The sequence below is a fragment of the Tardiphaga sp. P4_G1 genome, assembly GCF_056401215.1.
In genome coordinates, this window is the sequence record NZ_JBFUJU010000005.1 from 1 (window position 1) to 115,343 (window position 115,343).

Genomic DNA, 115,343 nt, shown 5'->3' on the forward strand with positions numbered 1-115,343 from the left:
GCGATGATTGCCGGCGGTCGGCCCTGCGTTCGCGCCGCGCTGTACATGGCAGCTCTCGTTGCCTGCCGCCATCATCCGCAGATGAAACAGGCCTATCAGGCCCTGCGGTTGCAGGGAAAACCGGCCAAGGTGGCGCTCATCGCCATTGCCCGAAAGCTCCTCATCACCGCCAACGCGCTCGTCAAAGCCAACAAACACTATGACGGAGAGACTCAGCCCCATTGACAGACAAGACAGTCGCCGGGTTCGCGTGCGCAAGATGCACACGCGCCCCGGAATGACGGCGTTAGTGCTAAGCCCTTACCCCACCATCCGCTCGCGCCCGACCCAGAAGCTCGCGCGCAGCGCCTTCTTGTCGATCTTGCCGACGCCGGTCATCGGCAGCTCCGTCACGAACTTGATGTGCTTCGGCGCATGAGCCGAGCCCTTGCGGGTCTTCACCAGATTGATCAGCTCATCCGCATTCGGCTTCGTCCCGCCGCGCGCGACCACGATGGCGGTGACGGCCTCGCCCCATTTGTCGTCGGGAACGCCGACGACGGCGCACATGGCGACATCGGCATGGGTGGTCAACACATCCTCGATCTCACGCGGGAAGATGTTGAAGCCGCCGGAGACGATCATGTCCTTCTTGCGGTCGAGGATGAACATGTAGCCGCGCTCGTCGGCGCGGGCGATGTCGCCAGTATGCAGCCAGCCGTTCTTGAGGGTCTCCGCGGTCTGCTCCGGCCGCTTCCAGTATTCCTTCATCACATGAGGTGCGCGGACGCAGATTTCGCCGGCCTCGCCGGGCGACACTTCCTGATCGTCATCGTCGAGAATGCGCACGTCGCAGACGGCGATCGGAAAACCGCAGGACAGGAATAGTTCGGGCTTCTTCGGATCATGATCCGTCTTGCGCAGCACCGACACTGGATAGCATTCGGTCTGCCCGTAGAGCTGCGAGAATACCGGGCCGATACGTTCGATGCCTTCGACCAGCCGGCTCGGTGACATCGGCGATGCGCCGTAAAGTACCAGATCGAGCGACGATAGATCGGTCTTTGACAGCGTCGGATGATCGAGCAGCACGTAGATCATGGTCGGCACGAACAGCGTGAAATTGATGCGCTCGCGTTCGATGGTCTTGAGCACCGCCTCGGGATCGAACCCCTTCAGCATATGTACCGTGCCGCCGCGCATCAGCGTCGGCAGCACCTTGGTGCCGGCGACATGGCTGATGGGTGCCACAGTGAGATAGCTCGGCGTGTCCGGGATCTCGAAGTCGGACAGAATGGCGCTGGCAAAGCCCGACACTTCGCGATGCCGGCGCAGCGCGCCCTTGGATTTTCCGGTGGTGCCGCCGGTGTAGTTCAGAACGGCGATGTCATCGACCTGTGCAAAGTCCCGCGCAGTGGCGCTGCCGCCCGAGCCGACGACTTTCAGAAGATCGATGCCATAATCCGCACGGCCCAGCGTGAACACGTGCTGCAGGCCTTGCGCGCGCGAGGCCAGTTCGCCGCCGCGCTGCAGGAAATTGTCGGCGTCAATGATCAGGATCGTTGCTTCGGCGTCCTCGATCTGGTCGATCTGATCCTGCATCGAGCCCAGCGGATGCAGCCAGGAGATCGCGAAACGCGACAGTTGCGCGGCGACGCCGGCGCACCAGGTGTCGGCGCGGTTGGCTGTGAGCAGCGCCACTTTCGTGCCTGGCTGTGCGCCGAGGTTCATGAACACATTCTGCAGTCGCGCGATCAGGTCCGTGGTGCCGCGATAGGTGATCGAGCCGCCGGGCCAGCTGAAAGCGATGCGGTCCGGATAGCGCGCCAGGGCCCGCAGGGTCTGCGCGCCAACGGTCGGAAACGCGTTCAGCACGTTCGTCATGGAAACCTCCCCAAATGTCCTCGGCTTCTGTGGGCCGATGGTTGCGGCAAGGCTAACAACGAATGCCGGGCATGCAAACCTAAACCCGTATGGGCATTGCAGCATTCGCGATGAACTTGTGGCGGCTTTCGTCGTTTGCCTGTGCTAGAAGCGGTCGAGCCATTTGAGCCGCGTCACAGGAGAATTTCATGCGCAAGTTTTTGACCGTGCTGGCCGCACTGGCGACCCTCAGCCTGACCAATTGCGGTTACAACGCGATCCAGACCAATGACGAGCAGGTCAAGTCGGCCTGGTCGGAGGTGGTCAACCAGTATCAGCGCCGCGCGGACCTCGTGCCGAATCTCGTGAATTCCGTGAAGGGCTTTGCGCAACAGGAGAAGGACGTTCTTCTGGGCGTCACAAATGCGCGCGCCAAGGTCGGCTCGGTGCAGGCGACGCCCGATGTGGTCAACGATCCCGCCGCGCTGCAGAAATTCCAGGCCGCGCAAGGCGAACTCTCCAGCGCGCTGTCGCGCTTGCTCGTGGTCACCGAGAACTATCCGCAGCTCAAGTCGGACGCGCTGTTCAAGGATCTGATGTCGCAGCTCGAAGGCACCGAGAACCGCATCACCGTGGCGCGCAACCGCTACATCAAGTCGGTGCAGGATTATAACGTCGGCGTGCGCACCTTCCCGAACAATCTGACGGCCATGATGTTCGGCTATAAGGAGAAGGCGAATTTCTCGGTCGCCAATGAGAGCGAAATCTCGACCGCGCCCAAGGTCGACTTCAACCCGACGCCGGCGCCCGCGAAATAGGCGGGTGCCGATCAGGCCGATCCGATGAAGGTGATCAAAGCCTGCCTGCTGGCATTGCTGCTGTGCTGGAGCGCCGTTGCTCTGGCCGATGTGGCCGTGCCGGCTCTGACGGGGCGCGTGGTCGATCAGACCGCGACGCTGAGCCAGGGCGAACAGGCATCGCTCGAAAGCACGCTGCGTGATTTCGAGTCGCGCAAGGGCAGCCAGATCGTGGTGCTGATCGTGCCCACCACGGCGCCGGAAGCCATTGAGCAATACTCCATCCGCGTTGCCGAAGCCTGGAAGATCGGCCGCAAGAAAGTCGATGACGGCGCGATCCTGCTGGTCGCCAAGGACGATCGCAAGCTCCGCATCGAAGTCGGCTACGGCCTTGAAGGCGCACTGACCGACGTGACCACGAAACGGATCATGGACGAGATCATCACGCCACGCTTCAAGACCGGCGATTTCGCGGGTGGCATCACAGCCGGCGTCAATCAGATCATCAAGGTGGTCGATGGCGAGCCGCTGCCGGCGCCAGATGAATGGAAGGGCAATTCGAATGCCCTCGATCAGATCATGGAATATGCGCCGTTCCTGCTGTTCGGCGTTCTGATCTTCGGCAGTATCCTGCGCAATATCTTCGGCCGGCTGTTCGGCTCATTGGCCACCGGCGGGCTCGTCACGACAGTGGTCTGGCTTGTCGCGGGCAGCCTGCTGTTCGGCGGCATTCTCGGTGCGGTCGCGTTTTTCTTTACGCTGATCAGCGAGGCCCTCATGTCGGGTGGCGGAGGCGGTGGACGTCGCGGCGGTGGCTATATTGGGGGCGGCGGTGGTTCCTGGTCATCAGGGAGTTCATCGAGCAGCGGCGGCTTCAGTGGAGGCGGTGGCAGTTTCGGTGGCGGCGGCGCTTCGGGGAGTTGGTGATGAGCCTGAAACGCATCGGCAACCATCTGCTCGGCAATCGCGCGCGGGTCCGCAAGGCGTTCCCGCCGCAATCGCTGGCGGCGATCGAACAGGCCATCAAGGCCTCCGAAGCCAGCCATGCCGGACAGATCCGCTTCGTGGTCGAGGGCGCGCTCGACGGCGCGCCGCTGTTCCGCAATCAATCCGCGCGCGAACGCGCCATCGATGTGTTCGCGCAACTGCGCGTCTGGGACACCGCGCATAACAACGGCGTGCTGATCTATCTGCTGCTCGCCGATCGCGACGTCGAGATCGTGGTCGATCGCGGCATCGATGCCCGCGTCGGCAAACCCGGCTGGGAAGCGATCTGCCAGATGATGGAGGCGGAGTTTCGCGCCGGGCATTTCGAGCAAGGCGTGATCAAGGGGATCGACGCGGTGACGCAGCATCTGGTAACGCATTTCCCGCGCGATGCCGGCTCGGTGAATGAGCTGCCCGATGCGCCGGTGGTGCTGTAACGCTACGCCTTCACCGACTCCCGCGTATTCACGCGTTCGAACCACGCCGCGACCTTCGCATTCCCTCGGTCCCACGGCTGCTTCACCTTGTCGGCGAAATCGAGCCAGCAGAACAGTACGATGTCGGCCATCGTGAACCGCTCGCCGCAGATGAAGGTCTTGCCGGCCATCTGGCCGTCGAGCCAGCGCAGCCGGTCGATGGCGATTGTCTTCAGTCCCGGCGCGCCTTCGGGCACGCAGACGATGCGTGTCTCGAAACGCTTGAGCCCCTCCGAAAAGCGATAGCCGTTGGCGATGTGCTGGCAGATATTGAGATCGACGCGCTGGCGCCACATCCGTGCCTCGGCGCGCTGCTCGGGCGTGGTGCCGATCAGCGGCGGCGTCGGATGCGTCTCCTCGACATATTCGCAGATCGCGACCGTCTCGGACACATAGGCGCCGTCGTCGAGTTCGAGCGTCGGCATCTGGCCGTGCGTATTGCGCGCCAGATGCGCGGGTTCGCGGTTCTCGCCGGCCGCAAGATCGACAGTCTGGACGGGGAGGCTGATGCCCTTCTCGGCCAAGAACATGCGCACCACGCGCGGATTCGGCCCGATGGAATCGTAGAGCTTCATGGCATTTCCCCGATTGTTCTGTTTGCAGGTGTTGTGTGGGCGGGTCGCGTGCGCGTCAAGCAACGGTTCCCATCGCCGGACAAGAGGTGAAATTTTCGTAAGCACAGCACCCGGTAAGGATTTGGCAAGCAATGAAAGTTACCAAAGTGTTCATCTATTCCGGAGAATTTGATCGTGAGCGAGCACAAGGCCGATTCCACCCCAGACGTCAGCGGCGATCACGTCGACACCGGCGCCGCGGCGGCGGCCGGTTCCCACGATACTGACATCCACGTGGATTCGCCGAAGCTCGCACCGGAGCAGGGCGAGGAGCGCCCCGCCCAGATGCCGAAGAGGGAAGCGCCGAAGCTCGGTGCGCCAGGTCGGATCACCATCATGGCTCCCTCCCGCGACAGCGGCCCGCGTGACGGCGCATCCCGCGAGAGTGCATCGCGCGAGCACTCCTGGGAAGACTTCGTCAATTCAGAGCCGAAGATCGAGTCGGCAGAGAAGGCCGGCCGCAGCCGGATGATGGCCATTGCCGCGATGATCGCGCTGGGCATCACCGTCGGCGCAGTCGGCGGTTCGGTCGCGATGTCGGGCCTCGGCAAGCTGTTTGCCGCCGACGATACCAAGTCGACCAACCAGGCGCTGGAAGACCATATCGCCCGTCTCGATGGCGAACTCTCGGCGCTCAAGGCCGAGGTCGACCGCAACGCCAAGCAGTCCATTGCGGCGCGCGCGAAGTCTGCCGAGCGTCTCGACAAGCTCGAGAAGGCGCAGGCTGAACCGGCCGCGAAACTCGCCAAGCTGAGCGAGACCGTCGAAAAGCTGCGCACCACGCCGCCGCCTGCTGCTACGCCCGCGCCGGCCCCTGCACCGGTTGCCTCGGCACCGGCCAAGGAAGTCACCGGTTCGATCAACGCCCCGGTGCCGACCCCCGCACCGAAGCCCGAAGTTGCGCGCCTGCCCATGGTCGAAGGCTGGCGCATCATCGACATCGCCGGCGGCGGTGCCACTATCGAGGGCCGTGCCGGAATCTTCGAAGTCTATGCCGGCGATCCGGTTCCGGGTCTCGGCCGCGTCGATGCGATCCGCAAGCAGGACGGTCGCTGGACAGTGGTCACGAGCCGCGGCCTGATTGTCGCCCGCTGATCCGCCCTTCCTGTGATGACTGCGCTCAGGCCGCTGCTGGTGCAGCGGCCTTTGTTTTGGGCTAGCCTCCCGACGTGACGTTTGGGATTGCGCCGTGCGACTTCGCTTGAGCTTCATTGCCGTGCTGCTCTGCCTCGTGGCTCCCGTCGCGCGGGCGGATGAGGGCAATGGTCTCGCCGTCACCGATCCCGGTGTGTTGCGGGCACTGGAAACGCACAACACCCACGGTCTCAGCCTCGCGCAGCTGCTAGATCCCGCGCGGACAACGCCGATCCCCAACGACGCGCTGTTTGCTCTGCCTGCGATGACACAAATCCGCGCCGCGCTGGATGATGCCTTTGCGCGCTATCTCGCCGATCACCGCACACACCAGCCGGGCGTGAGCATCGGCGTCGGCCCTGGACACGATGTGCAACTGTTCGACCAGGCAATGCTGACATCGCCGGACGCGCGGTTCGTTCTCGCCGGGATCGTCAATCGTATGGATCGGGCCTATGTCACTCCGGATACCTGCGGCGAGATCAGGCTGGTCTATCGCCTCACGCGCACGGTCGCTGGCACAACGCCGCCGCGTCTGCCGATGACGCTCAATCTCGTGCTTCGTGCGAAGCATCCGAACGATGCGTCGGTGACATGCGCGGATCTCGCCCGGCGCTGGCTCGACTCTGCGGCGTTCACCGAGACTAGCGTAGCACGCGCGGATCGCCTGCTGAAACCGGATGGGCCACTTGCGACAATCATAGCCGCGCATATTGATCGCATCGAGACCAATCTGCAGATCGCGCATCGACCGAAATCCGATACGCAGGAATTTCGCACCGACTATTTGCAGAAGGTGTTTCGCTTCGATGCCAGCGCGAAGCAGTTTCGCGAGACACCCATGGAGAACCAGATCGACCGTGACCGGTTGCTGGCTGACGCGGCGCTCGGTCGCGCGTTTCGCGACTGGCTGCTTGCGCCCGCCAATCTCCTTACTTTCGATCGCGGTACAGTTTTGATCCCCGAGAAATTCCTTGCGACCACGTCGCTGTCGTCGACACCAGCCGGCTTTGCACCGTCGGCGCTACAGCCGGAGTTCGGGCTGATAGACAGCGAGGGGAAGGGCGTGTTCAGCGAGCGTGACGTCGTCGCCGCGCTGGAGCGGGCAGTGGCGCAGGGCGGCGCCTTGGAGAATATCCGTTCGCCGGCTGGCTTCGCGCGGCGGCTGAACGACATCACCTGCGGTGGTTGCCACCAGATCCGCGGTATCGGCGGCTTCCATTTTCCGGGCGCGGACACGCTGGCAGACCAGTCGCAGGGAACGGTTCCGGCATCGCCGCATTTCATCGGTGACCAGCCCCGCCGTCGCGATATCGTCATGGCGATACGCGATGGAAAGGCGCCGGATTTTTCGCGCGGGTTTTCGGATCGTCCGCAGACGCGCGGTAGCCACGAACTGGTGGGATCGCCTGTACTCGATGGCTGGGGCGCGACATGTTATCGACCGAAGCAGAACGGCGTCGCGGACAAGAGCTTCGCGTCCTGGACCTGTGCCGAAGGTCTCGCCTGTCAGCAGGTTGGCGCGGATGCGTCGTCTGCAATCGGCATGTGTTTCGTGAAATGAAATGAGGACGCGATGAACGAGACCGACAAAGAGATCAAGGAACGCGACATCGCGATCGCCGAGAACGAGAGCAAGCAGCAGACGACAAGCAGCATTCGCGTCAGCGCCTGGGCGATCGGTGTGGCGGTTCTGCTCGGGCTCGGCTTCTTCGGCTGGCTGCTGGCGCGCTAGTCGAAAAATATGCCTCTCCCTGCGGACAGGGAGAGGCGAGATGCGTCAATTCGGACTGTGCGTTGGAACGATCAGCCCGGCATCAGCACGGTGTTGACGACGTGGATCACGCCGTTCGACTGGTTGACGTTCGGGATCGTCACCGTGGAGGCGCCACCTTTGGCATCGACGATCATGACCTTGCCGCCCGAACGCTTGACGGTGAGTTGTTCGCCTTCAACAGTCGTCAGCTTCTTGCCATCGGTGAGGTCGGCCGCCGAGAGCCGTCCGGGCACCACATGATAGGTGAGGATCTTGGTGAGGGTCATCTTGTTCTCGGGCTGCACCAGCGTATTGACCGTGCCCTTCGGCAGTTTGCCGAATGCGGCATTGGTCGGCGCGAAGACGGTAAACGGGCCGGGGCTGGCCAGCGTATCGACGAGGCCGGCGGCCTTCACGGCGGCGACCAGCGTGGTGTGATCCTTCGAATTCACCGCGTTCTCGACGATGTTCTTCGACGGATACATCGCGGCGCCGCCAACCATGACGGTGTTCTCGCCCTTCATCATCTTGGCAGCAGCAGGCTCAAGGAAGCTCGCCGAAATCATCAGCGTGCTGAAGGCGGCAAATGACAGCAGTGCAATGCGCTTCTTGGACATGGTCGTCTCCCGGTTGATAGTGGCGTCGCCGGCGGGGAATCCGCAGGCGTGGTGATCTCGTTGCCGCGCGACATGGCGAGTGCCTGTTGCGCTAACGAGACCAGCTACGCGTTTTAGGGGAGGCGGTTTCAGGTCGGCCTGTGACCACTTCGTGATCACAGGCTGCATCGCAATTTGAAACTCTTTCGCGCGGGCTGCGTAACCCGCGGCTTGCGCGACTATGCTACCGTGCCGGAAGCGCGCAACCGCGCGATATCGGCATCATCGAAGCCGGCGGCGCGCAGGATCTCGTCGCTGTGCTGGCCGATGGACGGCGGCAGATGCGGCTTGCGCTTTGTCTCGCCGCCGACCCAGATCGGGCTGTTGATGGTGAGGATGTCGGTTCCTTCGAACGGGATCAGCACGTCATTGTCCTTCATCTGCTGATCGTTCGGAATATCGTCGAGAATGCCGACAAAGCCGAACACGAGGCCATTGCCGTCGAGCCGCTCGCGCCAGTCGGCGAGGTCGCGGGTCGCGAACACCTCGTCGAGGATCTTGATCAGCTCGACCGAGCGCGCATGGCGATCAGGTTTGGTTGCGAAGCGCGGATCGTCGCGCAGGTCCTCGCGGCCGAGGCATTTGGTGAAAGCCGGCCACTGCCGCTCTTCGGCAAGCAGCGACAGCATGATCCAGCGGCCGTCGCGGCACCTGTAGTGATTGGTGACGGCGTTGAGCGCTTCCTCGCGCGAGCGGCGTTTCTCGAACTTGGCGCCCACCAGCTTGGCCTGTGCCAGCACGCTCGACGACCACACACCATTGGCCATCAGGTTCGATTTCACCTGGCAGCCCTTGCCGGTCTTCTCGCGCTTGTAGAGCGCGGTGACGATGGCGCCATACAGCGCCATAGCACAGGGATGGTCGCCCATGCCGGCGATCGAACGCGCGGGTGTCGTGTCCTCGTCCGCCCGCACCAGATCCATCATGCCGGAGCGCGCCCACCACGCCGTCGAGTCGAAACCTGGCTTGTCGGCTTCCGCGCCCTTGTCGCCATAGCCGGTGAAGCAGGCATAGATCAGCCGCTCGTTCAGCGGCGCGATATCCTCATAGGCAATCTTCAGGCGCTTGCGCACCGGCGGCGGGAAATTGGTGATGAAGACGTCGGCTTCGGCGATGAGCTTGTAGAGCACCGCCTGGCCTTCCGGCTTGGCCAGATCGAGCGCGAGGCTCTTCTTGTTCCGGCTCTCCATCATCCACGCATAGTTGTGTTCGCTCTTGGGATAACCGGGCAGGTTGGGCAGGTTGCGATAGGGATCGCCGGCACCCGGCGGTTCGATCTTGATGACGTCGGCGCCGAAGTCGGACAGCACTGTGGCTGCGGCGGGCGCGGCGATGAAACTCGCGCAGTCCAGCACCTTCAGCCCCTTGAACAGACCGTCTTCCATGCGTCACTCCCGTCGCTTTTGTTCTGCGTGTTGTTCTTGCCGTCTGCCGGAATTTAATTCCATCCGGAATCCGGTGACGCATTTGACCCATCTTCGATGGGTGATGCAACGGCCTCAGCTAACCCTCCCCTGGAGGGGGAGGGTCGCTGCGTGCATAGCGCGCAGCGAGGTGGGGTGAAGCAGCAAGCTCCGTCGTTGTGGCTTCACCCCACCCCGTCTCGCAACACGCGTTGCGTGCTGCTCACCGCCCCTCCCCCTCCAGGGGAGGGTAAGAAGGATCGGTTTTGATCTGTCATCAATGCTGCATTGCCACCCGCGGCGGCGGTGTTGATCGTCACCGTCTGTTCGGTGGCGAAGCGGGCGAGGTAGTGCGGACCGCCGGCTTTCGGGCCGGTGCCGGACAGGCCGAAGCCGCCGAAGGGTTGCACGCCGACCACGGCGCCGATCATGTTGCGGTTCACATAGACATTCCCGACCGGCAGGCGGGCTATCACGCGCTCAACCATATCGTCGATCCGCGAATGCACGCCGAGCGTGAGCCCGAAGCCGGTGTCGGCAATATCCTGCAACACCTTGTCGAAGTCGGTAGCGCGGTAGCGCACCACATGCAGGATCGGACCGAACACTTCTTCGGTGAGCTGACGTGCGCTCGCGAGTTCGAAAATATGCGGCGCGACGAAGTTGCCTACAGGTGCCGTGCCCGCAAAGTGTACGCGTGCTTCGGTCGTCATGCGCGCAATATGCGCATCGAGCTTCTGCTTCGCTTCGGCATCGATCACCGGGCCGATATGGGTGGCGGCATCGCGGGGATCGCCGAGCTTAAGTTCCCGGGCTGCGCCCACGATCATCTCGATCATGCGGTCGGCGACATCGTCCTGCACCAATAGCAGCCGCAACGCGGAGCAACGCTGCCCGGCCGACCGGAACGCCGACATCACCACATCGTCGGCGACCTGTTCCGGCAGCGCGGTGGCATCGACGATCATCGCATTGATGCCGCCGGTCTCGGCGATCAGTGGCACGATCGGGCCATCCTTGGCGGCGAGGGTGCGGTTGATGGATCGGGCCACCTCGGTCGAGCCGGTGAACACCACACCGGCGATGGCGGGATGCGCGACGAGCGCCGCCCCGGTGTGGCCGTCGCCCTGGATCAGATGCAATGCTGACGCGGGCACACCCGCTTCATGAAGCAGGCGTACGGCCCGTGCCGCGATGCGTGGCGTTTGTTCGGCCGGCTTGGCGACAACCGTGTTGCCCGCCATCAGTGCGGCGCTGACCTGGCCGAGAAAGATCGCCAGCGGAAAATTCCACGGCGAGATGGCGACGAAGACGCCACGGCCGCGCAGGCTCAACACGTTGCTCTCGCCGGTGGGCCCGGGCATTGTCTGGCCAGTGCCGAATTGCTTGCGGCCCTGCGCGGCGTAATAGCGGCAGAAGTCGATGGCTTCGCGGACCTCCGACAGCGCATCGTCGAGCGTCTTGCCGCCTTCCTGTTGCAGCAATGCGATGAAGGACGCGCGGCGCTGTTCCAACAGATCGGCGGCGTTGTCGAGGATCGCCGCGCGTTCATGTGCTGGGGTGTGGCTCCATAATGCAAAGCCAGTGCGTGCTGCCGTCACTGCAGCACCTGCCTGCTCGGCATTGGCATCGACCACCTTGTCCATGTCAGGCTTGCTGGTCGCAATCTCGGCCAGCAATTTGTTCAACGCAGCGTGTTCGCCAAATTCGATGCCGCGTGAATTGGTGCGCTCCGGTCGATAGAGATCGGCTGGCAGCGGAATCTTCGCGTGTCGCGCGCGATCGGGAGCGCCGATGATCGCGGCCGGTCGCTGCAGCAAGCTTGCGATCGGCACAGCGTCATCCGCGGCGATCGCCACGAAAGATGAGTTCGCGCCGTTCTCCAGCAGGCGCCGTACCAGATAGGCCAGCAGATCGCGATGACTGCCGACCGGCGCATAGGTACGCCAGCGGATCGCGGGATGGTCCTTGCTGAGCTGCTCATAGAGCGCGTCGCCCATGCCGTGCAGGCGCTGGAATTCGTAGCCGCCGCTGGTGCCAGCCAGTTCGAGGATGGTCGCGACGGAGAGCGCGTTGTGCGTGGCGAATTGCGGGAAGATGCGCGGCCGCATCGCGAGCAGCTTCTGTGCGCAGGTGATGTAGTTGAGGTCGGTCATCGCCTTGCGCGTGAACACCGGATAGCCAATGAGCCCGCGTTCTTGGGCACGCTTGATCTCGGTGTCCCAATAGGCGCCCTTGACGAGCCGCACCATCATCTTGCGATCGTGACGGCGCGCCAGCGCGTCGATGTGATCGATCACCGCTTCGGCGCGCTTCTGATAGGCCTGGATTGCAAGCCCGAAGCCATCCCAACCTGCCAGCGAGGGATCGGCAAAGGCCGCATCGATCACATCGAGCGAGAGTTCGAGCCGGTCGGCTTCTTCGGCATCGACGGTGAAATTGAGGTCATAGCTCTTCGCTTGCTGCGCCAGCGCGATCAGGCGCGGCACCAGTTCGCGCATCACGCGCTGATGGCTCACCGCCTCATAGCGCGGATGCAATGCCGAGAGTTTGACCGAGATACCCGGCCGGTCGGGCAGCGGGTTGTTGCCCGCGGCGCGGCCGATGGCCGAGATGGCCGAGGCATAGGAGTCGAAATAGCGTTGTGCGTCGTCCTTGGTGCGCGCGCCTTCGCCGAGCATGTCGAAGGAATAACGCGCCGGGCGTTCGGACGGCGCGCGCGCGCGGGCCAGCGCTGCATCGATGGTTTCGCCGAGCACGAAGTGGCTGCCCATCAGCCGCATCGCCTGCCGCGTCGCCGTGCGCACCGCAGGCAATCCGATCCGCTTCGCCAGCCGGCCCAGCGTGCCCGTCGGCGTCTCGCCCGGCTGAATCGCCCGCTGCGAGATGCCGAGCGCCCATGCGGAGGCGTTGACCAGAAACGCGCTGGATCTGGTCTCGTGATGGATGAAGTCGCCCTGGCCGAGCTTGTCCTCGATAAAGGCATCGGCGGTCCGCGCGTCCGGCACCCGCAAGAGCGCCTCGGCCAGCACCATCAGCGCAAGGCCCTCCTTGGTGGAGAGCGCATATTCCCGCAGCATGTCCTCGACGCCGCCGAAGCGGTCGTCCTTGGCGCGGATCGCGTCGACCAGGCGCGTGGCCGTTGCGTCGATCCGCGCGTCCTGGGCGGGGGTCATGGCCGCGCCGGCCAGAAGCCGGGCGGCGATGGCCCCATCATTCGGTGCATAGGGAGCGGTGAAGGGAGGCATGAAATCGGGCGGCATGGGCGTTTCCTCGGATATCCTGCAAGCCTAATCTTGGTCTTCCCGTAATTCGATAGGAGATATCGCAATTTTACCTTAGATAATCCGGAAATGATCGTGCTATACACCTGATATGATTGATATCGACAAGATTGACCGGAAAATCCTCGCCGTCCTGCAGGCTGACGGCCGAATCGCCAATGTCGAGCTGGCCGAGAAGGTCGGCCTGTCCCCGACCTCGATCGGCGAGCGGCTGAAGCGGCTGCAGCGCGACGGCTATATCGAGGGCTATGGCGCGCGGCTGAATCCGCAGATGCTCGGCCTTGGCCTGCTGGTGTTCGTCGAGGTGCTGCTCGACAAGACCACGCCGGATGTGTTCGAGCGCTTTGCCCGCGCCGTGCGGCTCGCGCCGGAAGTGCTGGAGTGCCACATGGTGGCCGGCGGTTTCGATTATCTGGTGAAGGCGCGCGTTGCCGACATGAGCGCCTATCGCCGTTTTCTCGGCGAGAGTCTGCTGGCACTGCCCGGCGTGCGCGAGAGCCGCACTTACGCGGTCATGGAAGAAGTGAAGCGCGACGCACCGCTGCCGGTGGGATAGCGAGCCGGGATAACGCCGCCGTTGCCTTGGCAGTCCGAGAACGCTGCGTTAGGTTTCCGCGCGTTTCTCTCGGAGCAAATCATGCGGGCAGGCTACTTCAATCTTCGTGTCGCCGATTTTCGTATTCTGATGGCGGCAGGTGTCATCGCAGTGACTGGCCTGTTCTCGATGTCGCATGCGCGCGCGATCGAAATGTCCCGCGAGGTCAGCGATCTCTACACGTCGGTGTCGATCTACCCGCCATCGGCCGGTTCCATGACCATCTGCTACGGCTTCGTCTGCCGGCGTCGCCACGCCTTCGATTTCACGCCTGCCGACAGGGCCGCGCTCACCAAGCTTCTCGCCGCGGGCAAGGCGTCGGCCGCGGCGGAACGCGCTGCCGTGCAGAAGGCGGTGGTGTGGTGGGACCGCCGCGTCGGCCCGGTGCTCGGTACCGACAAGCGGATCGCCAATGCGGATTTCCGCTATTTCGACGACAAGCATAATTTCGATTGCTGGGACACGACGCGCAACGTCACCAGCCTGCTTCTGATCATCCAGGACTGGGGTTTGCTGAAGCATCACACGGTGGGCAATCCGCGCTATCGCGGCAATGCGCTGGTGCTGCAGACGCCGCACAATACCGCCGTGCTGCTGGACCGCGCGACGGGCACCGAATGGGTTGTCGACATGTGGACGCGCAGCTATGCACAGCTGCCGGACGTCAAGCCGGCCGATCAGTGGGTCAAGGAAAACTGAAGCAGGGAATGGAGGGCCGTCGCGTCGCTGAGGCGTGCGTCACGTCAACTGGCGGCTCTAAGGAGCGGACCTTACAAAGATCTCAGCTCGGACTTTTGGAGTTAGGCTAGAGCGCACACCGCGGATCGAATTAGCGCAATCCTGCGTGAAACTGATTGCGTTGCAGGAGAGGTGCCCCTTTGGAGGAAACCGCTCGTGCCGAATGCGCTCTACATTGTTGAGGCGTGATCTGGAAAACTTCGGGGAAGCAGCCGGATCACACTGGTATCAAACCAGATGTATCAGACCTTGAGGTTCTCAGCCGAGGTCTTGCCGCGGTTGGCAACTTCCTCGAATTCAACGGTCTGTCCTTCGTTCAGTGTCGAAAGGCCAGCCTTCTCAACTGCCGAAATATGAACGAACACGTCCTTGCCGCCATTCGCCGGCTGGATGAATCCATAACCCTTCGTCGGGTTGAACCACTTCACAGTGCCTTTAGTCATCACGTCGTCTCCGCGGGATCAAAATCGATAACGAACTGCCGGTCCCCGCAAACCGGCATATCCGACATGCGCACGTTACCCGCGGATTGCCAAGCTTGATAGCTCAAACGGCGTGCAGAAATCGTCGAAACCGACCGTTATCTGTCCAATTTGCCGGGATTCGTCGCTATTCAGGATGTTTCCGACGCGGCGGAAGGTCGCAAAAGCAGAGTGCCAGGCTCGGTCGCGATACGACCATGCGTTGTTACCTGCACGCGAGTGATATCGCTGCAATGCAAAACCCCGGCCGAGGCGGCCGGGGTTCGCAGCCCTCATGCGAGGATTAGTAGCAGACGTTAACCGTGCGCCAGCGCAGGCCGTAGGGCGTCATCACGCGGCGGCTCACATAGCATCCACCGCCGCCACCGACATAGCCAATGCCGAAAGTGGGGCCGTAGAAGCCGCCGCCATGGAAGTGGTGGTGATGGCCATGCCAGCCCCAGCCATGGGCGGATGCGGTGGACGGCGTGAGCGCCATCGCGCCGAGGGAAGCTGCTGCAACGAATGCGAGTGCGAGTTTGCGAAACATGGTCGTTCTCCTTCAGTGATGCGCGAAGCGCTGGTTGCGGGATCTGTCTGTTCGATCCATCGCAAATTCGTCGCATCGATTTCGGAGCGGGTTCGAAGAAATTCTGTAGGAATTTTCTGAATGCCTGTTCAGGCAGGCCAAGCGTGTGCGCCCTGCAGGAACAGCGTTAAAGCGCGGAAACCATGTCGCTGGTAACGAGAGACGAAAGCACCTTCGCATCTGTGATCGTGCGTACATTCATCGGCGCGGCGCGACCGCGGATCGCGATGTCCTGTTGTGGCAGCGCGTCACCCGCGAGGCCTGCGGTGGTGCTGACTTCTTCGGAGATGATGACTTCGCAAGCGAGGCTCTTGGTCATGTCCTGCAGGCGCGCAGCGACATTGACCGCATCGCCGAGTGCGGTGAACACCATGTGGTCGCGATAGCCGATATCGCCGACGATGACTTCGCCGCCGTGAATGCCGATGCCGAAACGCAGCGGCTGCGGCAGGTCATGGGCGAGGGCGCGATTGAGTTCCTCGATATTCTCGGCAATGAGCCGTGCAGCCTGCAGGGCCTGACGACACGCGGTCTGCGGATCGCAGGCGAGGCCGAACAGCGCCAGCTCGCCGTCGCCGATGAACTGGTTGGGCTTGCCGCCGCTTGCGATCACAGCTCGCGAGACGGCGTCGAGAAAGCGGTTGACGATGAACACCGTGTCGTAAGGCAGCCGTTTCTCGGCGAGCATGGTGGAGCCGCGCATGTCGACGAACATGCAGACGAGATAACGCTCCTGGCCGATCCGCGCCGGCTGCGACGCATGCGCATTCGCGCTGGTCACCTGCGGTGCGAACAGTTGAACGAAGGCCACATCAGTTGTCGGCCGCAACTGGCAGGCCAGCCGGACCGCGGGATCTGCAGCGCCGCCGATCCTGCTCAGCACGAAGGCTTCGCGCGCGGAAGGTGCCGGCAATGTCTCGACACCGCTGGTGACGCGAATGCGGCAGGTCGAACAGCGCGCGCGTCCGCCGCAGACGCTGGCATGCGGCACGCGATGACGCAGGCTCGCTTCCAGCACGCTGAGGCCGAGAGGGACGCGCAGCTTGCGACCGTCGCTATAGGACAGATTGATCATCCCGGCGCGGCGTTCGACGACCATGCGGATGGCGCGGGCTGCGAGCACGATACCGAGCAGCGCGAGATAGCCGATCAGGAGATCGTCGGTGATGTCGCCCAGTGTCTGCTGCTGTGGAGCGGTGCCCATCCGGTCCGGGCCGAAATTCTCGGCCTGCCATTGCGGCGATGCCAGCTTGGCCTCGACCTCACGCTTGCCCTGGAAGATGCCAAGCAGCGCCAGTGTCGGGATCAGCACGGCAGCCGATAGAAGATAGGGCGCGAGGCTCTTGAAATGGGCTTTCAGCCGCAGCCAGAAATACAGCCCGATACACCCGTGCAGCCAGGACACGACCACCACGAGATACATCGACCACGTCTTCGCGGGCGAGGTGATCCAGCCATAGAACACCTGAGGATAGCTGCGATTGATGTCGTACAGGTTTTCTCCCAGGCGGACGGCGACCACATGGCCGACGATGAGTGCGGGAATGCTGAGCCCGAGTACCAGTTGCAGCGGCTCGACGGCTCGCCAGCGGAATTGCCGGCGTTCGAACAGCGCCCAGATGCCGAGCACGCCATGGATCGTCACCGCCGAGTAGAAGGTCACCGCGACCGGAAAAAACTGCCAGAAGCCGGCATGGATGACGACGCCGGTCTGCAACGCGTCGAGCGAGATATTGCCAAGCGCGTGATTCAGAAAATGGCTGAGCAGATAGGTGAACAGCACGAGTCCGCAGACCAGCCTGACCTGACGCAGCCCGATGCCGCGCCACCATGTGGTGGCGGGGGTGGCCCCGGGAGGCTTGCCGGCTGTCTTGAACGTTGCGTCCATGGCGAAACCCTACGGCGAGACGCGCTCCGATGCCATCCGGAGCGGTCTCCGGACAGACCTTATCCAGCAGTAAAGTCAACAAGTTGACAGCATGGCGAAGTCCGCCGAAAAGCTCGGCGATGACGTCTTTTCCCGACCCTTACCTCGATCGGAATGTCTCCCGCCGCGCCTTTTGGGTGATCGGTGCATTGCTGGTCGCGCTGACAGCGATGCGGCTGGTCTATGCCGGGCTGTTCGATCTGCGCACCGACGAGGCCTATTACTGGACCTGGTCGAAGGAAAACGTGCTGTCGTTCCTCGATCATCCGCCGATGATCTCATGGTTCATCCGTGCAGGCACGCTGATCTTTGGCGACACCAATTTAGGCGCGCGTTTCGCCGGTATCGCGGCGATGGCGGTGACGCAATTGCTGCTCGCCGACATCGTTCGCCGCGTCACGCAGGATCTGCGCGCGGTGCTGCTGGCGGTGCTGATGTCGGAAGCGGCGCTGTATTACGGATTGCTGATGGCCAAGGTCGCGCCGGATGTCGCGTTGATCCCGTTCGCCATGGCGATGCTGTGGTCGCTGCTGCGGCTTGCCGAAAGCCATGACGGGCGCTGGTGGCTCGCGGCCGGCGTCTTCGGTGGTCTCGCGCTGCTGTCGAAGCTGACCGTGGTGATGTTCGTACCGGGCATTCTCGCTTTCATGCTGGTGCCGGAATGGCGCGGGCGCGGGCTGCGCAGCCCGTATCCATGGCTGGCCGTGCTGATCGCACTGGCGATCTCGTCGCCGGTCCTGATCTGGAATGCCGGCCACGACTGGGCATCGTTCAGGTTCCAGTTCATCCGCGCCACCACGAACAACGAGGTGTCGCTGCGCACGCTCGGCGATTTTCTCGGCCTGCAGTTCGGTCAGGTCGGCTTCATCCTGATGCCGGTCATTCTCTCCGCGGTTGTCGTCACGGCATGGCGTGGCTATCGCCGCCGCGAACCGGTCGCGATCCTGCTCGCCACCTGCGTATTGGTGCCGTTCTTTTTCTTTGCATGGAAGTCGCTGACCCTGCGTGTCGGCGATACCTGGCCGATGTTCCTGTGGCCCGCCGGCATCGCTGCAGCGGCGATCAACCTGACGAAGCTCGCGGGCGACGGCTGGTCGCCGCGCATGGTGCGTGCCTCCTATGGCTGGAGCATCGCCGCCATCGCCACCGGCATTCCGCTGGTGGTGCTGGTCTTCCTCTATAGCGTGGCCGCGCCATGGAACCTGATCGGCAAGAACGATCCGCTTGGCGGCGAGGGCGGCTATCAGGTGCTGGCCGACCGCGCATTGGCTGACATGAAGACCACCGGCGCCACGTGGATCGCGACGACCGACTACCGCACCTATGCGATGCTGCGCTGGCATCTCAAGGACAGGGTGCCGGTGGTGCAGGTCAACGAGCGCGCCAGATTTATCGGTTTTCGCGATCCCGGCATGGACAGAATTAAGGGGCACACCGGACTTTACATCGCGCAGACCGCGGACAATCAGCGCCCGCTGCTGGCGACGACCCGCGCAGTGCTCACGCCTGTTGCCGAAGTCGATACCATCTGGCGCGGCACGGCCATGAAGCACTATGCGATCGACAAGCTCACCGGCTGGACGCCTGACCTGACGCCGAAGCCTGATACGCCGTTCTATCGCTGGCCGGCGCTGGCCGAAATGTCTGTGCCGTCACGCATTCAGCTGGCGGCGCGCTGAGGACTTTCTCCCGGTTGACGAGGCGGAAGCAGGCCGCGATTGGTGCATGCGACGTCCAGGTCGATGCCAAATATATCTTTCAATTCAACCTTGCCGGCATCCGTTACTTTAAAGGCGCGAGTCGCGCCCGTTCGCGCAACCCATCCGAGTTCCAGAAACCGCCGTTGCAGCTCGGCGCCGACCAATCCACCCACATGATAGCGCCGCTCGCTCCAGTCCAGACAGGCCCGGCAGAAGATGCGCTTGCTGCGGCGGTCGGTTTCAAGCCTGGCTCCGAAGTCGCAGAGGAAGCGGTGGCCTGCGTCGGTAAGCACTCCGCCGTCTGCGCTCAGATGCATGTAGTCTCGTTCGATCAGCGCGTCCGCGACTGCAACGCCCAACCGTCCGGCCATGTGATCGTAGCAACTGCGTGCAAGGCACAACGCTTCATCGCGGGCGGAACGCGGTCGATGCCTCGGTGGCATTTCCAGGGCCGCGACGGCGATCATGCTTTCCAGCATCTGGGCCACGAGCGGTGATGTGATCCGATAGTAACGAAACCGTCCGCTCGGTGTCACCGATATCAATCGCGCGTTGAGCAGCTGAGCCAAATGTTCGCTCGCGGTGGGGCGGGATATCCGAGCCTGAAACGCCAGCTCGGTTGCCGTGAGCGCCTGACCTCCCATGAGTGCCGCAAGCATGGTCGCGCGCGCAGTGTCACCAACCAGCGCTGCGACTTCGACCATGTTTGCGGAGGCGACCATATCCCAGCGTAGCGGCTCGCCGGATAATTCGCCACTCCCGTCGGTTCGGCCGGCGCCGAACCAATTGGCCCGGCGCCAGCCGTCCCCCGTGCGATGATGCGATCAATAATGGCAGCCGGGAGCGGAAACATGCAGGCACAGTTCATTCGCGTCGAACCGTTCTCATCCTATTTCGAGGCACGGAAGGTTCCTGTCGCGCCGGCCGTGCGCTATGGCGATCTCGTCTATGTCTCGCAATTGCCGCCCTATGATCCCGAGACCGGGGAGATCAGGCGCTTCCCGCTGGAGCGGCAGATCGAGATTGTCCTCGATCAGATGGCGCTGTGCCTTACGGCTGCGGGCTCATCGATCGACAGGGTGATCAAGTGCAATGTCTATTGCACGGGGGCCGATCAGTTCGAAACCATCAATCGGGTTTATGCGCGTTACTTCTCAGGCGAGCCGCCGGCACGCGGCTTTTTCATCGTTGCGGGATGGCATGGCCCGTTCGACGTCGAGGTCGACTGCGTGGCAGCGGTTTAGCAAGATCGTAGGATGGGTAGAGCGTCTTCGCGAAACCCATCACCCCAAACAAGACCGTGATGGGTTTCGCTTCGCTCTACCCATCCTACGATCACTGCGCCAAAATGAGCTAATCCTCGCCGTCCCGCTTCCGCAGCAGATCCTTCGCGAGATCGCCAAGCTGCGGGCGTGGGAGCGCCGTGAATGGCAATGGACGTGTCACGTCGATCGCAGCAAGCCCGAGCCTTGCGGTGAGCAGGCCATTGAGCACGCCTTCGCCGAGCCGCTGCGAGAGTTTCGCGGCGATGCCGTGGCCGAGCACCTGCTGGATCATGCTGTCGCTGGCGGCCATGCCGCCGGTGATGGCGAGATGGCTGATGGCATGACGCATCAGCGTGATCATGCCCAGCGTCCCCGGCCGGCCACCATAGAGTTTTGCGAGTTGGCGCACCAGCCGGATCGCAGCCGCAGCGACGAACAGGACATCGACCACCGCGCGCGGGCTGACGGCGGTCACCACCGAGACGCGTTGCGCGGCGACCGAGACGAGGCGACGCGCTTCGATGTCGAGCGGGCTCATCAATTCACGTTCGGCCACGCGAATGAGATCGGCACCGTCGATGATATCGTCGGCATGGCCTTGCAGGGCCGTGCGCGCGCGGGCGAGGCGCGGATTGGTATGTGCGAGCTTCAGCAGGTCGGCCAGCACAGCGCGGCTCTCGGCATGGTCGTCGCTGGCGATCACGGCCAGCGCGCGGGCATGCAGCTTCTCGATGGTGGCGAGCCGCATCAGGCTGAGCGCCTCGCGTGTGATGATGGCGATCAGCGCGATGCTGACCAGCGCGGCGAAGCCGAGGCCGAGAAAACCGAGGCCGTCATTGATGGCGAACAGGTCGCGGACCAGCTGCGTGACGCCGAGACCCGTGCCGAGCAGCACGAGGCCGCCGAGTCCGGTCCAGAACAGCGTGCCCCAGCGGAAGCCCGATCGTACGGGTCGTAGCGGCTCGTCGAGGACGACGGGCATCGCCATCGGATCGGCTTCGGGCGTGATGCGGATAGTGCCGCGTTTGAGGTGGCCGGCGTCCTCGTCGGCATCCATGACGGTGACGTGGGGATCGTCGAGCCGGAACGTGGCCGGGCGGCGCGTACGGTCGGTCATTGCAGCCTGTCTCCGATCAGGAACTGGAGCGCGCGGTCGAGGCGGATGTGAGGCAGCGCCGGCTCCTCGCCGCCGTCGCGGGTGAGCAGCGGCGGGCGGAAGCGCAGGAAGCGATAGTCGGCCTTGTCGGCGGCATCTGTCGAGAGGCCCTTGAAGGAGCCACCGGCGAACAGCCCATCGAGATCGGTCGGCAGATCGCCGGGGAAAGTCGCGACTTCGGTCTCGCCGTCGAAGGTCTCGCCATTGGCGACCTCGCCGGCGGCCGGCGTGCCGAGGATCGACGGTAGTTTGTCGCGGCCGCGTTGCACCAGCGCTTCCTTGGTGGCGCGCACCGCGGCGATGGCGACGACGTCAACGGATGCACCAGCCAGCTCCGAGCGCGATACCGCCTTGGTCACGGTGCGCCGGAGCACATCCTCCAGCCGGTCGTGGCTGAGATGATGCAGATGATCGGCCTTGGTCGCCGCAAACAGGATGCGATCGACGCGCGGCCGAAACAGCGTGCTGAGGATCGTGCTGCGGCCGATGCGGAAACAATCGAGGATGCCGGCGAGGGCGGCTTCGAGATCGTGGAGTGCTTCGGGTCCCGCGTTGAAGGCAGAGAGCGCATCGACGAGTACGATTTGCCGATCCAGCCGCGAGAAGTGATCGCGAAAGAACGGGCGGACGACGACGTCCTTGTAGGCCTCATAGCGTCGCTTCATCATCGCCCACAGCGAACCATCCGGTGCACTGCCATCGCTGGCGACGTCGAGCGGCGCAAAGGTGAGCGCCGGCGAGCCCGCGAGATTGCCGGGCATCAGGAAGCGGCCCGGCGGCAGCAGGCTCATGGCAAAGCGTTCGTCGCGGCAGGCGCGCAGATAGTCGGTGAAGAGTTTTGCTGCGATCAGCGTCGCCTGCTCGTTCTCCGGTGCATTGGGATCGAGCGTGGCAAGATGCGCGTGAAACGCCGCAGCCAGCGCCGCGCGCGGTCCCTGCCGCGATAGCGCAAGGCTCTCCGCGGACCATTCCTCATAGCTCTTGCTGAGCAGCGGCAGATCCAGCAGCCATTCGCCGGGATAGTCGACGATGTCGAGGGTCAGCGTGCGGTCGGCGCCGCTCGTGCGCTGATAGTCGATGACCAGACGCAGCTCGCTGATATCGGTGGTGGAGTTCGGCCAGCGGCGGTCGTCGATCAGCGTGCGCAGATGCTCTTCATAGGCGAACCGGGGAACGGCATCGTCGGGCTGCGGCGCGAGACGCGCCTTGGCGATGCGTCCGGTGGCGAGCGACTCGAAGACGGGAAAGCGTCCGCCGCGCGTCAGGCCATGCACCAGCGCGGTAATGAAGACCGTCTTGCCGGCGCGCGACAGGCCTGTGACCCCAAGCCGCACTGTGGGATTGAACAGACCATCGCCATAATCGAGCAATGCGCGCGCGGACAGCCGTGCTTCTTCGACGAGTTCGGACAGGCTGGGCATCGTGCGGGAAAGCTCATCATGGTGAATGGTGCGCGGGTGTTGGTCTGCCTCTAAAAATGGCGATTGTCTGACTGAAATCAAGTTCGTCACGAAAGCGTCGTCACTTCGTCGTTTGGCTTTCGTTGACGATCTCCAGCCTATGATCTATCGCTGATTTCAGGGGAAGTCACAGGCGGGCTTACGGGGCAAGCTCACCGCATCGCACCGGCCGGGTTGACGCCACCATGACCGTTTTCCGTATCAAAGAACTGACCAGTAATTCCGCTCACATGGTGGCCGGCGCGATCCGCTGGAATTACGACCGTGCCGAACTGATCGCCGACGGCATCGTTCACGGTCTCGGCGTGTTCTCCGGCCTGATCGCCGCCACTGTCCTCATCGTGCTCGCTGCCGTTTTCGCCACCGCCTATGAAGTGGTGACCGTCTCGGTCTATTCCGTGGGCCTGCTGGCCATGTTGGTGCTGTCGGCCATCTATAATATGTGGCCGGTGTCGCCGCGAAAATGGTTCCTGCGCCGCTTCGATCACTCCGCGATCTACTTGCTGATCGCGGCGACCTACACGCCGTTCTTCGCGCAGATCGCCAACACGCGGCTCGCGATCTCGCTGCTGGCCGGCGTGTGGAGCGTCGCCATCACCGGCATCGTCATCAAGCTGGTTTATCCCGGCCGTTTCGATCGCCTTGCGGTCGTGCTCTATCTCGCCATGGGCTGGAGCGGATTGATGGCCTATGACGCCGTGTTCACGCCGCTGCCGCCGCTCACCATGTGGTTCGTCGCCGCCGGCGGCACGCTGTATACGCTGGGCGTCGTATTCCACGCCTGGCAGCGGCTGCGTTTCCAGAACGCCATCTGGCACGCATTTGTCCTGCTCGGCGCCGCATGCCACTATACGGCCGTGCTCGACATGGTGCTGAGCACCTAGAGCATGATCCCGAAAAGTGGGTACCGGTTTTCGGATCAGATCATGCTCTAATAAGAAACAAAAACAAACAAAAAGGGAGTGCGGCATGCGGGTAGACGGCAAGGTCGTCGTCGTGACCGGTGGCGCCAATGGCATCGGCCAGGCGCTATGCGAGACATTTCATCAAGCAGGCGCAGCGAAAGTCGTCGTCGTCGATCTCGATGGTGAGCGGGCGACGGCCGTTGCGGAGGCCATCGGCGGCGCCGCGTTCCGATGCGATGTCGGCAAGGAAAAAGACATCCAGCATGTGATCGAACTGACCGAACGGCATTATGGGCCGATCGCTTTGTTCTGCTCCAATGCTGGCATCGGCGGCGGCTTCGATCCCATGAGCCCGAATGCCGGTGGCACGTCGGATGAACCATGGGCGAAGAGCTGGGCGATTCATGTGATGGCCCATGTCTATGCGGCGCGGCATCTGATCCCGCTCTACAAGGCGCGCGGCGGCGGCTACTTCCTCAACACGATCTCTGCCGCGGGGCTCCTCTCGCAAGTCGGCAGCCCGGCCTATTCGACCACCAAACATGCCGCGGTGGGGTTCGCCGAAAATCTCGCGATCTCGCACCGGGCAGATAACATCAAGGTCTCGATCCTGTGCCCGCAGGGTGTCGATACCAATATGCTGAAGAACATTCCGAAGGGCCCGCAATCCAATGACGGCAACCTGTCGCCGGAACAGGTGGCGCAGGATGCGCTCGCCGGCATCGAGGCGGAGACGTTCCTGATCCTGCCGCACAAGCAGGTCATCGACTACATGCGCAAGAAGACCGAGAACTACGATCGCTGGATCGGCGGCATGGCCAAGATCCAGGCGAAGATGCGGGAGACGTTTGGGAAGTAGGGGTGGATGCTTTCTCAACCTCGCCCCGCTCTTTGCGGGGAGAGGTCGGCGCGTAGCGCCGGGTGAGGGGCATGGCACACGGCCAGCCACACAGAAGCCCTCTCGGATCTCTCTGAATGATGCCGTGTCGTTCAAGGAATTTCGCGACCCGAGAGACTGGCGCTGTGGCGAATGTCGCGCGCGGCCCCTCACCCGCCGCGAAGACGCGGCGACCTCTCCCCGCAAAGAGCGGGGAGAGGTAAGATCATTCCGCCGCTTCCAGCTTCGGCGGGCGTGGCCGGATCACCGGGACTGGCGGATCATAGGCCTGGATCGGCGGCAGGTTGCCGGTGAACTTCTCGACATTCACCACCGTGAGCTGGCCGGTGCAGCCTTGCGCGAGACGCGAGGTGCCGGTGTCCCTTGTCAGCACGTTCGGATTGCCGTGCACGCAGAGCGGCTTCTCCTCGTTCGGATCTTCCGGATCGTAATAGGCACCGGTCGGCAACTGCACCACGCCGGCCATCACGTCTTCGGTGACCACCACCGAGGCGAGGCACGAACCGCGTTGGTTGAACAGCTTGATGATGTCGCCGTCCTTGATGCCGCGCACATCCGCATCGACCGGATGCATGCGGGCCACTTCGCGGCCGCGGCGCTTCTCGGCGCTGCTATGGCCGCCGAAATCGAGCTGGCTGTGCAGGCGCGACGCCGGCTGATTGGCGACGAGCTGCAGCGGATTGGTCGCATCGACAGTGTCTTCTGGCGTCAGCCAGACCGGATGGCCGGGGCAGTCGTCGTAAGCGAAGCTGGCGATCGTGTCGGACGTGATCTCGATCTTGCCGCTGGTGGTCGGCAGGGGCGTGCCCTCGGGATCCTCGCGGAATGCGCGCAGCGTGCCGCCATCCAGCGGCAATTGCGGCAGCATGACTTCGCCGGCCGCCCAGAAGGCGTCGAAGTCAGGCGCGTCGAGACCTTTGGCTTTGAGCCCGTCATAGGTCGGCTGATAGAGATGCTTCAGCCATTCACGCGGCGTGCGGCCTTCGGTGAATTCATCGGCCTTGCCGAGACGCTGCGAGAGACCGGTGAAGATCGCGTAGTCGTTGCGCGCGTCGCCGAACGGCTCGGCCATCTGATGCATCGCGACCATCATCGGATCGGTTTGCGAGCTGCCGATGTCCTCGCGCTCCAGCGACATGGTACAGGGGAGCACGAAGTCGGCGTGGCGTGCCGATGCGGTCCAGGCGAGATCGTGCACCACCAGCGTGTCGACCTGCGCGAAAGCCTTGCGCAGGCGGTTGAGGTCCTGATGGTGATGGAACGGATTGCCGCCGGCCCAATAGACCAGCTTGATATCCGGATAGGTCATATGCGCGCCGTTATATTCGAACGGTGCGCCGGGATTGAGCAGCATGTCGCTGACACGCGCCACCGGGATGAATTCGCTGACGCCGTTCTTGCCCTGCGGCAGGCCGGCGATCGGCACGGCATTCTGGCGGCGTCCGTAATTGGCGATGGCGCCGAGCGCATAGCCGAAGCCGCCGCCGGGCAGGCCCGATTGTCCGAACATCGCCGACAGCACCGAAGCCATCCAAACCGGCTGTTCGCCATGCTTCGCGCGCTGCAGTGAATGCGCAACAACAAAGAGCGCACGCTTGCCGGGCAGGCGACGCGCCAGCGTGAGGATGGCGTCGGCAGTGAGGCCGGTGATCGCAGCGGCCCACGCCGCATCCTTCGGCTGGCCGTCGCTGCGGCCCATCAGATAGTCTTCGAAAGTATCCCAGCCATGGGTATGGCTGGCGAGGAACGCGCGGTCATGCGCGCCGTCCATCACCGCGGTGTGCGCGATGCCGAGCATCAGTGCCACGTCGGTGCCGGGACGCGCGGCGACCCAGTCCTGGTTCACTTCATCCGGCAGATCGCTCTTCAGTGGCGAGATCAGCACCAGTTCGCCGCCACGCTTGCTCAGTGCGATCATGTCGCGATGTTCGGTATGCTTGCTGATGCCGCCGCCGGCGACGCGCGAGTTCTTGGTGTTCATGCCGCCGAAGGCGAGAATGATATCGGTGTGCTCGACGATCTCATCCCAGCCGATATTGCGGCGGGTCATGTCTTCGTAGTTGCCGAGGATGTGCGGAATGAGAACCGTCGACGCGCCGGCCGAGTAGCTGTTGACCGAACGCACATAGCCCCCGAGCGCGACATTCAGAAAACGATGGATCTGACTCTGCGCATGATGGAAGCGTCCGGCGCTGGACCAGCCATAGGAGCCGCCATAGATCGCCTTGGCACTGTGCGTGTCCTTGACGCGCTTCAATTCGCCGGCGAGCAGGTCGAGCACCTCGTCCCATTCCATCTCGACGAATGCGTCGCGGCCGCGACGGTCATCCGGGCCGGGGCCATTTTCGAGCCAGCCACGGCGCACCATCGGCTTGGCGATGCGCGCCTTGTGGCGGAGCGCCTCGGGGAAATTCTGGATGATCGGATTCGGATCGGGATCGATCGGATGCGGTGTGATGACCAGCTTGCCGTCGACCCATTGTCCGGAAAAGGCACCCCAGTGGGAGCTGTGCGTTTTCTTGGCGTTGTCGTTCGGCTGCTTGGTCATGCCGGCCCTTCCGTTATGATCCCGTCATATCAATGCTTCTGTCCATAAAGCACTGGAACGGCCGAGTCGACGATGACTTCGACAAGGCTGACGCCCGGATGTTGCAGACTGGCCGCGAAAGCACCCGCAAGTTCCGATGATTTGCTGACGCGCAAGGCATGCGCGCCCATGCCTTCGGCCAATTTGACGAAATCCAGACCAGGCAGATCCAGCCCGGGAACATTACGCACCTGCATCACCTGGCTGAAGGAACGCATCGCGCCGTAACCGGAATTGTTGATAACCACTACGGTTAAAGGCAATTTACGCTGCGCGGCGGTCCACAGTGCCTGGATCGAATACATCGCCGAGCCGTCGCCGATCAGGCACACGGTGCGTCGATCCGGATAGCCCAGTGCCATGCCGACGGATGCCGGCAGGGAGTGGCCGAGGCCGCCCGACGACATGGTGTAGAAACTATTGGCGCCGCGCATCGGAAGATACTTCTGCATCGCCGGGCGATGCGAGGGCGCTTCTTCCACCAGCATCGCATCCGATGGCATGGCCCGCGACAGGGTGTGCAGCAGATAATCTATCGGGATCGGGTCAGCACCCGCGGGCGGTGGCGGCAGGATGCGACCCTTCGCAACATTTCGCTTGGTGTCTGGTAGCAGATCGAGCAGCAGCTTGAGCGCCGGCTTCATGGTCGCAATGATGCTGGTGCCGATCGGCGCGACGGCAGCCGAGTCCGCATCGTCCGTGATCTGGAAGATCGTGGTGTCGCCATCGAAGATTGCGGGATGACCTTCGACGTGGAAGGTGAACACCGGCGCGCCGATCACGACGACCAGATCGTGTTCGCGGAGTGCATCGGAGAGTTGCGCCGGCGAGGCGTGCAGGAAGCCTGCAAATTGCGGATGAAGTTCCGGGAAACTGCAACGCGCCGAGAACGGACTGACCCAGACGGCGGCCTTCGTTTTCTCAGCGACGCTGATCATGAGATCGACGGCGTTTGCGCGGTCGATCCCGGGGCCGACGATCAATGCAGGGTTCTGGCTTGTGTTGAGTGCGGCGACGAGTTCCTGCATCGCCTTGGGATCTGGCCCGAGCTCGCGGCTCACATAACGCGCCTCGAGAGGTTGGGCCTGATGCGTCCAGTCGTCGATCGGCACCGACACGAAAGTCGGTCCGCAAGGCGGCTGCATCGCCACATAATAGGCGCGGGCGATCGCGGCGGGCACATCCTCCGCACGCGCAGGCTCGACGCTGTATTTCACATAAGGCCGCGGAAATTCCGACGCGCGTTCCGCATAGAGAAATGCTTGCAGCGGCAGAATGCTGCGCGCCTGCTGGCCGGCGGTGATGACCATCGGCGTCTGGTTGCGGTGCGCGGTGTAGATATTGCCCAGCGCATGGCCGACGCCGGCGGCGGAATGCAGATTGACGAAAGCGGCATTGCGCGTCGCCTGCGCATAGCCGTCGGCCATGCCGATCACCGAGGCTTCCTGTAGGCCGAGCACGTAATCGATGTCGTCGGGCCAGTCGGACAGGAACGGCAGTTCGGTGGAGCCGGGATTGCCGAAGACTTTGGTGATGCCGAAGCCGCGCAGCAGATTGAGCGTGGCGTCCTTGACGGTCACGGGACTACGGGCGGCGGTTTTGTTGCTGTCGCGGGCCAAGGCGGTTTCCTCACGGGATCGGGCAGTTGTCTGCCGTGTGTTGTTGACTCATCAACAGCAGGAGGGGGCCGGGAGTCAATCGGGGAGGCGGGGTGAAACCGCGCTGACGGAGCGGAGGCGCGCCGTCGCTCCCTCTCCCCGCATCTTGCGCGGGGAGAGGGGTGGGGTGAGGGGCGTGGCACATCGCCCGCGAAATTTGCAGGATGCTCGGGTCGAAGAATTGAGCGATCCGAAAGCGGAGTGAGTTGGGCTCTTACAGCGCAATGCGAAGGCGCGGCGACCTCTCCCCGCAATGCGGGGAGAGGTAAGATCAGCGCGCTCCTTCGGCTACCAGCTCGCGGTCGCCTTCATGGTCGGCGCGCCCTTGTCATTGGCGGTCCAGACGTCGAGCCCGTCCGCTGTCTCGTTCGCATTCACCGAAAAATCCGCGCCGTCGAACAGCGGTGACACGCCGCGATAGCTGAATTTCGCCGGCGCCTTGCCGCCCTTCAGCTTCGCCGCGAACTCCACCAGCAAGGCCGCCTGCAGCGGCCCATGAAACACGAGGCCCGGATAGAACTCGACCTTGGTGACATAGTCGCGGTCGTAATGGATGCGGTGACCGTTGAAGGTCAGCGCGCTGTAGCGAAACAGCAGCACGGGATCGGCGTAATGCGTTTCCTGATGCTGGGCCTTTGGCACTTCCTTCGGCGCCGGTGCAAGCGGCGCCATGCTCGTCGGCATGTCCCTGTAGACGATGTCCTGGCGCTCGCGGATGGCGAGGCCACGCTTCGTCGTGATCAGGTGCTCGACATTGACGAAGCACAGCGCGCCGGTCGAGCCGGTCTTCAGATTGACGTCGAGGATCTTCGACGAGCGTGTGACTTCATCTCCGACAACAAGCGGGTCGAGAAACTGGCACTCACCGCCCGCCCACATGCGGCGCGGCAGCGGCACCGGTGGGAGAAATCCGCCGCGGGCAGGATGACCGTCGGGCCCGAGCTTGTCCATCGCCGCGACCGGCTGCGCCAGGCACCACTGCGTGGTGAAGGGCGCGGCATCACCGGGCTTCGGCGTGCCGATGTCGAGAAACAGCGTCGCGCGGAGGCCCTTCACGAGCTGCGCAGTCACGATGTCGGAGGCCTCAATGGTGCGACCGATCCACTGCTTGAGATGATCGATGTCGAGTTTGTCGGTCACGATGACCTCCGTGTGATCTTGACGTTTACTTCTGCACTTCGCCGATGCCGGGCACGGCGCCGTAGCTGCGCGGCGCATCGACCCAGATCGCGGCCGGCGCCGGATACGACACCTCGCCGTTCGGCGTGTTCACCGTGATGCGGCGCAGATGCGGATGGGTGGTGAGATCCGCCATGGTGTTCACTTCCGCAAACGCGATGTCGGCGTCGGTCAGGCGCTTCAGCAATTCATCGCGGCTGAGCGATCCGAAGATGTCGCTGACGGTCTGGTCGGTAAAGGCGCGGTTGCGTACGCGCTCGACGCCGTTGACCAGGCGTGAATCGCTCGCCAGCGCGGCATCGCCGAGCACCTTGGCGCAGAGGATCTTCCATTCGCGCTCGCTCTGGATCGAGATCAGGATGTCCTTGCCGTCCTTGGAGCGAAACACGCCATAGGGCGCGATCGAGGGATGCGCGAGGCCCATGCGCTTCGGCTCGTTGCCGGCTTCGGCATTGAGCAGCGGCACGGTGAGCCAGTCGGCCATCACGTCGAACATGGAGATGCGGATATCGGCGCCTTCGCCGGTCACCGAACGCCCGATCAGCGCTTCCAGGATCGCCGCATGCGCGGCAGCGCCGGTGGCGACATCGACGATGGAGACGCCGACGCGCGACGGGCCTTCGGGGCCGCCGGTGATCGACGCCAGCCCGCTCTCGGCCTGGATCAGCAGGTCATAGGCCTTGCGATGGGCGTAGGGGCCGGTGTCGCCATAGCCGGTGATGGTGGCGCAGATCAGCCGCGGATAGTCCTTGCGCAGTCGTTCGCGGGTGAATCCGAGCTTGTCCATCGAGCCGGGCTTGAGGTTCTGGATCAGCACGTCGGCAGTGGCGATCAGCTCTTCCATGGCCTTGCGGCCGTCTGGAGTTGCGAGATCGACCACCACGGAATCCTTGCCGCGGTTGAGCCAGACGAAATAGCTGCTCTGGCCCTTCGCCGCGGCGTCGTAACCGCGGGCGAAGTCGCCTTCGGGTCGCTCGATCTTGATGACATGTGCGCCGGCATCCGCGAGCCGCGAACTGCAGAATGGTGCGGCCACCGCCTGTTCAACGGCGATGACGGTCAGTCCCTTGAGCGGCAGCATATGTCTATCTCAATACGAGCGCGGCATGCCGAGTACGTGCTCGGCCACGAAGGACAGGATCAGGTTGGTCGAGATCGGCGCCACCTGATACAGACGCGTCTCGCGGAATTTGCGCTCGACGTCGTATTCCTCGGCAAAGCCGAAGCCGCCATGGGTCTGGATACAGGCATTGGCCGCCTCGAAGGACGCGTCGGCCGCGAGCATCTTGGCCATGTTGGCCTCGGCGCCGCATTCCATGCCGGCTTCATATTTGCGCAGTGCTTCCTTCACCATTAATTCGGCCGCGCGCATATTCGCATAGGCCTTGGCGATGGGAAACTGGATGCCCTGGTTCTGGCCGATCGGGCGACCGAACACCTGGCGCTCCTTGGCATAAGCGCTTGCCTTGGCGATGAACCACTTGGCATCGCCGACGCATTCGCTGGCGATCAGGATGCGCTCGGCATTCATGCCGGAGAGGATGTAGCGGAAGCCCTTGCCCTCTTCGCCAATCAGGTTTTCCGCCGGCACCTTCATGTCGGTGAAGAACACTTCGGTGGTGGCGTGGTTCATCATGGTGCGGATCGGGCGGATCTCGAGGCCGTTCTTCTTGGCCTCCTTCATGTCCACCAGAAACACCGACAGACCATCGGTGCGCTTCGCGGCCTGTTCCTTCGGCGTGGTGCGCGCGAGCAGCACCATCAGGTCGGAATATTCGGCGCGGCTGGTCCAGATCTTCTGGCCGTTGACGATGTAGTCGCCGTTATCGTCCTTCTTCGCCACCGTCTTCAGCGAGGATGTGTCGGTGCCGGAGGTCGGCTCGGTAACGCCGAAGGCCTGCAGGCGAACTTCGCCTGATGCGATCTTCGGCAGCCACTTGGCCTTCTGCTCGTCATTGCCATGACGCAGCACCGTGCCCATCGTATACATCTGCGCGTGGCAGCCGCCGCCATTGCAACCGGCGCGCTGGATCTCTTCGAGGATCGCCGCTGCAGCCGACAGCTTGAGGCCGGAGCCGCCATATTCCTCGGGGATCAGAACCGACAGGTATCCGGCTTCCGTCAATGCATCGACAAAAGCCTTCGGATAGGCCATCTCGCGGTCGAGCTTGCGCCAGTATTCACCGGGGAACTGTGCGCACAGTTTGGCAACGGCATCGCGGATATCGTGGAATTCGTCCTGTTCCGCGGGATGGTGTTTCGTCAAGGAATTGAGCTTCTCTTCTTGAGGGGAAAATTATGAATCCTGACCGGCTAGGAGATTCTGACTGGCAGGGTCTCGTAGCCTTTAACGAAGCTCGAATACACGCGCTTGGGTTCCCCCACAACTTCGATGTTCTCGAACCGTTTCAGTATCTCCTCCCAAACGATCCTCAATTGCAACTCCGCCAGGCGCATGCCCACGCAGCGGTGTATGCCAAAACCGAATGACAGGTGAATCTTGGGCCGCGCGCGGTCGATGATGAACTCGTTGGGGCGCTCGATCACCTCCTCGTCGCGGTTGCCCGAGACGTACCACATCACCACCCGGTCGCCCTTCTTGATGCTCTTGCCGCCGAGTTCAGTATCCTGCATGGCGGTACGGCGCATATGCGCCAGCGGCGTCTGCCAGCGGATCACTTCGGGGACCATGGTCTCGATAAGTGACGGATTGTCGCGCAACTTCTGATACTGGTCGGGGTTCTCGTTCAGCGCCAGCACCGAGCCGGTCATGGTGTTGCGGGTGGTATCGTTGCCGCCGACGATGAGCAGGATGATATTGCCCATCAGCGTGTCGGGATCCATGAAGCGCGTCGCGTCGCTATGCGCCATCATGGAAATCAGGTCATTCCGCGGGTCGGAATTCACGCGCTCGTTCCAGAGCTTCTGGAAATAGGCGGCGCATTCATCCATCTCGCGGCGGCGCTCTTCCTCCGACGACACGATTCCACTTTTTGGCAGCGCTGTGGACACGTCCGACCAGCGCGTCAGCTTGCGGCGCTCCTCCCACGGGAAGTCGAACAGGGTCGCAAGCATCTGCGTGGTGAGTTCGACCGAGACGCGTTCGACCCAGTCGAAGGTCTCGCCGCGCGGTAGTCCGTCGAGCACCTTGCACACGCGCCCACGGATCAGCACCGCCATCTCGTCGAGATGCGTTGGCGTGAACATCGGCGTCACGGTCTTGCGCTGTGCGCTGTGCTTCGGCTCATCCATGGCGATGAAGCTCGGCCAGTCATAGCCTTCCGGCACGTCGCGGATCGCGATGCCGCCATGCTTCACGTCGGACGAGAAGATGCCGTGATTTGTGTCGACATGCATGATGTCGTGATACTTGGTCACCGACCAGTAGGGCTCGATCGGTGCATTGGTGCAGTAATGCACCGGCTCTTCCTTGCGCAGCCGTTCGAAGAACGGCCACAGCGTATCGGTCGCGAACAATTTCGGCGCGCCGGGATGGAAGTCCTTCAGCGGTGTCGAATAGGCGATCTCGCGCGCGACGCGCTGGATCTCGGCTTTGTCAGGATTGATCCTGGCTTGGATATTCATGGCGTCTGCTCTCCAAAAAATCGATCCTGAGCCGTCGCGGTCGCTGGTTCAGCCAGCGATCCGCACAGGCAGTGTCTCGTAGCCCTTCACGAAGCTCGAAAAGACGCGGCGCGGTTCGCCGACAACTTCGATCCTGTCGAAGCGCTTGATGATCTCTTCCCACACAATCTTCAATTGAAGTTCGGCAAGTCTGAGGCCGACGCAGCGGTGGATGCCGAAGCCGAATGACAGATGGCGGTTCGGTCTGATGCGGTCGATGGTGAATTCGTTGGGGTTTTCGATGACCTCGTCATCGCGGTTGCCCGAGACGTACCACATTACGACCTTGTCACCCTTCCTGATCTGCTTGCCGCCGAGCTCGGTGTCCTGCACCGCCGTGCGCCGCATATGTGCGAGCGGCGTCTGCCAGCGGATGATCTCCGGCACCATGCTCTCGATCAGCGCGGGATTGGCGCGCAGCTTGTCATATTCGCCGGGGAATTGATTGAGCGCGTAGACGCCGCCGGACATCGAATTGCGCGTTGTGTCGTTGCCGCCGACGATCAGCAGAATGATGTTGCCGAGAAAACTCTCCGGATCGAGATGCCGCGTGGCCTCGCTATGCGCCATCATCGATATCAGGTCGCTCTTCGGCGGCGCATTGAGTCGCTCCTGAAACAACCGGCCGAAATACTCGCCGCATTCGCGCAGTTCTCTCTGCCGCTCCAGCTCGGCCTCGGGCGTGGGTGGCAACATTGTGGCGACATCCGACCAGTGGGTGAGCTTGCGGCGCTCCTCCCAGGGAAAGTCGAACAGGGTTGCCAGCATCTGTGTGGTCAATTCGATCGACACGCGATCGACCCAGTCGAAGGTCTCGTTGCGGGGCAGGGAGTCCAGCACCTCGGCAGTGCGACTGCGGATCAGGCTGGAGAGCTCGTCCATGTGGTGAGGTGCGAACATCGGCGCCACTGTCTTGCGCTGGGCGCTGTGATGCGGCGGATCTGTGGCAATGAACATCGGCCGGCGGAACTGCACACCGGCGTCGCGGATGGTGATGCCGCCGAATGCCGCGGCGGAGGAGTAGGTGGCGTGATTGGTCTCGACCTGCATGATATCGTTGTACTTGGTCACCGACCAATACGGTCCGAACATGCTGTCCTTGCAGTAGTGGACGGGATCCTCGCGGCGCAGCCGTTCGAAATAGGGCCAGAACGTATCGGTGCGGAACAGTTCGGGATTGCCGGGATCGAACTCATCGAGCGGCATCCCGTAAGCTTGGGCGTGAGCGGCGGCTAGGGCGGATTTGCTGCTGTCGGAATCCTGGACGCGATCGAGCATCGGTTCTCTCCCTGGCATGCCTTCCGTGGTTGGGTCCCGGAGGGCTTATTTGGATGAATTACAACCCGTTGCGCGGCCAAGAGCAAGGACCACTTTATGCCCCTTCTCAGCCCGTTCAGCCCGTGACATGGTGATTTCAATCAACAAAACCGGGCGCGCTTGCGCGCCGTTCTGACCGGAGGCGCCCTGTGATTTCGAACGCTCAACGGATGTTCAATTTTGATCTCGGCGAGACTGCGGACGCGATTCGCGAGACGGTGCGCGACTTCTCCCAGAACGAGATCGCGCCGCGCGCCGAAGCCATAGACAAGACCAATCAGTTTCCGCTCGATCTCTGGCCCAAGATCGGCGCGCTCGGCCTGCACGGTATCACGGTGGAGGAAGAGTTCGGCGGCGCCGGGCTCGGCTATCTGGAACACGTCATCGCGGTGGAGGAAATCTCGCGCGCCTCGGCGTCGGTGGGCCTGTCCTACGGCGCGCATTCGAACCTCTGCGTCAATCAGTTGCGTCGCAACGGTAATGAAGCACAGAAGCGCAAATATCTGCCGAAGCTGATCTCGGGCGAACATGTGGGATCCCTCGCGATGTCCGAGCCGGGTTCGGGCTCGGACGTGGTGTCGATGAAGACCCGCGCCGACAAGAAGGGCGACCGCTACGTTCTCAACGGCAACAAGATGTGGATCACCAATGGCCCGGTGGCGCAGACGCTGGTGGTCTATGCCAAGACCGATCCGGCGGCCGGCCCGCGCGGCATCACCGCCTTCATCATCGAAAAGGGCATGAAGGGTTTTTCGACGGCGCAGAAGCTCGACAAGCTGGGTATGCGCGGCTCGGATACTTGCGAACTCGTTTTCGAGGATTGCGAGGTGCCCGAGGAGAACGTGCTCGCCGAGGTCGGTCGTGGCGTCAATGTCCTGATGTCCGGCCTCGATTACGAGCGCGCGGTGCTCGCGGCGGGCCCGCTCGGCATCATGCAGGCCTGTCTCGACGTCGCGCAGCCTTATGTGCACGAGCGCAAGCAGTTCGGTGAGCCGATCGGCAACTTCCAGCTCGTGCAGGGCAAGATCGCCGATATGTATGTGGCGCTGAGTTCGGCCCGCGCTTACGTTTATGCAGTCGCGAAAGCCTGCGACCGCGGCGAAACCACCCGCGAGGATGCCGCCGGCGCCATCCTCTACGCATCGGAACGCGCCACGCAATGCGCGCTCGACGCGATCCAGCTGCTCGGCGGCAATGGCTATATCAACGACTATCCCACCGGCCGCCTGCTGCGCGACGCCAAACTCTACGAGATCGGCGCCGGCACGAGCGAGATCAGGCGGATGCTGATCGGGCGGGAGCTGTTTGCGAAGAACGGGTGAGGGGGCGGGCGATTTAATCGATACGCTGCGTCCTACACTCGTCATTCCGGGGCAGGACGGACCGCGAAGCGGTCGGCATGAGCCCGGAATCCCGACATGTTCAGCGCAAAACAGGTCGAGATTCCGGGTGCGCGATACGCCGCCTTCGGCGCTCCTCGCGCCCCGGAATGACAGTGTGGGGCGGGAAGACAGCGCCTAAACATTTTTTCCTATCTCCCGTTGACAACATCCCCGTCTGGTTTATATTCCCATTCGTCCTGCCCCACCGAGAGGGGCGATCGCGATCGTCACGTTCGCGGGGTGGGATGCGGTGGACGCCGGAGATGCGGCGTTACGCGGTTTGGGGGTGACGTCTGTCTTCGGGCAGGACGGATCTGCGCCAGCACTGCCACTGGCAAGGAGACGGCCGACCTTCGGATGGACAGACTCCTGGACAGTGTGACGGACGACCAAGTCAAAACGCGTTCGGCCAAGTGCTTTGCGGCTACCCTGTCCCTCCGCCCTGGGACATTAATTTTGGTGATGGGACCGTTCGCCATGGCAGATGTGCAGGCAACCGAAAAAACACCGCAGGCGGAACGTCGGGCACTTGCTCGGCGCCTCCGAAAGTCCTGATGCACTCTAAAATTGCGGAAGACCGCATCGCATCAGGCCCAAGGGTGCAACGGGCACCCGGCGTTCCGCACGCCCTCTCACAAGAGGGTGGGAATGCAAAGGACGACGGCGCCCCCGCGCCGCAAACAATGGGGGCGATGTCGCATGTCTGAAGAGCAGTGGCTGTTTGACAAATTGAATCAAGAGCAACGCAGAAGCGCGGCTGTGTGTCCGCCACTTCAGAGACATTCAAAAGGCATCGCCACTTGATCCACCTCAATCCTGTCACGGCAAAATGCGCAGATGATTGGCTCATCGCGTCGATCGACGCACCGTCGCAAGCAGGAGCAGGATCATGCCGCAAATGAAGGCTGCGATATTTGTCGAACCGGGTCGTATCGTTCTGGATGACAAGCCGATCCCCGACGTCGGCCCGCTCGATGCGTTGATGCGCATCACGACCACCACGATCTGCGGCACCGATGTGCATATCCTCAAGGGTGAATATCCGGTCGCGAAAGGGCTGACCATCGGACACGAGCCGGTTGGTATCATTGAGAAGCTCGGGAGCGCCGTCACCGGCTATCGCGAGGGCCAGCGCGTCATTGCCGGCGCCATCACGCCGAGCGGTCACAGTTATGCATGTCTCTGCGGCTGCTCATCGCAGGATGGCGCTGGAACCAAGCACGGCTTCAAGGCGGCCGGTGGCTGGCGGTTCGGCAATACGATCGATGGTGCGCAGGCCGAGTATGTGCTGGTACCCGATGCCATGGTCAATCTCAGTCCGGTGCCCGACGCGTTGACGGATGAGCAGGTGCTGATGTGTCCGGACATCATGTCGACGGGATTTGCCGGTGCCGAGCGCGGCGGCATCAGGATCGGGGACACGGTGGTGGTGTTCGCTCTGGGGCCGATCGGACTCTGCGCCCTCGCCGGCGCCAAGCTGATGGGCGCGACCACGATCATCGGTGTCGATACGGTACCCGCGCGCATCGAGGTCGCCAAACGGCTCGGCGCCGATATCGTTGTCGACTTCAAGAAGGGTGATCCGGTCAAGCAGATCATGGACCTGACCGACGGCCGCGGCGTCGATGTGGCCATCGAAGCGCTCGGTACGCAAGGCACCTTCGAATCGGCACTGCGCGCGCTGCGGCCGGGTGGCACGCTGAGCAGCCTTGGCGTCTATTCGACGGATCTGCAGATTCCCCTGAGCGCCTTTTCGGCGGGCCTCGGCGATAACACGATTGTCACCAGCCTGTGTCCCGGTGGCAAGGAGCGGATGCGACGGCTGATGAACGTCGTCGCCTCCGGCCGCGTTGACCTGACGTCGCTGGTCACGCATCACTACAGGCTGGACGATATCGAAAAAGCCTACGATCTGTTCTCGCACCAGCGCGATGGCGTGCTGAAGGTCGCAATCACGCCGTGAGGTGAGGAGGGTAGTGAGGCTTCACCGCAATGGCGCGCTGGCGTCCGCGATATCCCTCCCCCTTGCGGGGAGGGTCGGCCGATAGGCCGGGGTGGGGGTGCCACAAGTGACGCTCTCACGTGGACGCCCCCACCCGACCGGCCAAGTGGCCGGCCACCCTCCCCACGCAAGAGCGGGGGAGGGAAAAGACAACTTCTCACATGGCCAGGAACGAGCGATTCCAGGTCGGGCTGATCAGCACCTCGTTGATACAGACATGCGGCGGCATGCTGGCGATGAAGGCGATGGTCTTGCCGAGATCGTCCGGCTGCAGCATCCGCGCCATCACCTCGTCACTCGGCGGCACCGGACGGTTCTTCATGATGTCAGTGGCGACTTCGCCGGGCGAGAGACAGCAGGCGCGCAAGCCGTTGACGCATTCGTCCATGTTGAAGGAATGGGTCAGCGCCAGCACCGCATGTTTGGTGGCGGTGTAGGCTGGTCCCGTCATCTTGGAGACAATGCGCCCCGCCCATGAGGCGACATTGATGATGCAGCCGTCCTTCTGCGCGCGCATCGCCGGCAGCACCGCGCGCATGCAATACATCACGCCATTGAGATTGATGTCGACGATCTGGTCCCAGCCGTCCTGGGTGACGTCTTCCCAGCTCCGCTTCGGCAGGTTGACGCCGGCGCTGTTCACCAGGAGGTCGATACGGCCATGTTTGGCGAGGATGGCCTGTGCGACCTTGTTGACGTCGTCGGCATTGCTGACATCCAGCGCCATTGCTTCAACGGGCTTGCCGCCGGCGCCGAGTTCATCGGCGACGCCCTTCAGCACATCGGCGCGGCGGCCGGAAATGACCACCGTCCAGCCATCCGCCAGCAGAGCCTCTGCGCCCGCTCTGCCGATTCCGGTGCCGCCGCCGGTCACCCATGCGATCCTGGTCTTGCTGCTCACGATTTTCTCCCCGATCGTTTCTTGCTTCACGATGTCCATCGTTTTCTTGCTTCACGATGGCCAAAGTGTTCAACAATAATCGCGCCGGCGCCAGTGCCGCCAACTCATGAGCCTCATGCCGATCATGCCGACCGAGACAAAGCCGCCCATCGATCAGAACCGCCTCTGGGACGACCATATGGCGCTCGCCGCCATCACCGATCCCGACAAGCCATGGACGCGGCGATCGTTCTCGCAGCGCTTCCTCGACGGCCGTGCGTGGCTGCATGAGCAATATATCGCCGCCGGCATGACGGTGCGCATGGATGCCGCCGCCAACGTGATCGCACGGCTGGAAGGTAGTGTCGCAGGCCTGCCGCCGATCATGCTCGGCTCGCATTCCGATACGGTGCCATCCGGCGGCCGCTTCGACGGCATTTCCGGCATCCTGACGGCGCTGGAGGCGGTGCGCGCACTGCAGGCGTCCGGCTACAAGCCCCGGCATCCGATCGAGATCGTGGATTTCCTCGCCGAGGAGCCCAGCGAATACGGTATGTCCTGCGTCGGCAGCCGCGCCATGGTTGGCGAACTTGACGCCAGGATGCTGACTTACACCAATGCGGCGGGTGAGACGCTGGCCGATGCCATCAAGCGCGTCGGCGGCGACCCAGCGGCGATTGCGTCGATGCAGAAGCCGGAATTCGTCGGCTATCTTGAATTGCATATTGAACAGGGCGTCGTGCTGGAAAGCAAGAAGCTCGATCTTGGTCTCGTCACCGGGATCGCCGGCATCACCCGCGTCGAGATCGTGCTGAAGGGCGCCGCCGATCACGCCGGCTCGACGCTGATGGAATATCGTAGGGATGCAAGCTTGCCCGCCGCCGAACTCGTGCTGCTCGTCGCTCAGCAGGCCAATGCGTTTGCGGCGCGCAAGCAGGGCCACTTCGTCGCCACGACAGGGATCCTCGAGATCAGCCCGAATGCCGCCAACGTCGTCCCCGGTGGTGCGCGCATGATCCTCGATATCCGCGCCGAGAAGGCCGCACTGGTCGATGAATTCGTGGCATTGCTCGATCGCGAGAGCCTCGCCATCGCAGGGCGAGCCAAGGTCGAGCGCGCGCGTTTCGCGTTGATCTCGCAAAATCCTCCCGCGCCTTGCGACGATCATCTGCTTGACGTTCTCGGGCGTAGCGCTGCCAAGCTCGGTTATTCCACGACGCGGCTGGCGTCGGGGGCCGGTCACGACGCGGCTTTCATGTCGCATATCGGCCGCAGCGCGATGCTGTTCATTCCGTCAAAGGACGGCAAGAGCCATTGCCCGGAGGAATGGTCGGAGCCCGAGCAACTGGCCGTCGGGGCGGCAACACTGTTCGAGGCGGTGCGGCTGCTCGACGGACAGAACGACTAGCTGGCGGTGCGTTCGGCCAGCGCGCCGTGTTGAACAGAGGTCAGATAATCGCCGACCTGCTCGATGCCCATGGGCTTGGCGAAGAAGTAACCCTGCATGAAACGGCAGTGCTCCTTGCGCAGGAAGTCGACCTGTTCGCTGTTCTCGACGCCTTCGACGATGCAGTCGTGACCGAGGCCGTTGCACAGTCCAAGCATGGTGCGCAGGATCAGGCGCGCGGCAGAATCCGTCTCGATCTTGCTGATGAAGCTGCGATCGATCTTGACCTTGTCCAGCGGCAATTCGCGAATGCAGCTCAGGCTCGAATAGCCGGTGCCAAAATCATCCAGCGAGATGCGGGCCCCCAGAGCCTTCAGGGCATTCAGCGCTTCGGTCGCCTGTGCGAGATTGCCCATCACGGCCGTCTCGGTAATCTCGAAGTCGATGCGGCTGGCCTTCACCTTGCTTTGCTGGACAACAGCAATGATCTTGAGGATCGACAGGGGAGAGGCGACGTCCACCGCAGAGAGGTTGAACGAAATCCGGACATGCTCCGGCCATGTCGCTGCACCTTCAAGGGCCTTGCGCAGCAGCAACGGTGTCAACTGGCCGATCATGCCTGAGCGCTCGGCGGCGACAATGAAGCTCATCGGTGGAACATTGCCGAGCTCCGGGCTCTTCCAGCGCGCCAGGGCTTCGAAGCTCGCGGGCTGTTGTGTTTCTGCGTCGATGATCGGCTGGTAGGCGATCCACAATTCCCGTTCGAGGTCGGCACTGGCCAGGGCCCGACTCACAGAGGAGGCCTCGCGGATATCGGCTTCGTGTTCTGCTGAAAACCGGACGGCCTTGCCACGCTTGTGCTGCTTGGCAAAGAACAACGCGTAATCGGCGCGCTCGAACAAATCCTGCGCGGTCCTGGCTGTGTCCGGAAATTCCGCATATCCGATCGAGCAGCTGATGCTAACTGTAATGTCATCAATCTCGAACGGGATGTCGAACAGGTTCTCGATGCTCTCTTCCGCCTCAACAATTGCATCCGGGTCGAGCAATTGGTCGCTGAACATGACGAATTCGTCGCCGCCCAGTCTGCCCAGAAACACGTGAGGGGCGAGATGCGCGCGCAGTCTGTCTGCGACTTCGACCAGCAAGCGATCACCCGTGTGGTGCCCATGGATGTCGTTGATCGGCTTGAAGCCATCAAGATCCAGGATGCCGAGCAGCAGGCCGCCGCTACTGTGCTCAGTGTTGACAATGCCGCGCTCAAGCTCGGCAAAGAAGTTCCGGCGATTGGGGAGACCGGTGAGGCTGTCGATATTCGAATTCCGAAAATTCTTGTCGCTCAGCACCTGCAGTTCAGCCTGCTTGATACGCAGCGCCTTCTCCGAGTTCACTCGCTTCTCGAAATCGGAGTAATTGCCGAGCAGCATAAAGAGAACGGCCCCGATGACCACGACGAAGTTGAAGGCGATGGAGACGAAGACGACATTGTCGCTGGAGCCGAAAAAGAACGCGAAAGGCACGACAACCAGCGCCATCACGATCAACGCTGCCGCGCGCAGATGCATGAGGCAGAAGCCGCAGCCGATCGATGTGACGGCCATAAAGAACGCAACGTGGCTTTTGCTATAGGCGTCGCCATAGGGAAACAGGCTGAGGCTCCAGGCAGTGAACGCGACGCCGAGAATGCCTGCAAAGATGATCGAGCCGGTGAGCTTCTCTACGGCCTGGTTGAGCGACAGCGTGGTGTTCCGCGCTCTCAACCAGCTCAGTATCCGGATCACACAGATTGCATCGAATGCAGCAGGGAGATAGACGGTAAGCAGATGTGGCGCAGTACCATAAAAGGTGATTGCAAGTGCCGTCGTGTTGACGACCACCAGCGCATACATCATCGGCACCTGACGGGTGAAGGCAGCGAGTTTCGCTTCCACCAGTTCGGGGTTTTCGCGCGGCACCCGGAAGATCGTTCCGATTTGTGATGCCGCCATTTCGAAGTAGTTCAGCATCGTACCGTCCTGGACTCTGCACTGGTAAGTTAGATACCTATCGCAACTTCTTTAAGATTGGCCTGCCTCGGTTGTCTAAAGTTCGAGCGAGTAACCGATTGTTCTGATTAGTGTATTTTCTTCTGTTTGCGATGGTGCAGGTGCGAAAAGGTCGGGGTGGTATTAAGAAACCGACCTTGCATCAGCGACATCGCAGCGGCATGAGGTTGAAGAAGGTCCATTCGCCGTGGGTGAGAGGAAGGACATGACGACAGCGAGCAGGGTGTTCGAATGGATCTATGTGAGCTCGCTCGGAGGACTTGCTGCTGTGGCAGACTCGCTGCCGTCCTTCGATCTGCTGACCCTTCTGTCGCCCGCCGCGAGCGAGCGCGACTGGAGCGGGTTGGCGCGTGAGCGGCATGTGGAGCTAACCTTTCACGATATCGTCGAAGCAACGCCGGACCTGATCGCGCCCGATGCCGAAGTCGTGGATGCCATTCTTCAATTCGGCCGCGGCAGCATCGCTGATCGCCCGATGCTGATTCACTGCTGGGCCGGTATCAGCCGTTCCAGCGCTGCGGCTTACGCCATCGCCTGCGATCGCAATCCTGGCTACGAGGCGGTGATCGCCGATGAACTACGCAAACGTTCGCCTTATGTGACGCCGAACAAATTGATGGTGCAATTGGCCGACGAACAGCTTGGCCGCGACGGCCGCATGGTCGAAGCCATCGCACGCATCGGCCGCGGTGCGGACGCTTTTGAAGGTGAGGCTTATCGATTGCCGTTGAACTGGCCTATTTGATCAGGGCTGCGACGCCGAGCAGAAAACCGATCTCGAAGAGTTGCTCGACGGCACCGAGCACGTCGCCGGTGTAACCACCGATCAGTCGACGCGACCAGAGTGCGAGCAATGCGGCGAGCGCTGCGCCGAGCAGAAGACCCGCAAAAAGCGATGCGACCGAGACGAGCGCAAGCGGGATTGCTGCAAGCACAACCACACCAAGTGCAAACAACGATTCCTCAAATCGTACGGGCGCCTCGGCGTAAGTAACCTTCATCGCACTGGTATCGCCGCTATAGGGCAGGCGGTTCATCACGAAGGCCGGCATGGCGCGTGCTGCGGCATGAAGAGCAAAGAGCGCTGCCGCGCCTGCCCAGACAGGTAATGTTGCCAGTGCCGCGATACGCAGTGCCACGCCGAGGCCGAGTGCCAGCGCCCCGTAAGTGCCGATGCGGCTGTCCTTCATGATCGCAAGGCGCTTCTCGACGGTCCAGCCCCCGCCGAAACTGTCGGCTGTGTCGGCGAGGCCGTCTTCATGCAGCGCGCTGGTCAGGGCGATGCTTGTCGTGATCGCCAGCAGGGCAGAAATCAGCGGTGACCAGAATTCGCCGGCAACGAGAAACACGATTGCGGATGCAGCGCCGATGCCGGCGCCGACCACCGGAAAATACTTCATTGCACGCGCAAGCCAGTCAGGCCCTTGCGCGTCGACAGTTGCCGGTACCGGCAGCACCGTCAGGAAACGGATCGCATTCAAAAGATGCGGATCCAGCCTCATCTAGATCTTTCCGGCCAGCACGTCGTCGAGGCTCGCAACGTCGGTCAGCATGCGCGCGGCGGCGCGGACCAACGGCACCGCAAGCAGCGCGCCGGTGCCTTCACCGAGCCGCAAGCCGAGATCGAGTAGCGGCTTGGCATCGAGCGCGTTCAGCACGATGTCATGGCCGCGTTCGGCCGAGCGGTGTGCGAAGACGCAGTAGTCGCGTGCAGCCGGGCACAGACGAACGGCGAGCAGTGCCGCGGCGCTGGAGATGAAGCCGTCGATGATCACCGGCCGCCGTTGCGAAGCTGCGCCGAGGATCGCTCCGGCCATGCCCGCGATTTCCAGTCCGCCTAATTGGGCCAGCACATCCAGTGGCGCAGTTGCGTCGCTGCGCGCTGCCGCCTTCGTGATCGCCGCGCGCTTGCGCGCCATGCCGGCATCATCCTGCCCGGCGCCAACGCCGATACAATCATTCAGGGGTGCCGGTGCGAGTCGATGAACCACCAGTGCCGAGGAGGCCGTGTTGCCAATTCCCATCTCGCCGAGCGCGATGATGTCTGCGCCGGCCTTGATCTCACCGACGGCGATTCTGAAGCCGCGCGTCAGCGCATCGGCCGCGTGCTCTGCCGTCATCGCTGGCTCGCGCGCGGCATTCGCCGTACCCATGCGGACCTTGGCGTCGATCAGCTTCGGATGGACAGGCAGTTCCGCAGCGACGCCGATGTCGATCACGCGCACACCGATGTCATTGGCCGCGGCGAAAGCATTGGCCGTGGCGCGGCCGGCCAGATAGGTCATCACCATCGCGACCGTGACCGCCGACGGATATTGCGACACGCCTTCGGCTACGAGTCCGTGATCCCCCGCGAAGACCAGCAGCACGGCATTGTCACCGCGGGGCTCGCCCGGATGCCGGATCATGCCGAGTTGCAATGCCAGCTCCTCGATTCGTCCGAGCGATCCCAGCGGCTTGGCCTTGCCGTCGATGGCGGCGCGGATTCCTGCCGCGATCTGCGGGTCAACAGGCGCAATGGCGGGCGGCTGCCACAAGGGCTGGGAATAGGCGGACATAGGGTTCCTTTTCGCGGCCTAACTGACGCAAGACGACCTGCAAGGTCAACAGGTCCGGGCGACAGTCCGTCGGCGCGGTTGACCCCGGCGCACCTGGCAGATAGCGTCTTTTACGATGGTCCTTCCGCGTGGAAGGTGAATAGGGAAGCCGGTTTGAGGCCGGCGCTGCCCCCGCAACTGTAAGCGACGAGCCCGCGCCGGTGCCACTGGGAATTCTTCAGAATTCTTGGGAAGGCGGCAACAGGCTGTGACTCGCAAGCCAGGAGACCTGCCATCACGAACTGTGCTTTGGAGGCGTCGTCGGGGCGGGGTGCACCGGACGGGAGCGAACCGACGGCCATGCTGTCGGCGCGATCCAACAAAGCTCGTAGGCCCGCGAGGGCATGAACTGAGCATGTGATGGATCACGACAGCGCCGATATCTCTGGCGAGCAAATTTCGGTCGAACCGCCGCGCCCTGTGCCGGCTGGTCCCGTTGTCGTGAGTGTGTGCATCAGCTGCAAGGCCGCCGAAACCGGCACGATCGTTGGGCCGGACATGTTCGATGCGGTGAAGGCCGCGCTCGGCGATGGCGATGCCGCCGTGATGGTGCGTCCGGTGCAGTGTCTCAGCGTCTGCAAGCGGCCAGCAACCGTCGCGGTGACGAGCCCTGATGGCTACACGTTCCTGTTCGGCGATCTGCAGACCGATAGCGGCAGCGCGGCGCTGGTGTCTTTCGTGGAGTCCTATCAGAAGGCCGACTACGGCCTGGTGCCATGGCGCGAGCGCGCCGAGGTGCTGCGCAAGGGCATGGTCGCGCGCGTGCCGCCGATGCGTTGGTCGCCTGAAGATGGGCGTGCGCCGAAATGACCGCGGTCTCCACCACGTTGGTGCTGGGCGGTGCGCGGTCCGGCAAGTCAACTTTCGCCGAGAGGCTGGTCGATGGCATCGGCCTGACCAAAGTCTATCTTGCGACTGCGACGGCCGGTGATGACGAGATGCATGCCCGCATCGCGCAGCATCGCAAGCAGCGCGGCGAAGGCTGGATCACCGTGGAAGAGCCGCTCGCGCTTGTCGATGCCCTGACGCGCGAGGCCACGGTCGGACGCGTCGTGCTGGTGGATTGCCTGACACTGTGGCTGTCGAACCTGATGTTGGCCGAGCGCGATCCAGAGATTGAAGCGAAGCGCCTCGTGCGTTTTCTCGATGTCTCGCGCTATCCGATCGTGTTCGTGTCCAACGAAGTCGGCCTCGGTCTCGTGCCGGAGACACCGCTCGGACGCGCTTTTCGCGATGCGCAGGGCCGCCTCAACCAGATCATCGCGGCCGCCGTGCCGAATGTTGCTTTCATCGCAGCCGGACTTCCGCTCTGGCTCAAGCGTTCCCAGGAGAATTGAATGTCCCGCGTTCCCGTCACCGTCCTCACCGGATTTCTCGGCGCCGGCAAGACCACGCTGCTGCGCTCGCTGCTGACCCAGGCCGATGGCCGCCGCATCGCCGTGATCGTCAATGAGTTCGGCGATGCCGGTTTCGATGGCGGTCTGGTCGAGGAATGCGCGGCAAAGGCCTGTGCGCCCGGCGATATCGTCGAGCTTACCAATGGCTGCATCTGCTGCACCGTCGCCGACGACTTCGTGCCGACCATGGATAAGCTGCTGTCGCGCGAGCGTCCACTCGATGCCATCGTCATCGAGACCTCCGGCCTCGCGCTGCCGCAGCCGCTGTTGAAGGCCTTTGCCTGGCCGGCGGTGAAGACTCGCGCCACTGTCGATGGCGTCGTCACTGTCGTCGACGCACTGGCGCTCTCTGAAGGCCGTGTCACGCTGGACGAAGACGCTGTTGCCGAACAGCGCGCCAGGGACGAAGGCATCGAACACGACGACCCCATCGAGGAAGTGTTCGAGGACCAGCTCGCTTGCGCTGATCTAGTGGTTTTGTCGAAGAGCGATCTCGTCGCTCCGGAAAAACTCGCCGAGATCGAAGCCAAGCTGAAAGCCGTGTTGCGCCCCGGTGTCAGCATCGTGCGCTCGAAGGGCGATCTCGCGCCATCGGTGCTGATCGGCCTCAATGCCGCCGCCGAGGACGACATGGCCGCTCGTGTCGGCCATCACGGCGAGGAAGAAGAACACGACCATGACGATTTCGACAGCATCGTCGTCAAACCCACCGCTGCTGCGAGCATCGACGCGATGCGTGCGCGCATCAGCGACGCGCTTGGCCTCGATGGCGTGCTGCGCGTGAAGGGTCATGCACGCATTACGGACAAGCCCGCGCCGATCGTGGTGCAGGCCGTCGGCGCTCGCGTTGAACTCGCCTTCGCCCGGCCGGACGTGATGCAGGCCGAGCATCTGGTGGTCATCGGCCTCAAGGGATTCGACGGCGACGCCGTGCGAAAGGCACTCGCCGGGTAACGCAGGTTCACCCGCATGCATCTGAAGCTCGATACCTCCGGCAGCATTGACGACGGCGACGTCGCCCGCGATCTCGGGCAGGACACCGCCGATATCGTCGTGCTGTCGGCGGCTGACAGCGATCTGGCGGCGTTCAATGCGGCGCATGCGACACTGCCGGGCGATTTCCCCAGCGTGCGGTTCACCAACATGCTGGCGCTCGGTCATCCCGCGTCGGTCGATCTCTATGTCGAGCGCACGCTGGCTGAGGCGAAGATCGTGGTGCTGCGCATGCTCGGCGGCATCAGCTATTGGCCCCATGGTGTGGAGAGTCTGCGCAGCGACGCGCTGAGCCGCGGTAGCAAGTTCGCCTGCCTGCCCGGCGAGATGGATTGGAATGCCGAACTGGCCGCCCGCGGCACGGTCAGCAGCGACGAAACCCATGCGTTGTGGCGCTATTGCAGCGAGGGCGGCGTCGACAACGCGCAGCTGGCACTGCGCTATGCCGCGCATCTGATCGGTCACGGAGAGCAACCTCCCGCCGCGCGGCCGATGCCGTCGGCCGGGTTCTGGCCGAGTGAACCGACACCAGATGATCGGCCCAATGCCATCGTGATCTTCTATCGTGCGCTGGTCGCAGGTGGGGACACCGCCGCGATCGATGCGGTACGTCTGTCTTTGAGCGCGCGGGGTCTCAATGCCGTTTGCCTCTATGTCACCAGCCTGAAAGATGAGCGCTCCGCCGCATTCCTGCGCGCCGCGCTTGCGGCCTATCCGCCCGATATCATCATCAACGCCACGGCCTTCGCCACAGCGACCGCGCATGACGATGCCGGCGTGTTGTCGGCGTCAGGTTGCCCGATCCTGCAGGTGGCGCAAGCAGGTATCTCGCGGGCCAGCTGGGAAGCCTCTACTCGCGGCCTGACGCCGCGCGATCTGGCGATGCATGTGGTGTTGCCGGAAGTCGATGGCCGCATCTTCGCCAATGCCATCGCCTTCAAGGAACGTGGCGCCAGCGACGGCGGCTTTGCGCCGACAACATTGCAGCCGGTGCAGGATCGGATTGATGCGACCGCTGATCTGGCGCGCGCCTGGGTGCGCTTGCGCCGCGCTGCGGCGTGCGAACGACGCGTCGCGCTGATTCTGGCCAATTATCCCAATCGCGATGGACGCCTTGCCAATGGCGTCGGCCTCGATACGCCGCAGAGCCTGATCGATGTGATCGCCGCGATGCGCGAAGCCGGCTACGGCACTGGTGACGCGCCTGACACGACGACCGCCATGATGCAGCTGTTGCAACAGGGTCCAACGAATGCGCTTGCCGGTCGCGCCGAGCGAAGCGGTGGCATGACGTGGCCGCTGGCTGAGTATCACGCGGCCTTTGCGACGCTGCCGACCAATGTGCGGCTGGCTATTGAGTCACGCTGGGGCAAAGCTGAGAACGATCCGCATGTGGTCGACGGTGCATTCCGTCTCGGCCTGCATCGTTTCGGCAATATCACTGTCGGCGTGCAGCCGGCACGCGGTTACAATATCGATCCGAAGAGCACCTATCACGATCCCGATCTGGTGCCGCCGCATCACTATCTCGCCTTTTATTTCTGGCTGCGCCGCGACTTTGATACCCATGCGGTGGTGCATCTCGGCAAGCACGGCAATCTCGAATGGCTGCCGGGGAAAAGCGCAGGCCTGTCGGCCGATTGTCTGCCCGATGCCGTACTCGGTCCGCTACCGCATCTTTATCCGTTCATCGTCAATGACCCCGGCGAGGGTATTCAGGCCAAGCGCCGCACCTCCGCCGTGATCATCGATCACCTGACACCACCGATGACGCGGGCCGAATTGCACGACGATCTGGCGCGGCTGGAGAATCTGGTCGACGAATATGCCATGGCGACCGATCTCGATCCCAAGCGCGCTGCCGTGATCGCCGAAGACATCCTGTCGCTCGCCCGCGCGCAGCAGATTGATGCCGACGTCAATGTCACCCGCGACACACCGACGGGCGAGGCGCTGCGCGCGCTCGATGCGCATCTCTGCGATCTCAAGGAAATGCAGATCCGCGACGGACTGCACATCTTTGGCCGCGTGCCCGAGGACGCCCAGCGCAATGATCTCCTGGTGTCCATCGCGCGCCTGCCACGCTCCGATATCAAGCCGCAGGATGCGTCACTGCATCGCGCATTGGCTGCCGATCTCGGGCTTGGTGCGTTCGACCCTCTGACCCGTGATATGGCCGATGACTATCTCGGCCCGCGCCCCGGTGTTCTTGCCGATGTCAGCGATGCGGTGTGGCGCACCACAGGTGACACCGTCGAACGAATCGAAAGGCTGGCGCTGCAACTTGTCTCCGGCCAGCTGCCCTGCGATCCCGCCTGGACGCGCGCCACCGCGGTGCTCGGCTGGATCATTACGAAACTGCGACCCGCCATCGATGCCTGCGGTGGCGCGGAGACGGCCGCATTCCTCGGAGGACTCGACGGGCAGTTCGTGCGGCCCGGTCCATCTGGCGCGCCAACGCGTGGACGCCCCGATGTGCTGCCGACCGGACGTAACTTCTTCGCGGTCGATGTCCGCGCCGTGCCGACGCCATCCGCCTGGCGTATCGGGCAACTTGCGGCAGAACGGCTCGTCGAATCCTATTGGCAGGAGGCCGGCGAATGGCCGCGCGCGATCGCGCTGTCGGCCTGGGGCACCGCGAATATGCGCACTGGCGGTGACGATGTCGCGCAGGCGCTCGCGCTGATCGGCGCCCGGCCGCTGTGGGAGGAAACCTCGGGCCGTGTCACCGGCTTTGCGATCACGCCACTGTCGGAACTGAAGCGCCCACGCGTGGATGTGACCTTCCGTGTCTCCGGCCTGTTCCGCGATGCATTCCCGACCCAGATGGACATCATCGGCTCCGCCGTGAGCGCTGTGGCCGAACTCGACGAACCCGACGACGCCAATCCCATTGCGGCCAATGTCCGCGCGCGTGCCCGTACGCTAGAAGCTGGTGGCATGACCTGCGAGATTGCGCGGCGGCAGGCGACGCGCCGTGTGTTCGGCTCCAAGCCTGGCGCTTATGGTGCGGGCCTGCAGGCGCTGATGGATGAGGGCGGCTGGAGTAATCGTGCCGACATTTCCGAGGTCTATCTCGATTGGGGCGGCTATGCCTATGGCGGTGGAACCGATGGCGAGGACGCGCGAGGCGAATTCGCCGAACGGTTGAGGGGCGTCGATCTCATCGCGCAGGCGCAGGACAATCGCGAGCACGACATTCTGGATTCCGACGACTATTACCAGTTCATCGGCGGCCTCGCGGCGACGGTGCAGACGCTGCGTGGCTCGGCGCCGCGTGTCGCCCATATCGATACCTCGCGACCGGAAGCGCCGATTGCCCGGCCGCTGGCACATGAGATTTCGCGGGTGGTGCGCGGCCGCGGCGCCAATCCGAAATGGATCGCCGGCGTGATGCGCCACGGCTACAAAGGCGCGTTCGAGATCGCGGCCACGGTTGATTATCTGTTCGGTTTCGCGGCCTCCACCAATGCCGTCGCCAATCATCACTTTGATCAGCTATTCTCCTCCTATCTGGAGAGTGACGAGGTTCGCGGCTTTATGGCCTCCGCCAATCCCGCGGCGCTGCGCGAGACGGCGGCGCGCTTCGCGGAAGCGATGCGCAGGGGCCTGTGGACGCCGCGTTCCAATCGCGCAGCTGATCTGATTGCCGAACTTCTGCCGCGGGCACACAAAGAGATCGCAAAGGAAATCGCATGACCGAACTCGCCCACGACGATGAAGAAAATGCCCGCCACAAGATCAAGGCGGCCAAGCACAAGGCCGCCAAGGACAAAATCATGGCGACCAAGGTCGGCGAGAAAGGCCTGTTGATCGTCCATACCGGCACCGGCAAGGGCAAGACCTCGGCAGCGCTGGGCATGGTGTTCCGCCATATCGGTCACGGCTATCCCGTCGGCATCGTGCAGTTCACCAAGTCACCGGAATGGGACACCGGCGAAGCGCGGCTGCTGAAGACCTTCCCGGATCTCGTCACGCTGCACATCATGGGCGAGGGCTTCACCTGGATCACGCAGGACCGCGAACGCGACATTGCTGCCGCGACCGCGGGCTGGGAGCGCGCCAAAGAAATGATCCGCGATGACCGCCATCGCCTGGTGCTGCTCGACGAACTCAATATCGTGCTGCGCTACGACTATCTCGATCTCAACGAGGTGCTGACCTTCCTGCGCGACGAGAAGCCGGCCAACAAGCACGTGGTCATCACCGGCCGGAACGCCAAGCCCGAGCTGATCGAGATGGCCGATCTGGTCACCGAGATGACGCTGATCAAGCATCCGTTCCGCGCAGGCATCAAGGGCCAGAAGGGCATCGAGTTCTGATGAACCTGAATACGCCCGCGCTGATGATCCAGGCGACCGGCTCTAATGCCGGGAAGTCGACGATCATCGCTGGCCTCGCGCGGGCACTGGTGCGGCGTGGCTTGAAGGTGGCACCGTTCAAGCCGCAGAACATGTCGAACAATGCTGCTGTCGCGGTCGATGGCGGCGAGATCGGCCGCGCGCAGGCGGTGCAGGCGCGGGCCGCCAGATTGCCGCCAAGTGTCCACATGAATCCGGTGCTGCTGAAGCCGGAGACGGACACCGGCGCTCAGGTGATCGTGCAGGGCAAGCGCTGGGGCACGCTGCGGGCGAAGAACTATCTGGAGAAGAAGGCCGCATTGCTGCCCGCCGTGCTCGAAAGTTTTTCGCTGCTCGCCGATCAGGCGGACATCGTTCTCATCGAGGGCGCCGGCAGCCCGGCCGAGATCAATCTGCGCGCCGGCGACATCGCCAATATGGGCTTTGCTGCCGCGGCCAACATTCCGGTGGTGCTCGCCGGTGATATCGATCGCGGCGGCGTCATTGCGAGCCTGGCCGGCACGCATCTGGTGCTTGAGGCGGAGGAGCGTGCGCGCATCCACGGCTTCATCGTCAACAAGTTTCGCGGTGATCCAAGCCTGTTCGACAATGGCCTCACCGCGATCACGCGGCTGACCGGCTGGCCATCCATCGGCGTGTTGCCATGGCTGCCGCAGGCGGCATTCCTGCCCGCCGAGGATGCCGTCGATCTCGATCGCACCCATGCCTCGTCATCGACCCGTATCATCGCGGTGCCGGTGCTGGCGCGGATCGCCAATTTCGACGATCTCGATCCGCTTGGCATGGAGCCCGGCGCGAAGCTTGTCTTCATCAGGCCGGGCGAAGCCATTCCGGGCAATGCCGACGTGATCATCATTCCCGGTAGTAAATCTACCATCGGCGATCTCGCCTTCCTGCGTGCGCAGGGCTGGGATATCGACATCAAGGCGCATGTGCGCCGCGGTGGTCATGTGCTCGGCCTGTGCGGAGGCTACCAGATGCTCGGCCGTACGATTGCCGATCCCGATGGCGTCGATGGTCCACCAGGCACTGTGGAAGGGCTCGGCCTGCTCGATATCGCGACGCTGATGAGCGCCGACAAGTCCACCACGCTGGTGGCAGGAACGCATTGTACGACTGGCGCCGCAATCGAAGGCTACGAAATTCATCTCGGTCGCAGCGAGGGTGACGACTGCGCGCGGCCGCTGCTGATGATCGATGGACGACCTGATGGTGCTGCGTCAGTCGATGGACGGGTGCAGGGCACTTATGTCCATGGCTTGTTCACCGGCGATGCGTTCCGCAAGGCATGGCTGGCCAATCTCGGCATTGCCTCGTCTCTGGCCTATGACGCGCAGATTGAAGCCGCGCTCGATGCGCTGGCCGATCATTGCGAAAAGCATCTCGATATCGATCGGCTGATCGAGATTGCCCGCAGTCGTCACAGCAGCAGCGCCAGCGCAGCATAGATTGCGGCTTGCAAGACGCAGGCTGCGACGAACACGCGAAGTGCCGGGCCGATGTCGTCAGACGCTGCGGTTCGGCCTTCGGCATTGAGATAGGGATCGTTGACGGCGCCCTCGGCATAGACGCGCGGTCCAGCGATCGCGATTCCGAGCGCGCCAGCCATGGCGCTTTCCGGCCAGCCGGCATTGGGCGAGCGATGCTTTCCGGCGTCGCGCAGCATGATCTTCAATGACGCGATGATTGATCCCCGTGCAACCGGCGCAGCGAGCGCGACCAATATTCCCGACAGGCGCGCCGGGATCAGATTGACGAGATCGTCGAGCCGCGCGGCGGCCCAACCGAAATCGATATAGCGCGTGCTGCGATGGCCGATCATGGAGTCGGCCGTGTTGATGGCCTTGTAGGCGATCAGGCCGGGCAATCCGAGCAATGCCAGCCAGAACACCGGCGCGACAATGCCGTCGGAGAAATTTTCGGCGGTGGATTCGATCGCCGCGCGTGCCACGCCGCCTTCATCAAGCCGCTCGGGATCGCGGCCGACGATCATGGCGACGGCCTGTCGCGCCGTCGGCAATCCACCCTCGGAGAAAGCGCGACGCACGCGGGCCACATGCTGATACAGGCTGCGTTGCGCAATCAGTGTCGAGGCAATCAGGGCTTCGATTGCAAAGCCGATCCAGTCGTCGTTGAGGAGATCGGCGAGCAGTCCGCCGACAAGCATTGCGACACTGACTAGCGCGATGATGGTGACGACGCCTGCCAGCTTGCGCTGCCGACGCGACCAGCTCTCAGGGTTGAGCCGGCGTTCCAGCCAGCCGATGCCGCTGCCGATCCAGACCACGGGATGCGGTGCGCGGCGCCACAGCCAGTCGGGATCGCCGATCACGGCATCGAGCAGCAGCGCGGCGACCACCAGCAGGAGCGCGTCGCCATGCACCAGCATCAGGGCGCCACGCGGCTGATTTCGGCGGCCAATCGGTCGAGTGCTTCCACCATGGTCGGACCGCCGCAGGCGGTGAGGCGTTCGGGCAGAACCAGTCGCTTCGATGCTGGATAGAATTTCTCCAGTGCGGGATGCAGCAGGAAGGCGCGGCCTTCGTCTTCGGCGAAATCGGTACTGTCGGTGACCAGCAGCAGATCGGGCCTCAGCGTGACGATCGCCTCCAGCGAGGCGAAACCGCCGGCCTTGAGGCCGAGTTCGCCGCCGGCATTGCGCAGGCCGACGGCCGAGAGCAGCGACGTCGTGAGATTCTCGCCGCCGGACACCCAGCCGCGCCGCGACACCGCCAGCACGCGCAACGGCTTGCGCTGTACGGCGGCATGGGCCTGCGCGATTGCGGTATCCAGTTTCGCTATTTCGGCTTCAGCACGCTCCGGATGCTTGACCAGCGCGCCCATCTGGCGGAGCTGTTTCTTGACGTCGTCGAGCGAGCGGGCGGGATCGAATTCGGTGACCTTCAGTCCCTTGTCCTTCAGGAGTTCACGGGTCGCGCGCTTGGTGAAGCGGCCGGCAACAACGACATCCGGCTTTAGCGCCAGCACGTCCTCGGCCTCGCCGGACAGTAGGCGGAACGCCTTCGCCTTGTCCTTGTCCCAGGAGCGGAACGGATCGCGTGCATAGGGGCTGAGGCCCAAAATCTGCTCGGGATCGGCGAGGGTGACGAGCAGTTGATCGGTGCAGAGATTGATCGAGGCGATGCGTGGCTGCTCCGTAGCACTGGCCTGCAGCGGCGCCCATGCGAGCAGCGCGAGTGCCGTAGCGGCGAGCGGCCAAAGCCTCTCGCGCTTCGCCCGATATGATGGCATGACACAGGCATGAAACATGGTGGCGATCTCACGCAGGCGATGGCGGAATTCGGCGGTGCGCCGGACCAATGGCTCGATCTCTCGACCGGGATCAATCCATGGCCGTGGCCGATTCCTGCCAACCTGCCGAGCCATCTTTGGGAACGCCTGCCGACGCGCGCCGACGAACAGTCGCTGCTGTCCGCCGCGCGCAGCGCCTACCACGTGCCCGATAACGTCGATGTCGTTGCTGCTGCCGGTACGCAGGCTCTGATCCAGTGGCTGCCGCATCTCGCTGCGCCTGGCGCCGTTGCCATTGTCGGGCCGACCTATAACGAGCATGTCGCGGCCTGGCGCGCGGGCGGACATGAGGTTGGTGTGATCGGCAGCCTCGGCGCGCTGCCGGATCATGCCAAGCATGTGGTGATCGTCAATCCCAACAATCCTGACGGGCGCGTCGCCACGCGCGATGAACTCGCCGATGTTGCGGAAACCCTGCAGCGACGCGGCGGCTGGCTGGTGATTGATGAAGCCTTCGCCGATGTCGATCCCGCGATCAGCGCGGCCGGCCTGTGTGCGACACTGCCGGTAGCGATCCTGCGCTCGTTCGGAAAATTCTATGGTCTCGCGGGCCTGCGTCTCGGCTTCGCGCTTGCGGCGCCGCTGATCGCGCAGCGTATCGCGACTGCCATCGGCCCCTGGGCCTGTTCCGGACCGGCGCAGGTCATCGGCGCGGCCGCTTTGCGTGACGAGCGCTGGGCCACGCAGACCCGCGTCGCGCTGGTCGCGCAGAGCATTAAGCTGGACAATGTGTTGACCGATGCCGGTTTCGAGATTGTCGGCGGCACGCCGCTGTACAGGTTGGCGCGACATGCTGACGCTTTGAAATGGCATGCCGCATTGGCCCGGCAGCAGATCTGGTGTCGCCACTTCGACTGGAGTCATGAGCTGCTGCGCTTCGGCTTGCCGCCCGACGCGGCTGCTCTGAGCCGGCTTGCTTCTGCGCTGGCGAAATAACCGCCACATCGCTCAGACTCCCGCCCAGGGGAGGATAATCGTTTCGTTCCGGTGTTCGGCGCGATAGGTGCTGATGCGGAACACATTGGCGACGATGTCATCGGACAGCGCCTGTCGCGGCGCGCCCTGCGCAGCGAGGCGCCCGTCGGACATCACCAGCACCGTATCGGCAAAGCGTGCTGCGAGGCCGAGATCGTGGGTCACCACGATCACCAGCACGCCGCTGTCGGCAACGTCGCGCAGATTTGTCATGACATCGATCTGGTAACGCGGATCGAGCGATGCGGTCGGCTCATCCGCCAGCACGATCGGTGCCTCGACAGCGAGGACGCGTGCGAGCGCGACGCGGCTGCGTTCGCCGCCGGAGAGCTCGGTCACACGCCGATCGGCAAAGGCGACGATGTCCGTTGCCCGCATTGCGCGCTCGACCGCAGCCTTGTCCGATGATGTCAGCCGCGCCGGATCGGTGGCGCCATGCGGATAGCGGCCGAGGGCGACGACGTCCTTCACGTCGAGCGGCCAATGCACGACATGGCCTTGCGGCAGATAGCCGAAGCGTTTTGCGCGCTCGCGGAGCGACAAGGACGCTAGTGTATCGCCGGCGACATGGATCGCGCCAATGGACGACTGCAAGCCTGCCAATGCGCGCAGCAGCGTTGTCTTGCCGGCGCCGTTCGGGCCGACCAAAGCGACGAGATGCCGGGCGCTCAGTGAGAGCGAGACGTCGTGCAGCACGGGGCGGCCAGAGAGCGTGACGCTCAGATGGCTCGCGGTCAGCAGCGCCTGATCGCTCATGCCACGCCTCCGCCTAGTGCGCGCCGCTCGCGCATGATGAGATAGAGGAAGAATGGCACGCCGATGATCGATGTCAGGACGCCGACCTTGATGTCTGTGGTCGACGGGATGATGCGCACGGCGATATCCGCGGCCAGCAACAGCGCCGAGCCGGTCAGGGCGCTCGGAATCAGCAATCGTGCGGGATCGTGACCGATGATCGGGCGCATCAGATGCGGCGCGATGAGGCCGATGAAGCCGATCGTGCCGGTGACAGCAACAGCGCCGCCAACGCCGAGCGCGACGCCAAGAATTACCAGCAGGCGCAGGCGGCTCACATGGACACCGAGGCTCTGTGCGGTTTCTTCGCCGAGGCTCAATGCACGAAAGGCCGAGCGCTGGCTCATCAAAATGATCGCGCCGGCGACAATGAACGGCAGCGCCAGCGTGACATGACGGAAGCTGCGGTCTTCCAGCGAGCCGAGCAGCCAGAACGCGATCTCAAGTGCGGCAAAGGGATTGGGCGACAGGTTCATCACCAGCGCCGTCGCGGCCCCGGCGAGACTGGAGATTGCGAGACCGGCGAGGATCAGCAGCAACAGGCCCGCATTGCGGCCGGCGATGCCGAGCAGCACGAAGACCGACAGGAACGCCATCGTGATGCCGGCAACAGGCAGCGCCCATGAGCGGACATCGGCCAAACCGAGCGAGATCATCAGCACCGCGCCGAAGGCCGCCGATTGCGGCGCGCCGAACAGCGAAGGCGAGGCGAGGGGATTGCGCAGCAAGCCCTGCAGCGCGGCACCGGACAGGCCGAGAATCGCGCCGATGGCCAGTGCGAGGATCGCGCGCGGCAAGCGGATTTCGCGCACGATGATCTGCTGCACGTCGCTGCCGCCGCCGAACAATGCATCGAGCACCGTCAGCGGCGAGAGTTTGACAGGTCCCGTGCCGAGCGAGCCGAGTGCCAGCAGCGTGACGAGACCGACGAGCGCGATGGTCGCGATCGTTCGGCGTTGTGCTGCTGGCGCTGCGGTTACCATGTGGCGTTGAAGCCTGCGTAAGCCGCAGGCCCCGTGGTGCCGAAGTTCAGCACTTCCTGATAATGCTCATTCAGGATGTTCTCGCCGCGGGCGAAGACCTTCCAGTTCGCATCGATCTTGTACTCGGTATAGAGATCGACGCGGGTATAGGCATCGACCTGACCGACCTGATTGGCACTGCTGAAGCGCTTCGACACCGTGGTTACGCGTGGCTCGATCATCCACTTGTCGGTGGGCGTGATGGTGAGTGCGAAGCGGGCGAAGTTCTTCGGCCGCCGTGCCAGCACTGTATCATTGCCGAGATCTTGCGCGTGCAGGTAGGTGTAGGCTGCGTTGAACTTCATGAGGCCCGGAATAACGTCCACATTGGCGCCAACTTCGAGACCATTCGTTTCGGCGCGGGCGACGTTGATGTAGCAGCCTGTGGTTTGGGCAACGGGACACGAACCGGGGCTTCCCGTCGGCGTCACGAAGTTGATCAGATTGCTGTAGTCGTTCGAGAAGCCCGTCAGCGAGACCACCACGCGGCCGTTGAAAAGGCTCTGATCGACGCCGGCGTCGTAGCCGAAGCTTTGCTCCGGGCTGAGCGTCGGCGTGCCGTTTGCCGTTGAATACAGCTGGAACAGTGTCGGTGCCTTGGCGCCGGTACCTGCGCTGGCGTGGAACTTAGTGCTGGTTTCTGTAATCGTATAGGCGGCCGTGGCACGCCATGTCTCGAAGCGCCCGACATCCACGACGTCGTCCACGCGGCCGCCCAATGTGATGTTGAGACGTTCGCCTACGGGGACCGACCACAGCGCGAAGACCGAATTGGTATCTTGGCGTTTCGCCAGCGCGGGTGTGATAGCGGCCGGTATCGGCAGGATGGCGGTCGTGTAGGTCTTGGCTGTCTCGCTCTGCGTCTTGGCGCCGTAGATGAGCGAGCCAAATGCGCCGAACTTCAGGTTTGCCTGATATTCTGCGCCGAGGCTGTCACCATTGTAGTCGAGAATATTGGTCGTGGTGTTCTGCGGCAGCATGTTGGTGCGATAGGTTACGTCATAGTTCGAACGCTCGGTATGCGTGTTCGACACGGTGACATTATGCGTGAGAATGCCGCCGAATGAATCCAGTGAGGCGCGACCGTAAACGGTTTGAAGCAGGCGCGTGACATTTGAAGGCGTGTCGGGAAGCTGCACCGCTCTCGACGTCGGACTGAAAGTGCCGTCATAGGCGGCTCGCGTGAAGGATGACACGAAGCCGGCTTCCAGCCGGATGCCCTCGCCGGCATCGTAACCGATCCTGGCCGATCCGCCGACGCGATCAAAGCCGTCGCGTTCGAGATTGGGGTACAGCGCTTCAAACTGAGGGATGCGATAGCCGAAGCGCGAGAAACCGTTCGAATGCTGACCGCCACCTGTGAAAGCGTAGGACCACGGACCGTTGGAGCCGGTCAGCGATCCCTGCGTGACGACAGTGCCATAGCTGCCGGCTTCCGTGCGCACATTGACTTGCGCAGGGCCCGAGCCCTTCTTGGTAATGATATTGATCACGCCGCCCATGGCGTCTGATCCATAGAGTGCGCTCTGCGGGCCCTTCAGGACTTCGATGCGCTCCATCGCCGAAGGCGTGAACATGGCGAATTCGAAATCGCCGGACGCCGCCGTGGGATCATTGACGCGGATGCCGTCGATCATCACCAGCGTCTGGCCGGTGTTGCCGCCGCGCAGGCGGACATTGGTGGTGCCGCCAGGGCCGCCGGTTTCGGTGATGTCGAGACCGGGCACGGTGCGCAGCGCATCGACCAGCGAGCCGGGATTGCTGGTCGCAATGGTCTCGCCCGACACCACGCTGATCGAACTGCCAGTGCGATTGAGTTGTTCGGGTGCTCTGTCCGCCGTCACCACGATTTCGGAGAGCTGCTCGGCACTGGACTGCGCATGCGCAGCACTGTGAGAGCAGGACAGAACAACAACGGCCGCAGTGCCTGCGGCCAAATTCCGGATAGTCATTTAACCCCTTCCGTCGACCCACCGTCGAACGAGTGTGAAACTCGTTACCGGCCGGTCTCCTGGCTCGCGGTGGTCTCCCGGTCCGCCTTCCCGAATCTGCGATGCAAATTCAGTGGCTTTGTGGACCCGGAATGGCCGCTTACAGTTGCGGGGGCAGCCGCGGCATAGGGGATATTTCCCCGCACCGCATTCCCGTTTCACCTCCTCGCGGAGGCACCGATAACTGAGAGGACAGGAAGCACAGCGCGCCGCGCGGTGCAACAGTCATCGAAGACTTCTAGACTCTATTGCTCGTGCTGTAGCGCGGCGAGCACGTCGTCGGGGCGCTCGACCATCATCATGTGGCCAGTGCCCGGCAGAATCACCGTGCGGGCGTTTTTCAAGGCGGCGGCCAGGGTCTTGCCAGCCTTGGCGGGAGTCATCATGTCCCGCTCGCCGAGGATGAGCGTGACCGGGATTTCGAGCTGGGCCGCAGCAGTCAGCGCATTCTGGTATGTATTGCAGGCGTTGAGATCGGCGAACAGCACGCCCGGCTTCGTGGCTTCCAGCACGCGCTGCGCGCCGCTATGCATCCACAACCCCGGCGCGAGACTGCCGCCGAGTTCGGCGCGAAAGCCGAGCCCCCAGATCGACACCATGTCGATGGCGGAGTGCTGATTGGCTTCGGCATCCTTCAACAGATCCGGGCCGACGGTCATCGTCCCTGCCGTGCCCATCAGGTCGAGGCGCGTGACTTTACGGGGATGCCGCGCTGCGGTCTCCAGCGCAATCAGCGAGCCCATGGAATGGCCGATCAGCCGCGCAGTCTTTGTGCCCGCTGCCTCGATCAATGCTGCTGTCCAGTCTGCGAGATCGGCGATGGTCGTGAGCGCTTCACCTTGTGAGCGACCATGGCCGGGCAGATCCGGCGCCAGTACGGCGAAGCCATGATGCGCAAACCAGCGCGTATGCAGCGCCCATGTCGAGTGATCGAAGCCGGCGCCGTGGATCATCACGACCACGGGCAGGGAAGGATCGAATGCGCGGCCGCCATTCGCGATATAGGTCTCGTGACCGTTGACGGTGAGTTGCATCACTCAGCCCTTCTGCGAGATGCGCAGCGCCTGCGCGAGGTCATCGATGATGTCATCGGCGGCTTCGATGCCGATGGAGAGACGGATCAGCTCCTCGCCGATGCCGGCGGCCTTGAGCTGCTCGGCGTCCATTTGCTGATGCGTGGTGCTTCCGGGATGAATGACCAGTGTCTTGGCGTCACCGACATTGGCAAGATGGCTGGTCAGCTTCAGCGCTTCGATGAACTTGCGGCCGGCATTGCGGCCGCCCTTGATACCAAACGAGACGATGGAGCCGGCGCCGCGCGGCAGCAGGCGTTTCGCGAGTTGGTAATCCGGATGGTTCTCCAGCGACGGATGTAGCACCCAGTCGACCGCCTTGTTGGCCGTGAGCGCCGCCAGCACCGCATGGGTATTGGCCACATGGCGCTCCATGCGAATGCCCAGCGTTTCGACGCCTTGCAGCAGCTGGAATGCATTGGTCGGCGAGAGACACGCGCCGAAATCGCGCAGGCCCTCGGTGCGGGCGCGCATGATGAAGGCGGCAGCGCCGAACTGCTCGTCGAAGACGATGCCGTGATAGCCGGCATAGGGTTCGGTCAGCTGCGGGAATTTGCCGGATGCGTGCCAGTCGAAGCGGCCGCCATCGACGATGACGCCGCCGATAGCGATGCCGTGGCCGCCGATCCATTTGGTGGCGGAGTTCATCACGATATCGGCGCCGAGTTCGATCGGCCGCGACAGGAACGGCGTCGCGAAAGTATTGTCGATCAGCAGCGGGATCTTTGCGGCGTGGGCGATGTCGGCGACGGCGGGAATGTCGAGCACTTCGAGGCCGGGATTGCCGATGGTCTCGCCGATCACCAGTTTCGTGGTCGGCTTGATCGCTGCCTTGAAGGCGTCGAGATCGCGCGGCTTGACGAAACTCGTGGTGATGCCGAAGCGCGGCAGCGTATGCGCCAGCAAGTTGATGGTGCCGCCATAGAGCGAGGACGACGCCACGATGTGATCGCCGGCATTGAGCAATGTGGCGATGGCGAGGTGCAGCGCCGCCATACCTGATGCCGTGCACACCGCGCCGACGCCATTCTCGAGTGCGGCGAGGCGCTCTTCCAGTACCGCGGTCGTCGGATTGGAAATGCGCGTATAGATGTGGCCGGCACGTTCGAGATTGAATAGCGCAGCAGCGTGATCCGAATCCTGAAACACGTAGGATGTGGTCTGGTAGATCGGCACGGCGCGCGCGCCGGTGATTGCGTCCGGATGCTGGCCGGCATGCAGACTCAGCGTTTCGAAAGCAGGCGGTTTGGGTGCTGGCATGGTCGTTTTATCCCTGGACGCAATTTGCGCCATCTATGGCACGAATCGGATGCGAGTGTGAGTCGGCGATATTTCAACTGATGGAACGAAATGCGGAGCGGCGACTTATAGGAGGTCGATCACGCGGGAGAGTTATCATGAAGAAATTGCTGCTGTGCACTGCGGTTGCGGGTCTCGCGTTTTCATCGGTTGCGGCCGAGGCGAAAGGCTGTATCAAAGGCGCGATCATTGGCGGAATCGCCGGCCACTATGCAGGACATGGCAAGGTCGGCGTCGTTGCGGGGTGCGTGATCGGACGCCACGAGGCCAACAAGGCCGATGCGGAACGGGCGCAGAAGGCGCAGCACCCACAGCCGCCGAACGAGAATGGTCGCATCTAGATCGGCGTTGTTCTCAACGCTGGACGATGTTGCTAAAATTTGATGGACTAGACCGGTTCAGTAGAGCCTCACCCTCATCAGGTTGGGGTTCTTTTCGTCTCTGTACGATACCGGACGAGATTGGGCGTAGACGTGGTGCTGCATCGGGATGTGTTTTGGCTCGGCAAGCAATGGGCCGTTACCGGTTACGGGATTCAGGCTGTCAGCCAGAAATACAATATGAAGTTCGATATCGAGGTGTCGCAGATCTGGAACGAGGATCTGGATGCGTTGATGCGCGATGAGCCATGGTTCGATGCGCAGGATTTTGCACAGGCCGTCGATCGCGCGAGGCAGCGTGCGATGGAATCACCGCTGACGTTCAAGCCACCGCTGAGTGATGAACGATAGCGGCAGCGCATCATTGCAGGATTCAAATTTCAAACAGCCACTGTCCTGAAAACATGCGTTCGCATTCTCGCGGCGCTTGCGCGTCCGAGCTATGAGCATTCCCACCTCGCCCCCTATGAGAGGGCGTGCGGAACGCCGGGTGCCCGTTGCACCCTTGGGCCTGATGCGAATGCGGTCTTCCGCAATTGAGAGTGCATCAGGACTTTCGGAAGGCGCGGGGCAAAGATAGTGCCCGGCGTTCCGCATACGGTGTTTTTTCGGCTTGTCTGCGCTTCGCCGTGGCGATCGATCCGTTGCCACTATTAGTGTCCACGAAGGGACAGGGGGCCTCAGACAGTTGGCCGGACGCGTTTCGATTTGGTCGTCCATTACACTGTCCAGGGAGTCTTTCCATCTCAAACCCGGCCGTCTCCATGCCAGTGGCAGTGCTGGCGCAGATCCGTCCTGCCCGAAGACAGACGTCACCCCCAAACCGCGTAACGCCGCATCTCCGGCGTCCACCGCATCCAGCCCCGCGAACGTGACGATCGCGCTCGCCCCTCTCATCGGGGCCGGACGCGAGGGAATATAATCCAAGAAGGGATGTTGTCAATGGAAGATAGGAAAATATGTTTGGCGCTGTCTTGCCGCTCCAAACTGTCATTCCCCGGCAAACCAATTGGTTTGCCTGAGGGCGGATGCGCGCCGTCGCGCAGACGAACCTCAGCCACTCCAATTGGAGTGGCGGGGAATCTCGACCAGTTCAGCGCAAAACTCTCTGAGATTCCGGGTTCGCGTCCGGCAAGTGCCGGCCGCGCCCCGGAATGACGAGAGTGGGTCGGGAGGCCAAGTTCGCACTCTCGGCTGCGCCGAAACCTCGCCCTCCGACACGCCAATTGGCGTGCCCCGGAATGACGGTGTTGGACCGCCGAAAACTGCGGCTTGCTTCTTTCGCCCTCTGCTGCAATCTGGATGGATCACTGTCAGTCACTCCAATTACGAGATTCCACGGATGAGCCAGCTCAAAGTCCATGTCGGCGACTTCACCTTCGACGCAAAATTCGAGGAGAAGGACGCCCCCAAGACCGTCGCCGCCTTCAAGAAGGCGATGCCGTTCGTCAGCCAGGCGATCCATGTGCGCTGGAGCGGCGAGGGCGTCTGGATGCCGCTTGGCGATCTCGATTTCGGCGTGCCCTATGAGAACCACACGTCGTTCCCGGCGCCGGGCCACATCATCCTGTATCCGGGCGGCATCAGCGAGACCGAGATCCTGCTGGCCTATAGCGGCGTGCATTTCGCCAGCAAGATGGGTCAGCTCGCCGGCAATCATTTCATTACGCTGACCTCGAACCTCGAAAATCTGAAAGAGATGGGCAAGACCGTGCTCTGGAAGGGTGCGCAACCCGTTCGTTTCGAGATGGTCTGATGGCCGGGAGCGACTATCCCCGCGATCTCCGCGGCTACGGCCGCAATCCGCCCGATCCGAAATGGCCGGGTGGCGCGCGCGTGGCGGTGCAGTTCGTCGTCAATTTCGAAGAGGGCGGCGAGAACAACATCCTGCATGGCGATCGGGCCTCGGAGGCGTTCCTGTCCGACGTGCTGGGTGCGCAGCCCTGGCCGGGCCAGCGCCATGCCAATATCGAATCCATGTTCGAATATGGCTCGCGCGCCGGCTTCTGGCGGCTGTGGCGGATGTTCACCGAGCGCAATATGCCGACAACGGTTTTCGGCGTCGCGACAGCGCTGCAACGCAATCCCGAAATCGTCGCCGCGATGCAGGAGGCGAAATGGGATATCGCCAGCCACAGTCTGAAGTGGATCGAGCACAAGGATATGTCGGAGCCCGAGGAGCGCTTCGAGATTGCCGAGGCGATCCGCGTGCATACCGAGGCGACCGGCGCGCGCCCGACCGGCTGGTACACCGGCCGCAGTTCCATCAACACCATTCGTCTGCTGATGGAAGCCGGCGGCTTCAAGTATCTGTGCGATTCCTATGCCGACGATCTGCCGTACTGGATCAAGGGGCCCAGCGAACCGCAGCTCATCATTCCCTATACGCTCGATGCCAATGACATGCGTTTCGTCAATCCGCAGGGTTTTGGTGGCGGCGACGAGTTCTTCACCTACCTGAAGGATTCGTTCGATGTGCTGTATGCCGAAGGCGCGACGTCGCCGAAGATGATGACCGTGGGCCTACATTGCCGCGTCGTCGGGCGGCCCGGACGTGCGGCGTCGCTGATGCGGTTCCTCGATTACATCGCGAGCCACGAGCGCGTTTGGGTGCCGACGCGTCTTGATATCGCCGAGCACTGGCACGCCAATCTGAAACATCTCGCCGCCGACGCCCGTGCCATCGGATAGACCAGGATTGGGATAGACCCTGTCATGACAGAGAAGACGCTCGACGAACTCAACGCCTGCAGCAAAGCGGATTTCGTCGCAGCGCTGGCGAATATCTTCGAATATTCGCCGTGGATTGCGGAGAAGGCCGCGGACAGCCGGCCTTTCGCGGGCGTGAAGCAGTTGTTCGCCGCGATGCGTGGGGTGGTCGAGGAGGCAGCTGCAGGCCAGCGGCTGGCGCTGATCAAGGCGCATCCAGACCTTGCCGATAAAACGCAACGCGGCGATCTCCTGACGGCGGAATCCAATGCCGAGCAGAACAGCGTCGGGCTCGACCGGCTCTCGGAAGCCGAATACGCCGCCTTCGATCGCGTCAACAATGCCTATCGTGCGAAGTTCGGCTTCCCCTATATCGTCTGCGTTCGCCGCCACACCAAGGATTCCATCCTGGCGGATTTCGAGAAGCGGTTGCCCAACGACCCGGCCGCCGAGGTCACCGCATCGGTCGCCGAAATCTGCAAGATCGCGGCATTGCGCACCGATCTGCTGGTCGACGGGCCGGATCGCCTGCAGGTGCATGGCCGGCTCTCGACCCATGTGCTGGATACCCATAGCGGCAGACCTGCGGCCGGGATTTCGGTCGAGCTTGTCGAATTGTCGAAGCTCGGCGTCAGCCGCGTGATTGCGCGCACGCTGACCAATCACGATGGCCGCACCGATGTGCCGCTGATCGGCGGCCGCCCGGTGCCGATCGGACGCTATGAACTGACCTTCAAGGTCGGCAGCTATTTTGCGGAGCGGGGCGTGCCGATGTCCGATCCGCCGTTCCTCGACGAGATCCCGCTGCGCTTTTCGGTCTATGAACCCGAAGGCCATCTCCACGTGCCGTTGCTGGTGACGCCGTGGAGCTATGGGACCTATCGGGGGAGCTAAGGTTTCCTTCTCCCCGCTTGCGGGGAGAAGGTGGCGTCGCGAAGCGACGACGGATGAGGGGGAGCCAGCGAGTAAAACACTGGCTCCCCCTCACCCGACTTCCACGCGCTTCGCGCGTTCCAGTCGACCTCTCCCCGCAAGCGGGGAGAGGATAAGAAAAAAAGACGTCAAGCGGGAGAGACACCATGCGCCACATCATTCGTTCGCTGCTCGTGCTCGGCTGCGCCGTCGCCTCGACGCCCAGCGCCTTCGCCTCCGAAGTCCATGTGATGATCTCCGGCGGCTTCACGGCAGCCTACAAGCAACTGGTGCCGCAATTCGAAAAGGCGACAGGCAACACCGTCGTCACGGCCTATGGGCCGTCGATGGGCGAGACGCCGCAGGCGATCCCGATGCGGCTGGCGCGCGGCGAGCCGGCCGATGTACTGATCATGGTGGGCTATGCGTTGGGTGATCTCGTCAGCAAGGGCAAGGTGATCGCCGACAGCCGCGTCGATCTCGCGGATTCGCCGATCGGAGTGGCGGTGAAGGAGGGCGCGCCGAAGCCGGACCTGTCCTCGGCAGATACGCTGAAGGTGGCGCTGCTGAAGACGCGGACCGTGGCCTATTCAGACAGCGCCAGCGGTGTGTATGTCAGCAAGGAGATGTTCGAGAAGCTCGGCATTGCCGACGCCATGAAGGACAAGGCGCGCAAGATCCCGGCGACGCCGGTGGGCGAGATCGTCGCCCGGGGCGAAGCGGAGATCGGCTTTCAGCAGATCAGCGAATTGAAGCCGGTCAAGGGCATCGAGATCGTCGGCCCGCTGCCGGCGGAGCTGCAGAAGATCACCGTGTTCTCGGCGGGGCTTGCGAGCAATGCGCCGCAGCCTGATGCGGGCAAGGCGCTGATCGCGTTTCTGTCCTCGAAACAGGCCGCGCCTGTGATCGTGGCGAGCGGGCTCGAGCCCAAGGTGAAGTGAGGCGGCTGTTTGCCTTCTCCCCGCTTGCGGGGAGAAGGTGGCGTCGCGAAGCGACGACGGATGAGGGGGACTCTCCACGAGCCGTGGCGTTCGCGGAGAGTCCCCCTCACCCGACGCCCACATGCTTCGCATGCGGACGTCGACCTCTCCCCGCAAGCGGGGAGAGGTTAAGAGGCAAACTAATGCATCGCAGCCGCAGCCACGCCCGCGGCTTCTGCTTTCGCCGTCTCCGCACTGCTGACGCCGTTGAAGAACGCGTTCAGGATCACGGCCACCAGCGCGCAAAGCAGGATGCCCGACTCCAGCAGCGGATGCAGGTTGTGCGGCAGTGCCTTGAAGAAATTCGGCGACACCAGCGGGATCATGCCGAAACCGACGGAGATGGCGACCACGAACAGGTTGCGCTGGTTGGTCTTGAAGTCCACCGCGGTGAGGATGCGTGCGCCGGTGGCCGCGACCATGCCGAACATCACGAGGCCGGCGCCGCCGAGCACGACCTGCGGCACGGACTCTACCAAAGCGGCCATCTTCGGCAGCAGACCGAGCACCAGCATGATGCCGCCGCCGGCAATGGTGACCCAGCGCGAACGCACGCCGGTGACGCCGACAAGGCCGACATTCTGCGAGAACGACGTATAGGGGAAGGTGTTGAAGATGCCGCCGAGGAACGTGCCGACGCCGTCGGCGCGCAGGCCCTTGGTCAGTGCGTCCCTGTCGACCTTCTTGTCGGTCATCTCGCCGAGCGCCAGGAACATGCCGAGGGACTCGATCATCACCACGATCATCACGATGCACATGGTGACGATGGGCACGAGATGGAATTGCGGCATGCCGAAATGGAACGGCAGCACGATATCGACCCAGCCGGCGGTGCCGACCTTGTCGAAATGCATCACGCCGAGCAGGCTGGCGAGGATGGCGCCGGCGATGATGCCGAGCAGCACCGAGACGTTGGACAGAAAGCCGGTGCCCCATTTGATCAAAGCAAGGATCACGACCAGCACGAACAGCGCGATGCCGAGCCCCTGCAACTGGCCGTAAGCCGGATTGGGGAACGTGTGCGGAACGCCATCGATCATCTTTGTGAACATGGGTAGTCCGCCACCAGCCCAGTTGATACCAACGCGCATCAGGGAGATGCCGATCACCATGATGATGGTGCCGGTGACTACCGGTGGAAACAGCGGCAGCAGCCGGCTGATGAAAGGCGCGACAAGGATGCCGAAGATTCCGGCAGCGATGACCGAGCCATAGATGCCGAGCAGGCCGATCTCCGGGGCGGTGGCCATCGACAGCATCGGGCCGACCGAGGCGAAAGTGACGCCCATCATGACAGGCAGGCGGATGCCGACGCCGGGAAAGCCGATACACTGGACCAGGGTCGCCAGGCCGCAGGCGAACAGGTCGGCGGAGATCAGGAAGGCGACGTCCTGCGGCGGCAGCTTCAGGGCGCGGCCGATAATGAGCGGCACCGCCACGGCGCCGGCATACATGACCAGAACATGCTGCAGGCCCAGCGCGAGCAGGCGCGGGGTCGGGAGGACCTCGTCGACGGGATGGACGCTCTCTGTCATTGATCTAGCCCCTTACTTAGGTGATGAAATATCGTGGCATTATGATCGTCAGATACAAACCTCGTGCCAGACGCCGCTGAAAGCCATTTCGCCCCGTTGGTGTGGCGACCGGTGGCACGAAGGTTGCTCGAAAGTGAGCATTGCTCAATATATTGCCCGGCGACCGAAGTTCCCCGGTTGCCACTACAGACTGGAGGTCGTGCGTGCCGCTCATCAAGAACAGATATGGAAAAGGCCGTGTCCGCATCATGCGGATCCACCGCGACGGCGACAAGCAGGATGCCAGTCAGCTCAGCATCAAGGCGATGCTGGAAGGCGATTTCGGCCGCGCCTATACCGACGCCGACAACTCCACCTCGACATCCACGGACACGATCAAGAACATCGTCAATGTGGTGGCGCGGGAGAATACTGCGCTGTCGACCGAAGAGTTCTGCCAGGCATTGGCGAAACGCTATCTCGACCTGTATCCGCAGGCGAGTTCCGTCAGCATCACTGCGCATGAGACCAAGTGGGCCCGGCTGGCTGTCGACGGCGAACTACACCCGCACGCATTCCTGCTCGACAGCAACGGCAAGCCGACCGTCGAGATCCATGCGACGCGCGACGGCATGACCATGAGCTCAGGCCTCGACAACTTCACCTTCATGAAGTCGACGCAATCCGGCTGGGAGAATTACTACACCGACAAATATTCGACGATCCAGCCGACCAGCGACCGTATCTGCGCGACATCGATGGTCGCGTCGTGGAAGTGGTCCGGCAAGCCTGCGAGCTATCCCGCGACCAACAAGACAATTCTGGACACGCTGCTGAAGGAATTCGCGACGACCTATAGTCCGAGCGTGCAGAACAGCCTGTATCGTATGGGCGAGAAGGTCCTGGCCGCCGTGCCGGAGATTTCCGAGATCAGCATGGCCTGTCCGAACATCCACTACATCCTGATGAATCTCTCGGCGTTCGGTCTCGACAATAACAACGACGTGTTCCTGCCAACGGACGAGCCACACGGGCAGATCGAATGCACGGTGGGGCGGGGGTAGTTCGCGGCGAAGACAAGAGCGCCGTTCTTAACCTCTCCCCGCCCTTTGCGGGGAGAGGTCGGATCGCCCTTGCGATCCGGGTGAGGGGCAAGGCGCGATGCTGCGGCAAACTCACGCTAGCGGATCGGATAACATTCAATTCGGCTATTGGAGGTTGATGCAGCCGATCGACCTCAGAGGTTGTCGGCAGGTTTAGCCGTATGCCCGGCCCCTCACCCGCCGCGAAGACGCGGCGACCTCTCCCCGCGCAGAGCGGGGAGAGGTTAAGATCGGCGTTTTGCTCTCATGCCTTCCCAAACTTCTTCTGCAACTCCGGAAAAATCCGATCCGGTTTGAACGGCACCTGCGTAAACCGGATGCCCGTGGCGTCGAACAGCGCGTTGCCCATGGCGGCCGCAACGGGATTATACGGGCTTTCGCTCATCGACTTCGCACCCAATGGCCCGATCGCATCATAGGTGTCGGCGAAATGCACGTCGGTGCGCGGCAGATCGGCGAAGGATGGCAGATGATAGTCGCGGAATTTCGGATTGACGACGCGGCCGCGGTCGTCGATCACCATCTCTTCATAGAGCGTGGCTCCCAATGACTGCGCGACGCCGCCTTCGATCTGGCCGCGGAGTTGCATCGGATTGGCGACGGCGCCAGCGTCCGCAGCCTGCACGCTCTTGAGAACCTTGATCGCGCCGGTCCCCTTGTTCACCGCCACGCGAAATCCCTGGACGTTGAAGGCGACCGAACGGGGGGTGCCGCCCGAAGTTCCAGTGGCGCTTCGTGCGTTGCTGTCCGCCTTCATCGCCTCCATCAGTTTTTGCGCGGCGTCTTGGGTGGCTTTGCCAGCGACGAATGTGCCGGCGCTGCCATAGGCGCCGGTGTCGTGGCCGCCGTTCCGCGTATCGGACTGGCGCAAATGAATCTGCTCGACGCTGCAGCCGAGCGTGGTGGCCGCGATCTGCCGATGCACCGTCGCGGTGCCATTGCCGAATTCGGCGGTGCCGACCGTGAGATCGTAGTCGCCGTCGTCACGTTTGGCGATGACGACTTCGGCGATGTGGCCCTGCGGCGGCACGGTGTCGATCATGGTGAGCGCGATGCCGTCGCCGATCAGCCAGTCGTCATCGAGGTCGTGTTTTGTCTCGACTTGCATCGCGCGCTCGACGAGGTCGAGGCACTGGTCGAGGCCGTAACTTCCGATCAGCACATCGTCGTAGTGCGTGCCGGCGGGCGACAGCATGGCATCGCCGGGCTTGATGACGTTGTACCGGCGGAAATCATACGGGCTGATGCCGAGCTGCTTCGCGAGATCGTCGATGGCGGCTTCCACCGCGAACAGCGTTTGCGGCAGGCCGTAGCCGCGAAACGCGCCTGCCGGCACCGTGTTGGTATAGGCGACCACGGCATCGACCTTCTTGTTGGCGCAGTTATAGACGCCGAGTGATTCACCGCAGGCGTGAAACAGCACCGGGCCCGCATGATTGCCATAGGCGCCGGTGTTGGAGAGCACGTCGAGCTGCAGCGCGGTGAGCTTGCCGTACTTGTCGGCACCGGCCTTGACCGTGACGCGCATCGGATGCCGCGTCGATGTGGCGATGAATTGCTCCTCGCGGGTCAGTTCCCATTTCACCGGGCGGCCGGTCTTGAGTGCGGCCAGCGCGAGAATGTCCTCGACGAACATTTCCTGCTTGCCGCCGAACCCGCCGCCGACGCGTTCGCAGAACACGCGGACCTTGTCAGAGGGAAGGTCATACAATTGAGCCAGTGCGCGGCGTGTCAGGAACGGCGTCTGCGTGCTCGAGCGAATATTGAGGATGCCGTCTGCATCGAGCCAGGCCATGCCGCCATGGGTCTCGAGATGGCCGTGCTGCACGCGTTGCGTGGTGAATGTGCCTTCATAGGTGACGGCCGACGAGGCCAGCGCTGCCGCGACATCGCCGAATTCGCCGTGTGTTTCGGCGATGACGTTGCGTGCCGCATCGCTGACGCGATGGATCGGCGTCTTGTCGGGGTGAATGACCGGCGCACCGGGCGCAATGGCGGCTGCGGGATCGAACACCGCGGGCAGGATGTCATAGACAATGTCGATGCGGCGGCAGGCTTCCTCCGCGATCGCTTCGCTGTCCGCAACCACGGCGGCGACTTTTTGGCCGATGAAGCGCACGGTGTCGTCGAGGATCCGTGTATCCTCGGGATCCATTGCATCGATCTCGTGGCGCGCCGTTGAGAACAACGTGGCCGGAGTATCCGCATGGGTCAGGACCGCATGCACGCCCGGCATCGCCTGCGCGGCTGATGCATCGATCGACACGATGCGGGCATGCGGATGCGGCGAGCGCAGCATCTTGATATGCAGCAGGCCGTCCATGGCGACGTCAAATGTGTAGCGCGCCTTGCCCGTCACCACCTGGGGACCAGCGGGCGCGGGCAGGCTGCGGCCGAAGGCGGTGCCGGGCTCGGCGTCTTGCACATTGGACTTGCCGTCGAGTGCGTCCTCTATCGTGCGATAGCCTGTGCAGCGACACAGATTTCCCTTCAACGACGCTCCGAGATCGGCGCGCTGTGACTGATTGAGCGACGCGCAGGTCACGATCATGCCGGATGTGCAGAAGCCGCACTGGAATCCCTGTGCGTCCAGGAACGCCTGCTGCATCGGATGGATGCCGCCTTCCGACGCGAGACCTTCGATGGTGGTGACGGCATGACCTGCGGCGCGAAATGCCGGGATGATACAGCTATGTACAGGCTCGCCATCGAGCAACACGGTGCAGGCACCGCAGTCGCCGGCATCGCAGCCTTTCTTGACGCCGAAATGGCCGAGTTCGCGCAGGAAGGTGCGCAGGCATTGGCCGGCTTGCGGCTGCTGCGAAAAGCTGTGGCCGTTGATCTCGAAGCTCATGGCCTGAAGCCCTGCAGTTCGGCACGGATTTCTTCCGCGAGCCGCAATGTCATTTGCTTGCGCCAGGCCGGCTTGCCGTGAACGTCATCGTGATAGAGGTTGTCCGGAATCCGGTCGAGGATCGCTTCTTCGAGCGTGTCGGTATCGGGAAGTGTTGGGAGCGCGATACGAACAGGACGCTTCGTCGAAGCCGTGATCGTCAGCCGCAAGCCATCCTCATCAAGGCTTCCTATCAGCAGCGCAGCAGATCGCCCGACCGGCGTCAGCGAGATCTGCCGGAACGCAGAGCGTCGTTTGAAGGCTGCAAGCGGAATGGCAATGCTGCGCAGGAGATCACCCGGCATCAGCACATTGTGCTGATCGCCGGTGACGAAGTTCACCGCGTCGATCGTGTCTACGCTGCCATCGGCCTTCCAGATCGTGCAGATGCCATCGAGCGCGGCGGTGAGCGCGATCATCGGGCCCGCCGGCAGCGACATGCAGAGATTGCCGCCGACCGTTGCCGTCTTCCAGATCTTGAAGGAGGCGAGGAAGGCGCGGCAACATTGATTGATGAGCGGCGATGCGATCCAGTCGGGCGGGCAGGCCAGCGCGTCGAGCTGTGCCACTGTGCAGGTCGCAGCGATCTGTAATTCCTTGTCGGTGACGGTGAGGGCCGGCCATTTGAGATCGGTGAGGTCGATCAGCCGCGTCAGATGGGTCTGTGGTTCGGAGAAAAGCCAGGTGCCCCCGGCGAGCCATGCATCCCCGGCAGTCCATGTCGGTAGCTGTTCCCGCGTCGTGGGGCGGGCAACGGACGTGACCGTATTCAAATCCATAGGGCGGTTATGCTTTCACTCGGCAATGACCCCTTGAAGTATCATTGTGAACCTTGCAAGACCGACGCCAAGTCGCCGACAATTGCAGAACAAATTGAAGTATTCGTGGCTGGTCCCTGAATTGCAAGGTCGGGTCCATGACCGAAGGAGATGAGCCATGTCGGAAACGCAGGCCACATGGATCAAGGACCCCCTCGGCATTTTTGCCGAAGGCGCCGAGCGCGGCATTGTCGTCAGGAATGGCCGGATTGTCGAACTGGTGCCGGCCGGCGGCCAGCCGGCCACGGTGGATATCGCAACTTATGATGCCAGCACCCATGTGGTGCTGCCGGGGCTGATCAATACGCACCATCATTTCTATCAGACGCTCACGCGCGCCTTGCCAGCGGCGCTGGATCGCGAGCTGTTTCCCTGGCTGCAGGCGCTCTATCCGGTCTGGGCGCGGCTGACGCCCGAGAATCTCCATCTCGGTGTCAGCGTGGCGATGGCGGAATTGTTGCTGTCGGGCTGCACGACGACCACCGATCACCACTATGTGTTTCCTGCCGGCCTCGAAGCGTCCGTCGATATCGAAGTCGCGGTGGCGCAGCGGCTCGGCATGCGCGTGCTGCTGACGCGGGGATCGATGAACCGCTCTGTGAAAGACGGCGGTCTGCCCCCGGACAGTGTGGTGCAGGACGAAGACACGATCCTGGCTGATAGCGAGCGCGTGGTGGCGACATTCCATCAGCGCGGCGAAGACGCCATGGTGCAGATCGCGCTGGCGCCGTGCTCGCCTTTCTCGGTAACGACGTCGCTGATGGCAAGCACCGCGGCGCTTGCGGACAAGCTCGATGTCCGGCTGCATACGCATCTTGGCGAGACCGAGGACGAGAACCGCTATTGCGAGGAGATCTATGGCTGCCGTCCGCTGGATTATCTGGAGCAGACCGGCTGGCTGAACAAACGCACATGGCTGGCGCATGGCATCCACTTCAACGCGGGCGAAATGCTGCGGCTCGGCAAGGCAGGCACCACCATCAGTCATTGCTCCTGCAGCAATCAGCTATTGGCCTCTGGCTGCTGTCCGGTCTGCGAAATGGAAGACGCGGGCGTCGGTATCGGCCTCGGTGTCGATGGTTCGGCATCGAATGATGGATCGAATTTGATGCAGGAAGTACGCGCGGCATTTCTGCTGCAGCGGGCGCGCTATGGCGTCGGACGCGTCAGCCACAAGGACGCGCTGCGCTGGGCGACCAAGGGCTCGGCGGCTTGTGTGGGGCGGCCGGAGCTGGGTGAGATCGCGGTCGGCAAAATGGCGGATCTGGCGCTGTTCAAGCTCGACGAGCTGCGCTTCTCCGGCCATGGCGATCCCCTGGCGGCACTCGTGCTGTGCGGCGCGCATCGTGCGGACCGCGTGATGGTGGGCGGCGCATGGCGCGTGATCGACGGCGCGATCCCGGGGCTGGATGTCGGCGATCTGATCCGGCGGCACAGCGCGGCGGCGCGGGCGATGCAGGTGGGGTAGATCACCCTCAGTCGTCATGCCCGGCCAGCGCGAAGCGAGCTTCGCTAGATGTGCCGGGCATCCACGTCTTTAACTTCCAGGCCAGAGAGACGTGGATGGCCGGGACAAGCCCGGCCATGACGGAGTGACTTACTTCCCCGGAATCTTGTCGTCGATACCCTTCACATAGAAGTTCATGCCGAGCACCTGGCCGGGGTCCAGCGCGTCGCCGCCCTTGCATTCCACTTCCTTGCCGTCCTGTCCCAAGATCGGGCATTTGAACGGCTTCAGCGTGCCGGCGATGATGGCGGCTTCGGTGTCCATCGCCATCTTCTTCACGTCATCCGGCATGTTGGTATAGGGCGCCATCACGACCATCTTCTCCTTCAGGCCCGCCCAGGTGTCTTCCGACTTCCAGGTGCCATCGAGGGCCGCCTTGACGCGTTCGACATAATACGGGCCCCAGTTGTTGGTGACCGCAGTGAGCTGCGTCTTCGGACCGAACTTGATCATGTCCGAGTCCTGGCCGAAGGCGAGCGCGCCACGCTCGGAGGCGACCTGCATCGCGGCCGGGCTGTCGGTGTGCTGCATGATCACGTCGGCGCCCTGATCGAGCAGCGCCTTGGCGGCATCGGCTTCCTTGCCGGGATCGAACCAGGTGTTGACCCAGATGATCTTGATCTTGATGTCCGGATTGATCTTCTGCGCCGCGAGCATGGTCGCATTGATGCCCGAGATAACTTCCGGAATCGGGAACGAGCCGATGTAACCCAGCACGCCCTTCTTCGACATCTTGGCGGCGATCAGGCCCTGGATGTAGCGGCCTTCGAAGAAGCGGCCGGAATAGCTCGACATGTTCTTGTCGCGCTTGAAGCCGGTGGCGTGTTCGAACATCACCTTGGGATTGCGCTTGGCGACCTTCAGCGTCGGATCCATATAGCCGAACGACGTGGTGAAGATGAGCTGATTGCCGGCGCGCGCGAGCTGTTCGATGGAGCGCTCGGAGTCCGGGCCTTCGCTGACGTTTTCGAGATAGGTGGTCTCGATCTTGTCGCCGAATTCCTTGACGATCATCTGGCGGCCGACTTCGTGCTGATAGGTCCAGCCGAAATCGCCGACCGGGCCGATATAGACGAAGCCGACCTTCAGCTTGTCGGCGGCGACGGCTGCACCCAATCCGAGGCCGGTGGCCAGCAGTAGGGCGGCGGCTGCAAGTGCTTTCCTGTTCATACGCGTCTCCTGTTTGCGAGATAGTCTTGCGAGAATGTCTTTAGCGGTCGGGCACGAATACCGTGCCCAATGCGGCCGGCGCCGTGGAGCCGCCGCTGCGGGTGCGCGAGATCAGCACCAGCACGACGACGGTTGCGAGATAGGGCAGTGCGGACATTAGTTGCGAGGGCACGCCGACGCCCCAGCCTTGCGCATGCAGTTGCAAGATCGAGACCGCGCCGAACAGATAGGCGCCGATCACGAGGCGCCCCGGCAGCCATGAGGCGAATACCACCAGCGCCAGCGCGATCCAGCCGCGCCCGGCGGTCATGCCGGGGACGAAGAAGGGCGTATAGGCCAGCGGCAGATAGGCGCCGGCGAGGCCTGCGCAGCCGCCGCCGAACATCACGGCGAACATGCGGATCTTGAGCACGGGATAACCGAGCGCATGGGCGGAGACGTGATTGTCGCCGATGGCGCGAAGGACCAGCCCCGCCCGGGTGCGATAGAGGAAGTACGAGATCGCGACGATCAGCGCGATCGAGACATAGACGAAGCCATCCTCGCCGAACAGGATCTTGCCGACGAAGGGGAGCGTGGTCAGGCCGGGAATGTACAGCCGCGGCGCGGTGGCGATACGCTCACCGACGAAGCCGGCGCCGATCAGGCCGGAGACGCCGATGCCCAGGATTGTGAGCGCGAGACCCGTGGCGACCTGATTGACGGCGAGGCCGAGCGTCATCAGTGCAAACACCAGCGATAGCGCGACGCCGGCGAGAATGCCGCACAGCGCTCCGATGAATGTCGAGCCGGTGGCCCAGGCGCCGGCAAAGCCGCAGGCGGCACCGACGATCATCATGCCTTCGACGCCGAGATTGAGCACGCCGGCGCGCTCCACCAGTAGCTCGCCGGAGGCGGCGAGCAGCAGCGGTGTCGACGCCGCGAGTACGGCAAGGATGATGGCTTCAAGCAGCTCCATCGGCGACCTTCCGCTGCGGCATGATGAGCTTGATCCGGTACAGGATCAGGCTGTCGCAGGCGAGCACATAGAACAGCAGGATGCCCTGAAACACCTTGGTGATATCGAGTGGGATCTTCATGGCGATCTGCGCTTGCTCCCCGCCGATAAATGTCAGCGCCAGGAAAAGCCCTGCAATTAGTATTCCAACCGGGTTGAGCCGTCCGAGAAATGCAACGATGATCGCCGTGAAACCATAGCCGGGCGAGATGCCGGGCTGCAGATGACCGACGGGGCCGGCGACCTCGATGATCCCCGCGAGGCCGGCCAGCGCGCCGGATATCGCGAAAGTCAGCAGCACCAGCTGGTTCGACGAGAAGCCGCCGAAGCGCGCCGCGCGGGGCGCTGCGCCAACCACACGAATTTCAAAACCCTTGATAGTGCGGCCGAGCAGGACAGCAGCGGCAATAACGATCACCAGTGCGATGACCGCGCCGAGATGCAGCCGTCCACCCTCGAACAGCAGGGGCACGGTGGCGACCGGATCGAATTCGGCCGTGGTCGGGAAGTTGAACCCTTTGGGATCGCGCCATGGGCCGCGGACGAGATAATCCAGCAGCAGGTCGGCCACATAGACCAGCATCAGACTGACCAGAATTTCGCTGGCGCCGAAGCGCACCTTGCAGAAGGCCGGGATCAACGCATAGAGCGCGCCCGCGATGGCACCGAGCAGCAGCATCGCCGGCAAGACCCAGACGCCGGCATCGGTGCCGTTGGTCTTCACCGCAAGCCAACTGCCCGCCACGGCACCGACGAGGAACTGTCCCTCCGCGCCGATATTCCAGACATTGGCGAGGTAACAAAGCGACAGGCCAATGGCGATCATCACCAGCGGCGCCGCCTTCACCGCAAGCTCCTGCAGCGAATAGGCGTCGGTCAGCGGCGTGATGAAATAGACGTTGAGCGCGGCGATCGGATTCTTGCCGATGATCATGAACAGGATGCTCATGGTCACGATGGTCAGCCCGATGGCGATAACAGGCGATACCAGCGCGATGATGGTCGATCGCTCCGCGCGCTTCTCAAGCACCAACTGCATCGGGCACGTCCTTTGGCGTGAGTGCGCTGCCGCCCATCAGCAAGCCCAGCGTTTCCCTGTCGGCATCCGCCGTCATTAACGGCTCGGACAGACGACCGTGGAACATCACAGCGATGCGGTCGGCAATGTCAGCGAGTTCGTCAAGGTCCTGGCTGGTAACGAGGATGGCCGCACCTGCCGCTGCAAGATCGAGCAGCGCCTGACGGATGACGGCGGCAGCGCCGGCATCGACGCCCCATGTCGGCTGGCTGACCACGAGCACGATGGGGTTGCGCAGGATCTCGCGGCCGACGATGAATTTCTGCAGGTTGCCGCCGGAAAGGCTGGCGGCTTCCGGATCGCGTTTGGCCTTGCGGACGTCGAAACTCGCGGTGGCGCGGTCGACGGTCGCGAGCGTCGCCGCCGTATTGATGAAACCGTTCTGCACCATGCCTGACGCGGCATGGCCGGTGAGCAGCGCGTTTTCCGACAATCTCATGCGCGGCGCGGTGCCGTGACCGAGGCGTTCCTCGGGCACGAAGGCCGCGCCGAGCTTGCGGCGCGCGGTGATCGACAGATGTCCGGCGGCGTGACCGTCGATGACGATGGTGCCGGGATCCTTGGCGAGACGCTCGCCGGAGAGCGCCGCGAAGAACTCGTCCTGGCCGTTGCCAGCGACGCCGGCGATCCCCAGGATCTCGCCGCCCTTCAGCTCCAGCGAGATGTTTTTCAGATGCACGCCATGTGGTTCGTCGGGCGCGAGGCTGAGATCGTTGACCACGAGCCGCGGCACGGTGGTTTGCCTGTTGGCGGCGGCTTTCACCTGCTTGATCTCGGTGCCGACCATCATGCGCGCTAGCGACGCGGCAGTTTCTTCGCGCGGCAGGCAGGTCGAGATCTTCTTGCCGCCGCGCAGGATGGTGGCGGTGTCGCAGAGCCGCTTCACCTCGTCGAGCTTGTGGCTGATGTAAAGGATCGCGCGGCCTTCCGACTTCAGGCGCTCCAGCACGACGAAGAGCTGATCAGCCTCCTGCGGCGTCAGCACGGCGGTGGGCTCGTCGAGGATCAGGAATTTCGGATTCTGCATCAGCACGCGCACGATCTCGATGCGCTGACGTTCGCCGACCGAGAGTTGCCAGACCTCGCGCTTGGGATCGAGCGGCAAGCCATATTGCTGCGACACCTGTTCGAGCCGCGCCGACATCGCTTTGAAGGATTCCTTGCCGTCGAGACCGAGCGCAACGTTCTCGGCGACAGTGAGATTGTCGAACAGCGAGAAATGCTGGAACACCATGCCGATGCCGCGCGCGCGCGCATCATGCGGGCCGGCGAGCACCATCTTCTCGCCCTGCCACAGCATCTCGCCTTCGCTCGGCTGGATCAGGCCGTAAATGGTTTTGACGAGTGTGGATTTGCCGGCGCCGTTCTCGCCGAGCAGCGCGTGAATTTCCTGCGGACGGATCGCGATGTCGATGGCGTCATTGGCGAGGAAACTGCCATAGCGCTTGGTCAGACCGATGGTCTGCAGCAGCGCCGCCCCCGAACGCGCGTGTCCCGATCCCGAATCCAACATTCGCTACTCACGCGTGAAAAGGAGGTTTGCGGCAAGTGTGTGCCGGATTGGAATGCAGCGTAAATCTCGAATAAGCGCCAGCGTCTGCCTTATTTTTGGACTGGATCGCTTTCTTGGGCGATTCCTGTCTACGCAATCGCGTGAGGCTCGGGCTTTTCATTGATTGAATGACGTTTATTCGACTTTCGCATTGTATACTTGGTCTGAAGTGTTGCAGTTCTGGTACATGTGCAACGAATTCGAGATCCGGATTTTCTCGTGTGTTGAGAAGTTGGGCAGTGATTTTCTTGCGGTGCAAACACGAAATCACAGTGTGAATTCACCATCGGAGCTTCGTTCGGAAACCTGCGACAGAACGTCGCAAAATACCAATCTTTACAGTCTCTAAGCGCGTGTCTTACACGCGCTCGCATGGTGTCATTTCACCATCCCGAAAACACGATGCTTCAAGCATAAAATACTGATTTCACTGGGCATCCCTGATGAAATCCGTGGCAACTATTGGAAAAAGTTGAGGCTTCTCACCCGGACTGATTGCAACAACTCTCTCGCGAGAGGCACGCAATCATTGTCAACAGGTGGGGGTAATTCCAATGGCCAATCGTTTCCGCGCAATTGCAGCCGCGACGTTGCTGTCGCTAACAGCCATGGTGCCGACAGGCTCGGCAGGCGCCGCCGACATGGCGGCCATGCCGGTCAAGGCAAAGCCGATCCCGGATCTGCCGTTCTTCCTGCTGATCGATAACCGTTTCACCTATGCCTATCAGTGGGGAGCGGTCGATCCCGGCGTCACCGCCAAGACCACGAAGCAGGTCTTCGCCTTCACGCACTTCGACGTGTGGACCTACGGTACCAACTTCTTCAACATCGGCCTCGAAAAGGCGGGCAAGAGCAGCCCGGCGAATCCCTGCGCCGATCCGCTGCGTCCGATCACGGGCTGCGAAGGCGCAACAGAAATCTACGGCCTCATCCGTAGCACGATCGGCTTCAACGAGGTCTTCAACACCAAGGCCTTCTCGATGGGCCCGCTGCGCAACGTGTCGTTCGTCATCGGTGCGGATGGCAGCACTGAAAACCGGTTCTTCTCCGCATCCAAGCGCGACGTCGTGACCGGTCTGCAATTCGCTTTCGACCTGCCTTACAAGGGCTTCTTCAACGTCAATCCGTTGTTCTACTACGAATTCGCCAATCGCAGCACGTTCACGCAGTGCGGCTATGCCGGCGCTCCCGGCCAGATTCCCGGCGTCTCCTGTAACATCGACGGCAACCGCCAGTTCAACCCGACCTGGGCCGTCGAACTCAACTACTACATGGATCTCGGCTTCCTGCCCCCGAGCATGGACTATTTCGCGATCAGCGGCCGGGCCGGCTTCTACGGGCCGAAAGGTTCGGAGAACGGCCAGATCATCGGCACGGCAACCAAGATGGAGATCAACGCCGAACCGATCCGTCTGACCTTCGACGCCAGCAAGGCGATCTGGGGACCGAAATACACCCACAATGTCGACGTGTGGGTGGCCTATCGGCTCTGGCGGAACAAGTTCGGCTTGGATGAGAATGCCAGCCTGCCGTGCACCACGTTTGCGCCGGGATCGTGCCGCGAGGACTCGCTCTATTCCGGCGTCACCGTCAAGTTTTGATCTGAGCTGACATCAATACGAAAACGACGCTGCGTGAATCGCGGCGTCGTTTTCATGTCGACATGACTAGCCCTGTTGTGCCCAGAAATTTTCGTGTTGCGCAGCTGCCTCGTCTTCCAGCAGTGGTCCGACGACCTCGATGTTCTTCTGTCCTGCTGCAAACACGTCGCGGCAAGGCAGATCCAGTGTGGGATTTTCCGGATGGTCGCCGGTGATCGCCTTGAGTCTTGCTTCGCCGAGCCCATAAACCAGCCGTCCAATGCCAACCCAATAGATCGCGCCGGCGCACATGGCGCAGGGTTCTGCCGACGAATACAGCGTGAAGGTCTTCAGCTCGGTCTCGTCATAGGCAATCGAGGCTTCGCTGCACAGCAGCCGCTCTGCATGGGCGGTGCCGTCATGAGAGGGCATGAAGGCGTTACCGGCTTCCATCAGAACCTTGCCGTGCGCATCGACCAGGATCGCGCCGAATGGATGGTTGCCGGACTCCATAGCGCGCCGGGCGGCATCGAACGACAATCTGAGAAACGCCTCGTGGCGGTCCGCCTGGTCTGGTTCGCTCATGGTTGCTCCTGTCACCTGACCGTCTAACCTGCAGGTCCCGGCGGCCTCGCGGCGGGATTCGCCATGGCCTCCCAACCGCATTAGGATTTGTCGAACGGATGTTTCAACCGGCATCCGGGCCTGCAGCCCAAGTTAAAGAAGCATGATTGCGATGGAAGAGAAAGTCGTCGGAGCTTCCGGCCAATTGCTCGGCGGCGAGATCGTCGAACGCATCAACGCGCTGGCTGCTATTTCGGAAGCGCCGGACAACATCACGCGAATATTCCTTACACCGGAACATCGTGCTGCCGCCGAACTGATCATCGGCTGGATGCAGGCAGCCGGCATGCGGGCGCGTATCGATGCGATCGGCAATGTCTGCGGACGCTATGAAGGCGACCGGCCCGGTCTGCCGTGCCTGATGCTCGGCTCCCATTACGACACCGTGCGCGATGCCGGCCGCTGGGACGGACCGCTCGGGGTCATCACGGCAATTTCCTGCGTCGGTGATCTCAATCGCCGTGGCGCGCGCCTGCCATTCGCCGTCGAGATCGCCGCCTTTGCCGATGAGGAGGGCGTGCGCTTCGCCTCGACGCTGCTCGGCAGCCGTGCGGTGGCCGGGACTTTTGTCGATAGCGTGCTCGGCGGCCGCGACAAAACGGGTATCTCGATGCGCGAGGCGATGATCACCTTCGGCCTCGATCCCGATCACGTCGGCGCCGCAGCGCGCGCGCCCGGCGAATTGCTGGCCTATCTCGAATTGCATATCGAGCAGGGGCCCGTGCTTGAAGCGCAGAAGCTGCCGGTGGGGGTCGTGACTGCCATTTCGGGTGCGACGCGTCTCGCAGTCGAATTGCACGGCATGGCCGGTCATGCCGGCACGGTACCCATGGCGATGCGGCGCGATGCACTGGTGGGCGCCGCCGAATGTATAGTTGCGATCGAGGAGTTCTGCCAGTCGGACCGCGGCGGTCTTGTCGGCACCGTCGGCTATATCAACGCGATGCCGGGCGCGACCAATGTGATCCCGGGTCTGGTGTCGTTCACCATGGATATCCGGTCGCCAAAGGATTCCTATCGCAAGCTCGCCATCACCGACATGGTGCGCGAGATCGAGTCGATCGCCAAAGCGCGCAAGCTCGATCTGCAGATCAACATCACCCATGAGAATCGCACGGTGCCGTGTGCGCCCTGGCTGCAGAAGCAGATCGCCGATGCAATTACTGCCGAGGGCTATCGCGCGTTCGAGCTGCCGAGCGGGGCCGGCCATGACGGCATGGCGATGACCGATATTGCCGATGTGGCGATGCTGTTCGTGCGCTGTCGCGGCGGGATCAGCCACAATCCTGCCGAGCATGTGGACGATGCGGATGTCGAGGTCGGTGCGCGCGTGTTGTTGCGCGTGATCGAGAATTTTAAGCCGAAGGCCTGATGCGATGGCAGATTTCCACGGCGTGTTTCCCTATCTCGTCTCGCCTGCTGACGACGAGGGGCGTATCCGCACCGATGTGCTGGGCCGCCTGTGCGGCGATCTCATCGGCGCGGGCGTGCATGGTCTGACGCCGCTCGGCTCGACCGGCGAATTCGCCTATCTCAATCGCGAGCAGCGCAGGACGGTGGTGCAGGCCACGATCGATGCGGCAGGCGGGCGCGTGCCGGTGGTGGCAGGCGTGGCATCGACCTCGACGGTCGATGCGGTGGCGCAGGCGAAGTCGTATCAGAAGCTCGGCGCCACCGGCATCCTGGCTATTCTCGAAGCGTATTTCCCGCTCAAGGATGCGCAGATCGAATCCTACTTCCGCGCCATCGCCGATGCCGTCGATATTCCCGTGGTGATCTACACCAATCCGCAATTCCAGCGTTCGGATCTGACGCTCGACGTCGTGGCGCGGCTCGCCGAGCATCCGCGCATCCAGTATATCAAGGATGCCTCCACCAATACCGGCCGGCTGTTGTCGATCATCAACCGCTGCGGCGACAAACTGAAAGTGTTCGCCGCCTCGGCGCATATTCCGTCAGCCGTCATGCTGATCGGCGGCGTCGGCTGGATGGCGGGCCCGGCCTGCGTCGTGCCGAAGCAGAGCGTCGAACTCTACAATCTCTGCAAGGCGCATCGCTGGGACGAGGCCATGGTCTTGCAGCGGCGGATGTGGCGGCTCAACGAGGCCTTCGCGCGCTATAATCTGGCCGCCTGCATCAAGACGGGCCTCGCGATCCAGGGCTATGAGGTCGGCGACCCCGTGGCCCCGCAGCCGGCTTTGACCGCGGACGAGCGCAAGGTGATCGAGGCCGTTTTGCGGGATGTCGGCTGATCGATGTCGTTGCCGCCAGACGCGCAAACGAGCAGCGCTCATGCACATTCTGTCGCTCAGCCTTGTGCGGCTGGCCTGTTGGCTCACGCGGTCTTTCTGGGCTAGAAACCATACAGCCCGCCCGTAAGGCTCGCCATTGAAGGACGTCTGATGAACATTCTGCCCGGCAATCTGCGCTTCGGCGCCGGTCTTTCTCCCAAGCGCCTTGAAGATCAAAGACTTCTCACCGGGCAGGGCAAATTCATCGACGACAAGCCGGAAGACGGCGCGCTGTGGCTGCATCTGCTGCGCTCGCCGCATGCCCATGCGAAGATCACCGCGATTGACGTGGCCGCCGCCAAGGCGATGCCCGGTGTCGAGGCGATCTATACCGGCGCGGATCTCGTGGCCGACGATGTCGGCACGCTGCCGACGCTGCCGATCTTCAAGCGTCCCGACGGCTCGGCGGCGACCTTTCCGCCGCGCCGGCTGCTCGCGCATGAAGTCGTGCGGTTCGCTGGCGAAGCGGTGGCGGCAATCGTCGCTACGTCGCGCGCTGCTGCCCAGCTCGCGGCCGAGGCGATCGACATCAGCTATGATGTTCTGCCGGCGGTGGTCGATCCCGTCGAGGCGATGAAGCCCGGTGCGGCGGTGGTCTGGCCGGATGCACCGGACAATATTGTCGCGGCCACCAGCTATGGCGATCCTGCCAAGGTGGAGGCTGCTTTTGCCGCTGCCAAGCATACGGTGTCGCTGGACATCGTGAGTCAACGTCTCGTGCCATCGGCCATGGAGCCGCGCTCGACCATCGCTGAAGTCGACAAGAAGTCCGGCAAGCTGACCCTGTACGTGCAATCGCAGACCCCGGCATCGACCCGCGATATCCTTGCCGACGCGGTGCTCAAGCGTCCGAAGGAATCGATCCGCGTGGTGGTGGGCGATATCGGCGGCGGGTTCGGTCAGAAGACGAGCCTGTATCCCGAAGACGGTGTCGTCGCCTATGTGGCTGTGAAGCTCAACAAGACGATCCGCTGGCGCGGCGATCGCACCGATGAATTCGTCGGCGGGACTCATGGCCGCGATCTGACCTCGACGGCAGAGCTCGCGCTCGATGCCAAGGGTCGGATCTTGGCCTATCGCGTCCGTTCGATCGGCGGCACCGGTGCCTATATGTCGGCCACCGCTGTCATCATTCCGCTGGTGCTGGGGCCGTTCGTGCAGACCGGCGTCTACGACCTGCAGAACGTGCATTACGACATCAAGGCGGTCATCACGAACACCGCACCCGTGGGCGCCTATCGTGGTGCCGGGCGTCCGGAAGCCGTTTTCATCATCGAGCGTTTGATGGACGCCGCCGCACGGCAGATGGGCATGGACCCGCGCGCGATCCGCAAGGTCAACTACATCAAGCCGACGCAATTTCCCTATAAGAACGCCGTTGGCCAGACCTATGACAGTGGCGCCTTCGCGCACATGCTCGACCGTGCCACCGAACTGTCGGATTGGGACGGCTTCGCCGCGCGCAAGAAGGCGGCGAAGAAGAAGGGTCTGCTCTACGGCCGCGGGCTCACCAGCTATATCGAATGGACCGGCGGTCCGGGCACCACGGAGAAGGTTCGCCTGCGCGCCATGGCCAATGGCCGCGTCATCCTGCATTCCGGCACCATGGCGATGGGGCAGGGCCTGCAGACCGCCTATTCGCAGCTCGTCTCTGAAGCCCTTGGCATTGGCATCGACAAGATCGATGTGATCCAGGGCGATACCGACGTCATCGTCGGCATGGGCAGTGTCGGTTCGCGTTCGCTGTTCGTTGGCGGCACTGCCGCGGTGGTGTCGGCCGCCGACATGATCGCCAAGGCGCGCGAGAAGGCGGCCAACATGCTCGAAGCCTCGGTGGAGGACATCGAGTATTCCGGAGGTTTCCTCACCGTCGTCGGTACCGACAAGCGCGTTGGCCTGTTCGAGATCGCGAAAGCCGAAGACGGCGAACAGCTCAGCGTCGAGTCGACCGGCGTGGCGGACGGCCCGACCTGGCCGAACGGAACGCATATCTGCGAGGTCGAGATCGATCCGGAGACCGGCATCACCAATGTCGTTCGCTACACCACGGTCGACGATGTCGGCGTGGCGGTGAATCCGATGCTGGTGACCGGCCAGATCCACGGCGGCGTGGCGCAGGGCATCGGCCAAGCGCTGTTCGAGAACGTTCATTACGACGAGGATGGCCAGCTCATCACCGCCAGCTATCAGGATTACTGCATTCCGCGCGCGGGTGACCTGCCACCTCTGTCAGTGACATTGGATGGTTCGGCACCCTGCGTCACCAACCCGATCGGCTCGAAGGGCTGCGGAGAATCCGGCGCGATCGGTGGTCCGCCCTGCATCGTCAATGGCGTGCTGGATGCGCTGCAACCACTGGGCATCACGCAGCTCAATACGCCGCTGTCGCCCATCAAGGTATGGGAAGCGATCAGGAGCGCAAGCGCAGCGCATGGCTGAGACCCTGCAGGATGGGTAGAGCGTCGTCGCGAAACCCATCATGATCGGGTTCTATGCGATGGGTTTCGCTTCGCTCGACCCATCCTGCGGATAACAAGAAACTTCAACCGGGAGAGAAAACATAATGAAGAGCTTCAAGGTTCTCGAATTCAACGAACCGCTCGGCGAGGTCGACGAGCAGACCCCGCAGCCGACCGGCACGCAGGTGCTGATCCGCGTGAAGGCTGCCGGCGTCTGCCACAGCGACCTGCACATCTGGGAAGGTGGCTATGAACTCGGCCACGGCCGCAAGAAGCTGTCGCTGAAGGACCGCGGCATCACGCTGCCGCGCACCATGGGTCACGAGACCGTCGGCGAAGTCATTGCCTTTGGTCCGGATGCGCAGCAGGAAGCCGGCGGCGTCAAGATTGGCGATATCGCATTGGCCTATCCATGGATCGGCTGCGGCAAATGTGCGGTCTGTCTTGCCGGTGATGAGAATCTCTGCCTCGCGCCGCGCTGCCTCGGCGTACATTGCGACGGTGGTTACTCCGATCACCTTCTGGTGCCGCATCCGCGCTACTTGATCGACCTCAAGGGCATGGATCCGGTCATCGCCGCGCCTTATGCCTGCTCGGGCGTTACCACCTATAGTGCGCTGAAGAAGATCGAGAGCGATCTCGGCAATCCGATCGTGATCTTCGGCGCCGGTGGCCTCGGCCTGATGGCGCTTGAACTGTTGAAGGCGATGGGCGGCAAGGGCGCCATCGTTGTCGATATCGATGCGCGAAAGCGCGAAGCGGCGATCAAGGCCGGCGCTCTGGCGGCCGTGGACGGCAATGCGCCCGACGCGCTTGAGCAGCTTGCCAAGGCTGCCGGTCAGCCGATCCTGTCGGTGATCGATCTGGTCGGCACTCCGTCAACGACGCAGCTCGGCTTCGACGTGCTCTCTAAGGGCGGCAAGCTGATCATGGTCGGCCTGTTCGGTGGCGGCGCCACCTGGGCGCTGCCGCTGATCGCCATGAAGGCGCTGACCATCCAGGGCAGCTATGTCGGCAATCTCCGCGAGACCAAGGAACTGTTGGAGCTGGTGCGCACCAAGAAGGTGCAGCCGATCCCGACGAGCCCGATACCGCTTGCAAAGGCCAATGCGGCGCTGAACGATCTGAAAGACGGCAAGCTGGTCGGCCGCGCGATCCTCACGCCGGCGTAAGGTTGAAGCATTCATTCTGACGTTGAGAAGCGGCCTTCGGGCCGCTTCTTTTTTGACGGGTGACGCGATTAGCCAGCCGTCACATCCACCAGCTCTTCACCATCCAACACACGCTTCGCCTTGGCATGGTCGAGATCGCCTTCCCATGCGCCGACCACGACGGTGGCAACGCAGTTGCCGATCAGGTTGCCGAGCGCGCGGGCCATGCCGATGAACCAGTCTACCGACAGCACCAGCACGAGACCGATGGCGGGAATGCTCGGCACGGCATTGAGCGTCGCGGCAAGGATCACGATCGCTGAGCCCGGTACGCCGTGGGCGCCCTTCGACGTCACCAGCGAGACGCCGAGCACCAGCATGAGGTCGCCGAAGGACAGCGGTGTATTCGTGGCCTGCGCGATGAACACCACGGCCAGCGTCAGATAGATCGAGAACGCGTCGAGATTGAACGAATATCCGGTCGGGATCACGAGGCCGACCACGTTGTCCTTGACGCCGAGCCGTTCGAGTTTGCGCATGACCTGGGGCAGCACTGCATCCGATGACGCGGTGGCGAGCACGATGGTGAGTTCCTCGCGCAGATAGTTCAGGAATTTGATGATGTTCAGCCCGGCCAGCGCCATCACGCCGCCGAGTACGCCGAAGACGAAGATCGCGACCGAGACATAGAACAGCACCACCAGCGAGACGAGTTGCTTCAGCGATCCGACACCGTAGCGTCCGACCGTATAGGCGACAGCGCCGAGCACGCCGATCGGGGCGAGGCGAACGATCAGTCCCATGGCGCGGAATAGAACGGTCGATACGGCTTCGATGAAGCTCGAAATCCGCTCGCCTTTCTCGCCACCGACCAGCGCCAGGCTGGTGCCGAACAGGATGGCGAAGAACAGCACCTGCAGGACGTCGTTGCGCGCCAGAGCGTCGAACGAGGTGGTCGGAATGATGTTGAGCAGGAAACTACCGATGCCGCCGCCCTGCAGCTTGTGAGCGTTGTCTGCGACCGTCGTGAGTGCCTTGCCGTCGAGCGAGGCCGGATTGATGTTCATGCCGTGGCCCGGGCCGAACAGATAGGCCAGCACTAGGCCGACAACGAGCGCCAGCGTGGTCATGGCCTCGAAATAGATCAGCGCCTTGACCCCAACCCTGCCGACCTTCTTGAGGTCGCCGGCACCCGCAATGCCATGCACCACCACACAGAACACGATGGGTGCCACAATCATGGAGATGAGTTTGAGGAAGGCGTCGCTGAAGACCTTCAGGCCGACCGCGAAGTCCGGCACGGCGATGCCAAGGACGATGCCGAGCAGCAGGGCGACAAGCACCTGCACGAAGAGCGACTGATAGAGAGGCTTGCGGATTGGTTCGACGGCGGTAATCGTAGCTGTAGACATGGTTCGCTCCCCCTGAGGTTCACGAATATTCCAGCAACAACCGTGCCACCGCTAGGTGCAGATGTATAAAATCTCGCCGCGGTTACGGCGAGTTCTTTTCGTGTTGAGGGGGATTGAAATCGAGCCGATCAGCGGCCGGGTCGCTCCGGCGGCCATGCGACGATTACTTCTCTTCGTCGGCGATCGCTTCCATCAGGACGACCATCTGGCGCTGGACCGTCTGGCTCTTGATGCGGCTGTAAGCACGAAGCAAGCGGAGGCTGAAAGCGCTATCGAGGAACAGCAAGCTTTCCACTTCGCGGCTCTTGCCATCGCCATCGTAGAAGAAGGTGACCGGCACATCGAGCGCCGTGGCAATCTGCTGAAGACGCGCAGCGCCAACGCGATTGACACCCTTTTCGTACTTCTGAACCTGCTGGAAGCTGACGCCCAGCTTTTCGCCTAAATCCGCCTGCGAAATTTTCTGCTCAACACGACGCAGACGGATCCTCTTGCCCATCTCAATGTCGGGTTTGCCGGCGCTACGTTGCTTCATTCGTCACCATTCAGTTTGTTTGAATAAGGGAGTTTGGTTTTATTTTCTTGTTAGAGCTTCTTAGCCCGAGAGCCCTTAAAGCTAACTTTCAAAGGCATCTCTGTTATACACATCGTCATGACGATTGGGATGGCTGAAATCGTCGCGATACTCGAATTGATCGACACGTAATCGCGAGGGTCATCCAATCGTACAAAAAAACCTTGCGGTACTCTGTTGCTACTTCGCATTGCTTGCAAAACTTCCAACGAATACCGGAACTCAATTTCTATCGATACGGGCCTTGCAGCGGAAGCGAAAGTACAAGTTGGTCATCATGCTATACACATGTGACTTGCCTGACGCACGCAGGATAACTGAGAGTCGTTCGCATTCGTAAGCTGCAAATCTCTGGCATGCAGCATTCCATGCGATTTCCAGCTGCAATTTCGCACTTTACGATCTCCTGTGTAGCACCGACGTAATATCACAATTCCGTGGGTGGTTGTTGCTACGTCCCATGCGCACCGGAAGTTTCATTCCAAATTCTCACTGAGAGAGAATTTCATTTGATTCGTGCTGAGCGCGACCGGTGCCTGGTGGCGCGCACCGACTGAGCAATATTGATCATACCGTTCGTTACTAAACATTGCTGTCGGTAATCGCGGAGTAGATCATGGTACGCAGCTCGCGCCGGATCGGATAGGCGCTCGATGGCAACAGCTGCGTCATAAAGATTGCGATCAGCTGTTCGGCCGGATCTATCCAGAATGCCGTGCTCGCCGCGCCGCCCCATGCATACTCACCGGCGCTGCCGGGGATCATGGTCTTGGCCGGATTCATCGTCACCGAAAATCCGAGTCCGAAGCCGATGCCGGCATAGCTCGCTTCGCTAAACATCGACTTCGACATTTCGGTGAGATCGCGGCCGCCGGGGAGATGGTTGCTGGTCATCAATGTGATGGTCTTTGGGGACAGCAAGCGCACGTCGCCAAGCGCGCCGCCATTGAGCAGTGCGCGGCAGAAGGTGAGATAGTCAGCAGTTGTCGAACACAGGCCGCCGCCGCCGGAGATCATCGAGGGCGGGGACAAGAATGAACTCGTCGCGGGATCGTCCTGCAAAGTGAGGCCGCCCTTGCCATCGGCTGCGTAGCAGGCAGCGAAGCGATGCGCCTTGTCGGAAGGCACAAAGAAGCTGGTATCAGTCATGCCGAGCGGATTGAAGATGCGCTGCTGCAGAAATTGTTCGAACGGTTTCCCGGCGATCTTCTCGATGAGATAGCCGACCACATCGGTCGAGACCGAATAATTCCACGCGTCGCCTGGCGAGAACTCCAGAGGGATTTTGGCGAGATCTGAAATCATTGACGTCAGCGTACCGGATTTTTCAACCTCGCCGATCTTGAGCGCACGATAAGCGGCATCGACATTGGTGCGCTGCTGGAATCCGTAAGTGAGTCCGGATGTGTGACGCAGCAGGTCGACGATCTGCATCGGACGGGCCGGTGGCTTCGTCAGGAATGGTGCCGTCACGCCGGCCTGAAATACGCCGAGATTTGCCCATTCGGGAATATATTTATGAACGGGTTCATCGAGCGCGACACGTCCTTCCTCCACCAGCATCATGAAGGCGACTGTCGTGATCGGCTTGGTCATCGAATAGATGCGGAAGATCGTATCGTCCTTGACGGGGGCTTTGCGCTCCACATCGGCAAAGCCCTGTGCCGTGCTGTGCACGATTTCGCCGCGGCGATAGACCAGCAGGCGCGTGCCGGGAAGGCGGCCGGCATCGACATAGCGCTGTTTGAGATGCGCTTCGACGCGGGCCAGTGCCGTGGTCGACATGCCGACCTGTTCGGGTGACGCAGACGAAGGGCTCAGGCTTTGGGACGACGGCATTGCAACATCACTCCGATGTGTGGACGCGGCTCGTTTCTATGGATGAAAATCAGCGGTTGTCCATATGGGTTTGTAGCGCGGCGAGCTTACGTGAAGCTCTGTTTGGTGTATCGTTAAAGATGCAATCGCGTCGCGTTGCTCAGGATGGAATTATGACCCAATTCAATGACACTGAACTCACTGCGGCCGTCATCCAGAGCTTCGACAAGACGCCCGATCCGCGCACGAAATTCCTGCTGCAAGAACTCGTGACGTCTTTGCACGACTATGTCCGCAGGACCGATCTCACCTTCGGTGAATGGGAAGTGGCGATCGACTTCCTGACCCGCACGGGCCAGAAATGCACGCCGATCCGGCAGGAGTTCATTTTGCTCTCTGACGTGCTGGGCGTCTCGATGCTGGTCGATGCCGTCAACCACAGGGAGCGTGAGGGGGCCACACAGACGACGGTGCTCGGACCGTTCTATGTCGGCGAGCATCCCGTCATGGCGCATGGCGCTGATATCTCTCCGGGCCTCACGGGTGAGCGCATGTTCGTGCAGAGCCGCGTCACCGATCTCGATGGCAAGCCGCTGGCCGGCGTGCCGGTCGATATCTGGCATGCCGATGATGACGGATTCTACGACTCGCAGAAGGCCAGCTATGCCACGCAGGGCCCGTCGTCGCGCGCGCGCATCATCACCGACGGCGATGGGCGGCTGTTTTTCCGAACCATTCTGCCCTGCAGCTATCCGATCCCGACCGATGGACCGGTGGGCGATCTGGTGCTGAAGACGGGACGCCATCCGATGCGTCCGGCGCATGTGCACTTTCTCGTCGCAGCTCCTGGCTATGAACCGCTGATTACCCACGTCTTCATCGAGGGCGACGAATATCTCGACTCCGATGTGGTGTTCGGCGTGAAGGACGATCTGATCGCCACCGTCGAGAACCGCAGCGATGCCTTCATGCCCGATGGTCAGCCTGCCACGGGGCCGTGGCATCTGATGACCTATAATTTCCGGATGAAGCCGGGCGAGGGCACGGTTCCGCAGCCGATGATGCCGGAAAAGGCCGAGGCGTAAGCGATCCCAGCCATCTGCGATCTGCGGTCAGGTCGCGCTCCAGTCGCGTTGCGAGAGTTCCTGCAGCGACTCCAGGAAGAATTGATCGAACAGGAACGGTGCGTCGCCGTGTGCGGCCGATGGCGCGATGAGGGTGACCATGCCTAACAGCGCGCGGCCGAGTTCGCCGATGCGCTCGGCAAAGGCCTCGAGCCCGCTGCGATCAGAACTCTCGACGACTGCGTGGAGTGCGCCTTTGGTTTGTGCGATCTGTAGATCGACATCGTCGACGGCGCGATCGAGAGCATCGATATCGACATCCACAGTGTCAGTGTTATCTTTGGTGGGTATCAGCGCGTCTTCAAGGACGTTCTTTCGGAACATATGAAGTTGCCGCGAGACATCCTCGTAATGACCGAATGCTGCCGCCGCGTTCGCGTCGAGGTCGCTTTTGCCCTGAGACAGGATCGCGGCCGCAGATACGACGGTCGCTGCCTTCAGGGTGCTGATTACCTTTCGAAGCGACGAGAGGGCAGGTTCGGTGATCACCGGAATGGTCGGCATGAAGCGGTCCGTTCGCTAGAAATTGGACCCGGTTGATAGCACCGATCCACGGGCCGGCATGCCGATGAAGTCGGCAAAATAGTACCTCGCAATTCACTGCCTATTCCGCGTGCGTCGCACAATAAATGAGCGTCCCGCAAATTTTCGATGCGCGTGGTTCTCCGCGCTGGTCTTGTTGCCTTTAGGTAAGTGACTGCAATTTATCGAAATTTCCATCAGGCGGCGGTTGGCACGAACTTTGAATAGTTCTTAGCGACGCCATTGTAGCCGTCACAATCAATCACCAGCCAGCATTGCCATCATGGGGCTTCCCCCAGACGCGCCGCTATGTCCGTACGCCTTCGACCGAGGTGCGCAGTGACGAGGGGCCAATGACGGTGCAGGCGATCCGAGGCGCGAAAGGACGACAGCAGCACATGACGAAGTCAGAGACCAACAAGCCGGGCCGCAAGATCAGCCGCCGTCAGCTTCTGAAAGCCGGCGCGGGAACCGCTGCCTTGCTCGCGGCCGCCCGACTGAACTTCCCCGGCGGCGCTTTCGCGCAGGATGCCGGGCCCGAAGTGAAAGGCGCCAAGCTCGGCTTCATCGCACTAAGCGATGCCGGTCCGCTGTTCGTTGCCAAGGACAAGGGCCTGTTCGCCAAATACGGCATGCCCGATGTGGAAGTGTCGAAGCAGGCCTCGTGGGGCACGCTGCGCGACAATATGGTGCTCGGCTCCGAAGGCAACGGCATCGATGGCGCGCATATCCTGACGCCGATGCCCTACCTGATCTCGTCCGGCAAGGTCACCCAGAACAATCAGCCGACGCCGATGTACATCCTCGCGCGTCTCAATCTCGATGCGCAGTGCATTTCGGTCGGCAATGAATATGCCGATCTGAAGGTCGGTCTCGATGTCGCGCCGCTGAAGGCCGCGTTCGAGAAAAAGAAGGCCGCTGGCAAGTCGGTGAAGGTGGCGATGACCTTCCCGGGCGGTACCCATGACCTCTGGATCCGCTACTGGCTCGCTGCCGGCGGCATCGATCCCGACAAGGATGTTGAGACCATCACCGTGCCGCCGCCGCAGATGGTGGCGAATATGAAGGTCGGCACCATGGACGCGTTCTGCGTCGGCGAGCCGTGGCCCGGCCAGCTCGTGCACCAGAAGATCGGCTACACTGCGGTGAACACCGGCGAGATCTGGAACAAGCATCCGGAGAAGTCGCTCGGCATGCGCGCGGCCTGGGTCGACAAGAATCCGAAGGCGGCGAAGGCCATCACCATGGCCATCATGGAAGCCCAGCAGTGGGCCGACAAGATGGAGAACAAGGAAGAGCTCGCCACCATCATGGGCAAGCGGCAGTGGATCAACTGCCCGGTCGAGGACATCCTCGATCGCGCCCGTGGCAAGTTCGACTACGGCACCGGCAAGGTGGTCGAGAACTCGCCGCATATCATGAAGTACTGGAAGGACTTCGCGTCCTATCCGTTCCAGAGCCACGACCTCTGGTTCATGACTGAGGACATCCGCTGGGGCAAATATGAGCCCGGCTTCGACTCGAAGGCGCTGATCGCCAAGGTTAACCGCGAGGATATCTGGCGTGACGCGGCGAAGACCATGGGCGTCGCTGCCGCCGAAATCCCGACCTCGACTTCGCGCGGCAAGGAGACCTTCTTCGACGGCAAGGTCTTCGATCCCGAAAATCCGGCAGCCTACCTCAAGTCGCTCGCCATCAAGCGCGTCGAAGCCTGAGACACACGTTTGGGACCGATGCGGACTAGCTGAAATGACGGAGACAGTGCGATGAACATGCAAGCTATCAAGACGGAGCCGGCAACGGCACTGGCGAAGCCGCCGGTGGCGAGCGTCGCACTGTCTCCCAAGCAGCCGGTAAGTTTTGACAGATACGCCAAGATGGCGAAAGAGACAGCGGCGCGGGTGATCCCGCCGCTGATCGTCGTTCTCCTGCTCGGCGTGATGTGGGAGCTCTTGTGCCGGCGCACTGGCTCAACGCTCCCGCCGCCCTCTAAGGTCTACAAGGACACCAAGGAACTGATCTTCGATCCGTTCTTCGACAATGGCGGTCTGGACAAGGGGCTGTTCTGGCATATCTCGGCGAGTCTCCTGCGCGTGGCTTACGGCTACTCGCTCGCTGCCGTGGTCGGCATCGGCCTCGGCACACTGGTTGGCCAGTCGGTCTGGGCGATGCGTGGCCTCGATCCGATCTTCCAGGTGTTGCGTACCATTCCGCCGCTGGCCTGGCTGCCGCTGGCGCTCGCGGCCTTCCGGGACGGTCAGCCGTCGGCGATCTTCGTGATCTTCATCACCTCGATCTGGCCGATCATTATCAATACGGCTGTCGGTATCCGGAATATTCCGCAGGACTATCGCAACGTCGCCGCCGTGGTGCAGCTCAATCCGGTGGAATTTTTCTGGAAGGTCATGCTGCCGGCGGCTGCGCCCTATATTTTCACCGGTCTGCGCATCGGCATCGGCCTGTCATGGCTCGCCATCATCGCGGCTGAAATGCTGATCGGTGGCGTCGGCATCGGGTTCTTCATCTGGGACGCCTGGAATTCCTCGCATATGAGCGAGATCATCCTGGCGCTGTTTTATGTCGGCATCGTCGGCTTCGTCCTCGACCGCCTGATCGCGGGGCTGGGCAAGCTCGTCACTCACGGCACTTCAGTCAGCTAACATTTGGGTCAGCTAAGGAGAGATATCATGAAGGCATATCTGAAGCTCGACCACGTCGATAAGGTGTTCACCCGCGGCAAGGTCTCCTCCGAAGTTCTGAAGGACATCAACCTTAGCCTCGGCAAGGGCGAGTATATCTCGATCATCGGCCATTCGGGTTGTGGCAAGTCGACGATGCTCAACATCATTGCCGGCCTGACACGTGCAACGATGGGCGGCGTGATCCTTGAGGATCGCGAAGTCAATTCGCCCGGCCCCGATCGCGCCGTGGTGTTCCAGAACCACAGCCTGCTGCCGTGGCTGACGGTTTATCAGAACGTCCGTCTTGGCGTGGACAAGGTGTTTGCCAAGACCAAGTCCCGCGCTGAGCGCGACGAATGGACAATGCACAATCTCAATCTCGTGCAGATGACGCATGCCAAGGACAAGCGCCCCTCGGAAATCTCCGGCGGCATGAAGCAGCGCGTCGGCATTGCCCGTGCGCTCGCAATGGAGCCCAAGGTGCTGCTGCTCGACGAACCGTTCGGTGCATTGGACGCGCTGACCCGCGCGCATCTGCAGGACTCAGTGATGGCGCTGCATCAGAAGCTCGGCAACACCATCGTCATGATCACCCATGACGTGGACGAGGCCGTGCTGCTGTCGGACCGCATCGTGATGATGACCAACGGGCCATCAGCGACCATCGGCGAAGTGCTCGATGTGCCGCTCGCACGACCGCGTCAGCGTCTCGAACTGGCGAGTAACCCGGTCTATCTCGACTGCCGCAAGCGCGTGCTCGAATTCCTGTATGAGCGCCACAAGTTCGTCGAAGCCGCGTAAGCATCTTGTTACCTCTTGACTTCCGAGGATAAACCGAATGAATGCGGCTCAGACTTTCCGGATAGCTGCAAATCATGAGTCGTTCGATAGGCCTGACGCGCGAAGAAATCATGCGCGTGCAATCGTCATTCGATCAGATGTGGCCGAACTCTTCGGTCATGGTGGATCTGTTTTATGCGCGGCTGTTCGAGACATTGCCGGAAACGCGCCCGCTGTTTCGCGGCGACATGGCGCAGCTCAAGCACAAGTTCATCGCAACGCTTGCGGTGATCGTCGGCAGTCTCGACAACATCACAGGTCTGTTGTCGGTGATCGGCAAGCTCGCGAAAGACCATGTGCATTATGGCGTGGAAGCCGCGCACTACGAGTCTGTCGGCGAGGCGCTGTTCTGGAGTCTGGGGCAGGGGCTTGGCGAGCGCTGGACGCCCGAGGTCGAAGCCTCGTGGCACAAGGTCTACAATTTCCTGGCGGCGCGCATGATTTCTGCGGCCTATCACTAGAACCACATCGCATTTTATCGCGCGCTGAACATTTGCTCACGCGGCGCGACACACAAGCTCACCTTCCACTGCAAGGAGAGTTAGCATGAATGCGTCCGACGTCGCTCTGGTTCAGGATAGTTTCAAGAAAGTCGCGCCGATTTCCGATGTGGCTGCGGAATTATTCTACGGCCGTCTCTTCGAGGTTGCCCCGCAAGTGAAGCCGATGTTTCGCGGCGACATGAAGGAGCAGGGTCGCAAATTGATGGCGACGCTTGGCGTCGTCGTCACCGGCCTGACGCGACTCGAAACCGTATTGCCTGCAGCGAGCGCGCTCGCCAAGCAGCATGTGGCCTACGGCGTAAAGGCCGAACATTATCCGATCGTCGGCGGTGCGCTGCTGTGGACCCTGGAGAAGGGCCTCGGCGACGCATGGACGCCCGAACTCGCGGCAGCCTGGACCGCAGCCTATGGCACGCTGTCCGGCTACATGATTTCTGAAGCCTACGGCACAGCGCAGGCGGCCGAGTAAGGATATGACGTGAGCGAGCCGCTGGTCATCATTGGTAACGGAATGGCAGCGGCTCGGCTCGTGGACGAGCTGGCGAAATGCGCGCTCGGTCGATACGCCATCGCCGTCATCGGAGACGAACCGCGGCTCGCCTACAATCGCGTATTGCTGTCGTCGGTGCTGGCCGGTGAGGCGACATCCCAGGAGATCGAGCTGAAGCCTGCTGCCTGGTGGCGCGACCGCGGCGTCACGCTGAAATACGGCGCAACGGCGACCGCCATCGATATGGCCGCGCGCGAGGTCACGACATCGACCGGCAAGCGTGTGCCGTTCTCAAAGCTGGTCATCGCCACCGGTTCATCCGCACTGCGGCTGCCGGTGCCCGGTGGTGATCTCAAGGGCGTGCATGTGTTCCGCGACAGCCGCGACGTGGACCTGCTGCTCGAACTCGCTGCACAGAGGAAGCGCGTTGTCGTGGTCGGTGGCGGGCTGCTTGGTCTCGAAGCTGCCTATGGTCTCGCCAAGGCGGGCGCTGACGTCACGCTGATCCATCTGATGGACCGGCTGATGGAACGCCAGCTCGATGCACCTGCAGCGAACCTCCTGAAAACGCTGGTCGAGCGGAAGGGCGTCAGGATTTTGCTCAATGCCAATACGGCGCGTATTCATGGCAGCGATTGTGTCGAGAGCGTCGAACTGGCCGATGGCCGCACGCTTGATGCGGATGCGGTGATCTTTGCGGCCGGTATCCGGCCCAACACGTCGCTCGCCAAGGAAGCGGAAATCCCGGTCAATCGCGGCATTGTCGTCAACGACCAGATGGCAACCGGCACCGACAACGTCTTCGCACTCGGCGAATGCGCCGAGCATCGCGGCACCTGCTATGGCCTCGTCGAACCCGCCTATGAGCAGGCCAGGGTGTTGGCGCGCCATCTCGCGGGCAAAGCCGCTGCTTATACGGGCAGCGTGCTCTCTACCAATCTCAAGGTCTCCGGCGTCAGCGTTTTCTCCGCTGGAGATTTCATGGCGGGCGAAGGCAGCGAGACGCTGCTGCTCAACGATGTCCGCCGCGGTACCTATAAGAAGCTGGTGATCGCAGATGGCGCGCTCACTGGCGCCGTGCTGGTCGGCGATACGCAGGATGCGCTGTGGTATCTTGAGCTGATCCGCAGCGGCGCTGATATTTCCGATATCCGCGCCGAGATGATGTTCGGTCGCGCATTCGCCGTCCGCGCGGAGGCGGCGTGATGAACGCGGTCGATCCGCATTTGCACGCCACGCGCACCACATGCCCTTACTGCGGCGTCGGTTGCGGCGTGCTGGCGACGCCGGACGGCAACGGCGGCGCAGCGATTGCGGGTGATCCCGCGCATCCCGCCAATCTCGGCCGGCTCTGCTCGAAGGGATCGGCGCTCGGCGAAACGCTGAGCCTCGATGAGCGCCTGCTGCATCCGATGATGCGCAGCGACGATGGCGAGATGGTGCAGGTCGCCTGGGGCGATGCGCTGGATCATGTCGCCGAGGGATTTCAGAAGGTCGTCGCCGAACATGGTCCCGGTGCCGTAGCGTTCTATCTCTCCGGCCAGTTGCTGACCGAGGATTACTACGTCGCCAACAAACTGATGAAGGGCTTTCTCGGCAGTGCCAATGTCGATACCAATTCGCGGCTCTGCATGGCGTCATCCGTGGCTGGCCACAAGCGTGCGTTCGGAGCCGATACGGTGCCGGGGTGCTACGAGGATCTCGACCAGGCCGATCTGCTGGTGCTGGTCGGCTCCAATGCCGCGTGGTGCCATCCGGTGCTGTATCAGCGCATGCTGGCCAACAAACAGACGCGGGGCGCACGGATCGTCGTGATCGATCCACGCCGCACCGACACGGTTGGCGATGACGATCTGTTTCTCGGCCTGAAGCCCGGCACTGATACCGCGTTGTTCAGCGGGCTGTTCGCCTATCTTGCCGATAACGGGGCGCTCGATCGCAGCTATATTGATGAGCATACGTCAGGCTTTGACGACGCGCTGGCGCGGGCCAGAACCATCGCTGGCAGTGTGGCAGCGACAGCAAAGGCGACCGGACTCGACGAGATCGATGTCGCGACCTTCTTCCAGATGTTCAAGGCGACGCCGCGCGTGGTCACGCTGTATTCGCAGGGCGTCAACCAGTCGGCGCAGGGCACCGACAAGGTCAATGCGATCCTCAACTGCCATCTGGCCACTGGCCGCATCGGTAAGCCCGGCGCGTCACCGTTCTCGCTCACCGGTCAGCCGAATGCCATGGGCGGCCGCGAGGTCGGCGGCCTCGCCAACCAGCTTGCAGCCCATATGGGCTTCACCCCTGTCGATATCGACCGTGTGCGCCGGTTCTGGAAGGCGCCGCATATCGCCACCCATGAAGGCCTCAAGGCCGTGCAGATGTTCGAAGCCATCGGCCGCGGCGAGATTCGGGCGTTGTGGGTAATGGGTACCAATCCCGCGGTGTCGCTCCCGGACGCCGATGCCGTGCGCGCGGCGCTGAGCAAGCTCGATCTATTCGTGGTGTCGGAGAATGTGCGATCCAACGATACCGTCAACGCGGGAGCCCATGTGTTGCTGCCCGCGCTGGCTTGGGGCGAGAAGTCCGGCACGGTGACGAATTCCGAACGCCGCGTGTCGCGGCAGCGCTCGTTCCTGCGCGCCCCTGGCGAGGCACGGCCGGACTGGTGGGCGCTGAGTGAAGTCGCCAAGCGCCTGGATTATGGCGCGTCATTTGCCTACACATCGGCCGCCGAGATTTTTCGCGAGCACGCGGCCCTTTCGGCCTTCGAGAACAATGGCAACCGCGATTTCGATATCGGCGGATTGATGAAGGTCTCGGATGAGGCCTTCGACACCATGGCCCCGGTGCAATGGCCGGTGCGCGAGGGGACCACGAAGCCGCAGGCGCGTTTCTTTGCCGATGGCCAATTCTACGCCAATGACCGGCGTGCGCGTTTCATCGCGCCGGAGGCGCCGGAGCTGCGCACGCAGGTGTCGATCGAGCGCCCGCTACGTTTGAACACTGGCCGCGTTCGCGATCAGTGGCACACGATGACGCGCACGGGCCTCAGCCCGCGGCTCGGCCAGCATATTCCGGAGCCCTTCGTCGAGATCCATCCGGACGATGCCGCGACGTTCGCCATCGTCGATGGCGGCTATGCGCGGCTGACGACCGACTATGGCGAATGCGTGCTCAAAGTTATTGTCAGCGAGCGCCAGCAGCGCGGCATGCTGTTCGCGCCAATCCACTGGAACGACGAGACCGCGGGCTTCGCGCGTGTCGGTGGACTTGTCGCGCCGATCACCGACCCGTTCTCCGGTCAGCCCGAGAACAAGGCCACGCCGGTGGCGATCGCACCTGCGGTGTTTGCACAGCGTGGCTTCGTGCTGTCGCGTAGTCCGCTGGAGATGCCATTCGGCGTGCAATGGGCGCGCGTCGCAGTCACGGGCGGCGTCGGTTATCTGCTCTCGGACAATACCGATGTCGAGACCTGGCAGAACTGGCTGCAACCGTTGCTGGGCGATGATGCGGCTGAATATGAAGATATCGGTCGCGGCGTTTATCGTGCTGTGTCGTTCAAGGATGACGGGATCGAGATTTGTCTGTTCATCGGACCGACGGAGGGAGCGCTCTCCTGGGATGCCGTGAAGGAATTGTTCGCCGCCGAGACCGTCAGCGACGACCAGCGCCGTACACTGCTCTCTGGAAAATCCGCAGATGGTGCTGCGAGTGCAGGGCCCATCGTCTGCGCCTGCTTCGGCGTCGGCCGCAACACTATCTGCGATGCTATCGCGGCAGGTGCGGGGACGGCGGCGGAGATCGGCGCGAGGCTCAAGGCCGGCACCAATTGCGGCTCGTGCATTCCGGAGCTCAAGCGCCTGATTGCCGCGAGCGAAACGGCGCCGGATCAGCAGCGCAAGGTGGCGGCTGCGAATTGAGCGTGGGCCTTTCAGCCGTCATTGCGAGGAGCGAAGCGACGCGGCAATCCAGAGGGCCGCAAGCGAAGACTGGATTGCTTCGTCGCAAGGGCTCCTCGCAATGACGTGGAGGGGCCCTTGCGTCACTTCACCGCGCCCGCGGTCAGTCCCGCGACAATCTGCCTTTGTGCAAACATCGTCAGCAGCAGCACCGGCAACGTCACGATCAGGGCGGCCGCCGCCAGCGGCCCCCAGCTCAACTGATCGAACGAGATCATGTTGTAGACCGCGACCGGCAGTGTCCGCGTTTCCCGTCCCGCCAGCACGATGCCGAACACGAAATTGTTCCAGGAGAAGATCACCGAGAGGATGAAGGCAACGGCGATGCCGGAGCGCGCGATCGGCAGGGCGACGTGGCGGAACACCTGCCAGCGGGTGGCGCCGTCGATGATGGCGGATTCTTCGAGCTCCATCGGCGTCGTCTCGAAATAGCCGATCATGATCCAGATCACGATCGGCACGGTGACCACGAGATGGATGATGATCTGCGGCCACAGCGTGCCGAGCAAGCCAAGCCACTGGAACAGCAGGAATAGCGGGATCAGATAGGACAGGCCGGGGGTGATGCGCGCGATCAGGATCACGATGGCCGATTTGCGCGCGCGCATGCGTGCGATCCCGTAACCGGCAGGCACGCCGATGATGAGAGCAAACAAGGTCGCCGAGCCGGTGACGATCAGCGTGTTGAAGAAATAGGTCATGAACCGCTTGGATTCGATGACAGCAGCGTAGTTGCCCCAATTGATGCGGTCGGGGATGAAGACCGGCGGATAGGAGGCGTTGTCGATCTCGAATTTCAGTGACAGCGACAGCATCCAAAGGAAGAACAGCACCGCCGGTGAAACGATGACGATGAAGGCGAAAGTCAGGCCGAGTTTGTTGAGAAAGTCGCGCATGGTCAGGCACTGCCTCCGGCTTCGTTCCAGTGAGTGCGCTGGCGCAAATGCAAGAGCGCGCCGGCAAGCGCGACGATGAGCGCGAAGAACACCACCACGATCGCGGAGGCGTAGCCGACGTCGTAATAGACGAAAGCGACGCTGTAGAGATAGAGGTTGATGGTTTCCGAGGCGCTGCCGGGGCCGCCTTGCGTGATGGCGAAGATGATGTCGAAACTCTTTACGGCGTCGATCATGCGGATCATCGCCGCGATGAACAGGAAGGGCGTGATCATCGGCAGCGAGATGTAGCGGAAGGTCTGCCACGGGGTCGCGCCGTCGATCTGCGCGCTTTCATAGGGCTCGGTCGGAATGGCGCTGAGGCCGCCGAGCACGATCAACATGACCAGCGGCGTCCATTGCCACGTCTCCACCAGCACCAGCGACGGGATCGCGGTGGCGGGATGGAACACCCACAGCGATGGTGGCAGGCCGAACAGCGACAGCAGATAGTTCAGAACGCCGAGCTGCGGGTGGAACATCATCGTCCACACCAGGGCGATGGCGACGGGTGTCGCCATCATCGGCAGGATGAAGAGCCCGCGGAAGAAGCCGCGCAGCGGAAACTTGTTGTTGAAGATCACCGCCGCTAATGTGCCGAGGATCAGCGGCAGCGCGACGGATAGCGCCGTATAGACCAGGGTGTGCCCCACGGATTCCACAAAACGCGCATCGCTCGGCAATCTGAGATAATTGGCGAAGCCGACGAAGGTCGGCGCTTGGCCGACCTTCCATTCGTGCAGGCTCATCCAGATCGTATAGACCCACGGGAAGATGATGACCGCCACGACGACGATCATCGCTGGAATCACGAACGGCCAATAGGAAATTGGCCGCCACTCGTTCTTTCCGGCCGCGACCGCTGCGGTCGTTTTGGCGACTGCCTTTCCCGCTGTCAGTTCGCTCACGATTTTTCGCTGCGCTCCAGGATCGGCCGGAACTGTTCGTGGGCTTTCTTCAGCTCGGTGGCCGGATCTGCGCCCGCCAGCGTGGCGGTGACGGCGGCGCCGACAAGATCGCGGAATTCGGCGACAGGCACGATGACCGGCAGGCCGAGCTTGCTGATTTTGGCCGAGGCGATCACCGAATCGAGCCATTCCTGGTTCTTCACGCCCTTGCGCACCGTCTCGTCATTGAGGATCGAGTTGCGGAACGGCACGCCGCCGCCGCTCTGCAACAGCCGGGCGCCCATGGTCTTCGACACCGCCCATTGGCAATAGAGATAGGCGGCTTCCTTCTTGGTGCTGGTCTTGGCGATGCCGATGCCGTCGCCATAGGCGGCGGAGAATTGCCCCTTCGGTCCGGCGGGCACGACGGTGTAGCCAATCTTGCCGACCACGCGCGACGCATTGGGATCCTCGATGGGCGGCGCCCAGCCGACACCGTCGATCCACATGGCCGCGCGGCCCTGCGTCAGCGATGCCATCGACTCCATCCAGTTGAAACCGGCGACGCCGGGAGGTGCCGTCTTGGTGAGGAGGCGCTGATACATCTTGGTCGCTTCGATCGCCTCGGGCCCATCGGTCAGGATGTTGCCCTTGGCGTCGAGGAATTCGCCGCCATAGTTCAGGAAGAAGTTGGTCCACAGCGTCATGTTGGCATTGCGTAAGCCCCGGCCGGTGAAGCCGTAGATGCCGTTGGCGGGATCGTTGAGCTTCTCGGCAGCCGCTGCCATCTCATCCATGGTCTTCGGAACTGCGACGCCCTTCTTCGCGAACATTTCCTTGTTGTAGTACAGGATGAAGTAATCCACCGACCACGGCAGCGAATGCATCTCGCCCTTGTCGTTCTGCGCGAATTGCAGACCGCCGGCGGAGAAGTCTTCGACTTTCAGATCCGGCGCGGTGAGGTTCGGATCCTTCATGAAGCCGGTGAGATCGGCGAGCCAGCCGGCCTTTTCGAACTGGCGCTTCTGGACGTGGTAGCTGACATGCACGACGTCGAAGCTAGGCTTGCCGGAGGTGAGCTCGATCACGGCCTTCTGGCGCTGCTGTTGCTCCGGGATCACTTCGGACTCGACCTTGATGCCGGTCAATTCCGTGAATTCGGAGGCGTATTTCTGCAGCAGCTCGCCGCGCGGACCCTTGATCAGATTGGCTTCAATCGTGGTGCCTGCATATTTCTTCCAGGCGGGATCGGCGAAAGCTGGAATGCCGGTGAGGCCAAGCGCGCTGGTGGCGAGCGCCCCCTGCACAAAGGCACGACGTGTCGGGCCGTAAAGAGCCATGTGTCATCCTCCCTCGAGCCGCCTTGACCGGCGGTGATTTTATGGTCGCTCCCCGTGGACCGGAGATGCGCCTGAGGGATCGTAACACGATGGACTGGGGCGACAAGGCCACGCGTCGGGTTGTCAGACAACTTTGCACCCGTTGTCCTCGCCGGCTTGACCTGCGTTCCCGGTCGGCACCGACGCGCTGGCTCAAGGCAGGGTGGTGACGGCGAGGCCGGACGTGATACCTCAGTCGTTAGACGAAGGCCTGCGGTCCAACGCCAAAACGCTCGGATAGGAGCCTGATCTGACGCACATTCAGGTCACGTTTCCCACTGAGGATTTCTGACACAACGCCCTGGCTCCCAACTTCGGGCAAGTCGCCCTGGCTGAGGCCGTGCTGATCCATTAGAAAACGCAACATGTCGGCTGGCGATATTGTTTTGGGCGAAGAATGCGCGTCTTCATAATCGGCAATCAGTTCGCCGAGGAGGCTAACGAGTGCCGACAGCGGATTGCCCTCATCGGCGCCGCCTGCATCGAGGAGTGCATTCATCGCAGCCGTCGCTGTCTTGTAGGCACGCTTTGATCTGATCGTTTGAAGCGGAATGCGCGCTGAAATGGCGCTCAGATGCTCGGCGAGATCATCGACGTCCGCACGGGTCAGCGTCATGGTTTCCATGCGTCGTACTCCTTGTGTGTGAACACGTGCCTGACATACAGGCGTTGTTTATCGAAATGGATGGCGGCAACGATACGGAATTTATTGCCCCCGATATCGAAAACGTAATACGGGCCGACACGATCGATGGCGTTGAAAGTCGCCTTCATCTCAGCGAAATTCTTGAATAAGCGCGATTCCACGATCTTGCGCCACGCCTGCAGCGGTATCGATGCCGCGGAATGCGTGGCGGAGAAGCTCACCAATGCGCTGTTTGAGATAACCCGCATGCAGCTGCAAAATATCTCAAATTGAGATATTTTGCAAGGCCGTCCGCTGCGCTGCTCAGTCCTTGACGTCGCGGCCGAGCCGACGCGAGATCGCATTGGTGCAATCGAGCAGGGCCTTGGCGATTGGGCTATTCCAGTTGACGTCGAATGTACCCACCGCGCCCATGGCGGTCACGGCCAGGACCACCGCGCCGCTATGATCGAACACCGGTGCGGAGAAGGCATTGACGCCGCGCAAGGGCTCGCCGACGGCGCGGGCCAGCCCGCGCGTGCGAATGTCAGCGAGGGTCTTGTCGATGGCCGGGCCTTTTATCTTCCGGTTCGGGTCGTAGCCGATCGAGAGCCGATCGAGATCCTCGGTGAGCGCGGCATTGATGGTTGCAAGTGGCATGAATGCCGCGAATATCCGCCCTGTCGCGGTTTCGAGCAACGATACCGTGGAGCCCACGCGCATGGCGATATGTACGGGATGACTGGGCTCCTCCATGCGCACTACGGTGGGTCCATGGGTACCCCAGATCGCCAGCGAGACGGCGTGGTCGATGGTGCCGGCCAATGCCGTGATGGCCGGCGTTGCGACGCGAACCGCCGACAGGCGCCGCAGCGTGACGATGCCGAGTTCGAGGGCGAGCGCACCGAATTCATAGCGGCCGGTGGAGGGGTCCTGCTCGATCAGGCCGATGCGGGAGAAACTGGCGAGATAGGGATGCGCCTTGGCCGGTGACATGCCGGCCTCGCGGGCCAGATCCCGCAGCATCATCGGTTCCCCATTGCGCACCAGCGCTTGCAGCAATTCACCCCCGACCTCGATCGACTGAATACCGCGACTCTCTTTAGCCATGCTTGCCCCAAACCAGTGCCGCGACACTACACGGCCAGGAAGCCTCCATCCACTGGCAAGGTCACGCCGGTGACATAGGACGCCATGGGGGAGGCGAGAAAGACCACAGGGCCGATCAGCTCGTCGGGCTGGCCGACGCGGCCCAGCGGCGTGCGGCCGAGGAAGCCGGCCAGCCGCGCAGGATCGTTGCGCGTTGCCTCGGTCATGGCCGTCTCGATCACGCCGGGCGCAATGGCGTTGACGCGCACGCCGTCTTTGGCGACTTCGCGCGCCAGCGCTTGCGTCAGAAGCTTCACGCCGCCCTTGGACGGCGAATAGCCGAGCGTATCGGCGACCCCGACGAAAGAGGCGATGGAGCCAAGATTGATCACGCTGCCACGCCGGGCGCGCAAGGCCGGTAGAAACGCGTGGGTGACATTGAATACGCCATTGAGATTGACGTCGAGCACGCGCCGCCAGTTCTCCACCGCGCGTTCGGAATCGATACCTTCGCGAATGATGATGCCGGCATTGTTGATCAGGATCGAGATGTCGCCCGCACTCGCTTTGACGGTCTGCGCGAGCTGTCGGCAGGCATCGACATCCGTGACATCGAGATGATGATGCCACGATCGCCGCCCTGTGGCCGCAATATCGTTCGCGGTGCGCGCAACACCGTCGCGGTCGATGTCGGTGACAACGACATCGGCGCCATGTGCAGCCAGACCCAGCGCAATTGCACGACCGTTGCCAGCGGCAGCACCCGTTACAAGCGCCAATTGACCCTTCAGCAGATCGGGTGCGAAGCTGGTCATCATGCTGCCTTTACCGGCGTGCCGGCGAGATGGCGGCCGGCGATATAGCCGAAGGTGAGCGCGGGGCCGAGCGTGATACCCGCGCCGGGGTAGTTGCCGCCCATGATGCTCGCCATATCGTTGCCGGCCGCATAGAGGCCGTTGATGACCTGACCGCCGGCATCGAGTGCGCGTGCCTGCGCATCGGTCCTGATGCCGGCATAAGTGCCGAGATCGCCGATCACCATCTTTATGGCATAGAACGGCCCCTGTTCGATGGGTGCAACGCAGGGGTTCGGCCCATGGTTGGCATCGCCCTGATAGCGATTATAGGCACGTGAGCCCTTGCCATAGGCGGGATCGCGGCCTTCGGCGGCGGTGTTATTGAATTGCGCGACAGTGGTGACAAAGCCGCCGGCATCGATGCCGGCCTTGCCCGCGAGCTCTTCGAGCGTGTTGCCCTTGATGAGATAGCCCGAGTTCAGATACTGGCCGATCGGCATCGGAAACGGCGGCACGGCGCCGAGCCCGTATTGGCGCAAGGCGCGGTGATCGCAGACGAGCCAGGCCGCGATCTCCTCGCCGGGCTTCGCTGCCTTCATCATCTGCTGAACGAAGGCGTGGTAGGAATTGCCTTCATTGGCGAAACGGGCACCGTCGCGCATCACGGCGATTACGCCGGGTTTGGCGCGATCGATGAAATGCGGCATCACGCCCTTACTGCCGTCCTTGCGATGAGTGACCGAGACCGGCACCCAGGCAGCGGCATTCGGCAATGAATCTTCGACACCGCCGCCCACGGACTCGGCCAGACGAAGACCATCGCCGGTATTGCCGGTTGGACCGGGCGAATAGTGCTCTCGGCCGGTCGGTGCATGCGGAAACATCGCCTTGCGCCTTTCGATGTCGTGCGGGAAGCCGCCGCATGCGAGTACTACGCCGCGGCGTGCGAAGATGCGGACGCGCTTGCCGTTGCGCTCGATGATGGCGCCGCGGACCGCGCCGTTCTCGATGATCAGTTCACGCACCGGGGACGACAGCCAGAGCGGAATCTTGAGGTCGAACGCCGATTTGGCGAGCCGGCCGGCGAGGGCGTTGCCGTTGGTCAATGTCATGCCGCGGCCATAGCGCAGCACGTTCAGGAAATGCTTCGACAGTCGCTTGGCCACATAGACCGCCGAGGTCAGCGACTTTGTCGCGCGCATGAAGTGGATGATGTCCTTGCCGGAGCCAAGCATGATGCCGAACACCGTCAATTCGGGCAGCGGCGCGCCGATGTCCTTGATATGTTCGCCGAGCTCACGCCCGTCGAACGGCCGCGCCACCATGGAACGGCCGCCTTGCTTGCCGCCGGGTGCCTCCGCATCGTAATCGGGAAAGGTCAGCGGCATGTCGAAGCGCACCGCCGTCTTGGAGGTGAAGAAATCGATTGCCTCCGGCCCTGCGGCGAGAAATGCATCGACACGCGTGGCGTCATAGCTGTTGCCAGCCTCATGACGCAGATAGGTGCGCGCTTCGTCGGGGCTCTCATTGATGCCCCAGGCGCGCGCCAGTGACGTGCCGGGAATCCAGAGCCAGCCGCCGGAGCGCGCGGTCGTGCCACCGAACCGCGGCTCCTTTTCGACGATCAGAACATCGAGCCCACTGTATTTGGCGGTGATCGCCGCCGACATGCCGGAGCAGCCGGAGCCGGCGACCAACACGTCGCATTCATAGAGCTCGATATTCGCTTTGGGATCAGCAGCCATGAGACCTTACTTCTTCAGCAATGGGCATTTCGATTCAGAGATGGGCCGGAACGCGTCATCGCCCTTCACGGTCTTGACGATGTCGAGATAGTCCCAGGGCTCTTTGGATTCCGACGGCTTCTTGACGCGGGCGAGATACATGTCGCGGATGACGCGGCCGTCCTCACGCAGTTTGCCGCCATGCACGAAGGTGTCCTCGATGGGCAGCTCGCGCATCTTGGCCATCACCTTGGCCGGATCGTCGGTGCCGGCAGCCTTGATGGCCTGGAGATAGTGCAGCACCGAGCCATAGACGCCGGTCTGGATCATGGTCGGCATCACCTTGGTGCGTTCGAAAAACTTCTTCGACCATGCGCGCGTCTTGTCATCCATGTTCCAGTAGGACGCGGTGGTGAGGTAGGTGCCTTGGGCTGCGTCCAGCCCGATGGCATGCACGTCCGTGTCGAACATCAACAGGCCGACCAGTTTCTGGCCACCCTTGACGAGGCCGAATTCACCGGATTGCTTGATCGAATTGTCAGTATCCTGGCCGGCATTGGCGAAGGCGACGACTTCAGCCTTCGAGTTTTGCGCCTGCAGCGCAAAGGATGAGAAGTCGGCGGTGTTGGTCGGATGGCGAACGCCGCCCAGCACCGTGCCGCCGCTTGCCTTGATGAAGCGCGTCGCGTCCTGTTCAAGCTGATTGCCGAAGGCGTAATCGGCGGTGATGAAGAACCATGACTTTCCACCGCCGGCGACCACGGCAGAGGCCGTTACCTTCGCAAGCGCGTAGGTGTCGTAGGTGAAGTGGACCGTGTTGGGGCTGCACAGCTCATCCGTGAGCGTGCTTGCGCCGGGGCCGGACAGCAGTGCGATCTTGTTGCGGTCCTTCGCCAGATTATGAACCGCGATGGCGATGGCGGAGTTCGGGATATCGACAACGGCATCGACCTTGCCGGCGTCGAACCAGTTGCGCGCGATCTGGATGCCGACGTCAGACTTCATCTGATGATCGGCGCTGATGATCTCGATCGGTTTCCCGAGAACGGTCGGGCCGAATTCCTCGAGCGCCATCTTCGCGGCTTCGACGGAGCCGGGGCCGCTGTTGTCGCGCCCCCAGCTTGAGAGATCGGTGAGAACGCCGATGCGAACGACGTCGTCGGAGACCTGAGCGGAGGCGGTGGATGTCCAAAGCGTGAGCGCGGCTGCGCACACCAGGAACTGGCGTGTCATGTGTTTCTCTCCCCAATGCGGCCTCGTGTCGGGCCATTCATTCTCTGTTTTTCGACAAATTAGATATTGGCGAAAAGGTTTGTCAATAGCGAATTCTCGCGTGGAAAGGTGCGAGCACGCGCCGCGATGCCGCGCGTGCGGTGCAGTATCAGACTGATCGAAGCAGCGGTCGAACTACGCGACGATCACGTCGCGGCTATTGCCGTCTGTGGCTCGCATTCACCGCAATTGCCGCAGCCGCGGTACGGTTCTCGACGCCAAGTTTGGCGTAGATCTGCTCGAGATGCTTGTCGACGGTGCGCGGTGAGAGGCCGAGTATCTGCGCGATATCGCGGTTGCTCTTGCCCTTGCTGAGCCAGGACAGCACTTCGCCCTCGCGGCCGGTGAGGCCAAGCTCCTTGCTGAATTCGGCGGGAGCAGTCGGCGCGTTTTCCTTGGCGAGCCGCAGCAGGAATTCGTCGGAACCGACTTTCCCCATATATTGCAGACGCAGCAGCTCGTTGCTCGGAAAGCCCGATGACGGTGCCGGTTTGGCGCCCGGCCGCTGCATCTGTTCGAGCCACTGCATCATGACCGGTGGTAGCAGCAATTCATCATTGGGGGCGGCGATCAGGTGATCCCCGAGCAATTTCTGCGCCTGCGGCGTGGCCCACAGGATATTGCCCTTGTTGCTCACGGCAAGGAGGAAGCGTCCGGAGACATCGAGCGCGGTGCGCGCGCTCTGCGTCAGCCGCGCATTGGCGAGATGCACGCGGATTCGCGCCAGCATTTCCTCGATGATGATCGGCTTGGTGACGTAATCGACGCCGCCCGCCTCAAGGCCGCGCACGATATGTTCGGTCTCGGACAGCCCGGTCATGAAAATCACGGGCACGTCGCCGAGGCCCGCGTCGCGCTTCAGGCGGCGGCAGGTCTCGAAGCCGTCGATCCCCGGCATGACGGCATCCAGCAGGATAATATCCGGCGTGATCTGCTCGACGATGCGCATGGCCGCAGCGCCATCCATGGCCACCATCACGGTCATGCCGGCGCCGTCCAAGGCATCGGTTAGCAGCCGCAATGTTTCCGGCGAGTCATCGACCACCAGCGCGACGTCGCGTTTTTTGTTGTCAGTGGTCATAGGTGTACAGCGTCTTCAAAGTGGCCATGTATTGATCGAGGTCGAAGCGATCGATCAGCGAGCGCATCTGGGCGACGAAGTCGGCATGTTCGGGGTGTTCATTGCCGATCTCGTCGAGCTTCAACTGGATGGCGCGAATGTGCCCCATCTGCCCGAGGCTAATGAGTTCCTCTACATGATGCACGGGCGGCCGTGTGCCGCTATTCGGCGTCCATTGCGGCAGCGGTGCCACTTCGTCGCGTTCGTATTGCCATTCGATCTTCAGGAGCTGGCCGATCTGTTCCAGCAGCCGCGGCAGTTCGATGGGCTTCATGAGGTAACCGTCATGGAATGGCTGGGCGAGCGGCGCGCCATGGGCTTCCAGCGCGCTAGCCGAGACCATCAGGATACGCGCTTGATGGTGGCCCGACGACCGCAGCTTCTCGGCGACGGTCCAGCCATCCATACCGGCCATGGAAATATCCAGCAGGAACAGATCGGGGTGGCAATGCTGGGCGAGGCTCAGGCAGGCCTGACCATCGGGCGCGCTGAGCAGGATGAAGCCCAGCGGCGTCAGCACCTGACGCAAGAGGTCGCGCTGTGTCGGATCGTCGTCGGTGACCAGAATGGTCTTTCTGATACCGTGATAGCCGTAGATCGGCGCGTCCACCGGCGCGATACGGGTAGGATTCGTCACCTCGGAGAGCAGCATCTTGACGCGGAAGGTGCTGCCGGTGCCGACCTCGCTGCTAACACGGATATCGCCGCCCATCACGCCGGCGAGCAGTTTGGAAATCGTGAGGCCCAAACCTGTGCCAGTGTGGGGCTGCGCAGCGCCAAGCGCGCCGCGTTCGAAGGGGGCGAAGATGCGTTCCAGATCGTCGGGACGAATGCCGGGGCCGGTATCGATGATCTCGAACTCGGCGACGGGGCTGCGATAATGGATCACGAACTGCACGCTGCCTTGTTGAGTGAACTTGATAGCGTTGGAGAGCAGGTTGATCAGGATCTGCCGCAATCGCTTCTCGTCCGCATAGACCACGGTGGGCAGGATGTTCGGCCGCCGGAACACGAAGTCGATGCCCTTGGCTGCGGCCTGCAGCCGGAACATGCCGACGAGCTGATCGAGGAAGTCGGTGAGGCGGACTTCGTCGCGCGAGAGATACAGGCGCCCCGCCTCGATCTTTGAAATATCCAGAATGCCGTCGATCAGGCCGGAGAGATGGTCGGCGCTGCGCTTGACGACGCGAACCTGATCCCGCGGGCGCGTCTGCAGGCTCTCGTCCTGCTCCAGGAGCTGCGCATAGCCGCTGATCGCATTCAGCGGCGATCGCAGCTCGTGGCTCAGGCCCACCACATAACGGCTCTTGGCGAGGTTGGCGGATTCGGCGACCTCCTTGGCGCGCTGCAGTTCTGCATCGGTGCGCTTGTGGGCGTCGATTTCCTGCATCAACAGGGTGGTCTGCCGCTTGGTCTCGGCTTCGGCGGCGCGACGGCTTTGCTTGGCCAGCACGAATAGCCATGCCACCACGCCGATGATGATCGCCAGCGCGAAGAACACTTTCCACAGCACTTCCGAGACCTGCGCACTGTCTCCCGGCGATGCGGCGGAGGTCTGCAGATAGATCAGTCCCAGCGTCAGGCCGACGAGGCCGGCAGCGATCATGAACACGCCAAGATAATGGCCGAGCTGCGAATTGAGCCGGGCCAGGATCGGCTCCGGCAGCAATTTGCCGAACGTCGCCGACATCTGTGCGTCGATCCGCGCATGCGGCTTGCAGAGATCGTGGCAGCGCGCATCGAGCGAGCAGCACAGTGAGCAGATCGGGCCGGCATAGGCCGGGCAGTGCGCCATGTCCTCGGGCTCGAACGAATGTTCGCAGATACAGCACTGGATCGCCGCCATGTTCTGCCAGGCGCGCTTCGGCTTGCGGGCAATGTAGTATTTCCCGCCTGTCGCGAACGCGATGATCGGTGCGGTCACAAGGGCAGTCAGCAAGGCTACGAAAGGCGATAGCGCCTTGGCCGTGGGCCCGAACAGGCCATAGAAGGCGCTGACCGACATCACGGTTGCTGCCAGCATCGCGCCGACGCCGACCGGGTTGATGTCGTAGAGATGCGCGCGCTTGAACTCCATCTGCTGCGGGCGCAGCCCGAGCGGCTTGTTGATGACGAGATCCGCGACCAGCGCGCCGACCCAGGCAATCGCAACATTGGAATACAGCGCCAGCGTCTGCTCCAGCGCCTTGTAGACGCCGATTTCCATCAGCAGCAGCGCGACCAGCACATTGAACACCAGCCAGACCACGCGGCCGGGATGACTGTGGGTGAGGCGCGAGAAGAAGTTCGACCAGGCGATCGAGCCCGCATAGGCGTTGGTGACGTTGATCTTGAGCTGCGACAGGATCACGAAGGTTCCTGTCAAAGCCAGCGCCAGATCAGGCTGCGACAGCACATAGCGAAACGCTTCGAGATACATATGCGCGGGCTCGGCGGCGTGCTCGGCCGAAACGCCGTGGGTCAGTGCGAAATAGGCGAGGAACGAACCGGCCAGCAGCTTGATTGCGCCGACAATGATCCAGCCTGGGCCCGCGCACAGTAGCGCCACCCACCAGCTCGCACGCGAGCTGCGGCGATCGCGCGGCAGGAAGCGCAGGAAGTCAACCTGTTCGCCGATCTGCGCGACCAGCGAGAATACGACCGAAGCGGCCGTGCCAAACAGCAGGAGATCGAGATGACCGGCGGCGCTGCCGTGGTCGCCCGGAAATTTGGTCCAGGCCACGAAGGAGTCGCGACTGGCATAGGCGATGGCCGCGAAAGGCAGCAGGTTGAGCACCAGCCAGATCGGCTGGGTCCAGAGCTGAAAACGGCTGATCAGCGTGATGCCATGGGTCACCAGCGGGATGATGACCACGGCCGATATCAGGTAGCCGATGGGGCGTGGAATATCGAAACACATCTCCAGTGCCGAGGCGAGAATGACTGCCTCGATGGCGAAGAAGATGAAGGTGAAAGACGCATAGATCAGCGAGGTAACAGTCGAGCCGATATAGCCGAAACCGGCACCGCGGGTGAGGAGATCGATATCAATGCCGCATTTTGCGGCATAATACGCGATCGGCAATCCGCAGCAGAAGATGATGACGCTGACCACCAGGATCGCTGCCGTGGCGTTGGTCATGCCGTAATTGATGGTGATGGTGCCGCCGATGGCCTCGAGGGCGAGAAACGAAATGGCGCCTAATGCCGTGTTGGCGACCCGCGCGGCGGACCAGCGCCTGGCGCTCTTCGCCGTAAAGCGGAGTGCGTAATCCTCCAGGGTCTGGTTGGCGACCCATTGATTGTACTGGCGTCTCACGCGGTCGATACGCTGCCGCCCTGCCACTACTCCGCTCCTGACCCTGTCAAACTACGCATGTTT

Annotated in this window: 97 protein-coding genes, 1 pseudogene and 2 riboswitches; of the genes and pseudogenes, 46 read left to right on the plus strand and 52 right to left on the minus strand. The window is 62.5% G+C overall.

Going from position 1 to position 115,343, the window contains the following annotated elements; genetic code table 11:
• Positions 1-225: transposase (locus AC1DUY_RS12745; protein WP_478114664.1), on the plus strand; the 225-nt coding region annotated here is incomplete at its 5' end.
• A 75-nt stretch (positions 226-300) separates the two neighbouring features.
• Here AC1DUY_RS12745 and AC1DUY_RS12750 read toward each other — a convergent pair.
• Complete coding sequence (locus tag AC1DUY_RS12750) at positions 301-1,863, minus strand: AMP-binding protein (RefSeq protein ID WP_478114666.1); 1,563 nt, start codon at positions 1,861-1,863, stop codon at positions 301-303.
• Positions 1,864-2,051: 188 nt separating this feature from the next.
• Here AC1DUY_RS12750 and AC1DUY_RS12755 point away from each other — a divergent pair, with 188 nt between their 5' ends.
• The 3 genes from AC1DUY_RS12755 to AC1DUY_RS12765 are packed head-to-tail and all read left to right on the plus strand — an operon-like array spanning position 2,052 to position 4,063.
• The gene (locus tag AC1DUY_RS12755; protein ID WP_089265314.1) at positions 2,052-2,660 is read left to right on the plus strand and encodes a LemA family protein; all 609 of its coding nucleotides are present in this window, start codon (positions 2,052-2,054) and stop codon (positions 2,658-2,660) included.
• A 24-nt stretch (positions 2,661-2,684) separates the two neighbouring features.
• Positions 2,685-3,566, plus strand: coding sequence for a TPM domain-containing protein (locus AC1DUY_RS12760; RefSeq protein WP_478114669.1), 882 nt, complete (start codon positions 2,685-2,687; stop codon positions 3,564-3,566).
• Positions 3,566-4,063 (plus strand): TPM domain-containing protein, encoded by a 498-nt coding sequence (locus AC1DUY_RS12765; RefSeq protein ID WP_478114671.1) that lies wholly within the window; start codon positions 3,566-3,568, stop codon positions 4,061-4,063. Before AC1DUY_RS12760 ends, AC1DUY_RS12765 begins: the two co-directional genes overlap by 1 nt.
• Before the next feature lie 2 nt (positions 4,064-4,065).
• Here AC1DUY_RS12765 and AC1DUY_RS12770 read toward each other — a convergent pair whose 3' ends face one another.
• Entirely contained in the window at positions 4,066-4,677 is a 612-nt protein-coding gene (locus tag AC1DUY_RS12770; RefSeq protein ID WP_478114673.1) for a glutathione S-transferase family protein, read from the minus strand.
• Between the two features lie 174 nt (positions 4,678-4,851).
• On the opposite strand from AC1DUY_RS12770, the gene AC1DUY_RS12775 reads away from it, so the two are divergent.
• From AC1DUY_RS12775 to AC1DUY_RS12785, 3 genes are all read left to right on the plus strand, one after another.
• Positions 4,852-5,811, plus strand: coding sequence for a hypothetical protein (locus AC1DUY_RS12775; RefSeq protein ID WP_478114675.1), 960 nt, complete (start codon positions 4,852-4,854; stop codon positions 5,809-5,811).
• A gap of 94 nt (positions 5,812-5,905) precedes the next feature.
• Entirely contained in the window at positions 5,906-7,414 is a 1,509-nt protein-coding gene (locus tag AC1DUY_RS12780; protein ID WP_478114677.1) for a hypothetical protein, read from the plus strand.
• Positions 7,415-7,426: 12 nt separating this feature from the next.
• Complete coding sequence (locus tag AC1DUY_RS12785) at positions 7,427-7,585, plus strand: hypothetical protein (protein ID WP_478114679.1); 159 nt, start codon at positions 7,427-7,429, stop codon at positions 7,583-7,585.
• Between the two features lie 71 nt (positions 7,586-7,656).
• Here AC1DUY_RS12785 and AC1DUY_RS12790 read toward each other — a convergent pair whose 3' ends face one another.
• From AC1DUY_RS12790 to putA, 3 genes and pseudogenes are all read right to left on the minus strand, one after another.
• Positions 7,657-8,223, minus strand: coding sequence for a fasciclin domain-containing protein (locus tag AC1DUY_RS12790; protein ID WP_120291570.1), 567 nt, complete (start codon positions 8,221-8,223; stop codon positions 7,657-7,659).
• 218 nt (positions 8,224-8,441) lie between these two features.
• Entirely contained in the window at positions 8,442-9,647 is a 1,206-nt protein-coding gene (locus AC1DUY_RS12795) for a CaiB/BaiF CoA transferase family protein (protein ID WP_478114681.1), read from the minus strand.
• A gap of 284 nt (positions 9,648-9,931) precedes the next feature.
• Positions 9,932-12,928 (minus strand): annotated as a pseudogene (gene putA / locus AC1DUY_RS12800) (bifunctional proline dehydrogenase/L-glutamate gamma-semialdehyde dehydrogenase PutA); the annotation flags it as partial.
• A 112-nt stretch (positions 12,929-13,040) separates the two neighbouring features.
• Between putA and AC1DUY_RS12805 the strand changes: the two are divergent.
• Together AC1DUY_RS12805 and AC1DUY_RS12810 are read left to right on the plus strand one after the other, a co-directional pair.
• Entirely contained in the window at positions 13,041-13,505 is a 465-nt protein-coding gene (locus AC1DUY_RS12805) for an Lrp/AsnC ligand binding domain-containing protein (RefSeq protein ID WP_478114683.1), read from the plus strand.
• Between the two features lie 129 nt (positions 13,506-13,634).
• Positions 13,635-14,243, plus strand: a complete 609-nt coding sequence (locus AC1DUY_RS12810) for a hypothetical protein (RefSeq protein ID WP_478115267.1) — start codon at positions 13,635-13,637, stop codon at positions 14,241-14,243.
• Positions 14,244-14,524: 281 nt separating this feature from the next.
• On the opposite strand, the gene AC1DUY_RS12815 is transcribed toward AC1DUY_RS12810, so the two are convergent.
• The 3 genes from AC1DUY_RS12815 to AC1DUY_RS12825 all read right to left on the minus strand — a co-directional run bounded on the left by AC1DUY_RS12815 (position 14,525) and on the right by AC1DUY_RS12825 (position 17,220).
• A complete protein-coding gene (locus AC1DUY_RS12815) occupies positions 14,525-14,725 on the minus strand; it encodes a cold-shock protein (protein ID WP_068734210.1) in 201 nt (66 codons plus the stop codon).
• Positions 14,726-15,047: 322 nt separating this feature from the next.
• The gene (locus tag AC1DUY_RS12820; RefSeq protein WP_089265306.1) at positions 15,048-15,293 is read right to left on the minus strand and encodes a hypothetical protein; all 246 of its coding nucleotides are present in this window, start codon (positions 15,291-15,293) and stop codon (positions 15,048-15,050) included.
• Positions 15,294-15,459: 166 nt separating this feature from the next.
• Positions 15,460-17,220 (minus strand): adenylate/guanylate cyclase domain-containing protein, encoded by a 1,761-nt coding sequence (locus AC1DUY_RS12825; RefSeq protein WP_478114686.1) that lies wholly within the window; start codon positions 17,218-17,220, stop codon positions 15,460-15,462.
• Between the two features lie 119 nt (positions 17,221-17,339).
• On the opposite strand from AC1DUY_RS12825, the gene AC1DUY_RS12830 reads away from it, so the two are divergent.
• Positions 17,340-18,938 carry a glycosyltransferase family 39 protein gene (locus AC1DUY_RS12830; protein ID WP_478114688.1) on the plus strand — a complete coding sequence of 533 codons (1,599 nt, stop codon included), beginning with the start codon at positions 17,340-17,342 and terminating at the stop codon, positions 18,936-18,938.
• Here AC1DUY_RS12830 and AC1DUY_RS12835 read toward each other — a convergent pair.
• Positions 18,920-19,681 (minus strand): ArsR/SmtB family transcription factor, encoded by a 762-nt coding sequence (locus AC1DUY_RS12835; RefSeq protein WP_478114690.1) that lies wholly within the window; start codon positions 19,679-19,681, stop codon positions 18,920-18,922. The genes AC1DUY_RS12830 and AC1DUY_RS12835 overlap by 19 nt on opposite strands.
• 129 nt (positions 19,682-19,810) lie before the next feature.
• On the opposite strand from AC1DUY_RS12835, the gene AC1DUY_RS12840 reads away from it, so the two are divergent.
• A complete protein-coding gene (locus AC1DUY_RS12840) occupies positions 19,811-20,203 on the plus strand; it encodes a RidA family protein (protein WP_309948338.1) in 393 nt (130 codons plus the stop codon).
• Between the two features lie 109 nt (positions 20,204-20,312).
• On the opposite strand, the gene AC1DUY_RS12845 is transcribed toward AC1DUY_RS12840, so the two are convergent.
• Together AC1DUY_RS12845 and AC1DUY_RS12850 are read right to left on the minus strand one after the other, a co-directional pair.
• Positions 20,313-21,341 carry a YcjF family protein gene (locus AC1DUY_RS12845; RefSeq protein ID WP_478114693.1) on the minus strand — a complete coding sequence of 343 codons (1,029 nt, stop codon included), beginning with the start codon at positions 21,339-21,341 and terminating at the stop codon, positions 20,313-20,315.
• Complete coding sequence (locus AC1DUY_RS12850) at positions 21,338-22,801, minus strand: YcjX family GTP-binding protein (protein ID WP_175368400.1); 1,464 nt, start codon at positions 22,799-22,801, stop codon at positions 21,338-21,340. Before AC1DUY_RS12850 ends, AC1DUY_RS12845 begins: the two co-directional genes overlap by 4 nt.
• A gap of 224 nt (positions 22,802-23,025) precedes the next feature.
• On the opposite strand from AC1DUY_RS12850, the gene trhA reads away from it, so the two are divergent.
• Together trhA and AC1DUY_RS12860 are read left to right on the plus strand one after the other, a co-directional pair.
• Positions 23,026-23,724: a PAQR family membrane homeostasis protein TrhA gene (trhA, locus tag AC1DUY_RS12855; protein ID WP_184518994.1), complete on the plus strand. Its 699-nt coding sequence runs from the start codon at positions 23,026-23,028 to the stop codon at positions 23,722-23,724.
• An 85-nt stretch (positions 23,725-23,809) separates the two neighbouring features.
• A complete protein-coding gene (locus tag AC1DUY_RS12860; protein WP_478114695.1) occupies positions 23,810-24,604 on the plus strand; it encodes an SDR family oxidoreductase in 795 nt (264 codons plus the stop codon).
• 244 nt (positions 24,605-24,848) lie between these two features.
• Here AC1DUY_RS12860 and AC1DUY_RS12865 read toward each other — a convergent pair whose 3' ends face one another.
• The 7 genes from AC1DUY_RS12865 to AC1DUY_RS12895 form a co-directional block, all read right to left on the minus strand.
• A complete protein-coding gene (locus AC1DUY_RS12865) occupies positions 24,849-27,191 on the minus strand; it encodes a molybdopterin guanine dinucleotide-containing S/N-oxide reductase (RefSeq protein ID WP_478114697.1) in 2,343 nt (780 codons plus the stop codon).
• 29 nt (positions 27,192-27,220) lie between these two features.
• The gene (mdlC, locus tag AC1DUY_RS12870) at positions 27,221-28,849 is read right to left on the minus strand and encodes a benzoylformate decarboxylase (protein WP_478114699.1); all 1,629 of its coding nucleotides are present in this window, start codon (positions 28,847-28,849) and stop codon (positions 27,221-27,223) included.
• 327 nt (positions 28,850-29,176) lie between these two features.
• Positions 29,177-30,028, minus strand: a complete 852-nt coding sequence (locus AC1DUY_RS12875) for an HTD2 family dehydratase (protein WP_478114701.1) — start codon at positions 30,026-30,028, stop codon at positions 29,177-29,179.
• Between the two features lie 25 nt (positions 30,029-30,053).
• Complete coding sequence (locus AC1DUY_RS12880; protein WP_231079799.1) at positions 30,054-31,148, minus strand: CaiB/BaiF CoA transferase family protein; 1,095 nt, start codon at positions 31,146-31,148, stop codon at positions 30,054-30,056.
• 9 nt (positions 31,149-31,157) lie between these two features.
• Positions 31,158-32,333 carry an acyl-CoA dehydrogenase family protein gene (locus tag AC1DUY_RS12885; protein WP_089265293.1) on the minus strand — a complete coding sequence of 392 codons (1,176 nt, stop codon included), beginning with the start codon at positions 32,331-32,333 and terminating at the stop codon, positions 31,158-31,160.
• Positions 32,334-32,380: 47 nt separating this feature from the next.
• Positions 32,381-33,652, minus strand: a complete 1,272-nt coding sequence (locus AC1DUY_RS12890; RefSeq protein WP_478114704.1) for a cytochrome P450 — start codon at positions 33,650-33,652, stop codon at positions 32,381-32,383.
• 48 nt (positions 33,653-33,700) lie between these two features.
• Complete coding sequence (locus tag AC1DUY_RS12895; protein ID WP_478115269.1) at positions 33,701-34,897, minus strand: cytochrome P450; 1,197 nt, start codon at positions 34,895-34,897, stop codon at positions 33,701-33,703.
• Positions 34,898-35,157: 260 nt separating this feature from the next.
• Here AC1DUY_RS12895 and AC1DUY_RS12900 point away from each other — a divergent pair, with 260 nt between their 5' ends.
• Both AC1DUY_RS12900 and AC1DUY_RS12905 read left to right on the plus strand, forming a co-directional pair.
• On the plus strand, positions 35,158-36,330 hold the full coding sequence (locus tag AC1DUY_RS12900; RefSeq protein ID WP_068734239.1) for an isovaleryl-CoA dehydrogenase: 1,173 nt from the start codon (positions 35,158-35,160) through the stop codon (positions 36,328-36,330).
• Positions 36,331-37,279: 949 nt separating this feature from the next.
• Positions 37,280-38,353 (plus strand): NAD(P)-dependent alcohol dehydrogenase, encoded by a 1,074-nt coding sequence (locus AC1DUY_RS12905; RefSeq protein WP_478114707.1) that lies wholly within the window; start codon positions 37,280-37,282, stop codon positions 38,351-38,353.
• Positions 38,354-38,549: 196 nt separating this feature from the next.
• On the opposite strand, the gene AC1DUY_RS12910 is transcribed toward AC1DUY_RS12905, so the two are convergent.
• Positions 38,550-39,293, minus strand: coding sequence for an SDR family oxidoreductase (locus tag AC1DUY_RS12910; protein ID WP_478114709.1), 744 nt, complete (start codon positions 39,291-39,293; stop codon positions 38,550-38,552).
• A 124-nt stretch (positions 39,294-39,417) separates the two neighbouring features.
• Here AC1DUY_RS12910 and AC1DUY_RS12915 point away from each other — a divergent pair, with 124 nt between their 5' ends.
• Complete coding sequence (locus AC1DUY_RS12915) at positions 39,418-40,680, plus strand: Zn-dependent hydrolase (protein ID WP_478114711.1); 1,263 nt, start codon at positions 39,418-39,420, stop codon at positions 40,678-40,680.
• On the opposite strand, the gene AC1DUY_RS12920 is transcribed toward AC1DUY_RS12915, so the two are convergent.
• On the minus strand, positions 40,677-42,665 hold the full coding sequence (locus AC1DUY_RS12920; protein WP_478114713.1) for a putative bifunctional diguanylate cyclase/phosphodiesterase: 1,989 nt from the start codon (positions 42,663-42,665) through the stop codon (positions 40,677-40,679). The two genes, AC1DUY_RS12915 and AC1DUY_RS12920, sit on opposite strands and share 4 nt — an antisense overlap.
• Before the next feature lie 244 nt (positions 42,666-42,909).
• On the opposite strand from AC1DUY_RS12920, the gene AC1DUY_RS12925 reads away from it, so the two are divergent.
• On the plus strand, positions 42,910-43,449 hold the full coding sequence (locus AC1DUY_RS12925) for a tyrosine phosphatase family protein (RefSeq protein ID WP_478114715.1): 540 nt from the start codon (positions 42,910-42,912) through the stop codon (positions 43,447-43,449).
• Here the strand turns inward: AC1DUY_RS12925 and cobS are convergent.
• On the minus strand, positions 43,442-44,206 hold the full coding sequence (cobS, locus tag AC1DUY_RS12930; RefSeq protein WP_478114717.1) for an adenosylcobinamide-GDP ribazoletransferase: 765 nt from the start codon (positions 44,204-44,206) through the stop codon (positions 43,442-43,444). The two genes, AC1DUY_RS12925 and cobS, sit on opposite strands and share 8 nt — an antisense overlap.
• Positions 44,207-45,262 (minus strand): nicotinate-nucleotide--dimethylbenzimidazole phosphoribosyltransferase, encoded by a 1,056-nt coding sequence (gene cobT / locus AC1DUY_RS12935; RefSeq protein ID WP_478114719.1) that lies wholly within the window; start codon positions 45,260-45,262, stop codon positions 44,207-44,209.
• Between the two features lie 99 nt (positions 45,263-45,361).
• Positions 45,362-45,552, plus strand: a riboswitch (cobalamin riboswitch).
• A gap of 109 nt (positions 45,553-45,661) precedes the next feature.
• On the opposite strand from cobT, the gene AC1DUY_RS12940 reads away from it, so the two are divergent.
• From AC1DUY_RS12940 to AC1DUY_RS12965, 6 genes are read left to right on the plus strand one after another with little or no spacing between them, the layout of a single operon-like run.
• A complete protein-coding gene (locus AC1DUY_RS12940) occupies positions 45,662-46,111 on the plus strand; it encodes a DUF1636 family protein (protein ID WP_089265284.1) in 450 nt (149 codons plus the stop codon).
• The gene (gene cobU / locus AC1DUY_RS12945; protein ID WP_478114721.1) at positions 46,108-46,638 is read left to right on the plus strand and encodes a bifunctional adenosylcobinamide kinase/adenosylcobinamide-phosphate guanylyltransferase; all 531 of its coding nucleotides are present in this window, start codon (positions 46,108-46,110) and stop codon (positions 46,636-46,638) included. Before AC1DUY_RS12940 ends, cobU begins: the two co-directional genes overlap by 4 nt.
• Positions 46,639-47,652, plus strand: coding sequence for a cobalamin biosynthesis protein CobW (cobW, locus tag AC1DUY_RS12950; protein ID WP_478114723.1), 1,014 nt, complete (start codon positions 46,639-46,641; stop codon positions 47,650-47,652).
• 15 nt (positions 47,653-47,667) lie between these two features.
• Positions 47,668-51,390, plus strand: coding sequence for a cobaltochelatase subunit CobN (gene cobN / locus AC1DUY_RS12955; protein WP_478114725.1), 3,723 nt, complete (start codon positions 47,668-47,670; stop codon positions 51,388-51,390).
• Complete coding sequence (gene cobO / locus AC1DUY_RS12960) at positions 51,387-52,013, plus strand: cob(I)yrinic acid a,c-diamide adenosyltransferase (protein WP_478114727.1); 627 nt, start codon at positions 51,387-51,389, stop codon at positions 52,011-52,013. The genes cobN and cobO overlap by 4 nt, the downstream gene beginning before the upstream one ends.
• Positions 52,013-53,500, plus strand: coding sequence for a cobyric acid synthase (locus tag AC1DUY_RS12965; RefSeq protein WP_478114729.1), 1,488 nt, complete (start codon positions 52,013-52,015; stop codon positions 53,498-53,500). Before cobO ends, AC1DUY_RS12965 begins: the two co-directional genes overlap by 1 nt.
• Here AC1DUY_RS12965 and cbiB read toward each other — a convergent pair.
• On the minus strand, positions 53,473-54,441 hold the full coding sequence (cbiB, locus tag AC1DUY_RS12970; protein WP_478114731.1) for an adenosylcobinamide-phosphate synthase CbiB: 969 nt from the start codon (positions 54,439-54,441) through the stop codon (positions 53,473-53,475). The two genes, AC1DUY_RS12965 and cbiB, sit on opposite strands and share 28 nt — an antisense overlap.
• Positions 54,441-55,304, minus strand: a complete 864-nt coding sequence (locus AC1DUY_RS12975) for an ABC transporter substrate-binding protein (protein ID WP_478114733.1) — start codon at positions 55,302-55,304, stop codon at positions 54,441-54,443. The genes cbiB and AC1DUY_RS12975 overlap by 1 nt, the downstream gene beginning before the upstream one ends.
• A 9-nt stretch (positions 55,305-55,313) precedes the next feature.
• Between AC1DUY_RS12975 and cobD the strand changes: the two genes are divergently transcribed.
• Positions 55,314-56,300: a threonine-phosphate decarboxylase CobD gene (cobD, locus tag AC1DUY_RS12980; protein WP_478114735.1), complete on the plus strand. Its 987-nt coding sequence runs from the start codon at positions 55,314-55,316 to the stop codon at positions 56,298-56,300.
• Positions 56,301-56,312: 12 nt separating this feature from the next.
• Here cobD and AC1DUY_RS12985 read toward each other — a convergent pair whose 3' ends face one another.
• The 5 genes from AC1DUY_RS12985 to AC1DUY_RS13005 all read right to left on the minus strand — a co-directional run bounded on the left by AC1DUY_RS12985 (position 56,313) and on the right by AC1DUY_RS13005 (position 62,480).
• Positions 56,313-57,095: an ABC transporter ATP-binding protein gene (locus tag AC1DUY_RS12985; RefSeq protein ID WP_478114737.1), complete on the minus strand. Its 783-nt coding sequence runs from the start codon at positions 57,093-57,095 to the stop codon at positions 56,313-56,315.
• The gene (locus AC1DUY_RS12990) at positions 57,092-58,117 is read right to left on the minus strand and encodes a FecCD family ABC transporter permease (RefSeq protein WP_478114739.1); all 1,026 of its coding nucleotides are present in this window, start codon (positions 58,115-58,117) and stop codon (positions 57,092-57,094) included. Before AC1DUY_RS12990 ends, AC1DUY_RS12985 begins: the two co-directional genes overlap by 4 nt.
• Positions 58,111-60,108 carry a TonB-dependent receptor plug domain-containing protein gene (locus AC1DUY_RS12995; RefSeq protein ID WP_478114741.1) on the minus strand — a complete coding sequence of 666 codons (1,998 nt, stop codon included), beginning with the start codon at positions 60,106-60,108 and terminating at the stop codon, positions 58,111-58,113. Before AC1DUY_RS12995 ends, AC1DUY_RS12990 begins: the two co-directional genes overlap by 7 nt.
• Positions 60,109-60,140: 32 nt before the next feature.
• Positions 60,141-60,344, minus strand: a riboswitch (cobalamin riboswitch).
• 48 nt (positions 60,345-60,392) lie between these two features.
• Positions 60,393-61,181, minus strand: coding sequence for an alpha/beta fold hydrolase (locus AC1DUY_RS13000; protein WP_184518939.1), 789 nt, complete (start codon positions 61,179-61,181; stop codon positions 60,393-60,395).
• Positions 61,182-61,184: 3 nt separating this feature from the next.
• Positions 61,185-62,480 carry an O-acetylhomoserine aminocarboxypropyltransferase gene (locus AC1DUY_RS13005; protein ID WP_478114743.1) on the minus strand — a complete coding sequence of 432 codons (1,296 nt, stop codon included), beginning with the start codon at positions 62,478-62,480 and terminating at the stop codon, positions 61,185-61,187.
• A gap of 137 nt (positions 62,481-62,617) precedes the next feature.
• Here AC1DUY_RS13005 and AC1DUY_RS13010 point away from each other — a divergent pair, with 137 nt between their 5' ends.
• The 6 genes from AC1DUY_RS13010 to AC1DUY_RS13035 all read left to right on the plus strand — a co-directional run bounded on the left by AC1DUY_RS13010 (position 62,618) and on the right by AC1DUY_RS13035 (position 67,461).
• Entirely contained in the window at positions 62,618-62,860 is a 243-nt protein-coding gene (locus AC1DUY_RS13010; protein WP_068734329.1) for a hypothetical protein, read from the plus strand.
• Positions 62,861-62,980: 120 nt separating this feature from the next.
• Positions 62,981-63,250, plus strand: coding sequence for a hypothetical protein (locus tag AC1DUY_RS13015; protein WP_478114745.1), 270 nt, complete (start codon positions 62,981-62,983; stop codon positions 63,248-63,250).
• 991 nt (positions 63,251-64,241) lie between these two features.
• Positions 64,242-64,655 (plus strand): DUF3830 family protein, encoded by a 414-nt coding sequence (locus AC1DUY_RS13020; protein WP_068735441.1) that lies wholly within the window; start codon positions 64,242-64,244, stop codon positions 64,653-64,655.
• Positions 64,655-65,590: an allantoinase PuuE gene (puuE, locus tag AC1DUY_RS13025; RefSeq protein ID WP_478114748.1), complete on the plus strand. Its 936-nt coding sequence runs from the start codon at positions 64,655-64,657 to the stop codon at positions 65,588-65,590. Before AC1DUY_RS13020 ends, puuE begins: the two co-directional genes overlap by 1 nt.
• Before the next feature lie 24 nt (positions 65,591-65,614).
• Positions 65,615-66,502 (plus strand): 2-oxo-4-hydroxy-4-carboxy-5-ureidoimidazoline decarboxylase, encoded by an 888-nt coding sequence (gene uraD / locus AC1DUY_RS13030; protein ID WP_089265269.1) that lies wholly within the window; start codon positions 65,615-65,617, stop codon positions 66,500-66,502.
• 185 nt (positions 66,503-66,687) lie between these two features.
• A complete protein-coding gene (locus AC1DUY_RS13035) occupies positions 66,688-67,461 on the plus strand; it encodes a substrate-binding domain-containing protein (RefSeq protein ID WP_478114750.1) in 774 nt (257 codons plus the stop codon).
• A 179-nt stretch (positions 67,462-67,640) separates the two neighbouring features.
• Here AC1DUY_RS13035 and AC1DUY_RS13040 read toward each other — a convergent pair whose 3' ends face one another.
• The gene (locus AC1DUY_RS13040) at positions 67,641-69,035 is read right to left on the minus strand and encodes a nucleobase:cation symporter-2 family protein (RefSeq protein ID WP_478114752.1); all 1,395 of its coding nucleotides are present in this window, start codon (positions 69,033-69,035) and stop codon (positions 67,641-67,643) included.
• Positions 69,036-69,238: 203 nt separating this feature from the next.
• Here AC1DUY_RS13040 and pucL point away from each other — a divergent pair, with 203 nt between their 5' ends.
• Complete coding sequence (gene pucL / locus AC1DUY_RS13045; RefSeq protein ID WP_478114754.1) at positions 69,239-70,078, plus strand: factor-independent urate hydroxylase; 840 nt, start codon at positions 69,239-69,241, stop codon at positions 70,076-70,078.
• A gap of 283 nt (positions 70,079-70,361) precedes the next feature.
• Here the strand turns inward: pucL and AC1DUY_RS13050 are convergent, their stop codons facing one another.
• Positions 70,362-72,971 (minus strand): molybdopterin-dependent oxidoreductase, encoded by a 2,610-nt coding sequence (locus AC1DUY_RS13050; protein WP_478114756.1) that lies wholly within the window; start codon positions 72,969-72,971, stop codon positions 70,362-70,364.
• Positions 72,968-73,789: an FAD binding domain-containing protein gene (locus AC1DUY_RS13055; RefSeq protein WP_478114758.1), complete on the minus strand. Its 822-nt coding sequence runs from the start codon at positions 73,787-73,789 to the stop codon at positions 72,968-72,970. The genes AC1DUY_RS13050 and AC1DUY_RS13055 overlap by 4 nt, the downstream gene beginning before the upstream one ends.
• Before the next feature lie 157 nt (positions 73,790-73,946).
• Between AC1DUY_RS13055 and AC1DUY_RS13060 the strand changes: the two genes are divergently transcribed.
• Entirely contained in the window at positions 73,947-75,296 is a 1,350-nt protein-coding gene (locus tag AC1DUY_RS13060) for an 8-oxoguanine deaminase (protein ID WP_478114760.1), read from the plus strand.
• 129 nt (positions 75,297-75,425) lie between these two features.
• On the opposite strand, the gene AC1DUY_RS13065 is transcribed toward AC1DUY_RS13060, so the two are convergent.
• From AC1DUY_RS13065 to AC1DUY_RS13080, 4 genes are read right to left on the minus strand one after another with little or no spacing between them, the layout of a single operon-like run.
• Positions 75,426-76,505, minus strand: a complete 1,080-nt coding sequence (locus tag AC1DUY_RS13065) for a BMP family ABC transporter substrate-binding protein (protein ID WP_089265262.1) — start codon at positions 76,503-76,505, stop codon at positions 75,426-75,428.
• Positions 76,506-76,545: 40 nt separating this feature from the next.
• Complete coding sequence (locus tag AC1DUY_RS13070) at positions 76,546-77,463, minus strand: ABC transporter permease (RefSeq protein WP_478114762.1); 918 nt, start codon at positions 77,461-77,463, stop codon at positions 76,546-76,548.
• Positions 77,450-78,541, minus strand: coding sequence for an ABC transporter permease (locus AC1DUY_RS13075; protein WP_478114764.1), 1,092 nt, complete (start codon positions 78,539-78,541; stop codon positions 77,450-77,452). The genes AC1DUY_RS13070 and AC1DUY_RS13075 overlap by 14 nt, the downstream gene beginning before the upstream one ends.
• On the minus strand, positions 78,525-80,093 hold the full coding sequence (locus AC1DUY_RS13080; protein ID WP_478114766.1) for an ABC transporter ATP-binding protein: 1,569 nt from the start codon (positions 80,091-80,093) through the stop codon (positions 78,525-78,527). The genes AC1DUY_RS13075 and AC1DUY_RS13080 overlap by 17 nt, the downstream gene beginning before the upstream one ends.
• Before the next feature lie 593 nt (positions 80,094-80,686).
• Between AC1DUY_RS13080 and AC1DUY_RS13085 the strand changes: the two genes are divergently transcribed.
• Complete coding sequence (locus AC1DUY_RS13085) at positions 80,687-81,733, plus strand: hypothetical protein (protein ID WP_089265258.1); 1,047 nt, start codon at positions 80,687-80,689, stop codon at positions 81,731-81,733.
• 66 nt (positions 81,734-81,799) lie between these two features.
• On the opposite strand, the gene AC1DUY_RS13090 is transcribed toward AC1DUY_RS13085, so the two are convergent.
• Positions 81,800-82,297, minus strand: coding sequence for a nucleoside deaminase (locus AC1DUY_RS13090; protein WP_478114768.1), 498 nt, complete (start codon positions 82,295-82,297; stop codon positions 81,800-81,802).
• Positions 82,298-82,448: 151 nt separating this feature from the next.
• On the opposite strand from AC1DUY_RS13090, the gene AC1DUY_RS13095 reads away from it, so the two are divergent.
• The 4 genes from AC1DUY_RS13095 to AC1DUY_RS13110 all read left to right on the plus strand — a co-directional run bounded on the left by AC1DUY_RS13095 (position 82,449) and on the right by AC1DUY_RS13110 (position 88,258).
• Positions 82,449-83,708: an allantoate amidohydrolase gene (locus AC1DUY_RS13095; protein WP_478114770.1), complete on the plus strand. Its 1,260-nt coding sequence runs from the start codon at positions 82,449-82,451 to the stop codon at positions 83,706-83,708.
• 4 nt (positions 83,709-83,712) lie between these two features.
• Positions 83,713-84,588: a dihydrodipicolinate synthase family protein gene (locus AC1DUY_RS13100; RefSeq protein WP_439064539.1), complete on the plus strand. Its 876-nt coding sequence runs from the start codon at positions 83,713-83,715 to the stop codon at positions 84,586-84,588.
• A gap of 150 nt (positions 84,589-84,738) precedes the next feature.
• The gene (locus AC1DUY_RS13105) at positions 84,739-87,066 is read left to right on the plus strand and encodes a xanthine dehydrogenase family protein molybdopterin-binding subunit (protein ID WP_478114773.1); all 2,328 of its coding nucleotides are present in this window, start codon (positions 84,739-84,741) and stop codon (positions 87,064-87,066) included.
• Positions 87,067-87,190: 124 nt separating this feature from the next.
• Positions 87,191-88,258 (plus strand): alcohol dehydrogenase, encoded by a 1,068-nt coding sequence (locus tag AC1DUY_RS13110; protein WP_478114775.1) that lies wholly within the window; start codon positions 87,191-87,193, stop codon positions 88,256-88,258.
• A 68-nt stretch (positions 88,259-88,326) separates the two neighbouring features.
• On the opposite strand, the gene AC1DUY_RS13115 is transcribed toward AC1DUY_RS13110, so the two are convergent.
• The 3 genes from AC1DUY_RS13115 to AC1DUY_RS13125 all read right to left on the minus strand — a co-directional run bounded on the left by AC1DUY_RS13115 (position 88,327) and on the right by AC1DUY_RS13125 (position 92,062).
• Complete coding sequence (locus AC1DUY_RS13115) at positions 88,327-89,649, minus strand: dicarboxylate/amino acid:cation symporter (RefSeq protein WP_089265252.1); 1,323 nt, start codon at positions 89,647-89,649, stop codon at positions 88,327-88,329.
• A 163-nt stretch (positions 89,650-89,812) separates the two neighbouring features.
• On the minus strand, positions 89,813-90,184 hold the full coding sequence (locus tag AC1DUY_RS13120) for a helix-turn-helix domain-containing protein (RefSeq protein ID WP_089265251.1): 372 nt from the start codon (positions 90,182-90,184) through the stop codon (positions 89,813-89,815).
• A gap of 621 nt (positions 90,185-90,805) precedes the next feature.
• Positions 90,806-92,062 carry a serine hydrolase domain-containing protein gene (locus tag AC1DUY_RS13125; protein ID WP_478114778.1) on the minus strand — a complete coding sequence of 419 codons (1,257 nt, stop codon included), beginning with the start codon at positions 92,060-92,062 and terminating at the stop codon, positions 90,806-90,808.
• Between the two features lie 152 nt (positions 92,063-92,214).
• On the opposite strand from AC1DUY_RS13125, the gene AC1DUY_RS13130 reads away from it, so the two are divergent.
• Positions 92,215-93,126, plus strand: coding sequence for an intradiol ring-cleavage dioxygenase (locus AC1DUY_RS13130; RefSeq protein ID WP_478114780.1), 912 nt, complete (start codon positions 92,215-92,217; stop codon positions 93,124-93,126).
• Positions 93,127-93,153: 27 nt separating this feature from the next.
• Here the strand turns inward: AC1DUY_RS13130 and AC1DUY_RS13135 are convergent, their stop codons facing one another.
• Complete coding sequence (locus AC1DUY_RS13135) at positions 93,154-93,669, minus strand: hypothetical protein (RefSeq protein ID WP_478114782.1); 516 nt, start codon at positions 93,667-93,669, stop codon at positions 93,154-93,156.
• Positions 93,670-94,085: 416 nt separating this feature from the next.
• Here AC1DUY_RS13135 and AC1DUY_RS13140 point away from each other — a divergent pair, with 416 nt between their 5' ends.
• From AC1DUY_RS13140 to AC1DUY_RS13170, 7 genes are all read left to right on the plus strand, one after another.
• Complete coding sequence (locus AC1DUY_RS13140) at positions 94,086-95,402, plus strand: CmpA/NrtA family ABC transporter substrate-binding protein (protein ID WP_089265247.1); 1,317 nt, start codon at positions 94,086-94,088, stop codon at positions 95,400-95,402.
• A gap of 51 nt (positions 95,403-95,453) precedes the next feature.
• Positions 95,454-96,347 (plus strand): nitrate ABC transporter permease, encoded by an 894-nt coding sequence (ntrB, locus tag AC1DUY_RS13145; protein ID WP_320445057.1) that lies wholly within the window; start codon positions 95,454-95,456, stop codon positions 96,345-96,347.
• A 27-nt stretch (positions 96,348-96,374) separates the two neighbouring features.
• Positions 96,375-97,169, plus strand: coding sequence for an ABC transporter ATP-binding protein (locus AC1DUY_RS13150; RefSeq protein ID WP_089265245.1), 795 nt, complete (start codon positions 96,375-96,377; stop codon positions 97,167-97,169).
• 74 nt (positions 97,170-97,243) lie between these two features.
• Positions 97,244-97,669, plus strand: a complete 426-nt coding sequence (locus AC1DUY_RS13155; RefSeq protein ID WP_089265244.1) for a globin family protein — start codon at positions 97,244-97,246, stop codon at positions 97,667-97,669.
• Between the two features lie 85 nt (positions 97,670-97,754).
• Entirely contained in the window at positions 97,755-98,180 is a 426-nt protein-coding gene (locus AC1DUY_RS13160; protein WP_120291455.1) for a globin family protein, read from the plus strand.
• A 9-nt stretch (positions 98,181-98,189) separates the two neighbouring features.
• Positions 98,190-99,407 carry an NAD(P)/FAD-dependent oxidoreductase gene (locus AC1DUY_RS13165; RefSeq protein WP_478114786.1) on the plus strand — a complete coding sequence of 406 codons (1,218 nt, stop codon included), beginning with the start codon at positions 98,190-98,192 and terminating at the stop codon, positions 99,405-99,407.
• Positions 99,407-102,115: a molybdopterin-dependent oxidoreductase gene (locus AC1DUY_RS13170; RefSeq protein ID WP_478114788.1), complete on the plus strand. Its 2,709-nt coding sequence runs from the start codon at positions 99,407-99,409 to the stop codon at positions 102,113-102,115. The genes AC1DUY_RS13165 and AC1DUY_RS13170 overlap by 1 nt, the downstream gene beginning before the upstream one ends.
• Positions 102,116-102,237: 122 nt before the next feature.
• On the opposite strand, the gene AC1DUY_RS13175 is transcribed toward AC1DUY_RS13170, so the two are convergent.
• From AC1DUY_RS13175 to AC1DUY_RS13195, 5 genes are all read right to left on the minus strand, one after another.
• The gene (locus tag AC1DUY_RS13175; protein WP_172980293.1) at positions 102,238-103,050 is read right to left on the minus strand and encodes a carbohydrate ABC transporter permease; all 813 of its coding nucleotides are present in this window, start codon (positions 103,048-103,050) and stop codon (positions 102,238-102,240) included.
• A gap of 2 nt (positions 103,051-103,052) precedes the next feature.
• On the minus strand, positions 103,053-103,997 hold the full coding sequence (locus AC1DUY_RS13180) for a carbohydrate ABC transporter permease (protein ID WP_478114790.1): 945 nt from the start codon (positions 103,995-103,997) through the stop codon (positions 103,053-103,055).
• Positions 103,994-105,316, minus strand: coding sequence for an ABC transporter substrate-binding protein (locus AC1DUY_RS13185; protein WP_089265241.1), 1,323 nt, complete (start codon positions 105,314-105,316; stop codon positions 103,994-103,996). The genes AC1DUY_RS13180 and AC1DUY_RS13185 overlap by 4 nt, the downstream gene beginning before the upstream one ends.
• Positions 105,317-105,554: 238 nt before the next feature.
• Positions 105,555-105,980 carry a helix-turn-helix domain-containing protein gene (locus AC1DUY_RS13190; RefSeq protein ID WP_478114793.1) on the minus strand — a complete coding sequence of 142 codons (426 nt, stop codon included), beginning with the start codon at positions 105,978-105,980 and terminating at the stop codon, positions 105,555-105,557.
• A complete protein-coding gene (locus tag AC1DUY_RS13195; RefSeq protein WP_439079974.1) occupies positions 105,968-106,129 on the minus strand; it encodes a type II toxin-antitoxin system HigB family toxin in 162 nt (53 codons plus the stop codon). Before AC1DUY_RS13195 ends, AC1DUY_RS13190 begins: the two co-directional genes overlap by 13 nt.
• On the opposite strand from AC1DUY_RS13195, the gene AC1DUY_RS13200 reads away from it, so the two are divergent.
• Positions 106,107-106,274 carry a hypothetical protein gene (locus AC1DUY_RS13200; RefSeq protein WP_441279784.1) on the plus strand — a complete coding sequence of 56 codons (168 nt, stop codon included), beginning with the start codon at positions 106,107-106,109 and terminating at the stop codon, positions 106,272-106,274. The genes AC1DUY_RS13195 and AC1DUY_RS13200 overlap by 23 nt on opposite strands.
• A 30-nt stretch (positions 106,275-106,304) precedes the next feature.
• On the opposite strand, the gene AC1DUY_RS13205 is transcribed toward AC1DUY_RS13200, so the two are convergent.
• The 6 genes from AC1DUY_RS13205 to AC1DUY_RS13230 form a co-directional block, all read right to left on the minus strand.
• Complete coding sequence (locus AC1DUY_RS13205) at positions 106,305-107,090, minus strand: IclR family transcriptional regulator (protein ID WP_478114795.1); 786 nt, start codon at positions 107,088-107,090, stop codon at positions 106,305-106,307.
• Between the two features lie 26 nt (positions 107,091-107,116).
• Positions 107,117-107,887: an SDR family NAD(P)-dependent oxidoreductase gene (locus AC1DUY_RS13210; RefSeq protein WP_478114797.1), complete on the minus strand. Its 771-nt coding sequence runs from the start codon at positions 107,885-107,887 to the stop codon at positions 107,117-107,119.
• Positions 107,884-109,611, minus strand: coding sequence for an FAD-dependent oxidoreductase (locus AC1DUY_RS13215; RefSeq protein ID WP_478114799.1), 1,728 nt, complete (start codon positions 109,609-109,611; stop codon positions 107,884-107,886). Before AC1DUY_RS13215 ends, AC1DUY_RS13210 begins: the two co-directional genes overlap by 4 nt.
• Before the next feature lie 6 nt (positions 109,612-109,617).
• On the minus strand, positions 109,618-110,823 hold the full coding sequence (locus tag AC1DUY_RS13220; RefSeq protein ID WP_478114801.1) for an ABC transporter substrate-binding protein: 1,206 nt from the start codon (positions 110,821-110,823) through the stop codon (positions 109,618-109,620).
• Positions 110,824-111,019: 196 nt separating this feature from the next.
• A complete protein-coding gene (locus AC1DUY_RS13225; protein WP_309948245.1) occupies positions 111,020-111,943 on the minus strand; it encodes a response regulator in 924 nt (307 codons plus the stop codon).
• Positions 111,933-115,307, minus strand: coding sequence for a hybrid sensor histidine kinase/response regulator (locus tag AC1DUY_RS13230; RefSeq protein WP_478114803.1), 3,375 nt, complete (start codon positions 115,305-115,307; stop codon positions 111,933-111,935). Before AC1DUY_RS13230 ends, AC1DUY_RS13225 begins: the two co-directional genes overlap by 11 nt.
• Positions 115,308-115,343 lie beyond the last annotated feature (36 nt).

Coding starts and splice junctions, on each gene's coding strand:
- AC1DUY_RS12975 (WP_478114733.1), bottom strand. CDS start 55,304: ATGCCATCATATCGGGCGAAGCGCGAGAGGCTTTGGCCGCTCGCCGCT.
- AC1DUY_RS13040 (WP_478114752.1), bottom strand. CDS start 69,035: ATGACAGAGAGCGTCCATCCCGTCGACGAGGTCCTCCCGACCCCGCGC.
- AC1DUY_RS12840 (WP_309948338.1), top strand. CDS start 19,811: ATGCAGGCACAGTTCATTCGCGTCGAACCGTTCTCATCCTATTTCGAG.
- AC1DUY_RS13135 (WP_478114782.1), bottom strand. CDS start 93,669: ATGCCGACCATTCCGGTGATCACCGAACCTGCCCTCTCGTCGCTTCGA.
- AC1DUY_RS13225 (WP_309948245.1), bottom strand. CDS start 111,943: ATGACCACTGACAACAAAAAACGCGACGTCGCGCTGGTGGTCGATGAC.
- cobS (WP_478114717.1), bottom strand. CDS start 44,206: ATGAGGCTGGATCCGCATCTTTTGAATGCGATCCGTTTCCTGACGGTG.
- AC1DUY_RS12770 (WP_478114673.1), bottom strand. CDS start 4,677: ATGAAGCTCTACGATTCCATCGGGCCGAATCCGCGCGTGGTGCGCATG.
- AC1DUY_RS13080 (WP_478114766.1), bottom strand. CDS start 80,093: ATGTTGGATTCGGGATCGGGACACGCGCGTTCGGGGGCGGCGCTGCTG.
- AC1DUY_RS13065 (WP_089265262.1), bottom strand. CDS start 76,505: ATGAACAGGAAAGCACTTGCAGCCGCCGCCCTACTGCTGGCCACCGGC.
- AC1DUY_RS13120 (WP_089265251.1), bottom strand. CDS start 90,184: ATGAAGCAACGTAGCGCCGGCAAACCCGACATTGAGATGGGCAAGAGG.
- AC1DUY_RS13105 (WP_478114773.1), top strand. CDS start 84,739: ATGAACATTCTGCCCGGCAATCTGCGCTTCGGCGCCGGTCTTTCTCCC.
- AC1DUY_RS13195 (WP_439079974.1), bottom strand. CDS start 106,129: ATGAAGGCGACTTTCAACGCCATCGATCGTGTCGGCCCGTATTACGTT.
- AC1DUY_RS13050 (WP_478114756.1), bottom strand. CDS start 72,971: ATGAGCTTCGAGATCAACGGCCACAGCTTTTCGCAGCAGCCGCAAGCC.
- AC1DUY_RS12965 (WP_478114729.1), top strand. CDS start 52,013: ATGAACCTGAATACGCCCGCGCTGATGATCCAGGCGACCGGCTCTAAT.
- AC1DUY_RS13115 (WP_089265252.1), bottom strand. CDS start 89,649: ATGTCTACAGCTACGATTACCGCCGTCGAACCAATCCGCAAGCCTCTC.
- AC1DUY_RS13000 (WP_184518939.1), bottom strand. CDS start 61,181: ATGCAACTCACCGTCAACGGTCACGAGACCTATATCGCGAATGGCGGC.
- AC1DUY_RS12995 (WP_478114741.1), bottom strand. CDS start 60,108: ATGACTATCCGGAATTTGGCCGCAGGCACTGCGGCCGTTGTTGTTCTG.
- AC1DUY_RS13110 (WP_478114775.1), top strand. CDS start 87,191: ATGAAGAGCTTCAAGGTTCTCGAATTCAACGAACCGCTCGGCGAGGTC.
- AC1DUY_RS12915 (WP_478114711.1), top strand. CDS start 39,418: ATGCCGACCGAGACAAAGCCGCCCATCGATCAGAACCGCCTCTGGGAC.
- AC1DUY_RS13075 (WP_478114764.1), bottom strand. CDS start 78,541: ATGCAGTTGGTGCTTGAGAAGCGCGCGGAGCGATCGACCATCATCGCG.
- AC1DUY_RS13200 (WP_441279784.1), top strand. CDS start 106,107: ATGGCGTTGAAAGTCGCCTTCATCTCAGCGAAATTCTTGAATAAGCGC.
- AC1DUY_RS12835 (WP_478114690.1), bottom strand. CDS start 19,681: ATGGTCGCCTCCGCAAACATGGTCGAAGTCGCAGCGCTGGTTGGTGAC.
- AC1DUY_RS12755 (WP_089265314.1), top strand. CDS start 2,052: ATGCGCAAGTTTTTGACCGTGCTGGCCGCACTGGCGACCCTCAGCCTG.
- AC1DUY_RS13205 (WP_478114795.1), bottom strand. CDS start 107,090: ATGGCTAAAGAGAGTCGCGGTATTCAGTCGATCGAGGTCGGGGGTGAA.
- AC1DUY_RS12850 (WP_175368400.1), bottom strand. CDS start 22,801: ATGCCCAGCCTGTCCGAACTCGTCGAAGAAGCACGGCTGTCCGCGCGC.
- AC1DUY_RS13175 (WP_172980293.1), bottom strand. CDS start 103,050: ATGCGCGACTTTCTCAACAAACTCGGCCTGACTTTCGCCTTCATCGTC.
- AC1DUY_RS13220 (WP_478114801.1), bottom strand. CDS start 110,823: ATGACACGCCAGTTCCTGGTGTGCGCAGCCGCGCTCACGCTTTGGACA.
- AC1DUY_RS13155 (WP_089265244.1), top strand. CDS start 97,244: ATGAGTCGTTCGATAGGCCTGACGCGCGAAGAAATCATGCGCGTGCAA.
- AC1DUY_RS12845 (WP_478114693.1), bottom strand. CDS start 21,341: ATGACCGACCGTACGCGCCGCCCGGCCACGTTCCGGCTCGACGATCCC.
- AC1DUY_RS13005 (WP_478114743.1), bottom strand. CDS start 62,480: ATGCCAGCACCCAAACCGCCTGCTTTCGAAACGCTGAGTCTGCATGCC.
- AC1DUY_RS12925 (WP_478114715.1), top strand. CDS start 42,910: ATGACGACAGCGAGCAGGGTGTTCGAATGGATCTATGTGAGCTCGCTC.
- AC1DUY_RS12920 (WP_478114713.1), bottom strand. CDS start 42,665: ATGCTGAACTACTTCGAAATGGCGGCATCACAAATCGGAACGATCTTC.
- AC1DUY_RS13125 (WP_478114778.1), bottom strand. CDS start 92,062: ATGCCGTCGTCCCAAAGCCTGAGCCCTTCGTCTGCGTCACCCGAACAG.
- AC1DUY_RS12940 (WP_089265284.1), top strand. CDS start 45,662: ATGGATCACGACAGCGCCGATATCTCTGGCGAGCAAATTTCGGTCGAA.
- AC1DUY_RS12830 (WP_478114688.1), top strand. CDS start 17,340: ATGACGTCTTTTCCCGACCCTTACCTCGATCGGAATGTCTCCCGCCGC.
- AC1DUY_RS13070 (WP_478114762.1), bottom strand. CDS start 77,463: ATGGAGCTGCTTGAAGCCATCATCCTTGCCGTACTCGCGGCGTCGACA.
- AC1DUY_RS13160 (WP_120291455.1), top strand. CDS start 97,755: ATGAATGCGTCCGACGTCGCTCTGGTTCAGGATAGTTTCAAGAAAGTC.
- AC1DUY_RS12790 (WP_120291570.1), bottom strand. CDS start 8,223: ATGTCCAAGAAGCGCATTGCACTGCTGTCATTTGCCGCCTTCAGCACG.
- AC1DUY_RS12880 (WP_231079799.1), bottom strand. CDS start 31,148: ATGCTGCCGCTCAAGGGACTGACCGTCATCGCCGTTGAACAGGCGGTG.
- AC1DUY_RS13020 (WP_068735441.1), top strand. CDS start 64,242: ATGAGCCAGCTCAAAGTCCATGTCGGCGACTTCACCTTCGACGCAAAA.
- AC1DUY_RS13095 (WP_478114770.1), top strand. CDS start 82,449: ATGGAAGAGAAAGTCGTCGGAGCTTCCGGCCAATTGCTCGGCGGCGAG.
- cobU (WP_478114721.1), top strand. CDS start 46,108: ATGACCGCGGTCTCCACCACGTTGGTGCTGGGCGGTGCGCGGTCCGGC.
- AC1DUY_RS13130 (WP_478114780.1), top strand. CDS start 92,215: ATGACCCAATTCAATGACACTGAACTCACTGCGGCCGTCATCCAGAGC.
- puuE (WP_478114748.1), top strand. CDS start 64,655: ATGGCCGGGAGCGACTATCCCCGCGATCTCCGCGGCTACGGCCGCAAT.
- AC1DUY_RS12810 (WP_478115267.1), top strand. CDS start 13,635: ATGGCGGCAGGTGTCATCGCAGTGACTGGCCTGTTCTCGATGTCGCAT.
- cbiB (WP_478114731.1), bottom strand. CDS start 54,441: ATGCTGGTGCATGGCGACGCGCTCCTGCTGGTGGTCGCCGCGCTGCTG.
- AC1DUY_RS13170 (WP_478114788.1), top strand. CDS start 99,407: ATGAACGCGGTCGATCCGCATTTGCACGCCACGCGCACCACATGCCCT.
- AC1DUY_RS13010 (WP_068734329.1), top strand. CDS start 62,618: ATGAAGAAATTGCTGCTGTGCACTGCGGTTGCGGGTCTCGCGTTTTCA.
- cobD (WP_478114735.1), top strand. CDS start 55,314: ATGAAACATGGTGGCGATCTCACGCAGGCGATGGCGGAATTCGGCGGT.
- AC1DUY_RS13100 (WP_439064539.1), top strand. CDS start 83,713: ATGGCAGATTTCCACGGCGTGTTTCCCTATCTCGTCTCGCCTGCTGAC.
- cobT (WP_478114719.1), bottom strand. CDS start 45,262: ATGTCCGCCTATTCCCAGCCCTTGTGGCAGCCGCCCGCCATTGCGCCT.
- cobW (WP_478114723.1), top strand. CDS start 46,639: ATGTCCCGCGTTCCCGTCACCGTCCTCACCGGATTTCTCGGCGCCGGC.
- AC1DUY_RS13085 (WP_089265258.1), top strand. CDS start 80,687: ATGGCCAATCGTTTCCGCGCAATTGCAGCCGCGACGTTGCTGTCGCTA.
- AC1DUY_RS13090 (WP_478114768.1), bottom strand. CDS start 82,297: ATGAGCGAACCAGACCAGGCGGACCGCCACGAGGCGTTTCTCAGATTG.
- AC1DUY_RS12795 (WP_478114681.1), bottom strand. CDS start 9,647: ATGGAAGACGGTCTGTTCAAGGGGCTGAAGGTGCTGGACTGCGCGAGT.
- uraD (WP_089265269.1), top strand. CDS start 65,615: ATGACAGAGAAGACGCTCGACGAACTCAACGCCTGCAGCAAAGCGGAT.
- AC1DUY_RS13035 (WP_478114750.1), top strand. CDS start 66,688: ATGCGCCACATCATTCGTTCGCTGCTCGTGCTCGGCTGCGCCGTCGCC.
- AC1DUY_RS13150 (WP_089265245.1), top strand. CDS start 96,375: ATGAAGGCATATCTGAAGCTCGACCACGTCGATAAGGTGTTCACCCGC.
- cobO (WP_478114727.1), top strand. CDS start 51,387: ATGACCGAACTCGCCCACGACGATGAAGAAAATGCCCGCCACAAGATC.
- AC1DUY_RS12760 (WP_478114669.1), top strand. CDS start 2,685: ATGAAGGTGATCAAAGCCTGCCTGCTGGCATTGCTGCTGTGCTGGAGC.
- trhA (WP_184518994.1), top strand. CDS start 23,026: ATGACCGTTTTCCGTATCAAAGAACTGACCAGTAATTCCGCTCACATG.
- AC1DUY_RS12890 (WP_478114704.1), bottom strand. CDS start 33,652: ATGAATATCCAAGCCAGGATCAATCCTGACAAAGCCGAGATCCAGCGC.
- AC1DUY_RS13140 (WP_089265247.1), top strand. CDS start 94,086: ATGACGAAGTCAGAGACCAACAAGCCGGGCCGCAAGATCAGCCGCCGT.
- AC1DUY_RS12785 (WP_478114679.1), top strand. CDS start 7,427: ATGAACGAGACCGACAAAGAGATCAAGGAACGCGACATCGCGATCGCC.
- AC1DUY_RS12990 (WP_478114739.1), bottom strand. CDS start 58,117: ATGGTAACCGCAGCGCCAGCAGCACAACGCCGAACGATCGCGACCATC.
- AC1DUY_RS12985 (WP_478114737.1), bottom strand. CDS start 57,095: ATGAGCGATCAGGCGCTGCTGACCGCGAGCCATCTGAGCGTCACGCTC.
- AC1DUY_RS13060 (WP_478114760.1), top strand. CDS start 73,947: ATGTCGGAAACGCAGGCCACATGGATCAAGGACCCCCTCGGCATTTTT.
- AC1DUY_RS12825 (WP_478114686.1), bottom strand. CDS start 17,220: ATGGACGCAACGTTCAAGACAGCCGGCAAGCCTCCCGGGGCCACCCCC.
- AC1DUY_RS12865 (WP_478114697.1), bottom strand. CDS start 27,191: ATGACCAAGCAGCCGAACGACAACGCCAAGAAAACGCACAGCTCCCAC.
- cobN (WP_478114725.1), top strand. CDS start 47,668: ATGCATCTGAAGCTCGATACCTCCGGCAGCATTGACGACGGCGACGTC.
- AC1DUY_RS12805 (WP_478114683.1), top strand. CDS start 13,041: ATGATTGATATCGACAAGATTGACCGGAAAATCCTCGCCGTCCTGCAG.
- AC1DUY_RS13185 (WP_089265241.1), bottom strand. CDS start 105,316: ATGGCTCTTTACGGCCCGACACGTCGTGCCTTTGTGCAGGGGGCGCTC.
- AC1DUY_RS12860 (WP_478114695.1), top strand. CDS start 23,810: ATGCGGGTAGACGGCAAGGTCGTCGTCGTGACCGGTGGCGCCAATGGC.
- AC1DUY_RS12820 (WP_089265306.1), bottom strand. CDS start 15,293: ATGTTTCGCAAACTCGCACTCGCATTCGTTGCAGCAGCTTCCCTCGGC.
- AC1DUY_RS12765 (WP_478114671.1), top strand. CDS start 3,566: ATGAGCCTGAAACGCATCGGCAACCATCTGCTCGGCAATCGCGCGCGG.
- AC1DUY_RS13190 (WP_478114793.1), bottom strand. CDS start 105,980: ATGGAAACCATGACGCTGACCCGTGCGGACGTCGATGATCTCGCCGAG.
- AC1DUY_RS12815 (WP_068734210.1), bottom strand. CDS start 14,725: ATGACTAAAGGCACTGTGAAGTGGTTCAACCCGACGAAGGGTTATGGA.
- AC1DUY_RS12895 (WP_478115269.1), bottom strand. CDS start 34,897: ATGCCGCTCGATGAGTTCGATCCCGGCAATCCCGAACTGTTCCGCACC.
- ntrB (WP_320445057.1), top strand. CDS start 95,454: ATGAACATGCAAGCTATCAAGACGGAGCCGGCAACGGCACTGGCGAAG.
- AC1DUY_RS13215 (WP_478114799.1), bottom strand. CDS start 109,611: ATGGCTGCTGATCCCAAAGCGAATATCGAGCTCTATGAATGCGACGTG.
- AC1DUY_RS12905 (WP_478114707.1), top strand. CDS start 37,280: ATGCCGCAAATGAAGGCTGCGATATTTGTCGAACCGGGTCGTATCGTT.
- AC1DUY_RS13210 (WP_478114797.1), bottom strand. CDS start 107,887: ATGATGACCAGCTTCGCACCCGATCTGCTGAAGGGTCAATTGGCGCTT.
- AC1DUY_RS12750 (WP_478114666.1), bottom strand. CDS start 1,863: ATGACGAACGTGCTGAACGCGTTTCCGACCGTTGGCGCGCAGACCCTG.
- AC1DUY_RS13055 (WP_478114758.1), bottom strand. CDS start 73,789: ATGGATTTGAATACGGTCACGTCCGTTGCCCGCCCCACGACGCGGGAA.